This is a genomic window from Mycobacterium sp. 3519A (assembly GCF_900240945.1).
Lineage (GTDB): Bacteria > Actinomycetota > Actinomycetes > Mycobacteriales > Mycobacteriaceae > Mycobacterium.
Window position 1 is genome coordinate 1,084,440 of record NZ_OESG01000013.1, and the last position, 115,343, is coordinate 1,199,782.

At 65.2% G+C, this 115,343-nt stretch carries 98 protein-coding genes, 1 tRNA gene and 4 pseudogenes (1 of these 103 only partly in view); 48 read left to right on the plus strand and 55 right to left on the minus strand.

Features of this window, described 5'->3' with window-relative positions; translation table 11 throughout:
- The first annotated feature begins 151 nt into the window (after positions 1 to 151).
- Positions 152 to 844 (plus strand): ferritin-like fold-containing protein, encoded by a 693-nt coding sequence (locus C1A30_RS13120; protein WP_101948719.1) that lies wholly within the window; start codon positions 152 to 154, stop codon positions 842 to 844.
- A 3-nt stretch (positions 845 to 847) separates the two neighbouring features.
- Here C1A30_RS13120 and C1A30_RS13125 read toward each other — a convergent pair whose 3' ends face one another.
- Positions 848 to 1,585 carry an MmpS family transport accessory protein gene (locus C1A30_RS13125; protein ID WP_101950173.1) on the minus strand — a complete coding sequence of 246 codons (738 nt, stop codon included), beginning with the start codon at positions 1,583 to 1,585 and terminating at the stop codon, positions 848 to 850.
- A 210-nt stretch (positions 1,586 to 1,795) separates the two neighbouring features.
- Here C1A30_RS13125 and C1A30_RS13130 point away from each other — a divergent pair, with 210 nt between their 5' ends.
- A complete protein-coding gene (locus C1A30_RS13130; protein WP_101948720.1) occupies positions 1,796 to 2,053 on the plus strand; it encodes a DUF3107 domain-containing protein in 258 nt (85 codons plus the stop codon).
- On the opposite strand, the gene C1A30_RS13135 is transcribed toward C1A30_RS13130, so the two are convergent.
- Positions 2,040 to 2,693 carry a TetR/AcrR family transcriptional regulator gene (locus tag C1A30_RS13135; RefSeq protein WP_067802996.1) on the minus strand — a complete coding sequence of 218 codons (654 nt, stop codon included), beginning with the start codon at positions 2,691 to 2,693 and terminating at the stop codon, positions 2,040 to 2,042. The genes C1A30_RS13130 and C1A30_RS13135 overlap by 14 nt on opposite strands.
- A gap of 132 nt (positions 2,694 to 2,825) precedes the next feature.
- Here C1A30_RS13135 and C1A30_RS13140 point away from each other — a divergent pair, with 132 nt between their 5' ends.
- From C1A30_RS13140 to C1A30_RS13150, 3 genes are all read left to right on the plus strand, one after another.
- Complete coding sequence (locus C1A30_RS13140) at positions 2,826 to 3,875, plus strand: DUF3152 domain-containing protein (RefSeq protein ID WP_101948721.1); 1,050 nt, start codon at positions 2,826 to 2,828, stop codon at positions 3,873 to 3,875.
- A 77-nt stretch (positions 3,876 to 3,952) separates the two neighbouring features.
- Positions 3,953 to 5,131 (plus strand): adenylyltransferase/sulfurtransferase MoeZ, encoded by a 1,179-nt coding sequence (gene moeZ, locus C1A30_RS13145; RefSeq protein ID WP_101948722.1) that lies wholly within the window; start codon positions 3,953 to 3,955, stop codon positions 5,129 to 5,131.
- A 36-nt stretch (positions 5,132 to 5,167) separates the two neighbouring features.
- Entirely contained in the window at positions 5,168 to 6,022 is an 855-nt protein-coding gene (locus C1A30_RS13150; protein ID WP_101950174.1) for a TIGR02569 family protein, read from the plus strand.
- A gap of 70 nt (positions 6,023 to 6,092) precedes the next feature.
- Here the strand turns inward: C1A30_RS13150 and C1A30_RS13155 are convergent, their stop codons facing one another.
- Together C1A30_RS13155 and C1A30_RS13160 are read right to left on the minus strand one after the other, a co-directional pair.
- Positions 6,093 to 6,389 (minus strand): MGMT family protein, encoded by a 297-nt coding sequence (locus C1A30_RS13155; protein WP_101948723.1) that lies wholly within the window; start codon positions 6,387 to 6,389, stop codon positions 6,093 to 6,095.
- A gap of 1 nt (position 6,390) precedes the next feature.
- A complete protein-coding gene (locus tag C1A30_RS13160; protein WP_304442188.1) occupies positions 6,391 to 7,170 on the minus strand; it encodes an alpha/beta fold hydrolase in 780 nt (259 codons plus the stop codon).
- 63 nt (positions 7,171 to 7,233) lie between these two features.
- Here C1A30_RS13160 and C1A30_RS13165 point away from each other — a divergent pair, with 63 nt between their 5' ends.
- Both C1A30_RS13165 and C1A30_RS13170 read left to right on the plus strand, forming a co-directional pair.
- Entirely contained in the window at positions 7,234 to 10,341 is a 3,108-nt protein-coding gene (locus C1A30_RS13165; RefSeq protein WP_101948725.1) for an ATP-dependent DNA helicase, read from the plus strand.
- Complete coding sequence (locus C1A30_RS13170; protein ID WP_101948726.1) at positions 10,338 to 13,562, plus strand: ATP-dependent helicase; 3,225 nt, start codon at positions 10,338 to 10,340, stop codon at positions 13,560 to 13,562. The genes C1A30_RS13165 and C1A30_RS13170 overlap by 4 nt, the downstream gene beginning before the upstream one ends.
- Here the strand turns inward: C1A30_RS13170 and C1A30_RS13175 are convergent.
- On the minus strand, positions 13,559 to 13,954 hold the full coding sequence (locus tag C1A30_RS13175) for a hypothetical protein (protein WP_101948727.1): 396 nt from the start codon (positions 13,952 to 13,954) through the stop codon (positions 13,559 to 13,561). The genes C1A30_RS13170 and C1A30_RS13175 overlap by 4 nt on opposite strands.
- Before the next feature lie 45 nt (positions 13,955 to 13,999).
- Between C1A30_RS13175 and C1A30_RS13180 the strand changes: the two genes are divergently transcribed.
- Both C1A30_RS13180 and nudC read left to right on the plus strand, forming a co-directional pair.
- Positions 14,000 to 15,079 carry a TrkA family potassium uptake protein gene (locus C1A30_RS13180; RefSeq protein ID WP_101948728.1) on the plus strand — a complete coding sequence of 360 codons (1,080 nt, stop codon included), beginning with the start codon at positions 14,000 to 14,002 and terminating at the stop codon, positions 15,077 to 15,079.
- Positions 15,076 to 16,005 (plus strand): NAD(+) diphosphatase, encoded by a 930-nt coding sequence (nudC, locus tag C1A30_RS13185; RefSeq protein WP_101948729.1) that lies wholly within the window; start codon positions 15,076 to 15,078, stop codon positions 16,003 to 16,005. Before C1A30_RS13180 ends, nudC begins: the two co-directional genes overlap by 4 nt.
- Here the strand turns inward: nudC and C1A30_RS13190 are convergent.
- Together C1A30_RS13190 and mrx1 are read right to left on the minus strand one after the other, a co-directional pair.
- Positions 15,977 to 16,984: a GDP-mannose 4,6-dehydratase gene (locus C1A30_RS13190; RefSeq protein WP_235009860.1), complete on the minus strand. Its 1,008-nt coding sequence runs from the start codon at positions 16,982 to 16,984 to the stop codon at positions 15,977 to 15,979. The genes nudC and C1A30_RS13190 overlap by 29 nt on opposite strands.
- 144 nt (positions 16,985 to 17,128) lie before the next feature.
- Positions 17,129 to 17,380, minus strand: coding sequence for a mycoredoxin Mrx1 (gene mrx1 / locus C1A30_RS13195; RefSeq protein ID WP_101948731.1), 252 nt, complete (start codon positions 17,378 to 17,380; stop codon positions 17,129 to 17,131).
- A gap of 82 nt (positions 17,381 to 17,462) precedes the next feature.
- On the opposite strand from mrx1, the gene C1A30_RS13200 reads away from it, so the two are divergent.
- Both C1A30_RS13200 and C1A30_RS13205 read left to right on the plus strand, forming a co-directional pair.
- Positions 17,463 to 19,568 (plus strand): ATP-dependent DNA helicase UvrD2, encoded by a 2,106-nt coding sequence (locus tag C1A30_RS13200; RefSeq protein ID WP_200828253.1) that lies wholly within the window; start codon positions 17,463 to 17,465, stop codon positions 19,566 to 19,568.
- Positions 19,569 to 20,024: 456 nt separating this feature from the next.
- Positions 20,025 to 20,366, plus strand: a complete 342-nt coding sequence (locus C1A30_RS13205) for a WhiB family transcriptional regulator (RefSeq protein ID WP_101948733.1) — start codon at positions 20,025 to 20,027, stop codon at positions 20,364 to 20,366.
- 27 nt (positions 20,367 to 20,393) lie between these two features.
- Here C1A30_RS13205 and C1A30_RS13210 read toward each other — a convergent pair whose 3' ends face one another.
- The 4 genes from C1A30_RS13210 to C1A30_RS13225 form a co-directional block, all read right to left on the minus strand.
- Complete coding sequence (locus C1A30_RS13210; protein WP_101948734.1) at positions 20,394 to 21,719, minus strand: AarF/ABC1/UbiB kinase family protein; 1,326 nt, start codon at positions 21,717 to 21,719, stop codon at positions 20,394 to 20,396.
- 57 nt (positions 21,720 to 21,776) lie between these two features.
- A complete protein-coding gene (locus C1A30_RS13215) occupies positions 21,777 to 22,595 on the minus strand; it encodes a cyclodehydratase (protein ID WP_101950175.1) in 819 nt (272 codons plus the stop codon).
- 52 nt (positions 22,596 to 22,647) lie between these two features.
- Positions 22,648 to 23,667 carry a methyltransferase gene (locus tag C1A30_RS13220; protein WP_101948735.1) on the minus strand — a complete coding sequence of 340 codons (1,020 nt, stop codon included), beginning with the start codon at positions 23,665 to 23,667 and terminating at the stop codon, positions 22,648 to 22,650.
- Between the two features lie 94 nt (positions 23,668 to 23,761).
- On the minus strand, positions 23,762 to 25,135 hold the full coding sequence (locus tag C1A30_RS13225) for a zinc-dependent metalloprotease (RefSeq protein ID WP_200828254.1): 1,374 nt from the start codon (positions 25,133 to 25,135) through the stop codon (positions 23,762 to 23,764).
- A gap of 59 nt (positions 25,136 to 25,194) precedes the next feature.
- On the opposite strand from C1A30_RS13225, the gene C1A30_RS13230 reads away from it, so the two are divergent.
- Entirely contained in the window at positions 25,195 to 26,217 is a 1,023-nt protein-coding gene (locus tag C1A30_RS13230) for a PDZ domain-containing protein (RefSeq protein ID WP_200828255.1), read from the plus strand.
- A gap of 81 nt (positions 26,218 to 26,298) precedes the next feature.
- Complete coding sequence (locus C1A30_RS13235) at positions 26,299 to 29,310, plus strand: UPF0182 family protein (protein ID WP_101948738.1); 3,012 nt, start codon at positions 26,299 to 26,301, stop codon at positions 29,308 to 29,310.
- Between the two features lie 2 nt (positions 29,311 to 29,312).
- Here C1A30_RS13235 and C1A30_RS13240 read toward each other — a convergent pair whose 3' ends face one another.
- The 5 genes from C1A30_RS13240 to C1A30_RS13260 all read right to left on the minus strand — a co-directional run bounded on the left by C1A30_RS13240 (position 29,313) and on the right by C1A30_RS13260 (position 38,068).
- Complete coding sequence (locus C1A30_RS13240; protein ID WP_101948739.1) at positions 29,313 to 32,186, minus strand: FAD-binding and (Fe-S)-binding domain-containing protein; 2,874 nt, start codon at positions 32,184 to 32,186, stop codon at positions 29,313 to 29,315.
- 21 nt (positions 32,187 to 32,207) lie between these two features.
- On the minus strand, positions 32,208 to 33,332 hold the full coding sequence (locus C1A30_RS13245; protein ID WP_101950176.1) for an enolase C-terminal domain-like protein: 1,125 nt from the start codon (positions 33,330 to 33,332) through the stop codon (positions 32,208 to 32,210).
- Between the two features lie 8 nt (positions 33,333 to 33,340).
- On the minus strand, positions 33,341 to 35,134 hold the full coding sequence (locus C1A30_RS13250; protein ID WP_101950177.1) for a thiamine pyrophosphate-requiring protein: 1,794 nt from the start codon (positions 35,132 to 35,134) through the stop codon (positions 33,341 to 33,343).
- A 67-nt stretch (positions 35,135 to 35,201) separates the two neighbouring features.
- Complete coding sequence (locus C1A30_RS13255; RefSeq protein WP_200828349.1) at positions 35,202 to 37,013, minus strand: glycoside hydrolase family 15 protein; 1,812 nt, start codon at positions 37,011 to 37,013, stop codon at positions 35,202 to 35,204.
- The gene (locus C1A30_RS13260) at positions 37,010 to 38,068 is read right to left on the minus strand and encodes a glucose 1-dehydrogenase (RefSeq protein WP_101948741.1); all 1,059 of its coding nucleotides are present in this window, start codon (positions 38,066 to 38,068) and stop codon (positions 37,010 to 37,012) included. The genes C1A30_RS13255 and C1A30_RS13260 overlap by 4 nt, the downstream gene beginning before the upstream one ends.
- 82 nt (positions 38,069 to 38,150) lie before the next feature.
- Between C1A30_RS13260 and C1A30_RS13265 the strand changes: the two genes are divergently transcribed.
- The 4 genes from C1A30_RS13265 (at position 38,151) to C1A30_RS13280 (ending at position 43,905) form a co-directional block, all read left to right on the plus strand.
- The gene (locus tag C1A30_RS13265) at positions 38,151 to 38,630 is read left to right on the plus strand and encodes a MarR family winged helix-turn-helix transcriptional regulator (protein ID WP_101948742.1); all 480 of its coding nucleotides are present in this window, start codon (positions 38,151 to 38,153) and stop codon (positions 38,628 to 38,630) included.
- A gap of 40 nt (positions 38,631 to 38,670) precedes the next feature.
- On the plus strand, positions 38,671 to 39,636 hold the full coding sequence (locus C1A30_RS13270; RefSeq protein ID WP_101948743.1) for a helix-turn-helix transcriptional regulator: 966 nt from the start codon (positions 38,671 to 38,673) through the stop codon (positions 39,634 to 39,636).
- A 51-nt stretch (positions 39,637 to 39,687) separates the two neighbouring features.
- Positions 39,688 to 39,764, plus strand: a tRNA-Met gene (locus C1A30_RS13275).
- A gap of 607 nt (positions 39,765 to 40,371) precedes the next feature.
- A complete protein-coding gene (locus C1A30_RS13280) occupies positions 40,372 to 43,905 on the plus strand; it encodes a hypothetical protein (protein WP_142392598.1) in 3,534 nt (1,177 codons plus the stop codon).
- A 218-nt stretch (positions 43,906 to 44,123) separates the two neighbouring features.
- Here C1A30_RS13280 and C1A30_RS13285 read toward each other — a convergent pair whose 3' ends face one another.
- The 4 genes from C1A30_RS13285 to C1A30_RS36340 are packed head-to-tail and all read right to left on the minus strand — an operon-like array spanning position 44,124 to position 46,356.
- Complete coding sequence (locus C1A30_RS13285; RefSeq protein WP_101948745.1) at positions 44,124 to 44,447, minus strand: helix-turn-helix domain-containing protein; 324 nt, start codon at positions 44,445 to 44,447, stop codon at positions 44,124 to 44,126.
- Between the two features lies 1 nt (position 44,448).
- The gene (locus C1A30_RS13290; protein ID WP_101948746.1) at positions 44,449 to 44,805 is read right to left on the minus strand and encodes a type II toxin-antitoxin system RelE/ParE family toxin; all 357 of its coding nucleotides are present in this window, start codon (positions 44,803 to 44,805) and stop codon (positions 44,449 to 44,451) included.
- 37 nt (positions 44,806 to 44,842) lie between these two features.
- The gene (locus C1A30_RS13295; RefSeq protein WP_142392599.1) at positions 44,843 to 46,174 is read right to left on the minus strand and encodes a tyrosine-type recombinase/integrase; all 1,332 of its coding nucleotides are present in this window, start codon (positions 46,172 to 46,174) and stop codon (positions 44,843 to 44,845) included.
- Entirely contained in the window at positions 46,171 to 46,356 is a 186-nt protein-coding gene (locus C1A30_RS36340; protein ID WP_101948747.1) for a helix-turn-helix domain-containing protein, read from the minus strand. Before C1A30_RS36340 ends, C1A30_RS13295 begins: the two co-directional genes overlap by 4 nt.
- Before the next feature lie 503 nt (positions 46,357 to 46,859).
- Between C1A30_RS36340 and mobF the strand changes: the two are divergent.
- Positions 46,860 to 47,501 (plus strand): annotated as a pseudogene (gene mobF / locus C1A30_RS13305) (MobF family relaxase); the annotation flags it as partial.
- Here the strand turns inward: mobF and C1A30_RS35610 are convergent.
- Positions 47,494 to 47,709 (minus strand): annotated as a pseudogene (locus C1A30_RS35610) (relaxase domain-containing protein); the annotation flags it as partial. The pseudogenes mobF and C1A30_RS35610 sit on opposite strands and share 8 nt — an antisense overlap.
- 19 nt (positions 47,710 to 47,728) lie before the next feature.
- Here C1A30_RS35610 and C1A30_RS13315 point away from each other — a divergent pair.
- From C1A30_RS13315 to C1A30_RS13345, 7 genes are all read left to right on the plus strand, one after another.
- A complete protein-coding gene (locus C1A30_RS13315; RefSeq protein WP_235009862.1) occupies positions 47,729 to 48,445 on the plus strand; it encodes a hypothetical protein in 717 nt (238 codons plus the stop codon).
- Positions 48,442 to 49,440, plus strand: a complete 999-nt coding sequence (locus C1A30_RS13320; protein ID WP_101948749.1) for an N-acetylglucosamine kinase — start codon at positions 48,442 to 48,444, stop codon at positions 49,438 to 49,440. The genes C1A30_RS13315 and C1A30_RS13320 overlap by 4 nt, the downstream gene beginning before the upstream one ends.
- Positions 49,437 to 50,789 carry a hypothetical protein gene (locus C1A30_RS13325; RefSeq protein WP_101948750.1) on the plus strand — a complete coding sequence of 451 codons (1,353 nt, stop codon included), beginning with the start codon at positions 49,437 to 49,439 and terminating at the stop codon, positions 50,787 to 50,789. The genes C1A30_RS13320 and C1A30_RS13325 overlap by 4 nt, the downstream gene beginning before the upstream one ends.
- Positions 50,790 to 50,815: 26 nt before the next feature.
- Positions 50,816 to 51,883: a radical SAM protein gene (locus C1A30_RS13330; protein ID WP_101948751.1), complete on the plus strand. Its 1,068-nt coding sequence runs from the start codon at positions 50,816 to 50,818 to the stop codon at positions 51,881 to 51,883.
- Positions 51,880 to 52,422: an NUDIX hydrolase gene (locus C1A30_RS13335; RefSeq protein WP_101948752.1), complete on the plus strand. Its 543-nt coding sequence runs from the start codon at positions 51,880 to 51,882 to the stop codon at positions 52,420 to 52,422. The genes C1A30_RS13330 and C1A30_RS13335 overlap by 4 nt, the downstream gene beginning before the upstream one ends.
- Before the next feature lie 97 nt (positions 52,423 to 52,519).
- Positions 52,520 to 53,449 carry a hypothetical protein gene (locus C1A30_RS35375; RefSeq protein ID WP_160112739.1) on the plus strand — a complete coding sequence of 310 codons (930 nt, stop codon included), beginning with the start codon at positions 52,520 to 52,522 and terminating at the stop codon, positions 53,447 to 53,449.
- 654 nt (positions 53,450 to 54,103) lie between these two features.
- Complete coding sequence (locus C1A30_RS13345) at positions 54,104 to 55,438, plus strand: Shedu immune nuclease family protein (RefSeq protein ID WP_235009868.1); 1,335 nt, start codon at positions 54,104 to 54,106, stop codon at positions 55,436 to 55,438.
- 104 nt (positions 55,439 to 55,542) lie between these two features.
- On the opposite strand, the gene C1A30_RS13350 is transcribed toward C1A30_RS13345, so the two are convergent.
- The 3 genes and pseudogenes from C1A30_RS13350 to C1A30_RS35615 form a co-directional block, all read right to left on the minus strand.
- On the minus strand, positions 55,543 to 56,136 hold the full coding sequence (locus C1A30_RS13350) for a hypothetical protein (RefSeq protein WP_235009869.1): 594 nt from the start codon (positions 56,134 to 56,136) through the stop codon (positions 55,543 to 55,545).
- 168 nt (positions 56,137 to 56,304) lie between these two features.
- Positions 56,305 to 56,403 (minus strand): annotated as a pseudogene (locus C1A30_RS36515) (DUF2510 domain-containing protein); the annotation flags it as partial.
- Positions 56,393 to 56,608, minus strand: coding sequence for a hypothetical protein (locus C1A30_RS35615; protein WP_160112741.1), 216 nt, complete (start codon positions 56,606 to 56,608; stop codon positions 56,393 to 56,395). The pseudogene C1A30_RS36515 and the gene C1A30_RS35615, both read right to left, overlap by 11 nt.
- A gap of 1,195 nt (positions 56,609 to 57,803) precedes the next feature.
- On the opposite strand from C1A30_RS35615, the gene nhaC reads away from it, so the two are divergent.
- On the plus strand, positions 57,804 to 59,297 hold the full coding sequence (nhaC, locus tag C1A30_RS13355; protein ID WP_235009870.1) for a Na+/H+ antiporter NhaC: 1,494 nt from the start codon (positions 57,804 to 57,806) through the stop codon (positions 59,295 to 59,297).
- Positions 59,298 to 59,429: 132 nt separating this feature from the next.
- Positions 59,430 to 59,816, plus strand: a complete 387-nt coding sequence (locus tag C1A30_RS13360) for an SHOCT domain-containing protein (RefSeq protein ID WP_101948757.1) — start codon at positions 59,430 to 59,432, stop codon at positions 59,814 to 59,816.
- 145 nt (positions 59,817 to 59,961) lie between these two features.
- Here C1A30_RS13360 and C1A30_RS13365 read toward each other — a convergent pair whose 3' ends face one another.
- Positions 59,962 to 60,438 carry a MarR family winged helix-turn-helix transcriptional regulator gene (locus C1A30_RS13365; protein ID WP_101948758.1) on the minus strand — a complete coding sequence of 159 codons (477 nt, stop codon included), beginning with the start codon at positions 60,436 to 60,438 and terminating at the stop codon, positions 59,962 to 59,964.
- 97 nt (positions 60,439 to 60,535) lie between these two features.
- Between C1A30_RS13365 and C1A30_RS13370 the strand changes: the two genes are divergently transcribed.
- The 3 genes from C1A30_RS13370 to C1A30_RS13380 all read left to right on the plus strand — a co-directional run bounded on the left by C1A30_RS13370 (position 60,536) and on the right by C1A30_RS13380 (position 62,842).
- Positions 60,536 to 61,150 carry an NADPH-dependent F420 reductase gene (locus tag C1A30_RS13370; protein WP_101948759.1) on the plus strand — a complete coding sequence of 205 codons (615 nt, stop codon included), beginning with the start codon at positions 60,536 to 60,538 and terminating at the stop codon, positions 61,148 to 61,150.
- Positions 61,151 to 61,221: 71 nt separating this feature from the next.
- Positions 61,222 to 62,121 (plus strand): TIGR03619 family F420-dependent LLM class oxidoreductase, encoded by a 900-nt coding sequence (locus C1A30_RS13375; RefSeq protein WP_101948760.1) that lies wholly within the window; start codon positions 61,222 to 61,224, stop codon positions 62,119 to 62,121.
- Positions 62,108 to 62,842, plus strand: a complete 735-nt coding sequence (locus C1A30_RS13380) for an SDR family NAD(P)-dependent oxidoreductase (protein ID WP_101948761.1) — start codon at positions 62,108 to 62,110, stop codon at positions 62,840 to 62,842. Before C1A30_RS13375 ends, C1A30_RS13380 begins: the two co-directional genes overlap by 14 nt.
- An 8-nt stretch (positions 62,843 to 62,850) precedes the next feature.
- Here C1A30_RS13380 and C1A30_RS13385 read toward each other — a convergent pair whose 3' ends face one another.
- The 10 genes from C1A30_RS13385 to C1A30_RS13430 form a co-directional block, all read right to left on the minus strand.
- A complete protein-coding gene (locus C1A30_RS13385; protein WP_101948762.1) occupies positions 62,851 to 63,249 on the minus strand; it encodes a Fur family transcriptional regulator in 399 nt (132 codons plus the stop codon).
- Complete coding sequence (locus C1A30_RS13390) at positions 63,197 to 64,108, minus strand: metal ABC transporter permease (protein ID WP_235009872.1); 912 nt, start codon at positions 64,106 to 64,108, stop codon at positions 63,197 to 63,199. Before C1A30_RS13390 ends, C1A30_RS13385 begins: the two co-directional genes overlap by 53 nt.
- Positions 64,105 to 64,959, minus strand: a complete 855-nt coding sequence (locus C1A30_RS13395) for a metal ABC transporter permease (RefSeq protein ID WP_101948764.1) — start codon at positions 64,957 to 64,959, stop codon at positions 64,105 to 64,107. Before C1A30_RS13395 ends, C1A30_RS13390 begins: the two co-directional genes overlap by 4 nt.
- Complete coding sequence (locus C1A30_RS13400; protein WP_200828257.1) at positions 64,956 to 65,753, minus strand: metal ABC transporter ATP-binding protein; 798 nt, start codon at positions 65,751 to 65,753, stop codon at positions 64,956 to 64,958. Before C1A30_RS13400 ends, C1A30_RS13395 begins: the two co-directional genes overlap by 4 nt.
- Complete coding sequence (locus C1A30_RS13405; RefSeq protein ID WP_235009874.1) at positions 65,754 to 66,698, minus strand: metal ABC transporter solute-binding protein, Zn/Mn family; 945 nt, start codon at positions 66,696 to 66,698, stop codon at positions 65,754 to 65,756. It lies immediately after the preceding gene.
- Between the two features lie 197 nt (positions 66,699 to 66,895).
- Entirely contained in the window at positions 66,896 to 67,297 is a 402-nt protein-coding gene (locus C1A30_RS13410) for a heme-binding protein (RefSeq protein WP_101950180.1), read from the minus strand.
- A gap of 51 nt (positions 67,298 to 67,348) precedes the next feature.
- The gene (locus C1A30_RS13415; RefSeq protein ID WP_235009876.1) at positions 67,349 to 67,762 is read right to left on the minus strand and encodes a DUF6319 family protein; all 414 of its coding nucleotides are present in this window, start codon (positions 67,760 to 67,762) and stop codon (positions 67,349 to 67,351) included.
- A gap of 131 nt (positions 67,763 to 67,893) precedes the next feature.
- Positions 67,894 to 70,788 (minus strand): RND family transporter, encoded by a 2,895-nt coding sequence (locus tag C1A30_RS13420; protein WP_101948766.1) that lies wholly within the window; start codon positions 70,786 to 70,788, stop codon positions 67,894 to 67,896.
- Positions 70,785 to 71,213 carry an MmpS family transport accessory protein gene (locus C1A30_RS13425; protein ID WP_101948767.1) on the minus strand — a complete coding sequence of 143 codons (429 nt, stop codon included), beginning with the start codon at positions 71,211 to 71,213 and terminating at the stop codon, positions 70,785 to 70,787. Before C1A30_RS13425 ends, C1A30_RS13420 begins: the two co-directional genes overlap by 4 nt.
- A complete protein-coding gene (locus tag C1A30_RS13430) occupies positions 71,214 to 71,834 on the minus strand; it encodes a TetR/AcrR family transcriptional regulator (RefSeq protein ID WP_101948768.1) in 621 nt (206 codons plus the stop codon).
- Between the two features lie 148 nt (positions 71,835 to 71,982).
- On the opposite strand from C1A30_RS13430, the gene C1A30_RS13435 reads away from it, so the two are divergent.
- Positions 71,983 to 72,702 (plus strand): carbonic anhydrase, encoded by a 720-nt coding sequence (locus tag C1A30_RS13435; protein WP_101948769.1) that lies wholly within the window; start codon positions 71,983 to 71,985, stop codon positions 72,700 to 72,702.
- 3 nt (positions 72,703 to 72,705) lie between these two features.
- Here C1A30_RS13435 and C1A30_RS13440 read toward each other — a convergent pair whose 3' ends face one another.
- The 3 genes and pseudogenes from C1A30_RS13440 to C1A30_RS13450 all read right to left on the minus strand — a co-directional run bounded on the left by C1A30_RS13440 (position 72,706) and on the right by C1A30_RS13450 (position 75,986).
- On the minus strand, positions 72,706 to 73,944 hold the full coding sequence (locus tag C1A30_RS13440; protein ID WP_101948770.1) for a thiolase family protein: 1,239 nt from the start codon (positions 73,942 to 73,944) through the stop codon (positions 72,706 to 72,708).
- Between the two features lie 223 nt (positions 73,945 to 74,167).
- Positions 74,168 to 74,260: pseudogene (locus tag C1A30_RS36520) on the minus strand (SDR family NAD(P)-dependent oxidoreductase); the annotation flags it as partial.
- A 64-nt stretch (positions 74,261 to 74,324) separates the two neighbouring features.
- Positions 74,325 to 75,986 carry an acetolactate synthase large subunit gene (locus tag C1A30_RS13450; protein ID WP_101948772.1) on the minus strand — a complete coding sequence of 554 codons (1,662 nt, stop codon included), beginning with the start codon at positions 75,984 to 75,986 and terminating at the stop codon, positions 74,325 to 74,327.
- A 272-nt stretch (positions 75,987 to 76,258) separates the two neighbouring features.
- Between C1A30_RS13450 and C1A30_RS13455 the strand changes: the two genes are divergently transcribed.
- Both C1A30_RS13455 and C1A30_RS13460 read left to right on the plus strand, forming a co-directional pair.
- Entirely contained in the window at positions 76,259 to 76,552 is a 294-nt protein-coding gene (locus C1A30_RS13455; RefSeq protein WP_101948773.1) for a putative quinol monooxygenase, read from the plus strand.
- A gap of 66 nt (positions 76,553 to 76,618) precedes the next feature.
- Complete coding sequence (locus C1A30_RS13460) at positions 76,619 to 77,293, plus strand: DUF5995 family protein (RefSeq protein WP_101948774.1); 675 nt, start codon at positions 76,619 to 76,621, stop codon at positions 77,291 to 77,293.
- On the opposite strand, the gene C1A30_RS13465 is transcribed toward C1A30_RS13460, so the two are convergent.
- From C1A30_RS13465 to C1A30_RS13480, 4 genes are all read right to left on the minus strand, one after another.
- Entirely contained in the window at positions 77,286 to 79,553 is a 2,268-nt protein-coding gene (locus C1A30_RS13465) for an FdhF/YdeP family oxidoreductase (protein ID WP_101948775.1), read from the minus strand. The two genes, C1A30_RS13460 and C1A30_RS13465, sit on opposite strands and share 8 nt — an antisense overlap.
- Before the next feature lie 131 nt (positions 79,554 to 79,684).
- On the minus strand, positions 79,685 to 81,109 hold the full coding sequence (locus tag C1A30_RS13470) for an NAD(P)(+) transhydrogenase (Re/Si-specific) subunit beta (protein WP_101948776.1): 1,425 nt from the start codon (positions 81,107 to 81,109) through the stop codon (positions 79,685 to 79,687).
- On the minus strand, positions 81,106 to 81,432 hold the full coding sequence (locus C1A30_RS13475) for an NAD(P) transhydrogenase subunit alpha (protein WP_101948777.1): 327 nt from the start codon (positions 81,430 to 81,432) through the stop codon (positions 81,106 to 81,108). Before C1A30_RS13475 ends, C1A30_RS13470 begins: the two co-directional genes overlap by 4 nt.
- Before the next feature lies 1 nt (position 81,433).
- On the minus strand, positions 81,434 to 82,513 hold the full coding sequence (locus tag C1A30_RS13480; RefSeq protein WP_101948778.1) for a Re/Si-specific NAD(P)(+) transhydrogenase subunit alpha: 1,080 nt from the start codon (positions 82,511 to 82,513) through the stop codon (positions 81,434 to 81,436).
- 182 nt (positions 82,514 to 82,695) lie between these two features.
- On the opposite strand from C1A30_RS13480, the gene C1A30_RS13485 reads away from it, so the two are divergent.
- A complete protein-coding gene (locus C1A30_RS13485; protein ID WP_101948779.1) occupies positions 82,696 to 83,715 on the plus strand; it encodes a 2-dehydropantoate 2-reductase in 1,020 nt (339 codons plus the stop codon).
- A 13-nt stretch (positions 83,716 to 83,728) separates the two neighbouring features.
- Positions 83,729 to 85,150, plus strand: a complete 1,422-nt coding sequence (pyk, locus tag C1A30_RS13490; protein WP_235009880.1) for a pyruvate kinase — start codon at positions 83,729 to 83,731, stop codon at positions 85,148 to 85,150.
- 86 nt (positions 85,151 to 85,236) lie between these two features.
- Here the strand turns inward: pyk and C1A30_RS13495 are convergent, their stop codons facing one another.
- The gene (locus C1A30_RS13495; RefSeq protein WP_235009881.1) at positions 85,237 to 85,680 is read right to left on the minus strand and encodes a PAS domain S-box protein; all 444 of its coding nucleotides are present in this window, start codon (positions 85,678 to 85,680) and stop codon (positions 85,237 to 85,239) included.
- A gap of 126 nt (positions 85,681 to 85,806) precedes the next feature.
- Between C1A30_RS13495 and C1A30_RS13500 the strand changes: the two genes are divergently transcribed.
- From C1A30_RS13500 to C1A30_RS13530, 7 genes are all read left to right on the plus strand, one after another.
- Complete coding sequence (locus C1A30_RS13500; RefSeq protein ID WP_067803152.1) at positions 85,807 to 86,739, plus strand: LysR family transcriptional regulator; 933 nt, start codon at positions 85,807 to 85,809, stop codon at positions 86,737 to 86,739.
- A gap of 152 nt (positions 86,740 to 86,891) precedes the next feature.
- Positions 86,892 to 88,634 (plus strand): oxalyl-CoA decarboxylase, encoded by a 1,743-nt coding sequence (oxc, locus tag C1A30_RS13505; RefSeq protein WP_101948781.1) that lies wholly within the window; start codon positions 86,892 to 86,894, stop codon positions 88,632 to 88,634.
- A 46-nt stretch (positions 88,635 to 88,680) separates the two neighbouring features.
- Positions 88,681 to 89,937 carry a formyl-CoA transferase gene (gene frc, locus C1A30_RS13510; RefSeq protein ID WP_101948782.1) on the plus strand — a complete coding sequence of 419 codons (1,257 nt, stop codon included), beginning with the start codon at positions 88,681 to 88,683 and terminating at the stop codon, positions 89,935 to 89,937.
- 74 nt (positions 89,938 to 90,011) lie between these two features.
- Positions 90,012 to 90,470, plus strand: a complete 459-nt coding sequence (locus tag C1A30_RS13515) for a formate dehydrogenase subunit gamma (protein ID WP_101948783.1) — start codon at positions 90,012 to 90,014, stop codon at positions 90,468 to 90,470.
- Entirely contained in the window at positions 90,467 to 92,056 is a 1,590-nt protein-coding gene (locus tag C1A30_RS13520; protein ID WP_101948784.1) for an NADH-quinone oxidoreductase subunit NuoF, read from the plus strand. Before C1A30_RS13515 ends, C1A30_RS13520 begins: the two co-directional genes overlap by 4 nt.
- Complete coding sequence (gene fdhF / locus C1A30_RS13525) at positions 92,053 to 94,875, plus strand: formate dehydrogenase subunit alpha (RefSeq protein ID WP_101948785.1); 2,823 nt, start codon at positions 92,053 to 92,055, stop codon at positions 94,873 to 94,875. The genes C1A30_RS13520 and fdhF overlap by 4 nt, the downstream gene beginning before the upstream one ends.
- 2 nt (positions 94,876 to 94,877) lie before the next feature.
- Positions 94,878 to 95,090, plus strand: coding sequence for a formate dehydrogenase subunit delta (locus C1A30_RS13530; protein ID WP_101948786.1), 213 nt, complete (start codon positions 94,878 to 94,880; stop codon positions 95,088 to 95,090).
- 56 nt (positions 95,091 to 95,146) lie between these two features.
- On the opposite strand, the gene C1A30_RS13535 is transcribed toward C1A30_RS13530, so the two are convergent.
- Positions 95,147 to 95,452 carry a hypothetical protein gene (locus C1A30_RS13535; protein ID WP_101948787.1) on the minus strand — a complete coding sequence of 102 codons (306 nt, stop codon included), beginning with the start codon at positions 95,450 to 95,452 and terminating at the stop codon, positions 95,147 to 95,149.
- Positions 95,453 to 95,482: 30 nt separating this feature from the next.
- A complete protein-coding gene (locus C1A30_RS13540) occupies positions 95,483 to 96,823 on the minus strand; it encodes an OFA family MFS transporter (protein WP_101948788.1) in 1,341 nt (446 codons plus the stop codon).
- A 109-nt stretch (positions 96,824 to 96,932) separates the two neighbouring features.
- Between C1A30_RS13540 and fdhD the strand changes: the two genes are divergently transcribed.
- Positions 96,933 to 97,784: a formate dehydrogenase accessory sulfurtransferase FdhD gene (gene fdhD, locus C1A30_RS13545; RefSeq protein WP_101948789.1), complete on the plus strand. Its 852-nt coding sequence runs from the start codon at positions 96,933 to 96,935 to the stop codon at positions 97,782 to 97,784.
- Here fdhD and C1A30_RS13550 read toward each other — a convergent pair.
- The 3 genes from C1A30_RS13550 to frc (C1A30_RS13560) form a co-directional block, all read right to left on the minus strand.
- Positions 97,770 to 98,483 carry a GntR family transcriptional regulator gene (locus C1A30_RS13550; protein ID WP_067808322.1) on the minus strand — a complete coding sequence of 238 codons (714 nt, stop codon included), beginning with the start codon at positions 98,481 to 98,483 and terminating at the stop codon, positions 97,770 to 97,772. The genes fdhD and C1A30_RS13550 overlap by 15 nt on opposite strands.
- A 178-nt stretch (positions 98,484 to 98,661) precedes the next feature.
- On the minus strand, positions 98,662 to 100,050 hold the full coding sequence (locus tag C1A30_RS13555; protein ID WP_101948790.1) for an OFA family MFS transporter: 1,389 nt from the start codon (positions 100,048 to 100,050) through the stop codon (positions 98,662 to 98,664).
- Between the two features lie 65 nt (positions 100,051 to 100,115).
- A complete protein-coding gene (gene frc / locus C1A30_RS13560; protein WP_101948791.1) occupies positions 100,116 to 101,342 on the minus strand; it encodes a formyl-CoA transferase in 1,227 nt (408 codons plus the stop codon).
- Positions 101,343 to 102,012: 670 nt separating this feature from the next.
- Between frc (C1A30_RS13560) and frc (C1A30_RS13565) the strand changes: the two genes are divergently transcribed.
- Both frc (C1A30_RS13565) and C1A30_RS13570 read left to right on the plus strand, forming a co-directional pair.
- Entirely contained in the window at positions 102,013 to 103,290 is a 1,278-nt protein-coding gene (gene frc, locus C1A30_RS13565; protein ID WP_101948792.1) for a formyl-CoA transferase, read from the plus strand.
- Positions 103,291 to 103,527: 237 nt separating this feature from the next.
- Complete coding sequence (locus tag C1A30_RS13570; protein ID WP_101948793.1) at positions 103,528 to 104,916, plus strand: OFA family MFS transporter; 1,389 nt, start codon at positions 103,528 to 103,530, stop codon at positions 104,914 to 104,916.
- A gap of 31 nt (positions 104,917 to 104,947) precedes the next feature.
- Here the strand turns inward: C1A30_RS13570 and C1A30_RS13575 are convergent, their stop codons facing one another.
- Positions 104,948 to 105,679 carry a GntR family transcriptional regulator gene (locus tag C1A30_RS13575; protein WP_101948794.1) on the minus strand — a complete coding sequence of 244 codons (732 nt, stop codon included), beginning with the start codon at positions 105,677 to 105,679 and terminating at the stop codon, positions 104,948 to 104,950.
- Positions 105,680 to 105,859: 180 nt separating this feature from the next.
- Between C1A30_RS13575 and C1A30_RS13580 the strand changes: the two genes are divergently transcribed.
- Positions 105,860 to 106,612, plus strand: coding sequence for an IclR family transcriptional regulator (locus C1A30_RS13580; RefSeq protein WP_101948795.1), 753 nt, complete (start codon positions 105,860 to 105,862; stop codon positions 106,610 to 106,612).
- Positions 106,613 to 106,698: 86 nt separating this feature from the next.
- Here the strand turns inward: C1A30_RS13580 and gcl are convergent, their stop codons facing one another.
- The 3 genes from gcl to C1A30_RS13595 are packed head-to-tail and all read right to left on the minus strand — an operon-like array spanning position 106,699 to position 110,212.
- Positions 106,699 to 108,498 carry a glyoxylate carboligase gene (gcl, locus tag C1A30_RS13585; RefSeq protein ID WP_101948796.1) on the minus strand — a complete coding sequence of 600 codons (1,800 nt, stop codon included), beginning with the start codon at positions 108,496 to 108,498 and terminating at the stop codon, positions 106,699 to 106,701.
- The gene (locus C1A30_RS13590) at positions 108,498 to 109,379 is read right to left on the minus strand and encodes a 2-hydroxy-3-oxopropionate reductase (protein ID WP_101948797.1); all 882 of its coding nucleotides are present in this window, start codon (positions 109,377 to 109,379) and stop codon (positions 108,498 to 108,500) included. The genes gcl and C1A30_RS13590 overlap by 1 nt, the downstream gene beginning before the upstream one ends.
- On the minus strand, positions 109,376 to 110,212 hold the full coding sequence (locus C1A30_RS13595; RefSeq protein ID WP_101948798.1) for a hydroxypyruvate isomerase family protein: 837 nt from the start codon (positions 110,210 to 110,212) through the stop codon (positions 109,376 to 109,378). Before C1A30_RS13595 ends, C1A30_RS13590 begins: the two co-directional genes overlap by 4 nt.
- A gap of 220 nt (positions 110,213 to 110,432) precedes the next feature.
- On the opposite strand from C1A30_RS13595, the gene C1A30_RS13600 reads away from it, so the two are divergent.
- Entirely contained in the window at positions 110,433 to 111,560 is a 1,128-nt protein-coding gene (locus tag C1A30_RS13600) for a glycerate kinase (protein ID WP_101950183.1), read from the plus strand.
- Here the strand turns inward: C1A30_RS13600 and C1A30_RS13605 are convergent.
- A complete protein-coding gene (locus tag C1A30_RS13605) occupies positions 111,547 to 112,521 on the minus strand; it encodes an NADPH:quinone oxidoreductase family protein (RefSeq protein WP_101948799.1) in 975 nt (324 codons plus the stop codon). The two genes, C1A30_RS13600 and C1A30_RS13605, sit on opposite strands and share 14 nt — an antisense overlap.
- Before the next feature lie 88 nt (positions 112,522 to 112,609).
- Here C1A30_RS13605 and C1A30_RS13610 point away from each other — a divergent pair, with 88 nt between their 5' ends.
- Positions 112,610 to 113,572 carry an alpha/beta fold hydrolase gene (locus C1A30_RS13610; RefSeq protein ID WP_101948800.1) on the plus strand — a complete coding sequence of 321 codons (963 nt, stop codon included), beginning with the start codon at positions 112,610 to 112,612 and terminating at the stop codon, positions 113,570 to 113,572.
- Here the strand turns inward: C1A30_RS13610 and C1A30_RS13615 are convergent, their stop codons facing one another.
- Both C1A30_RS13615 and C1A30_RS13620 read right to left on the minus strand, forming a co-directional pair.
- Positions 113,573 to 114,385 carry a creatininase gene (locus C1A30_RS13615; protein WP_101948801.1) on the minus strand — a complete coding sequence of 271 codons (813 nt, stop codon included), beginning with the start codon at positions 114,383 to 114,385 and terminating at the stop codon, positions 113,573 to 113,575.
- Positions 114,386 to 114,431: 46 nt separating this feature from the next.
- A protein-coding gene (locus tag C1A30_RS13620; RefSeq protein WP_101950184.1) for an APC family permease crosses the window boundary here: on the minus strand, positions 114,432 to 115,343 show its 3' portion. The gene runs 504 nt beyond the window's last position; the window shows 912 of its 1,416 coding nt (coding positions 505-1,416); its start codon lies beyond the right edge, outside the window — the gene reads right to left on this strand; its stop codon occupies positions 114,432 to 114,434.

Sequence of the window (115,343 nt, forward strand, 5' to 3'; positions counted from 1 at the left end):
GGCCGAGGGCCCTGCGTTGAGGTCGCGGGCCGACTGCGTGCACGCACATTTCTTCGGTAGCGGCTGTCTCGAAATGCCACTGCCGGTACCCATGGTACCTGGTCGGGTTTGCCCGGCGGTTCACGCGGCGGTCGGCGTCTAGAGTTGGGCCATGACTTCGACGCCTCACGCCACTTCTCCCGAACAGAGCACCTCGGGCGTGTCGGCCAACCATCCCGGCGTCAACGAACTCTTCGCACTGTTGGCATACGGCGAGGTCGCGGCGTTTTACCGGCTCACCGACGAGGCGCGGATGGCGCCCAACCTCCGCGGCCGGATCAACATGGCGAGCATGGCCGCCGCCGAGATGAACCACTACGAAGTGCTTCGGGATGCGTTGGAGCGCAGGGGCGTCGACGTGGTGCCCGCGATGACGAAGTACGCGTCCGCACTGGAGAACTATCACCGGCTCACCACGCCGAGCACCTGGCTCGAGGCGCTGGTGAAGACGTATGTCGGCGACGCGCTCGCCGCCGATTTCTACCTCGAGATCGCCGACGCGCTGCCCGACGAGGTCGCCGACGTGGTCCGCGCGGTGCTGTCGGAGACCGGGCACTCGCAGTTCGTCGTGGCCGAGGTGCAGGCTGCTGTGACGGCGAGCGAGAAGCAACGCCACCGGCTGGCACTGTGGTCGCGCCGACTGCTCGGCGAGGCCATCACGCAGGCCCAGTACGTGATGGCCGACCACGACGAACTCGTCGACCTGGTGATGGCCAGCGGCGAGGGGCTGTCGCAGATGACCGAGTTCTTCGACCGGCTGCAGCAGACGCACAGCACGCGCATGCGCGAACTCGGCCTGGCCTGAGCGCTACTTCGTGCAGTTCGCGATCATCGTGTTGTTGTTCTGCACGGCGACCAGCGTGCCCGCCGCATCGGTGATGCTGCAGTTCAGCTGACCCGTCACGCTCGTCGCGGTGACCGAACCCAGCGTCACACCGGGATCCAGCGTCACGGTCTTCGCCCACGGCAGCGCCACGTTCACGTCGGTCTGCAGTGCACCCTGCGAATCGGTGTAGATGACCGTCACCAGGTCGAGCAGGCTGCGTTGACCGGTGACCCGGTAGGTGATGGTGTTCGGCGCCGCAGTGGGCGCGGGAGCCGCCTGGGCGGGTGTGTCGGTCGGCGTGGCGACGGCCGTGGGCGTCGGGGTCACCGTGGTCACGGTCTCCGGCGGCAGCGTGGCAGCGGGCGGCGGCGCCGCTGACGTGGTGACCGGCGGCGCCGACGTGGTGGCGGCCGGTTGGCTGGTGGTCACGGGCGGAGCGACCGTGGTCGACACCGAGCCGCTGTCCCCGCCGCCCAGGATGACCACCGTGCAGATCACCGCGACGAGCAGGATCGCGCCTGCGACGGCGGCGATCCAGATCCACCGCCGATCGATGGGCTCGTAGTACTCCTCGATGTCGTCGTAGTCGTCGAGGCCCTCGTAGTCGTCGTAGCGATCACGGTCGAGATCGACCGTTTCGCCGCCGTCGTCCCACTGACTCGGTATCCGTTCGGTCGGAGTCAGGGAATACGGCGAATATGCGGTATATGGCCTGTTCATGCAGCTGTCCCCGGTCGTTTCGTCCAATGCCGGGCCTGATGCTATCGAGACTGGTGTGACGAATGAGGTTGACCCGCTGGCCCTTTGGTCACGGTCCGGACTCGGTTCGGTCGCGGTCGTTTCGCTACTCGCGAAGGGGCACGCGCGGCGTCGGCCCGCAGTCGTCCACTAGCCTTCTTGGCGAGGAACACACGAACGGAAAGGGTCAGCGTGGAGGTCAAGATCGGTGTCGCCGACAGCCCGCGTGAGCTGAGCTTCAACAGTGCGCAGACACCCAGCGAGGTGGAGAAGTTGATCGCCGACGCGTTGGAGAAGGATGCGGGCGTGCTGGCCCTGACCGACGAGAAGGGCCGCCGCTTCCTGGTGCAGGCGAAGAAGATCGCCTACGTCGAGATCGGCGCCGCCGACGTGCGCCGCGTCGGATTCGGTGTGGGCGTGGTCGGCTCGGAGGCCATCAAGAGCGGGTGAGCGGCACGTGGGACAGGCCGCCCCAGATGAACTGCACCGTGCCCTCGACCGCGTCCTCCTTGGAGATCGGCCGGTCGTTGTTCAGCCAGTAGCGGGCTGAATCGACGCTGATGGCCACCAGACCGACGGCGATCATTCTGGCGCGGTGCGGTTCCAGCCCCGAGTCGTGGCTGATCAGGTCGAACACGGCGTCGGTGCATGCTTCGGTAGCGACCTTGACCTGCGCGGATACCTGCGGCTCGGTCACGTAATCGTTCTCGAAGATCAGCCGGTAGCCCTGACCGTCGTGCTCGATGAAGTCGAAGAAGGCATCCACCGCGGCCCGCACCCGCTGACGGTTGTCGGTGGTGGTGCGCAACGCTTGGCGCACACCGGAGACCAGGTTGTCGGCGTGCCGCTGCAACACGGCCAGGTACAGCTCGAGCTTCGACGTAAAGTGTTGGTACAGAACGGGTTTGCTCACACCTGCCCGGTCGGCGATTTCATCCATTCCGGCCGCGTGATAGCCGCGGTCGACGAAAACCTCGCTGGCAGCGGCTAGTAACTGCCCGCGGCGTTCGTCGCGCGGAAGCCGGTTTCCGCGCCGACCCGCACCGCCGTTCGCCACTTTCCTGGCGGCGGAGTTGGCGAGATCGCTCATCACGTCCTTCATCCGAATGGGTTTCGCAACGACATTACTACCGTTGGTCAGGCGTTTGCGGATCCACGGCTTCGCGCCGAGGTGGTGGCGCGCCGGAAGTGCAAGCCCAGCAGACTATGCCATCCTGTTCCGGTGACCTACGACTCCCGCACGCGAGGAGGATCGACGGGTCAGGGGCGTCGCGAAAGCGGCCGCGTACCCGTGTTGCGTGACGAGTGGCGAGAGCCCCTTCGCGCGCAGCGTGACCCCATCGCCGAGGATTCCGGTCGGGTCAGGTCCAATCGCGACGAGCATCGCCGTGCCCGCAAGCAGACATGGCTGGGCCGCTTCGTCTCCACCTACGGGTGGCGGGCCTATGCGCTGCCGGTGCTGATCGCATTGACGGCCGTGGTGGTCTACCAAACGATCGCGGGCACCAGCGCGCCCGCGCCCAAACAGGCCGAAGGTCCGGTGCAGGGGCCGCCGACCATTGGCGTGGCGAGCACGCAGATCATCGGCGCCCCGCCCAAGGGGCTCACCCAGTTCGACGTGAACCTGCCGACCGGCATCCTGCCCGAGGGCGGACCGTTCACCGAGGCGGGCGCCAAGACCTGGCATGTGGTGCCGGGCGCCACGCCGAAGGTCGGGGAGGGCACCGCCAAGACGTTCACCTACACCGTCGAGGTGGAAGACGGCGTCGACACCACAGGGTTCGGTGGCGACGACGGGTTCGCCAGGATGGTCAGCGAGACACTGGCCAATCCGAAGAGCTGGACCCACAATCCGCAATTCGCGTTCACCCGCATCGACGCCGGTGTGCCGGATTTCCGGGTGTCGTTGAGCTCGCCGATGACCGTGCGCGAGGGCTGCGGCTACGACATTCAGCTCGAGGCGTCGTGCTACAACCCGGCCTACGGCAACCAGCCGCGCGTGTTCATCAACGAGGCCCGCTGGGTGCGCGGCGCCGTGCCGTTCCAGGGCGACGTCGGCTCCTACCGGCAGTACCTGATCAACCACGAGGTCGGCCACGCGATCGGCTATCAACGCCACGAGCCGTGCGGCGAGAACGGTGCACTGGCGCCGGTGATGATGCAGCAGACGTTCTCCACCAACAACAACGACGCCGCCCGGTTCGACCCGCAGTCGGTCAAGCCCGACGGCAAGACGTGCCGGTTCAACCCCTGGCCGTATCCGATCGCCTGACACGTCGTCGGGAAGCATCAGGACCGGACTACCGTTGTGGTGGGTACTGCAGTGACCGTCAAATAAGGAGCAGTTCGGTGCCGACACCGTTGCCGCCGCTGGTAGAACCGGCGGCCGAGCTCACACGTGAAGAAGTTCAGCGCTACAGCCGCCACCTGATCATCCCGGACCTGGGGTTGGCCGGACAGAAGCGGATGAAGAACGCCAAGGTGCTGGTCATCGGCGCCGGCGGACTGGGGTCGCCGACGCTGCTGTATCTGGCCGCCGCAGGCGTGGGCACGATCGGCATCGTCGAGTTCGACGTCGTCGACGAGTCGAACCTGCAGCGCCAGATCATTCACGGTCAGTCCGACATCGGCCGCTCCAAGGCCGAGAGCGCGCGCGACTCCGTCCTCGAGGTCAATCCGCTCGTCGAGGTCCGCCTGCACGAGTTCCGTCTGGAACCGGACAACGCCGTCGACCTGTTCAAGCAGTACGACCTGATCCTGGACGGCACCGACAACTTCGCGACCCGCTATCTGGTCAACGACGCCGCCGTGCTGGCAGGCAAGCCGTACGTGTGGGGGTCGATCTACCGCTTCGAGGGCCAGGTGTCGGTGTTCTGGGAAGACGCTCCTAATGGTCTGGGCCTGAACTACCGCGATCTCTACCCGGAACCGCCGCCACCCGGAATGGTGCCGTCGTGCGCCGAGGGCGGTGTGCTCGGCATCCTGTGCGCGTCGATCGCGTCGGTGATGGGCACCGAGGCCATAAAGCTGATCACCGGCATCGGCGAGCCGCTGCTGGGTCGGTTAATGGTGTACGACGCGCTGGACATGAGCTATCGCACCATCAAGATCCGCAAGGATCCCGCGACGCCCAAGATCACCGAACTGATCGACTACGAGGAGTTCTGCGGCGTGGTGTCCGAGGCGGCTGCTGAAGCCGCGGCAGATTCCACGATCACCCCGCGCGAGCTGCGCGAGCTGATGGATTCCGGTAAGCCGTTGGCGTTGATCGACGTTCGCGAGCCCGTCGAGTGGGACATCAACCACATCGAAGGCGCCGAACTGATTCCGAAGGGCGCGTTCGAGTCCGGTGAGGCGCTGGCCAAGCTGCAGGTCGACAAGACCCCGGTGTTCTACTGCAAGACCGGCGTTCGCTCGGCCGAGGTGCTGGCCATCGTGAAGAAGGCCGGTTTCTCCGACGCGGTACACGTGCAGGGCGGAATCGTCGCATGGGGCAAGCAACTCGAACCCGACATGGTGATGTACTAACGGCGTCTTTGCCGCACTTCGCCTTAGGCTGAGGTGGTGACTGTCGAACGGCCGCCGGACCATGTGCTGGCGGCGTTCGGATTGACCGGTGTGCGCCCGGTTGCGCTCGGCTCCAGCTGGGAGGGCGGCTGGCGCTGTGGCGAAGTAGTGCTGTCGATGGTGGCCGATCACGCCCGCGCCGCATGGTCGGCGAAGGTTCGCGAGACGTTGTTCGTCGACGGGGTGCGGCTGGCCAGGCCCGTGCGCTCGACCGACGGCCGCTACGTGGTGGCCGGTTGGCGCGCCGACACCTACGTCGCGGGCACCCCCGAACCGCGCCACGACGAAGTGGTCTCGGCCGCGGTGCGGCTGCACGAAGCGACGGCGAAGCTGGAGCGGCCGCGCTTCCTGACGCAACCGCCCGTCGCGCCGTGGGCCGACGTGGACGTGTTCATCGCGGCCGACCGCGCCGCGTGGGAGGAGCGCCCGCTGCACAACCTGCCGGCGGGTGCGCGGGTGTCGCCGGGCACCGCGGACGGCCAGCGCTCGGTGGAGCTGATCAATCAGCTGGCGGCGCTGCGCCGGCCGACCAAGAGCCCGAACCAACTCGTGCACGGCGACCTTTACGGCACAGTGCTTTTCGCGGGCACGGCCGCGCCCGGCATCACCGACATCACGCCGTACTGGCGGCCGGCGTCGTGGGCGGCGGGCGTGGTGGTCGTCGACGCGCTGTCATGGGGTGAGGCCGACGACGGGCTGATCGAGCGGTGGAGCCCGCTGCCGGAGTGGCCGCAGATGTTGTTGCGAGCGTTGATGTTCCGGCTCGCCGTGCATGCGCTGCATCCGCGGTCGACGGCCGCGGCGTTCCCCGGGTTGGCCCGGACGGCGGCCCTGGTGCGACTCGTCCTCTAACTCGCGCGAACGTGGGTTACCCGCACACAAAACGCGCCTGAGGCGTGTTACAACCCCACACTCGCCGCGCTCAGAACTCGTGGCGCACCGCGGCCAAGTCGACGCGGCCGTCGCTGGCAAGCACGCCCTCGGCGCGCAGCAGTTCCAGTTGCCGCGGCCTCAGATGCGGCGCGGGCCTGCCCGACGCCCGGATCACCCGGTGCCACGGCAGATCCGACGAATCGGTGCGCATGATCCACCCGACGATGCGCGGGCTGGACAGCCCCGCCGCGTCGGCGATGTCGCCGTAGGTCGACACCCGGCCTGCCGGGATGGCCGCGACGAGTGCGCGCACGGTCTCGACCTGCTCGTCGGTGATCGCGGCCATTTCAGCCGCCCGCCACCTGCTTGATCACCGCCGCGGTCTCGGCGGGCCGTGCCTGGGGCACCATGTGGTCGCAGTCGAAGTCCACCAGCGTGAAGTCGGACCGCTCGGTCAGTCGGGTCCGCAGTTCCTCGGTGACATACGGCGGTCGGGTCTTGGTGGCGACCACCAGGGTGATTGGTATGCCGTTGCGGGGCAGACGGATTGGTCTGGCCAGCTCACTCCAGTACGACAACATCGCCGGGATGCTGATCCGCCACCCGACCCGGCCGTCGGGCAGGTCGATCAGGTGCTCGTCGAGTTCGCGGTCCAGTTCGCCCGCATCGACCTCGCCCCATGAGCCGTTGACCTTCTCCGAGCGGGCCTCCGCGCGGTCGGTGTAGTCGGGCGAGGCGAACATGTCGTCGGCGATCTCGCGCATCCAATCGCCGTCCAGGCCGACGGCGGGGTCGAGCAGCACCAGCGACGCCACCAGATCCGGCCGCGCCGCAGCCAGATTCAGCGCCACCGCCCCGCCGAACGAATGCCCGACCACGACGACCGGGCCCCCGGCTTCGGCGTCGAGCAGGTCGGCCAGTACGGCGACATTCGCGTCGATGTTCCACGGCGCGGCCCACGACGACCGCCCGTGCCCGATCAGGTCCGGTGCGACGATCGCGTAGTCGGGCAGGTGCCGGGTGGCCAGCGTCTGCCATCGCAGGCCGTGGCCCGTCAGGCCGTGCACGGCCAATATCTGCGGTGGGCCCGACGGTCCGAAGCGGTGTACGTGCAGCAGATCGGTCACGGACTCGATGCTGCCAGCAGCCGGCGCCGGCCGCTTGTCGGACCCCCATGGTGTCATGCCAACATGTCCGCACCGCAGACCGAACTGACGCCGGCCTCCCTGACCGAACCGGGCCTGCGCGGCGTGGTGCGCGTGCTCGGCGGAGCCGGTACGGGCAAGAGCAGCTTGCTGATTCGCGCCGCCACGGCCCACATCGCCGCAGGCAGCGATCCGGAATCGGTTCTGCTGCTGACGGGTTCGGCCCGGCTCGGCGCCAAGGCGCGCGCAGCCATCACGTCGGCACTGTTGTCGGCAGGAAGCCGCGCGGTGGTCCGCGAACCGCTGGTCCGCACGGTGCACTCCTACGCCTTCGCGGTGCTGCGGCTCGCCGCGCAGCGCAACGGTGATCCGCCGCCGCGCCTGATCACCAGCGCCGAGCAGGACGGCATCATCCGTGAACTGCTCGCGGGCGACCTCGAGGACGGTGACGCCTCTCCGGTGGCGTGGCCCAGCCAGCTCCGCCCGGCGCTGAGCACCGTCGGGTTCGCCGCCGAACTGCGTGACCTGTTGGCGCGCTGCACCGAGCGCGGCGTGGATCCCCTTGCGCTGCAACGCATCGGACGCAGCTACGGCAGGCCGGAGTGGCTCGCCGCGGGACAGTTCGCGCAAGCCTACGAGCAGATCATGCTGTTGCGCTCCGCCGTCGGCATGGCGGCGCCGCAGGCCACTGTGCCCGCACTCGGTGCCGCCGAACTGGTCGGCGCCGCGCTCGAGGCGCTGGCCACCGACGCCGACCTACTTGCCGCCGAGCGCAATCGGATCAAGCTGCTTCTGGTCGACGACGCGCAGCACCTCGATCCACAGGCGGCCCGCCTCGTCCGCGTGCTGTCCGCAGGCGCGGAGCTGACCGTCATCGCCGGCGACGTCACCCAATCGGTGTTCAGCTACCGCGGGGCCGACCCGTCCCTGCTGCGCGGCGACGAGCCCGCCATCACGCTCACCCGGTCACTCCGGAGTGCACCCGTCATCGCCGACGCCATCACCGCCGTCACCCAGCGGCTGCCAGGCGCCGACACCGGGGTGACCGGTGCCGAGCACGGCCCCGGCTCGTTGAACGTCCGCATCGCCGCCACACCGCACGCCGAGTCGGCACTGATCGCCGACGCGCTGCGGCGCGCGCACCTGGTCGACGGCGTGCCGTGGTCGCAGATGGCGGTGATCGTGCGTTCGGTGCCGCGCACGGGTGCCCCGCTGGCCCGCGCGCTCGTCTCGGCGGGAGTGCCGGTGGACGCCCCGTCGTCAAGCACTCCGTTGGCCGAACAGCCCGCGGTGCGCGCGCTGCTGACGGTGCTCGACGCCACGGCGCACGGCCTGGACGGTGACCGGGCGCTGTCGCTGCTGACCGGGCCCATCGGCCGCGTCGATCCGGTCTCGCTGCGTCAGGTGCGACGGGCGCTGCGCCGCGCCGACGGCAGTCAGCCGCCGCGCGAGTTCACCGATCTGCTCGTCGACGCCCTCGACGCCGACGCAGACGGGCTCTCCACCGAACTCGGCCGCCCGCTGCGCCGCGTGCGCACGGTGCTCGCCGCCGCGCGCAGCGCAGCGCAGGACGGTCTTGATCCTCGCTACATCCTCTGGCAGGCCTGGCATCGGTCCGGTCTGCAGCGGCGCTGGCTCGCGGCCAGTGAGCGCGGCGGCCTCGGCGGCGCGCAGGCCGACCGCGACCTCGACGCGGTGACCGCGCTGTTCGACGTCGCCGAGCAGTACGTGAGCCGGACGACGGGCGCGTCGCTGCGCGGCCTCATCGACCACGTCCAGGCGATGGGGGTGCCCGCGGCGTCGCGCGATCAGCGCCCGCAACCCGACGCGGTCGCCGTCGTCAGCGCTCATGCCGCACTGGGCCGGGAGTGGGAGTTCGTCGTCATCGCGGGTCTGCAGGAGGGGCTGTGGCCCAACACGACTCCGCGCGGCGGCGTGCTGGGCACCCAGCGCCTCGTCGACGTGATGGACGGCGTCGTGACGGAGGCCGACCGCGGACTGTCGAGTCGCGCGCCGCTGCTCGCCGAGGAACGCAGGTTGTTGATCGCCGCGATGGGCCGCACGCGTAGCCGCCTGTTGGTGACCGCCGTCGACAGCGACAGCGGGGACGAGGCGATGCTGCCGTCGCCGTTCTGCTACGAGTTGTCGGCGCTGGCGACCGACCCCGACAACGACCCGTCCGCGCCCATCCAGGCGCCGCCGGTGCTGTCCCCGCCCGACCTGGTCGGCCGACTGCGTGCGGTGGTGTGCGCGGCGCCGGGAACGGTCGACGACACCGCACGATCCTGCGCGGCAACGCAATTGGCGCGCCTCGCGCAGGCGGGTGTCACCGGTGCCGATCCGCAGCAGTGGTACGGCATGACGTCGCTGTCCAGCGACGCACCGTTGTGGGACGGCGACGAGCACGTGGTCACGGTGTCCCCGTCGACGCTGCAGACCCTGACCGACTGCCCGCTGCGGTGGCTGCTCGAACGCCACGGCGGCACCGACGGTCGAGACGTCCGCTCCGCGGTCGGCACACTGCTGCACGCGCTCGTCGCCGAGCCGGGCAAGACCGAGACCCAGATGCTCGACGAACTCGAAAAGCTGTGGAGCAAGCTGCCGTTCGACGCGAAGTGGTATGCGGACAACGAACTGGCGCGCCACCGCGCAATGCTTTCGGCGTTCGCGCAGTGGCGGGCGCAGACCCGCGGCGAGCTCACCGAGGTCGGCACCGAGATCGACGTCGACGGCACAGTCGGGCAGGGCGTGCGGGTACGCGGGCGGCTGGACCGACTGGAGCGCGACGCTGCGGGCCGGCTGGTGGTCGTCGACATCAAAACCGGCAAGACGCCGGTCAGCAAGGACGACGCGAAACGCCACGCACAGCTGGCGCTGTATCAGTTGGCAGTCGCCGAAGGGCTGCTGCCGCAGGGGGATACACCCGGCGGGGGCAGGCTGGTCTATCTCGGCAAGACGTCGGCGGGCGGTGCCACCGAGCGGGTACAGGATCCGCAGAACGCCGACTCCCGCGCGGAATGGCTCGAGTTGGTGCAGCACGCGGCGGCCGCGACGAAGGGCCCGCAGTTCGTCGCGCGGATCAACGACGGCTGCACGCATTGCCCGGTGCGCGCCATGTGCCCGGCCCAACATGCAGCAGGAGGACGAGCATGACCGCGCGTTACAGCCCGGCCGAATTGGCGTCAGCGCTGGGTCTTTTCGCACCCACCGACGAGCAGGCCGCGGTGATCGCCGCCCCGCCGGGCCCGCTGGTGGTCATCGCCGGTGCAGGCGCGGGCAAGACGGAAACCATGGCGGCCAGGGTGGTGTGGCTGGTCGCCAACGGGTACGCCCGCCCCGGCGAGGTGCTCGGGCTGACGTTCACCCGCAAGGCCGCGGGCCAACTGCTGCGCCGGGTCCGCACCCGGCTGGCCAGGCTGGCGGGCGCGGGCCTCGCGCCCCCTGCAGACGTCGCCGACGACCCGGCCACCGTCAGCACTTACCACGCGTTCGCAGGCACCCTGCTACGCGAGCACGGCCTGCTGCTGCCGGTCGAGCCCGACACCAGGCTGCTCAGCGAAACCGAACTGTGGCAGTTGGCTTTTCGGGTGGTCTGCGAGCATCCGCAGCACCTCGACACCGAGAAGAACCCGGCCGCCATCACCGCGATGGTGCTGCGGCTGGCAGGTCAGCTCGCCGAGCACCTCGTCGACACCGCGCAACTGCGCGACACCCACGTGGAGCTGGAACGGCTGGTGCACACGCTGCCCGCGGGGCCCTATCAGCGTGACCGCGGGCCCAGCCAATGGCTGCTGCGCATGCTGGCCACCCAGACCGAGCGCACCGAACTGGTGCCGCTGATCGACGCGTTGCATGCGCGCATGCGAGCCGAGAAGGTGATGGACTTCGGCATGCAGATGGCTTCGGCCGCCCGGCTTGCGTCGACGTTCCCCCAAGTCGGCGCGCAACTAAGGGACCGCTACCGGGTGGTCCTGCTCGACGAATACCAGGACACCGGGCACGCCCAGCGGGTGGCGCTGTCGTCGCTGTTCGGCCGTGGCGTCGACGACGGTCTGGCGCTGACCGCCGTCGGCGATCCGATCCAGTCGATCTACGGTTGGCGCGGCGCATCGGCCACCAACTTGCCGCGGTTCACCACCGACTTCCCCCTCGCCGACGGCACCCCCGCTCCCACCCTGGAATTGCGCACCAGCTGGCGCAATCCGCCGCGGGCGCTGCACCTGGCCAACGCAGTGTCCGCGGAAGCGCGGCGCCGATCCGTCGCGGTGCGGTCCCTGCGGCCCCGGCCGGACGCCCAGCCGGGTGAGATTCGTTGTGCCCTGCTGAACGACGTTGCCGCCGAACGTGATTGGCTGGCAGATCACTTGGCGAACATCTATCACGGCGCACGTGAGAACGGCGCCGCCGCGCCCACCGCGGCAGTGTTGGTGCGGCGCAACGCCGATGCCGCTCCGATCGCCGACGCGCTCACCGCGCGCGGTGTCCCGGTGGAGGTCGTAGGCCTGGCCGGGCTGCTCGCGGTGCCCGAGGTCGCCGACCTGGTGGCCATGCTGCGCCTGGTGGCCGATCCCACCGCGGGGTCGGCGGCGATGCGGGTGCTCACCGGACCCCGATGGCGGCTCGGCGGTCGTGACGTCGCCGCGCTGTGGCGTCGCGCGGTCGAATTGGACGGCCGGCCGACGCGTGAGGTCAGCACCGAGCAGATCGTCGCGCAGGCCGCCGCGGACGCGGACGCGGCGTGTCTGGCCGACGCGATCTGCGACCCAGGATCGGCGGACGCCTATTCCGAGGCCGGATTTCGTCGCATCGTCGCGCTCGGCCGCGAATTGACCGCGTTGCGAGCACATTTGACGCATCCGCTGCCCGACCTCGTCGCCGAGGTGCGACGGGTGCTCGGCCTCGACGCCGAGGTCCGCGCCGCCGTGCCGGTCAGCGCCGGGTGGTCCGGCGCCGAACACCTCGACGCGTTCGCCGACGTGGTCGCCGACGTGGCCGCGCGACCGGGTGCCACCGTGCCCGGCCTGCTCGCGTACCTCGACGCCGCCGAGCAGGTGGAGAACGGCCTGGCGCCCGCCGAGATCACCGTCGCCAACGACCGCGTCCAGATCCTGACCGTGCACGCCGCCAAGGGGCTGGAATGGCAGGTCGTCGCGGTGCCGCACCTGAGCGGCCGGGTGTTTCCCTCCACAGCGTCGGCGCGCACCTGGCTCACCGACGCCGGCGATCTGCCGCCGCTGCTGCGCGGCGACAGGGCCACCGTGTCGGAGCACGGCATCCCGGTGCTGGACACGTCGGACGTCAACGACCGGAAGCGGTTGTCGGACAAGATCTCCGACCACAAGCGCAGCCTGGAGCAACGCCGCACCGACGAGGAGCGCAGGCTGCTCTACGTCGCGCTGACCCGCGCCGAGGACGCCCTGCTGCTGTCAGGCCACCACTGGGGCGCCTCGGAGGCCAAACCGCGTGGCCCGTCCGCTTTCCTGTGCGAACTCAAGGACATCATCGAGGCGTCGGAAGCCGCAGGCGACCCGTGCGGCGTCATCGAACACTGGGCGCCGGCGCCGCCCGACGGCACCCCGAACCCGCTGCGCGACAAGGCTGTCGAAGCGCTCTGGCCCACCGATCCCGTCGGTGCGCAGCGACGGCACGTCGACACAGGGGCGGCGATAGTGGTGCAGGCAATGTCCGGTGGCTTGGCGGTCGACGCCGACAACGGTTGGGTCGCCGACGTCGACGCACTGCTGGCGGAGCGTGACCGCGCCGAAGACAAGCCGGCGCCGCCGTTGCCCGCACAGCTTTCGGTCAGCACGCTGGTCGAGTTGGGGCGTGACCCGGATGCGGTCGTCCAGCGGATGCGCCGCCGTCTGCCCACCCGCCCCGATCCACATGCCTTGCTGGGCACCGCATTTCACGACTGGGTGCAGCGGTTCTTCCACGCCGAGCGGCTGTTCGACCTCGACGACCTGCCCGGCGCGGTGGACCGCGATGCCGGAGACGCCGAGGAACTCGCCGAACTGCAGGCGGCGTTCGCGCTCTCGCCGTGGGCGGCCCGCACACCGATCGACATCGAGGTGCCGTTCGACATGGTGATCGCCGGGCGGGTAGTGCGGGGCCGGATCGACGCGGTCTTCGCCGACGACGACGGCGGCGCCACCGTGGTGGACTGGAAGACCGGCGATCCGCCCGCAACGCCAGAAGCCATGCAGCAGGCGGCAATTCAGCTCGCGGTGTACCGGCTGGCGTGGGCGCAGCTGCATGACTGCCCGCCCGACAAGGTTCGTGCGGTCTTCCATTACGTCCGGTCCGGGCGGACCGTCACCCCCGACGCGCTGCCCGGCGCCGACGACCTCGTCGCGCTGCTCGACGCCGCCTAGGAGCGGCGGTAGATCTTCAGCGCCGACGTGATCATCGGGATCTGCAGCGGCAGCCGGGCGTACGCGCCCAGCCGCATGAAAAGCGGCTTGTGCTTCCACAGCCGGCACATGTTGAAGTTCGCGGGCCACACCGCCAGGAACAGCGCGACCGCCGCCAATGCGCCCAGCTTGCGGGTGCGCGGCGCGAGCAGCAGCGCGCCGGTGGTCAACTCCGCGACCCCCGAGGCATAGGTGTAGAACCGCTGGCTGCCAGGAAGCTCGGCCGGGACGATGTCGTCGAACGGCTTGGGCGCAACGAAATGCAACGTGCCGATGCCGAACAGCATCGCGGCCATCCGCAGAGCCGGTGTCGGGTTGGCGATCCGCTGCAGTTCGGGTGGGGGAGAGGTCATGGTTACATTGTGGCGTGCGCCCACTCGGATCGATGGCGGGTACCCGTGGCTAAAGGCAGGTTGCGACGCCGCCTCGCGGCGATCGACGAGAACCTGACCTCACGACCGGATGCCGCGCTCGTCGACATCCTCCGCATCCCCGAACCGTTTGTCAGTCCTGGTCAGCGCATTTTCCGCCGGATCATCTACGCGACGCTGGCGTTGTTCGCGGCGGTGATGATCGTCTACCTCGACCGTGACGGCTACCGCGACGTCCAGGACAACCAGTTGTCGTTCCTGGACTGCCTGTACTACGCGACGGTGTCGTTGTCGACCACCGGGTACGGCGACATCACGCCGTTCACGCCGGAAGCTCGACTGGTCAACGTGCTGGTGATCACACCGCTGCGGATCGCCTTCCTGATCGTCCTGATCGGTACCACTGTGGAGACGCTGACCACCCAGTCGCGCCAGGCGTTGAAGATCCAGCGATGGAGGAGCAGAGTGCGCAACCACACCGTCGTCATCGGATACGGCACCAAAGGCAGGACGGCGGTGGCCGCGATGGTCGGCGACGAGGTGGCACCCGCCGACATCGTCGTCGTCGACGAGAACGTCACGGCGCTCGAACGTGCGAGAAGCGCAGGCCTTGTCACCGTGCACGGTGACGCGACCAAGTCCGAGGTGCTGCGGTTGGCCAGCGCCCAGCACGCGAAGTCGATCATCGTCGCGACCGACGACGACGCCAGCGCGGTGCTGGTGACCTTGACCGCCCGCGAGTTGGCGCCCAAAGCCAAGATCATCGCCGCCGCACGGGAAGCCGAGAATCAGCACCTGCTGCAGCAGTCCGGGGCGGATTCGACGGTGGTGTCCTCGGAGACCGCGGGCCGGCTGCTTGGAATCGCCACGCAGACGCCGAGCGTTGTCGAGATGATGGAAGACCTACTGACCCCCGACGCGGGGTTCGCATTGGCCGAACGCGAAGTCAGCCCCAAGGAGGCGGGCGGTTCGCCCCGGCACCTTTCCGACATCGTGCTCGGCGTCGTCCGGAACGGCGAACTGTTGCGCGTCGACGCCCCAGAGGTGGACGCCCTCGAGCTCGGCGACCGGCTGCTCTACATCCGCAGCGCGGAAGCCGAGCGATGACAAGGAGTTTCGAGCTTCGCAACGTCCCGCTGTTGTCCCGTGTCGGGGCCGACCGTGGCGACGCGTTGCGCACCGACATCGACGCGGCCATCGCCGGCTGGCCGGATGCCCTGGTGCTGCGGGTCGACCGCCGCAACCAGGTGCTGATCTCCGGCGGCCAAGTGGTGCTGAGCAGCGCCGCCAAACTCGGTGACAAGCCACCGGAGAACGCGGTGTTCCTCGGGCGCCTCAACGACGGCCGGCACGTGTGGGGGATCCGGTCAGCCCTGGAAGGTCCTGAGGACCCGCACGCCGAGACCGAGGTGCTCGACCTGCGCCGCGCCGGGCAGATCTTCGACGACGTCAGCGCGCAACTCGTGGCCACCGCCACCGCGCTGCTGAACTGGCACGACCATGCGCGGTTCAGCGCGATCGACGGCGCACCCACCAAGTCGATCAAGGGCGGCTGGGCGCGTGTCAACGCCGCCAACGGGCACGAGGAGTTTCCTCGCATCGACCCCGCGGTGATCTGCCTGATTCACGATGGCCACGACCGCGCCGTGCTGGCCCGCCAGACCGTGTGGCCCGAGCGGCTGTTCTCTCTGCTGGCCGGTTTCGTCGAGGCGGGCGAGTCGTTCGAGGCCTGTGTCGCGCGTGAGATCGCCGAGGAGATCGGGCTGACCGTGTCCGACGTGCGCTACCTGGGCAGCCAGCCGTGGCCGTTCCCGCGGTCGCTGATGGTCGGCTTCCACGCGGTCGGCGATCCGGAGCAGGAGTTCTCGTTCAACGACGGCGAGATCGCCGAGGCGGCGTGGTTCACGCGCGCCGAGATCCGCGAAGCGCTTGCCCACGGCGACTGGAACAGCGACTCACCGTCGCGGCTGCTGCTGCCTGGATCGATCTCCATCGCCAGGGAGATCATCGAATCCTGGGCTGCTCAAGACTGACCGACTCGGCACGGATGTCGCTGGTCACCATCAGGTCGACGAGTTCCTCGAACGACATCTCGGGTTTCCAGTCCAGCGCCGCGTGCGCCTTCGACGCGTCGCCGATGAGCACGTCCACTTCGGCGGGTCGCATGCGTGCCTCGTCGACGCGGACGTACGGCGCCCAGTCGGAGACGCCGATCGCGGCGAAGGCCAGGTCGACGAACTCGGAAACCGAATGCGCTTCGCCGGTGGCGAGCACGTAGTCATCCGGCTGGTCCTGTTGCAGCATCTGATGCATGCCCTGCACGTAGTCGCCCGCGAAACCCCAGTCCCGCAGCGCCTCCAAGTTGCCGAGCGACACGCTGTCCTGCAACCCGAGCGAGATCCGCGCCACCGCCTTCGAGATCCGTCGCGTCACGAATTCCGTTCCGCGACGCGGGGATTCGTGATTGAACAGGATGGCCGAGCTGGCGTGCATCCCGTAGGATTCGCGGTAGTTGACGGTCATGTAGTGGCCGTACGCCTTGGCGACGCCGTATGGCGAGCGTGGGTGGAAGGCAGACGTCTCGGACAGCGGGATCTCGCGCGCCTTGCCGTACATCTCCGCGCTGGACGCCTGGTAGAACCGCACCTCGTGCCCGGTGGCCTGCTGGTAGGCGCGCACCGCTTCCAGCATGTTCAAGACGCCGCCGCCGGTGACGTTGCGCGTCAGATGCGGCGTCTTCCAGGAGTAACCGACGTAAGTGATGGCGGCCAGGTTGTACACCTCGTCGGGTCGCGCGTCGTCGAGGGCTTGACGCAGGCTCGACACATCGAGCACATCGCCGTAGAGCAGCTGCAGCTTCGGGATTTCCTCCCGCAGCGACGGTTCCTTCGGGTTGTTCTGCCCCCGGATCAACCCATAGGTGCGGTAGCCCTTGGAGATCAGCAACTCGGCGAGATATCTGCCGTCCTGACCGGTGATGCCGGTGATGAGTGCCGTTCTCTGTGTGGCCACATGCACCCCCATTGGCTCGCCCCGCAAGAACGCGTGCTTAGCTATTGCCACTTTCCTGGGGAAGCAAACCTTCACAGGTGACGCACAGAAAAGCTCACACCAGCGGCGTCCATCGCCGGAAACGACGAGTCCGCCCTCCAGGCGTTATCGCTTCAGCTTTGCCTTGACCTCGGCCCCGCTCGGGTTGGTCAGGGTGGAGCCGTCGGCGAACTTCAGCGTCGGCACCGTCTGATTGCCGCCGTTGACCGACGAAACGAACTCCGCCGCCGCGGGATCGGTCTCGATGTCGACCTCGATGAACGCGATGCCTTCGGTCTTCAACACCTTCTTCAGGCGAAAGCAGTAGCCACACCACGAGGTGGTGTACATGGTCAGTCCAGCAGACGAGGAAGTCATAAGTGTGTCAACGTATCGGATCGCGCCAACATGCCCGCGCTGTGTCGGGCATATGTCACAGCCCCCTGCCAAGATGGACCGCATGTCGGTCGAGGCGCCTTCGTCGCGCGACGAGCTCATCGGTGACCTCGACGACGAACAGCGCGAAGCCGTTCTCGCCGCTCGCGGCCCGGTGTGCGTGCTGGCAGGGGCGGGCACCGGCAAGACACGCACCATCACGCGGCGCATCGCCCACCTCGTCGCGGCCGGACACGTCGCCCCGCAACAGGTGCTGGCGGTGACGTTCACGTCGCGCGCGGCGGGGGAGATGCGCGGCCGGTTGCGGGCGCTGGACGACGGGGTCGGCACCGGTTCGGTGCAGGCGATGACGTTCCATGCCGCGGCCCGCCGCCAGCTGTCCTACTTCTGGCCGCGCGTCGTCGGCGACACCGGATGGCAGCTGCTGGACACCAAGTTCTCCGTCGTCGCGCAGGCCGCCAACCGCTCCGGACTGCCCACCAGCACCGACGACGTGCGCGACCTCGCGAGCGAAATCGAATGGGCCAAAGCCTCTTTGATCAGCCCCGAGGGATATGCCGGCGCGGTCGCGACGGCGGGCCGCGACATCCCGTTCGACGCCGCGAAGATCGCCGACGTCTACGCCGCCTACGAGAAACTCAAGGCCCGCCACGACGGGATGGCGCTGCTCGATTTCGACGACCTGCTGCTGCACACCGCTGCGGCCATCGAGAACGACGCGAGCGTGGCGCAGGAATTCCGGGACCGCTACCGCTGCTTCGTCGTCGACGAATACCAGGACGTCACCCCGTTGCAGCAGCGGGTGCTCGACGCGTGGCTCGGCAACCGCGACGACCTCACGGTGGTCGGCGACGCCAACCAGACCATCTACTCGTTCACCGGCGCCACACCCCGGTACCTGCTCGACTTCTCGCGGCGCTTCCCCGATGCCGCGGTGGTGCGCCTCGAGCGCGACTACCGGTCTACACCGCAAGTGGTGTCGCTGGCCAACCGGGTGATCGCTGCGGCCCGCGGCCGAATGGCGGGCAGCAAACTGCACTTGGTCGGCCAGCGCGACCCGGGTCCGAATCCCACCTTCAGCGAGCATCCCGACGAGGTGGCCGAGGCCGCCGCGGTCGCCAAGAAGATCAAGAACCTGATCGAATCCGGCACCCCCGCCGCCGAGATCGCGGTGCTCTACCGCATCAACGCCCAGTCCGAGGTCTACGAAGAGGCGCTCACCGCGGCCGGTGTCGCGTTTCAGGTGCGCGGCGGCGAAGGGTTCTTCAGCCGTCAGGAGATCCGCCAGGCGCTGTTGGCGCTGCAACGGGCCGCCGAACGTGAGGCAGAGGGCGCCCTGCCCGACGTCGTGCGCGCCGTGCTCGAACCGCTGGGGTTGACCGCGGAACCGCCCGCCGGTACCAGGGCCCGCGAGCGGTGGGAGGCGCTGACCGCGTTGGCCGAACTCGTCGACGAAGAGGTGGCGCTGCGGCCGTCGCTGGATCTGCGCTCGCTGCTCGCCGAACTGCGGCAGCGTGCCGACGCCCGGCACCCCCCGACGGTGCAGGGCGTCACCTTGGCGTCGCTGCACGCCGCCAAGGGCCTGGAGTGGGACGCGGTGTTCCTGGTCGGCCTCGCCGACAACACCCTGCCCATCTCGCATGCGTTGGCGCACGGACCCGACAGCGAGCCGGTGGAAGAGGAACGTCGGCTCCTTTATGTCGGAATCACAAGGGCCAGAGTGCATTTGGCGCTCAGCTGGGCGTTGGCGCGAGCTCCTGGCGGTCGGCAGAGTCGACGGCCGTCGCGGTTTCTCAACGGCATCGCGCCGCAGTCGCCCGGCGACAGCGGCCCCAGCAAGCCCCGCCGTCCCCGCGGTGCCACCCCACGCTGCCGGGTCTGCAACAGCGCGCTGACCACCCCGCCGGCCATCATGTTGCGTCGCTGTGAGACGTGCCCGTCCGACATCGACGAGGAACTGCTCGCCCAACTAAAGGAGTGGCGTCTGCGCATCTCCAAGGAGATGAGCGTGCCCGCCTACGTGGTGTTCACCGACAACACCCTGATCGCGATCGCCGAGACGCTGCCCACCGACGACGCCGCGCTGGTCGCCATCCCCGGCATCGGCGCACGCAAGCTGGAGCAGTACGGCCCGGATGTGCTGGCGCTGGTCAAAGGCCGGAGTCGCTAGGCCGCCAAAGGTCGTAAAGATCGTGCCAAAAGCGCTGGTCAGAAAATCGATTGAGTTCTCAAGCTGATACGCTTAGCCTCAAGATCACACCGCGAGTCGAAAGGAGGGTGCCCGAAAATGTTGAGCAATGAAGCGTTCACCGGCGTAGGCGTTGCCGGCATGTCGCGCACCCTTCACGTCGCCGAGGCTGCTGCCGCGGCGCATCCCGCTTTTTGGGCGTACCCAGGCGCGGGAACCGCGGCCGCCATTACCCCGCAGCGTAAGCGCCGCAACGCCGCCGCGACTGGACAGTCCGTGGATCGAGGCACCACTTAGGTAGCGCCTCGAACGAAGCCGAAAGGCCACGGACCCGCAGTCAAGGATCCGTGGCCATTTTTATCGGAACACCTGGTCAGGGATCCATCAGAAGACAGATGGCCGACGAGAACCAACGACCAGGAAGCAGAGGTACGAGTCATGTCAGTTGCGATGAGCGCTCTCGCGAAGAGCGTCGAATCGGAGACATGCCGTGAGAGATCGATGCTGTCGGTGCCGTGTCATGTCGGGGACCCCGATTTGTGGTTCGCCGAGAACCCGCTTGACCTCGAGCAGGCCAAGGCGCTGTGCGCGGATTGCCCGATCCGCCGCGAGTGCTTGGCCGCGGCGCTGGAACGCCAGGAGCCGTGGGGTGTTTGGGGTGGCGAGATCCTCGAGCGCGGCTCGATCATCGCGCGCAAGCGCCCGCGTGGACGGCCGCGGAAGAACACCGTGGCCGCGCACGCAGGCAGCACGGAAGGTGACAGCTCGGCAGCCGCGTAAGCGCTGCCGGGTTGTCCCCGCGCCGACCTAGGCCGCCTCTTCGGCGAAGCCGGGAATCAATTCGGTGGCAAGCCGCCTGGCGGGCACATGCGCGTCGAGTTGGCATGCGATCGCGACGTTGGAGGCGATCACCCGCATCGGAATGGCCAGTTTCGCCGGAATGTCCATCTGCCGGGCCGCCCTGATCTGACCCGCGGCACGATCCGGCTTCATGTTCGCAGCGGTGATGCGCTGCAACCATTTCCGCGTGTAGTGGAAGACCTCGACCTCGAGCGGCTCCACGTACTGCCGCATCAGTTCGTCCATTTCGCGCTTGGACACCTGCTCGCCCTTTTGCACGAACCCGATGGCCTGCATGGTCGTCAGCAGGTTGTCGTAGTCGTCGTTGAGCGCATACCGCGTCGCCAGTCCGATCTCGGGCGGGATCCCGCCCGGCATCGGCGCCACCGCGCCGAAGTCGATGACACCCATCTTGCCGTCGGGCAACAACATGAAGTTCCCAGGATGCGCATCGCCGTGCATCATCTCCAGCCGCCGCGGCGCGTCGTAGGTCAGCTCGAAAAGCCTGCTGCCCATCAGGTCTCGCTGCTCGGTGGTGCCCTCGCGGATGATCACCGACAACGGAATGCCTTCGATCCATTCCTGGATGACCACCTTCGGCGCGCTCGCCACGATGCGCGGGACGACGAAATGCGGATGTCCCTCATAGGCTTTCGCGAACGCGCGCTGGTTGTCGGCCTCGAGCCGGTAATCGAGCTCCATCTCGGTGCGCTCGATCAGCTCGTCGACGACGCCCTGCACGTCGGCGCCGGGGGAGAGTTGCTTGAGCACGCTGACCATCCGCTGCATGGTCTTCAAATCCGCCCGCAGCGCTTCGTCGGCGCCCGGGTACTGGATCTTGACCGCGACCTCGCGGCCGTCCGACCACACCGCCTTGTGGACCTGGCCGATGCTGGCCGACGCGACGGGGGTGTCGTCGAACGAGGAGAACCGTTCGCGCCACTTGGTGCCCAACTGGCCGTCGAGCACGCGGTGCACCTTCGCCGCGGCCAGCGGCGGCGCCTCGCGCTGCAACTTGGTCAACGCCTCCCGGTACGGCTTGCCGTACTGCTCGGGAATCGCGGCCTCCATCACCGACAGCGCCTGCCCGACCTTCATCGCCCCGCCCTTGAGTTCACCGAGCACGGTGAACAACTGCTGGGCGGCCTTGTCCATCAGTTCCGCGTTGACCTCGTCTTTCGACTTACCGGTCAGCCGTTTGCCGAAGCCCAACGCGGCCCGGCCCGCCATGCCGACTGGCAAGCTAGCCAGCTTGGCGTTGCGCGCGGCCCGACCCCGTTTGATGTCAGTCACCTAACTATCATCCCTGACGTTTCTGAGTGCCTCGCACCGAGTTGGCAACAGGCGTTTTCAACACCAGCACCGGGGATGGCGCGACCACCTGCGCGCCACGATCGCACCGGCGTCGACGTTGAACTCCAGCGTGGTGTCCAGGGTCGGCGGCGGTTCCGTCGCAGCCGCGACGGCATGTCCGTCCCGCACCGCGCGGATCACCCTGTCGACCTGGTTGAGCGCCAACGCGGCGGTGCCAAGCACGGTGGCCCGGTCGGCGCTGCCGACCACGTTGCGCAACTGTGATGCGACCGCGGGCCACGCCGCGTCACGGTCAGTGCGGTGCAGATCCGCGCACTGCAGACAACTGGTCACCCCGGGGATCACCAGCGGGCCGACCAGGCCTGCGCCGTCGCGCAGTCGCACCGGCAGATGCGCCACCCGTGCGGTGTGCAAGTCGCGGACCACCCGAGGCTCGGCGACCAGGAAATCGGCCAGCACCACCAGGTCCGTCGTGCCGGGCGGGGCCGCCTGCGTGACGCTCGACCGGGTCACCCTCGCGCCCGAGCAACGCAACCCGCGGGCCACCAGATCCGACAGCGGCCCCCGTCCATGCACCCGGACCGACGGACAGCGCCTCCGCTCCGGCGCAGCCGACACCACGCCGGCCTCGATCAGCGAGACGACGAGGTCGCCGGCGTCGACCTCGAAGCGCTCCTGCAGGTCGGCCAGCGTCGCACCGGCCTGCAATGCGCGCAGCAGGTCGGCCAGGCCCGCCGCGGTCAAACCGGCGGGCGGGTGCACCAGCACCGCGCGCCGCGGATCCCACCCCACCTGCACCGCGCCGTCGGGGCGCAGCAGCACCGGCATCGCCGGATCCAGTGTGTAGCGCTGCATGCGCCGACTCTGCCACGGATTGCGCTGCGCCCCGACCACTTATCCACAGGACCTAGGCGGCGACCGCCTCGATCACACTCTGTGGGGAATCCGCCGTCAGCACCGCGGTGCGGCGCAGTCCCGCCCGCTCCAGCAGCGCGTCGAACTCCGGCAGTGTGCGCTCGCGGCCGTTGACGACGGCGAGCATGTTCAGGTCCATCATGGCGCCCAACCGGTTCTCACCGGCGTCATCGACGACCATTTCGAAGATCGCCACCCGACCGCCGGGTTCCATCGCCGTGCGGCAACTGCGCAGGATCTTCACGCTGTCCTCGTCGTCCCAGTCGTGCAGGATGAACTTCAGCAGGTACAGGTCACCCGCGGGCACGGACTCGAAGAAGTCGCCGCCGACCACCTCGGTGCGTTCGGCGTAACCGTGCGCTGCGATGTGGGCCTTCGCATCCTGGGCGATGTTCGGCCGGTCGAACAGCACGCCCTGCAAATTCGGGTTGGCACGCTGCAGCAAGGTCAGCAGTGTGCCGTTGGCGCCGCCGACGTCGACAGCGCGCCGCACGGTGCTGGTGTCGATCAGCGCGGCGAGTGCGGGTGCCCACACCGACGTGCCGCCGCTCATGGCGGCGCTGAATTCCTTTGCAAGCGACGGGTTCTGCTCGAGATAGTCGAAGAAGTCCATGCCAAGCGCGTTGTGCGCATGGCTGTGCCCACTGCGCACCGATTCGCCGAAATTCACCCACGGCAGCCACGACGCCTTGTTCGTCACACCCTTGGCGATTGCGTTCAACGAGCGGGGCGCGTCGGCGCGCAGGGTGTCCAGCAGTGCGGTGCCATGAAAACGACCGGCGTCGTCGACGGTGACCATACCGAATGCGGCGCACGCCCGCAGCAACCGCAAAGTCGTTGCCGGGGCACTTGTTTCGCGCTCGGCGATCTCGTCGGCCGTGAGCGGACCTGCGGCCAGATGGTCGGCGAGCGAGAGTTCGGCCGCGGTGCGGACGATTCCGCTGACGCAGTAGCCGAAGATCATCTCGGTCACCTGCTGGTGCACGTCAACGACAGCTTCAGACAACGACATCACGGGGTCCTCTCGACGGTGGGCCTGCTCGTGCGGCCCGTCGATCAGACAAACGGCCGACGTCTCCGATACTGTTCAATCCCTAAGGGAATTCTCAGTTTTCGGTGTCGTCGTCCTTGTCGGATTCCTTCTGCAGATCGGCGATCGCCTGGTCGATCGCCGCGTCCATGTCGCTGGTGTCGCCGCCGATCATCCGGTCGATGAAGCCCGCGGGGGCGTCGAGGTCCTCGGCGGTGGGCAGCAGGTCGGGGTGCTGCCATACCGCGTCACGCGCGTCGGAGCCGACGGCCTGCGTAAGGCGCTCCCACAGCACCGCGGCCTCCCGCATCTTGCGCGGCCGCAACTCCAACCCGACCAGTGTCGCGAAGGTCTGCTCGGCAGGGCCGCCGGTGGCACGGCGCCTGCGCAGCGTCTCGCTCAACGCGGACGTGCCGGGGATCCGGTCGCCCAGCGCATCGGAAACGACGGTCTGCACCCAGCCTTCGATCAACGCCAGCATCGTCTCCAGCCGCTCCAGCGCCGCCGTTTGCTCCGGCGTCGCCTTGGGCTCGAAGATGCCCTGATTGAGCAGCTGCTCCATCTGCGAGGGATCGGTCAGCGCCGCCGGGTTGAAGCCCTGCGCGAAGTCCTCGATGCCGCTCATGTCGATCTTCATGCCCTTGGCGAACGCCTCCACGGCGTTGAGCAGCTGGCTGGACAGCCACGGCACGTGGCTGAACAACCGGTGGTGCGCGGCCTCGCGGGCGGCCAGGAACGTGATGACCTCGCTGCGCGGCTGCTCGAGCCCCTCCGACAGCGCCTCAATGGCCTCAGGCATCAACGCCGCCACACCCTTGGGGCCGAGCGGCAGCCCGATGTCGGTGGAGGTCAGCACTTCGCGGCTCAGCTTGCCCAGCGCCTGACCGAGCTGTGAGCCGAACGCCATGCCGCCCATCTGCGACATCATCGCCAGCAGCGGCGCCGCCATGCTCTTCGCTTCTTCGGGCAGCGCCGACGCCCACACCGTCGAGATCTGTTCGGCGACCGGATCGCACAACCGCTTCCAGGTCTCCAGCGTGTTGTCGATCCAGTCGTTGGGGGTCCACGCGACCGCTTTGGTGGTGCCGGCAGGCAGCGCGGTCGCGCCGTCCAGCCACGTCTCGGCCAGATGGACCGCATCGGAGATCGCGGCGGTGGTCTTCTCGGGCACCGGCGCGACGAACCCGATGGGGCTGGACGCCAGTTGCCGGGCAAGGTCGTAATTCACCGGGCCGGACTGCTTGCCGCCGGTCATCACGTTGCCGGCGCCGCTGAACATCTCCCCGAGTCTGCTGAAGATCTGGCCGAGCTGTGACATGTCGAATTCGGACCCGCCCAGCCCGAACGGATCCCCACCGGCGTCGGGTTCTTTCTTGGGCTTATCGCGGTCGGGGTCGTCCCCGGAGGAGAAGCCGAAAGGCAGGTCAGCCATGTCCTCAACGGTACTCACCGGCTTGCGGTCATGTGGCTTCGCGGGTCACGCCGAGAGCGAACCGTACATTGGTCGCCGTGAACAGGCGGATTTCTACGCTGCTGGTCGCCTTGGTGCCCATCTTGGCGTTCGGGGTGCTGCTCTCGTTGGTGACGGTGCCGTATGTGTCGCTCGGGCCGGGGCCGACGTTCGACACCCTCGGCGAGGTCGACGGCAAACAGGTCGTCGACATCGAGGGCACCGACGTCAAGCAAACGGCGGGCCACCTCAACATGACCACGGTGTCGCAGCGCGACGACCTCACCCTCGGGCAGGCGTTGACGCTGTGGATGTCGGGCCGCGAGCAGCTGGTTCCACGTGATCTGGTGTATCCCCCGGACAAGTCGAAGGACGAGATCGACCAGGCCAACAACACCGACTTCAAGCGTTCCGAGGACAGCGCCGAGTATGCGGCCCTGAGCTTCTTGAAGTACCCGTCGGCGGTGACGGTGGAGAACGTCAGCGACCCCGGCCCGTCGGTCGGCAAGCTGCAGCGCGGGGACGCGATCGACGGCTTCAACGGTAAGCCGGTCGCCAACCTCGACCAGTTCACCAGCCTGCTCAAGGCCACCAAGCCCGGCGACACCATCACCTTGGACTACCGCCGCAAGAACGCGCCCGCGGGCGTCGCCACCATCACGCTGGGTTCCAACCCGGACCGCGACTACGGATACCTGGGCGTCGGGGTGCTGGATGCGCCGTGGGCGCCGTTCTCGATCGATTTCAATCTGGCCAACATCGGCGGCCCGTCGGCGGGCCTGATGTTCTCACTCGCCGTGGTCGACAAGCTGACCACGGGCGATCTCAACGACGGGAAGTTCGTCGCGGGTACCGGGACCATCGATGCCGACGGCAAAGTCGGGTCGATCGGCGGTATCACGCACAAGATGCTGGCGGCCAGGGAAGCGGGCGCCACGGTGTTCCTGGTGCCCGCCGATAACTGTGACGAGGCGAAGTCGGCGCACGACGACGGGCTGGAGTTGATCAAGGTGGACAGCCTGACGCAAGCCGTGGATGCGCTGCATGCGCTTTCTGCCGGTGGCGAACCTCCCCGCTGCTGAGAATCTGCCGTGCAGCGAATGCGTAAAGTTGGGACCACATCGTCGGTCGACGTTTACAAATCCCAAGACTGGAGTTGACGAGTGGGTATGCGGCCCGCGGCGCGAATGCCGAAGCTGACACGACGTAGCCGGATTCTGATCGGGGTCGCCCTGGCGGTCGTGCTGCTGCTGTTGTTTGGACCGCGGCTGGTCGACGCCTACGTCGACTGGCTCTGGTTCGGCGAACTCGGGTACCGCTCGGTGTTCACCACCCAGTTGCTCACCCGGCTCGTCGTCGGTGTGGTGGCCGGCGTGGTGATGGCCGCCATCGTCTTCGGTGCGCTCGCGCTGGCCTACCGCACCCGGCCCGTGTTCGTCCCGACCGCAGGCCCGAACGATCCGGTGGCCCGGTACCGGACCGCGGTGATGACGCGGCTGCGGCTGATCGGCATCGGGGTGCCGGTGGTCATCGGCGTCTTCACCGGCTTCTTCGTCCAGACGTACTGGGATCGGATCCAGCTGTTCCTGCACGGCGGCAGCTTCGGGGTGGCCGATCCGCAGTTCGGCAAGGACCTCGGCTTCTACGCGTTCGATCTGCCGTTCTACCGGCTGGTGCTCAGCTACCTGTTCGGTGCGGTGTTCATCGCGTTCATCGCCAACCTGGTGACGCACTACCTGTTCGGTGGCATCCGGCTGTCCGGGCGTACCGGAGCGCTGAGCCGCTCGGCGCGCATCCAGCTGATCACGCTGGTCGGCATCCTGATGCTGCTCAAGGCCGTCGCGTACTGGTTCGACCGCTATGAGCTGTTGAGCCACGCCGACAGCCGCAAACCGTTCACCGGCGCCGGCTACACCGACATCAACGCGGTGCTGCCCGCCAAGCTCATCATGATGACCATCGCGGTGATCTGCGCGGTCGCCGTGTTCTCCGCCGTCGTGTTGCGGGATCTGCGGATCCCGGCGATCGGGGTGGTGCTGCTGCTGCTGAGCTCGCTGATCGTGGGCTGGGGCTGGCCGACGATCGTCGAGCAGATCAGCGTCAAACCCAATGCGGCACAGAAGGAAAGCGACTACATCAGTCGAAGTATCACGGCCACCAGACAGGCCTACGGGTTGACGGCGGACACCGTCACCTACCGCGACTACAGCGGCAACGCGCAGACCAACGCGCAGCAGGTCGCCGCCGACCGCGCGACGACGTCGAACATCCGACTGCTCGACCCGACCATCGTCAGCCCGGCGTTCACCCAGTTCCAGCAGGGCAAGAACTTCTACTACTTCCCGGATCAGCTGTCGATCGACCGCTACAACGGACCCGACGGCAACCTGCGCGACTATGTGGTCGCGGCGCGAGAACTCAACCCCGACAGGCTGATCGACAACCAGCGGGACTGGATCAACCGGCACTTCGTCTACACCCACGGCAACGGGTTCATCGCCTCACCCGCCAACACGGTCCGCGGCGTCGCCAACGACCCGAACCAGAACGGTGGCTATCCGGAGTTCCTCGCCAGCGTGGTGGGCGCCAACGGCAGCGTGATCTCGCCGGGGCCTGCGCCGCTGGACCAGCCGCGCATCTACTTCGGCCCGGTCATCGCCAGCACGTCGGACGACTACGCGATCGTCGGCAAGAACGGTAACGACCGCGAATACGACTACGAGACCAACACCGAAACCAAGAACTACACCTACAGCGGTAAGGGTGGCGTTCCGATCGGCAACTGGTTGGCGCGCGCCGTGTTCGCCGCCAAGTTCTCCGAGCGAAAGCTGGTGTTCCCCAACCCGATTGGGCCCGACAGCAAGATCCTGTTCAACCGCGATCCCGCGCAGCGGGTGAAGGCCGTTGCGCCGTGGCTGACCACCGACACCAGTGTGTACCCGGCGATCGTCAACAAGCGGATGGTGTGGATCGTCGACGGCTACACCACGCTGGACAACTACCCGTACTCACAACTGACGTCGCTGTCGTCGGCCACCGCCGATTCCAACGAGGTGGCGGTCAACCGGCTTGCCCCGGACAAGATGGTGTCCTACATCCGCAACTCGGTGAAAGCCACCGTCGACGCCTACGACGGCACCGTCACGCTGTACGCGCAGGACGAGAAGGATCCGGTGCTGCAGGCGTGGATGAAGGTGTTCCCGGGAACGGTGAAGCCCAAGAGCGACATCTCGCCGGAACTGCAGGCGCACCTGCGGTATCCGGAGGACCTGTTCAAGGTGCAGCGCAGTCTGTTGGCGAAGTATCACGTCAACGATCCGGTCACGTTCTTCTCGACGTCGGATTTCTGGGATGTGCCACTGGACCCGAACCCAACCGCGAGCAGTTTCCAGCCGCCGTACTACATCGTCGCGAAAGACCTTGCGTCCAACGATGGTTCGGCGTCCTTCCAGCTGACCAGTGCGATGAACCGGTTCCGGCGTGACTTCCTGGCCGCATACATCAGCGCGAGTTCCGATCCGGCCACCTACGGCAAGATCACGGTGTTGACGATTCCGGGTCAGGTCAACGGTCCGAAGCTGGCCAACAACGCGATCACCACGGACACCGCGGTCAGCCAGGACCTCGGTGTGATCGGGCGCGACAACCAGAACCGGATCCGGTGGGGCAACCTGCTGACGCTGCCGGTCGCGCAGGGCGGGCTGCTCTATGTCGAACCGGTCTATGCGTCACCGGGGGCCAGCGATGCGGCGTCGTCGTATCCGCGCCTGATCCGCGTGGCGATGATGTACAACGACCGGGTCGGCTACGGCCCGACGGTCCGCGACGCGCTGACCGAGTTGTTCGGCCCCGGTGCCGATGCGACGGCGACGGGCCCGGCACCGGCCGGGCCGGTGAACGGACAGCCTGCTGCCGCGCCACCGCCGTCTGACGGCCAGCGTGCCGCGGCGCCGCCGCCCAGCCAGGGTCAGGCGCCCGAGGTGCCCACTCCGATCGCGGTGCCGCCGAATGGCGGGGCGACGCAGCTGTCGGGGGCCAAAGCCGCAGCGCTGCAAGAGGTCAACTCGGCGCTGGACAACATCCGGCAGGCCCAGCAGAGCGGTAACTTCGCCGACTACGGCCAGGCGCTGCAGCGGCTCGACGATGCGATAAAGAAGTATCAGTCGGCCAAGTAGCGTCAGGCCGGAGGTAGGCCCGCAGCCAACACCTGGGCGGTGTGCAGGGGGCGACGGCCGGGGCACAGATCCTTGATCTGCGTCCGGCAGCTGAATCCGTCTGCGATCACCAAGGTGGCCGGATCGCTTCCCCGCAGGGCTGGCAACAGCTTGTCTTCGGCGCATGCCACGGATACGTCGTAGTGGCCGCGTTCGAACCCGAAATTGCCTGCCAGACCACAACATCCAGCGTCGAGGACGTCAGCGTTGACCCCCGCGTCGGCGAGTAACTGTCTCTCGTGCGTGTAGTGCAGTACCGCGTGCTGGTGGCAGTGTTGTTGGACGACCGCGGTCATCGAAAGCTGCGGGGGATGCCAGTCGGCGTGCCCGTCGAGCAACTCTCCGATGGTCTGGGTCTGTCCGGCCAGCCGATGCGCGTCCTCGTTGTCGGCGAGCAGTTCGGGCAGGTCTGAGCGAAACACCGCTGCGCAGCTGGGCTCGAGCACCACGACTGGCGTTCCCGCGCGCAGCGCGGGGCGCAGCACCTTCAGAGTGCGGCGCAGCACGCGTTTGGCCGTCTTCAATTGGCCGGTCGAAATCCAGGTCAGCCCACAGCACACGGTGTGTTGCGGCACGTCGACACGGAATCCCGCGGCCCGCAGCACTGCCACTGCAGCGCGGGCGATGTCGGGGTCGAAGTAGTTACTGAACGTGTCGGGCCACAGCAGCACCGTCGGACGTGAGGGATCGTCGCGCTGCTCGCGGAACCACTGGCTGAACGGCTGACGCGCGAACTGAGGCACGTTGCGTTGGGGATCGATACCGCCGATCGCTTTGACGGCTGCGGCGAGTGGTTTGCTTCCGGTGAGCATGTGGGCCGCGACCGGGACGGTTGCGGCCATTCGCGCCCACAGCGGGATCCAGCCCATCGAGTAGTGCGCCATCGGCCGGATACGGTGTCGGTAGTAGTGGGACAGGAATTCCGCCTTGTAGGTGGCCATGTCGACGTTCACCGGGCAGTCGCTGCGACAGCCCTTGCACGCCAAGCACAGATCCAGTGCATCGTGCACCTGCTTCGAGCGCCAGCCGTCGGTTATCACGTCGCCCTGCAGCATCTCGAAGAGCAGCCGCGAGCGTCCCCTTGTGCTGTGTTCCTCTTCGCCGGTAGCCCGGTAGCTGGGACACATCACTCCGGACTCGTGGCCGCGGCACTTGCCGACACCGACGCAGCGCGCCGCGGCGTGCGGAAAGCTGTGGTGATCGTGCGGGTAGCTGAATTCGGTGCGCGGCTCCAGGGGTAGGTAGTCGACGCCGAACCGCAGGTTCTCATCCAGCCGATATGGGTTGACGACCTTTCCCGGGTTCATCCGGTTGGTCGGATCGAACAGTGCCTTGGTCTTCTCGAAGGCCTGAACCACCCTGTCTCCGAACATGATCGGCAGCAATTCGCCCCGGGATTGGCCGTCGCCGTGCTCACCGGACAACGACCCGCCGTAGTCGGTCACCAGATGCGCTGCGTCGATCGCGAACCGCCGGTAGGTGGCGACCCCGTCGGCGGTGCGAAGGTCGAACGGGATGCGAGTGTGCACGCAGCCCTGACCGAAATGCCCATATAGTGATGCGCTCTGGTAACCGAAGCGCTCCAACAGCTTTCGGAAGTCACGCAGATAGTCGCCGAGCCGGCTCGGCGGCACTGCCGCGTCTTCCCATCCTTCGTGCGTCTCCGGTCCGGTCGGGGGATAGGCCGTGGCGCCGAGGCCCGCTTCCCGCGCCGCCCACACCTGCCGCTTCTGGTCGGGATCGTCTAGGACCGTGGCGTTGCGCGCCGCTGTGTGCAGCGCGTCGATCATGGCCTTCGCTTTGTGGTCCGCGTCTTCCTGGCACTCACCGTCCAGTTGCACCATCAGCCATGCGTTTCCGGGTGGAAGGTGGCGCAACGCCTTCTCGGCCAGCCGCCGCGAGTGCTCGAGTTCGACGAGCCGATGGTCGAGGCCCTCGAGCGCGGCGGGTTCGTGCTCGAGGATCGCGGGCAGGGCGTCCGCGGCGGTGGCGATGTCGTCGAATGCGAGGATGGCGAGCGCGCTGGCCGCCGGTCGGCGGACCAGTTGCAGCTCCGCACGAAGCACCGTGACGAGCGTGCTCTCGCTGCCCACCAACGCGCGGGCAAGCTGAAAACCATTCTCTGGCAACAGCGCATCGACGCCGTAGCCGGACACCCGGCGCGGAATGTGGGGGTAAGCAGCGCGAATGTCGTCGCCATACTCGTCCACGATGCTGAGCAGGCCACGGTAGAGGTCGGCTTCGCGCCCCGTGCCTTGACCGATGGCGCGGGCGTCCGCTGTGTTTGTCGCACCGACCCACGTCCGCAGCCCGTCGTACGTGAGGATCTCCAATCTGCGCACGGAATCGGCCATTTTTCCGTACGCCTGCGCGGTGGATCCGCACGAGTTGTTGCCGATCATGCCGCCGATGGTGCAGCTGACATGGGTCGAGGGCTTCGGGCCGACCATCCAACCGGTGTGCGCCAAATGGTCATTGAGGACGTCCAGCGCTATGCCGGGTTCGACGACGGCGGTGCCCGCGTCGGTGTCCACCCGCTCCACTCGATGACAGTGCTTGCTCCAGTCCAATACCACCGCGGCGTTGCAACATTGACCTGCAAGACTGGTGCCGCCGCCGCGGGACAGCACAGGCACGTCGTGGTCGTGGCACACCCGGATGGCTCGCGCCGCGTCGTTGGGATTGTCCGGCACGACGACGCCGATCGGTATCTGCCGATAGTTCGACGCATCGGTCGAATACGTCGCCCGTGAGCCTGGATCGAAGCGAACTTCACCGGCCACGTGTTGACGCAACGCGGCGGCCAGTGACTTGAACGGAAGCGCGGTCGTGGTCATCGTGGTCCTGTCATCGGGGTCTCATGGCAAGCGGAAGGGTTCGAGATCTGCGCTGCGCAACGTCAACCCGTGTCCGGCCGCATCGGAGGGCAGTCGCAGTACACCGTCAAGTGGGAGCGTCGCGCCGTCGAGGAACCGTGTCTCTATCCGGGCATGGTCGTGGAACCATTCCAGATGCCGCAGATTGGGCACACAGGCCGCGACCGCAGCGTGCAACCACGGCGCGCAGTGCGCCGAGATCTCCAATCCGTGTGCGGCGGCGACGGCTGCCACCCGCAGCCATTCGGTGACGCCTCCGCATCGGGACGCGTCGGCCTGAAGGCAGTCGACCGCGTCAGCGCGGCACATCCTGCCGAAATATGCCAAGTCGTAGCCGTATTCGCCTGCAGCCACGTCAGCCGTGATGGCCTCGCGAACTATTCGTAGGCCTGCGAGGTCGTCGGACGACACCGGCTCTTCGAACCACCGCACGTCCATGTCGTCTACGGCGCTGATCAGTCGGATCGCCTGTTTGGCGTCATATGCCCCGTTGGCGTCGACGTAAAGTTCGACGGCGTCGCCAATGACGGCGCGTGCCTGCCGAATTCGCGACATGTCGCGCCTGGTGCACGTGCCCCACGATTCGCCGATCTTGATCTTCACCCGCGGGATGCCGAGTTCCCCTGTCCATGCGTTGAGTTGGTCGCGCAACCGCAGGTGGTCGTAGGTGGTGAAGCCGCCGCTACCGTAGACCGGCACCGCATCGCGCACGGCGCCGATCAGCCGGTGCATCGGAAGGTCGAGCAGGCGCGCCTTGAGGTCCCACATCGCGATGTCGACGGCCGACACCGCCTGGCCTGCGACACCTCCTCGGCCCACATTGCGCACCGCCTTGACCATGGTGTCGAACACGCCGGTGATATCGAAACTATTGCAGTCCAGTAGTTTCGGAGCCAGCACGTCGGTGATCAGGCCCGCGCATCGCGGGTCGCCGTACGTCCACCCCAAGCCGGTCGTGTCACCGGAACACACCTCGGCCACGACGAGGGTCGTGCTATCCCATGACAGGGTGCCGTCAGCCTCTGGCGAGTCGGTGGGGATGGTGTACGCGGTGGCCGATACGTCGGTGATTGGCGTGTCGGTCACCGCTCTGGCAGACGTTGTCATGGCCGAACTCACGAGCCGCGATGAGGGACGAACTCCTGGGCTTTGGCCTTGACGCCTTCTTTGATGAATCCCCAGCTGTCCTCGTCGCCCTTGAGCACAGCGCCTGCCAGCGCCGTGAACTGATCCCAGGTGGCATGTGGCGGGATCGGTGGCATGTCCGGATCGGTGTGCACGTCCAGAACGGTCGGGCGGTCCGCCGACAGCGCTGTTTTCCATGCGCCAGCCAAGTCGTCGGCATCGGTGATGACGGCTGAGTTCAGGCCGAGCCCCGCCGCGAATGCGGCGAAGTCGACGTCGGGAAGGGTTTGCGATTCAACAAACTTCGGTGCGCCGGCCATCGCGCGCATTTCCCAGGTGACCTGGTTGAGGTCGTTGTTGTGCAAGATCGCGACGATCAGCCGTGGGTCGCGCCACTGCTCGTGATAGCGCTTGATCGTGATCAGTTCGGCCATGCCGTTCATCTGCATGGCACCGTCACCGGCGAACGCGATGACCGGACGGTCGGGATGGCCGAATTTGGCTCCGATCGCATACGGCACGCCCGGCCCCATGGTGGCCAGCGTGCCCGACAACGACCCGCGCATATCGCCGCGGAACCGAAGCTGTCGCGCATACCAGTTGGCCGCCGATCCGGAGTCGGCCGTGACGATGGCGTTTTCGGGAAGTTGCGGTGACAGTTCCGCGAACAGTCGCAGCGGGTTGACCGACTTCGCGCTCACCATTGCGCGCTTGTGCATGGTTTCCCACCACCTGGTGACGTTGCGTTCGATGTCGCTGCGCCACGACCGGTCGGACTTGCGGTCCAGGTGTGGAAGTATTGCCTGCAGGGCGGTTTTCGCGTCCGCGACGACGTTCACCTCGTACGGGTAGCGCATCCCGATCAGGGTGGGGTCGATGTCGATCTGGACTGCGCGGGCCTGGCCGAACTCGGGCAGGAACTGCGTATAGGGAAAGCTCGACCCGACGGTGAGCAGTGTGTCGCAATCGCGCATCATCTCGTAACTGGGTCGGGTACCGAGCAACCCGATGGATCCCGTCACCCACGGCAACTCGTCGGACAGCACGTCCTTGCCGAGCAATGCCTTTGCGGCTCCCGCGCCGAGGAGGTCGGCGACCTCGGCGAGTTCCTTGTGCGCGCCGCGGGCGCCGGTGCCGACCAACATCGCCACCTTCTTGCCGGCATTCAGCACGTCGGCGGCCTGGCGAATGGCGGCGTCGTCGGGCGCGATGGCCGGCCATTGGACGCCGATGCTCGACGGCACCATCTTGAAGGCGTGGGTGGGAGGCGAGTACGTCAGTTCCTGGACGTCCGCAGGGATCACCAAGGCGGTAGGGGCCCGTCTCGCCAATGCCGTACGGATCGCGCGGTCCAGCACATTGGGCAATTGCTCTGGCACCGTGACGGTTTGGACGTACTCGCTGGCCACGTCCTTGTACAGGTTGGCAAGGTCGATCTCTTGTTGGTACGAACCGCCGATGGCGCTGCGGTTGGTCTGTCCGACGATCGCCAGTACCGGCACGTGGTCGAGCTTGGCGTCGTAGAGACCGTTGAGCAGGTGCACCGCACCCGGGCCGGAGGTCGCGATGCAGACGCCGAGGCCGCCGGTGAATTTGGCGTAGCCGACCGCCTCGAACGCACTCATCTCCTCGTGGCGCGACTGGATGAACTGTGGGTTGTTGTCGGCGCGGCCCCAAGCGGCCAGGACGGCGTTGATGCCGTCGCCCGGATAACCGAACACGTGGCGGACGCCCCAGTCGCGCAAGCGCTCGAGCAGATAGTCGGCGACGGATTTCTCTGACATTTCGCTCATCTCTCCTTGGTACTCGCGATAGTTGCTATAGGGCAAGTATTGCTTGATAGCAATTAACTCAGCCTGGGTGCAGATTCTGCTCGTGGCGGCGCGCCGAGGTGGCGGTGTGATGACCGCTCAGTTGCCGCGCCGTGTTGATCAGACCCACCAGGCTGAACGCCTGCGGCGTGTTCCCGACCTGCCGGCGGCGCACGGTGTCGTATTCCTCGCTCAGCAGCCCGACATCGTTGCGCAGAGCCAGCAGTCGGTCGAACAACGCTGTCGCTTCGTCGTCGCAACCGATGCCGCACAACGCATCGGCCAACCAGAAGCTGCAGGCGAGGAACACGCCCTCGCCGCCGGGAAGTCCGTCATCGCTCTGCTTCGGGCGATAGCGCAACACGAATCCGTCCTGGCACAGCTCGCGTTGCACGGCGCGCACCGTGCCCACGACCCGCGGATCACGCCAGGGCAGGAATCCGACCCTGGGCAGGAGCAGCAGCGCCGCGTCGACTTCGTCGGAGCCATACGACTGGGTGAAGGTGTTGCGGTCCGCGTCATAGCCGTTGGCGCAGACGTCGCGGTGGATCTTGTCGCGAAGTGCCCGCCACCGGTGCAGCGGGCCTGACAGGTGGTGGTGCTCGATTGTGCGCACGGCTCGGTCGACCCCCGCCCATGCCATCACCTTGGAGTGCACGAAATATCGTGCGGGACCGCGCATTTCCCATAGGCTGCTGTCCGGTTCCTCCCAGTGGCCCTCGAGGAAATCCAGCAGGGCGCGTTGCACGTCCCACGCGGTGTTATCGGTCGGCAGCCCTGCCTCGCGCGCCAGGTGCAGGCCGTCGAGTACCTCACCCCACACGTCGAGCTGGAACTGCCCGGCCGCGGCGTTGCCCACCCGCACCGGCTGAGAATCCTCGTATCCGCGCAGCCATGGCAGTGTGAATTCGGGTAGTCGGCGCCTGCCGTCCAAGCCGTACATGATCTGCAGATCGGCCGGGTCGCCTGCGACGGCGCGGACCAGCCATTCGCGCCAGCCGCGTGCCTCCTCGACGAATCCGGTGCCGAGCAGTGCCTGCAGCGTGAAGGTCGCATCGCGTAGCCAGCAGTAGCGGTAGTCCCAGTTGCGCGGTCCGCCGAGTTGTTCGGGCAACGACGTGGTGGCCGCGGCGACGATGCCGCCGGTGGGTTGATAGGTCAGCGCCTTGAGCAGCAGCAGGGACCGGCGGACCTCGTGCTGCCAGCCTCCGGTATAGCGGCACTGCTTCATCCAGCGTGTCCACCATTGTTCGGTCTGGCAGAGCGCCGCATCTGCGTCAACCGGATCCGGTCGCGGTAGATGCGATACCTGGTAGGTCAACACGAACGGAACACGTTGGCCTGCTTGGACTTCGAACTCTGCGGTAGTCGTCATGTCCTTCCCGCGCAATGGAACGGGGGTGCGTAGCCATACGGCGTCAGGCCCGGCGATGGCCGTCAGATCCTCGCCAAGTCGGCGTACCCACGGCACCACGTGTCCGTAGTCGAACCGCAGGCGCAGCACCATGCGCATGGGTACCCTGCCGCGCACTCCCTCGACGATGCGCACCACGTCGGCGGCCACCCCCCGCGGCGGCATGAAATCGATCAACCGCACTGTCCCCTCCGGGGTGTCCCACTCGCTTTCCAACACGAGTGAGTCGTCGCGATATCGGCGGCGTGTCGCGGGGCCGCCGGCAGCGGGTACCAATTGCCAACTGCCGGCGTCACTTCCACCGACGAGGGCGGCGAAGCAGGCCGGTGAATCGAAGCGTGGCAGACACAGCCAGTCGACGGCACCGTCGCGGCTCACCAACGCCGCGGTCTGTTGATCGCCCAGTAGCGCATAGTCCTCGATGTGCGCCAACGTCAGCTCACCTGTTCGAGATCAACGACCACCTTGACGTCGTCGTCCTGAGGCGCAAATGCGTCGGCGGCGCGGTGCAACGGCACTCGCCGGGTGATCAGACCCGCCAGCCACGACGCATCCGCCTTCGCCAGCGCCTCGGCTGCCTGGTGGTAATGGCGCAGATTGGCGTTGACCGAGCCGACCACCGCGTCGTTCTCGAGCACGAGTTCGCGATTGACGGCGCCTGCGTCGACCTTCATGGTCCGCCCGGACGGTGAAACCCCGGTCAGGCACACGATGCCGTAGCCGCCGGTGTTGGCGAGCGCCCCGAACACCAGCGGGCCTGCGCCGGTCGCCTCGATCACGACGTCCGGTTGCAGCTTGCCGGCCACCTCGTTGATGTCGGCATGGTGATACGTCGCCCCGAGCGCGCGGACGAGCCCGGGCTTGGGGCCATCGGTAACGCGGTCGAGGACGTGGGTCTCGAGCCCTTGCTGCACCGACAGCAGCGCTGCCAGCAGACCGATGGGTCCGGCGCCGGTGATCAACGCCCGGTTCGGCTCGAACCACGCCCGCTCGCCGACGAGCCGCACTTGCTCCCACGCCTTCGCCACGACCGTGGTCGGCTCCATCAACATCCCGACGTCAGCGAGGTGCGGATCGAGGCGGACGGCGTAATCGCTTTCCACGCACCACCGTTGGCTACCGTAGCCGTCGAGCTCTTTGATGCCCCGCTCGGTGTAGCGGCCATTGCGGCACATGTCGAACTCGCCGTGTGCGCACGCGCCACACGGCTCCGGGTCGGGCCTGCGCACCACACCGACCATCAGGTCGCCTGCGTCGAATCCACTTCCACTCGGTGCCCGCTCGACCCGACCGAGCGACTCGTGTCCGAGGACGAGCCTGTCGCGCCCCGGCGGCGCCCAGCCGTATTCGCCTCCTGCGATCTCCTTGTCTGTGCCGCAAATTCCGATGGCGACGCCGTTCACAAGGAGTTCGTCCGGGCCGGGGTCTGGTTCCGGAACGTCCTCGATCTGCAGTGAGTCTGGTTTGGACACCTGGACGGTCAGTGCTCGCATATGGGCAGACTTGCCGCAACACGGGTATTGCAAACCACCAGCAATAGTTGCTTTCAGGTAATTATCAGGCGATAGTGTCGGCATGAGTGCGGTCGAACGCAAAGGCGGCGCCGTATCGGCGCGTCAGGTGGAAGCCGTAATGGCCGCGTCCAGGGCCTTGGTCGGTATGGCGGCTGCCTCGGTCGCGGACGTCGACGACATCGTCACGGTGCCGCAGTTGCGTGTGCTGATGATGATTTCGACACGCGGGCCGATGAATCTGGGTTCGGTCGCGGCCGCGCTGGGCGTCAGCGCGCCGAACGCAAGTCGGATATGTGATCGCGTGCTCAAGGCTGGCCTGTTGCATCGCAGTGAGGATCCGGCTGACCGTCGGAACATCACCCTCACGCTCACCGATGAAGGACATGCGCTCATCGACCGGGTAGCCGAACATCGTCGTGCCGCGATAAAGCGGGTGTTGCGCAAGATGAACGCTCGCGACCGGGAAACCCTTGCGAAGGTGTTGGACGTTTTCGCCCAGGCGGCGGGGGAGCCGCACGAGCTGGACGTCACAGCGGTCTGAGCCTCAGGGCCTCAATTCTTGCCCTCATGTAATATTTGCCATGAGGCAACAAATGGGTCAGCACATTCGTAGACATGAGTACGCGACGGCGAGTCCGGCGCGGATGGGCGAGATCCTCTCCAAAGCGCAAGGCATGGAAGTTCACCTCTTGGGCATGACGCCGGGAGCGACGATCCGGCATGTGCGACACGACGCGGGCTCCTCCAGCATCAGTGAGACGTCGGTCGCGGGTGTTCTCCGTTATGCCTGCGAGCCCGGGGACGCGGTGCTCGTCACGGAACTGACCGCCGGCCACCTGAAGCTGACCTGCGGGCGACGTGACGAACGGTTGGCCGCCGGTCGTCCCGTCCTGGGCGCCCGTCGCGGTCGCCCGCAGGTCTTGCAGGCCCGCGATGCGCGGATACGTCAGCTCACGATCGGCACTGGCCTGCTCGACAGTGTGGTGGCGAAGCGCGGACCCATGTCGATCGAGTTCCTGGGCATTCAACCCCCGACGGACGGGCTGGCCGACCTGTGGCGACGGACCGCCGATTACGTGGCACACGTCGTGACGGGACGGTCGGATACGGGGCATCCGCTTGTCCTCGCATCGACAACGCGGTTCGTGGCTGCGACGCTGCTGACGTGTTTCCCCCACACCGTTCGAATCACATGTGACGGACTCGACGACACCAGGGCGTCCACTGAAATGCTGCGTCGGGCTGTCACATTCCTCGACGAGAACTTCGACCGCGACATCGGGGTCTGTGACATCGCGCATGCAATCCACGTCACGCCGAGAACCGTTCAACTGATGTTCCGCCGTCATCTCGACACGACGCCGATGGGATATCTGCGTCAGGTGCGCCTCGACCAGGCGCATCGCGAGTTGACACGGTTCGATCCGGCGTCGGCCACGGTGGGTGAGATAGCCGCGCGGTGGGGGTTCGGCCACGCGGGCCGCTTCTCGGCGCGGTACCGCAAGACCTACGGATGCTCTCCGAGCGTCACGCTGCGCGGCGGCTGAGCACGCGATTTGGTGTGAAACCTGCGTCTTCGGTAATCTTGCGTTCACCAACGCGGGGTGGAGCAGCTCGGTAGCTCGCTGGGCTCATAACCCAGAGGTCGCAGGTTCGAATCCTGTCCCCGCTACCAGGTAAAACGGCCCTCAGAGACCATCTCTGAGGGCCGTTTTCGTAGCTTTGGGAACACTTTTGGGAACATTCGCAAAGCTAACGATCTGATAGGGAACGGACTATCAGTTCGGTAGCGCTTACCGTCCGGAGTTTTCGCAGCCCGGATTAATCAGTTGGGTGCGGCAGAGTGTGAATATGGCCGCAGAACCCGTCCTCTCACGCCTCGCGTTGACTACCTTGTGTCCGCGCCGGCGCAGGGCATGTCGGCTAGCACAAATGCAAACCAGGAAGCCGATCGTTTACGTGCGATACGGCTTTTCCGTGACCGAAGTCGTGGGACCGCGATGCGCGTCAGGACATCGACGAGTGGAACGGTTGTGTCGTCAGATCTGATGGCTCGGCTCCGACGCATCGCGAAGCGGACCCTCGCCTCGGCTGGACCGCGGTATGCACCAGCGCTCGATCCCAAGGCACCGAACCTTGCGATTGAGCCTTTGCAGCGAGCCGCTTCGGCACTATGCCTCGGCGCCGACTTCCGGGCACGCGCGACGGAACTTGCCACCTCGGTCGCCACTGCCTACGAGCGAGACTCGGCTGACGCCGATCGACTCTTTAAGCGTCGAGTGGTGAATCTGCAGCGGGTAAATAGCGACTTGAGCGGGATCGCGGACGCCTCAATTGGCGGTGACGTGCGCAAGCAGGTGCTCCGTTTCCGGCGGGACCTCGCAGCTGTACGTGGACGACTGAGCGACGCGGAAGACGAGGCGTACACGGAACTCCGTGTACTCCAGGACGAGAGGGCAGCGGGTCCTGAGTCTGATGAGGAGAAGAGGATCCGCTCGCACCAGCTGGAGCTGATTCGGATGCGGATTGCGGCACTTCGGCGTCTGGAGGAGCCGCTCATTGAGATCAACGAATTCGCCGACGGTGTCGAGGGTCAGCTTCTTTCTCAATCGAGTTCGATCCTCCTGCTGGGAGAGTGGGGGACAGGAAAGACTCACTTCCTTTGCGATTTCGCTTCGCATGCCCTCTACGACGAGACGCCCGCGCTGGTCGTTCTCGCGACTGAACTTCGGACCGATATCCATCCGTTCGATGCCGTCGCCGAAGCGACGAAACTGGCTTCATCGGGTGTCGAACTGGTTTCTGTCCTCGACGCCGAGGCGAAGATCCGAAATCGGCGGGCAATCCTTCTGATCGATGCGATCAACGAATCCGACCGCGGTGCCTGGCGCAAGTGGCTCCCGCGGCTGTTGAGCGACGTCGAGAAGGCAGACAATCTCGGTTTGGTTGTTTCGTGTCGTACGCCTTTCGATGTCAGCGTAATTGCGGAGAAGACACGAGCGAGGATGGTCGAGCTGTATCACCCGGGCTTCGAGGACCAAGAGTTCGACGCGCAGCTGGAATTCTTCAGGTACTACGACCTGCAGCCCCTGCACGTACCGCTTCTCAGTGCAGAGTTTTCACGGCCGTTGTTTCTTCGGCTCATGTGCGAGGGCGTCAAGGACCTGAGCAAGCGGTCGCAGAAGGAGAAGTTGCGGGACCTTGCGTCAGGCCAGAAGAGCATGACGTACGTCCTAGAGAATTTTGTCAAGCACTCCGGTGCCGAAGTTGAAGCCATCCATAATCTTTCGGCGAAGGCGTGTTGGTTCATCATGAAGGGTGAACCCCGCCAGGGCCGTCTGGGATTGGCCGGAGTCTTGGCAAGGAATAGACGCGAGTGGCTCACTCCCGATGAGGTGGTCGGTGAGATCCAGGCATTCGCTGGTGTCGGGCGAGGGACAGCTAGGGCGGTCCTGAAGTCGATGCGGGCGGCGGGCCTACTGGTTGAAACTTCGCGTTACGAGGACGGCAGATATGTCGACATTTTCACGCTTCCGTATCAGCGGTTCTCCGACCATCTAGTCGCACGCCATCTATTGGACGAGCACCTCGACACCTCAACCGAGGCGAGGTTGCGGCGTTGCTTTTACTCCAATCGACGGTTGGGAGCGGTATTTGTCAACGACCGACGGGGCCGTAGGTTCTCGGAGCCAGGTGTGGCCTCGGCGCTAATGATCGAGTTCCCAGAGCGAGTCAAGCGTTTGACTCAGAAGTGCGGGGCGCGCTCCGAACTTCTCGCGTACCTCCCAAAACAGCGTCGGCTGCTCCATCCGTTCGTCGATGCCTTCCTTGAGGGCTTGTACTGGCGACCGCATTCAAGCTTCACTCAAGAGACCGAGCGATTGGTGACACTGCTCGCAGATCGCCCCGAAGTGAACATCTGCGCCCGCACCTACGAGGTCGTAATCGGACTCGCAGCACGCGGTGACCACCGAGTTGGATTCGACTGGCTCTACAACAGACTCAGCGCGATGCCAATGTACGTCCGCGACCTGGAATGGTCAGAGTTCCTACGGAAAATCGACGCGGATTCGAACGTTCATCGCTTACTCACATGGGTGGAGCAGGAAGATCTGGCAAGCGTCGATCGCGATACGGCGCGACGGGCGATTCGCATACTCGCCCTCGCGCTTACGACGACCGATCGTAGGATGCGCGATCGTGCAACACGGGCGCTAGTGTTCCTGGGGGAACGTCACCCGGTCGCGCTGTTCGATATCACCGCGGATTTCCTCGGATTCAACGATCCGTATGTTCCGGAGCGGATGCTTGGTGCGTCCTACGGCGCATGCCTACGACGGTGGGCGTTGGAGACGGGAAGTTCGGACTTCGCGAATGCCCTCGCGACGCTTGGACGCGAGTTGCTCGAGAAGGTTTTGCGGCCGAAAGCTCCGCATGCGACCTGGCACGCTCTCATGCGGGGTTATGCCTCTGGAATCCTGGATGTCCTACGTCAAATTCGCCCTCGCGCGTTGGCGCGATCCGACCGTGAATTTCTTGTGTTCGGGCCTGGTCAGGCACCATCGCCGTTCCGCCCGTCTTCGCGCATTCGCAAGGCTGATGTGGAGGATCCCGAACACGGAATACACATGGATTTCGGCAATTACACGATCGGTCGTCTCGTGGACGGACGGTGGAATTACGACGATAAGCATCCCGAGTACGCGCGTGTTCGTCGGCAGATTGCCGATCGCATGCGGTTGCTTGGCTACTCGACCGAGAGGTTCAATGCGGCCGACCGAGAGATCGTTCAGCGATACGAGCGTCGACGCGAAGGCGAACAAGTGGATCGGTATGGCAAGAAGTACTCGTGGATCGCGTTCTTTGAGATGTACGGCCTCCGCGCAGGTTTGGGGAAGATCGCAGACCATCGCCTTGTCGACCCAAGGCCGTCTGACGCTGATATTGATCCGAGCTTTCCAAGACCTACCCCGGTTTGGAAGCCGCCTCGCCGAGATATCTTCGCTGCATCACCAACGAACTTCGCGGATTGGCTGACGACTGGGAAGGTTCCCGACTACGTGAGTCTCCTGCGTCAGACCGAGGTCGACGGTCACATCGGCGATTGGGTTCTGCTCGACGGCAACCTCCACGAGGGCGCGCGGGACGGACGAGAGCTACGTGCGTGGGTCACGTCAGTTTTCGCACCGGAGCGATCGCTGGAGTCTCTCCGGAGGGAGGTCGAAGATGGCCGAGAGCAAGGAAACGACGGATTCCCAAACCCTGGCGTGGACTATTACACCTTTCACGGAGAAGTGCCTTGGTCGCGGGCATTTGGAGCTCACGTTCGGAGGAGGGATGGGCGCCCAAAACGACTAAACGACAGAGCATTTACCTATTTCGACAGTGGCTGGAAGGTCGGCATTCCGGTCGAAAATTCGACTCGACATTGGGCATGGGAGAGTTATCACAGCCAGATGAACCAGATAGGCAGCGTGATGTTCCCCGCACCGCCGATTGCAACGGTATTGGGTCTGCGGGTCGTCGGCGGCTCGTCGGACATGGTCGATCAGCGCGGAAAGCTGGCCACGATCTACCGCACGGCGCCCGGACCTGGGTATGGATGTGCCTTTCTATATATGCGCGCCGATCTTGTCGCGGCCTACTCCAAGCGATCCGGTCTTCGCCTGGTTCAAGCCGTTGTCGGTGAGCGGACTCTCGGTTACCGCGTCACGGAGCGCCGGCTGCCCGACTCGCTGCGGCGAATCTTCCAAACCGGCGTTCATCGGTTCAGCGCTGTCGTCGGTCTGGATGAGAGTCCGAAGACCGGTCCTTAAGACGCACCGCCTCGAACCCCATCGACGCGTTGCGGCGCGAGTGTCCGTAAACGACGGCTGTGTGCCCGGCCTGTCCCAGCCAAGCGTGTCAGCGGCAATTCGCATCATCCCGGCGGCGAGCACCGCTCGTGCCGACAGCCTGCGAGCCTTAAACATCCGCTGCGGATGAGCGCGCGCAGAGCCTTCTATGTTCTTGCGCGATATCGCTGCCACTCCCGTCAAGCCGTTAGCTCAACGCTGCTCTCGCCGAAGTCGGCAACTACCCGTAGGTGACCACCCAGCGCCGCGACATAGGACTGCAGCGTCCCGAGCTCCGTGTGTGACAGGTCGCCACTTTCGAGCTTGGACACCCGCGCCTGCGAGACGCCCATGAGCGCGGCGACGTCGGCCTGGCGGGTGTGGCCCAGTGCCTTGCGGATCTCCGCGAGGCGGTGAGCCTGTACGGCAGCATGCATTTCGGTGCGCGCCGCCGCGGCGCGCTTCGGATCCACGCGACCCTGCGCGACGGCGTCTGAGCGGATGTCGCGCCAGTTCCTCGCCATCTCATCCACCTCCTTCGTTCTCTAGCCAGCTGTCATATCTCGCTTCGGCCACCGGAATGTTCTTGTCGTACCAGCTCTTCCAGGTGCCCGCCTTATCACCGCCGAGCAACAGGATCGCCCGCCGAAGCGGATCGAAGATGAACAGGATCCGGATGCTGGTTGCGGCCGGCCGCAGCTCCTTCATGCTGTGAAACCGCGAGCCCTTTACTCTGTCGACCACTGGCCGGCCCAGCGTCGGGCCTTCCATCTCGAGCAGGTCGATGGCACCGGCGACCGTGGTCATCTCGTCGGTGTCGAGGCTGAAGAACCACTCTTCGACCTCCTCGAGCAAAATTACGTCCCACTGCTCGTCTGCCACTATATAATCCCTGCGTTATATCGACAACAGCCGGCGTTCAAGGCCCAGTGCCGTCGTCGTCCGACCAGGCGTCACCTAAGAGGAAGCTGGCCGCTTGTTCGGCCGCCTCTCGGTCGTCGTTGGACATCACGTGCGCGTAGGTCTCCAAGAAGAACCCGATGTTCGCGTGTCCGATGCGTTCACTGACAATTTTTGGGCTTACGCCGGCACGCAATGCCCCCGTCGCATAGGAGTGGCGCAGGTCGTGAAAGGTGATGCGCGGCAGTCCCGCTGCGGCCGCCAGGCGATCGAAGCGCTGCCGGATCGAGTCCGGATGCAACGGTCGGCCGTCCTGGTAGGTGAACACGAAGTGGCCCGGGTGGTAGGCATTGCCAAAGAAGTCGCGCTCACTGTCTTGTACCGTCCGCCACTGCTTCAGCGCCGCGGTTGTGGCGCGGTCGATCGAGATGGTCTGATCGGCGTTGCGGGTCTTACCGCCGGCCTTATCGACGGCCTGGCCGCCGACCACGACGCGGTTGTCGTGCACGGTCACCGTCCCTGCGTCGAGGTCGACGTCACTCCATTTGAGTCCGCAGACCTGGCCGCGACGGATACCAGTGGTCAACTCCAGCACGAACAGCGCTGCGAATCTGTCGCGGCGCACGGATGCCAGAAACTTTTGAATCTCCTTCGCGGTCCACACCGTGCGCCGGGTTCGGGGGAGTCGGGGCGGCTTGACGCTGCTCGCGGGGTTGTCGGTCAACTGTTTCCATGCGACCGCATCGGCCAGCGCTCGGTGGAGAAACGCGTGGATGTTTCGGACGGTCTTGGGTGCCAGCCCCCTCGACGAGGGTTTGGGGACAATGCCGGATCGGTAACGCCGAACAGCGGTGCGCGCCGCGTGGATCGATGTGTTGCAGGCCTCCGACAGCTGACGCGGCGTGGGCGGGTCGCCGTCGGCGACACGCTGCGACCAGTGCTCGTACATCGCTACGTCGTTGTTGCGTTTTACCCGGCCTTCGGCGAGCAGTTTGGCGTACAGCTTCAGTAACTGAGGCTCGTCGAGCCGCTGCAGACGTTCCCCTCCGATGTGCGGGATGACGTAGGAGCGTGCGTAGTCGCTCCAGTTGCGCCACGTCGTGGCATCCAGCGAGGGTTCCACTGCAGCCAACCATTCAGTGAGGAACTGCTCGACAGTGCGTGTGGACGGTTTGACGACACGGCCGCGGTCGGCGTCCCGCATCGCTTCTCGGCAGGCCTTCCAGGCTTCCCGTTCGGTGTCAAAGCCGCCTTTTGATATCCACGGAAACTGACCCGTCGAGGGATCGCGCTCCGGCACCCGGAACTTGTAGTACCACTTGGAACCGCGCGGATATACCGAGCCCTTCACGATGCCAGGTCACGGAGGCCGGCGGTCACGACGTAGACGCGGCCACCGAGACGACGAACCGGCAGCTCGCCGGAGGCGACCAAACGGTACGCCGCAGCCCGGCTGATTCCCAGGAGCTGTGCGGCACGAGGCACCGCAAGCAGAAGAGGGAGTTCGTTGAATACGTTGTCTTCCAATTTCATTCACCAGCCTGGAGGAGAGTCACGCCAGGTGGGTCCTGTTCGGATTCGCTCGGCGCGTTCTGTGCGGTTGTTGCCTGTCGGCTTGGCGCCGTGGAGAGGCGGGTTGGTCGCCTTGCTTCATCTGGGCTCCCAACAACACTGTAATTCTCTGAGGCGACAACTTTGTGCAGAATTTTGACGCCTCGCGTCGCTCCGTTTCTAGCCCGCGCGAGGCCGCGGAACGTGCGGCAACCGGGCCTCCCGAACCTGACACACACCTTCAGCATTATCTCTATTCCCAGCTCCTCAATAAGCAACCTCTCAATCTGTCCCATCACATCCCAAACACGCTGTGTCCATTACACTTAAGCTCCCCTGTCCCACCGCATCTCACTTCCAAGATCCACCCACATTTCTGCACGGCACATTTGCACAGGAGTGCGAGAATGGTTGTGGCACAGCAGGTGCCACAACCGCGGCCGACGGATCCGGTGCGCCGCAGTCACCGTTAGTGGGTGGTTCGGGTGTTGACGATCTCCAAGCTCAAGCGGTGGTCGATCGCCTACTACATCGACACCGCCCAGAGCGCCGAAAAGGCCACCCGCGATCTCGCACGGGCGACGGGCGGGTTGGGGGAGTACTACTCCGAACATGAAACCCGCACGCCGGCATGGCTGCTCGCCGGCGACACCCGCCGGGTCGCGAAACTGGTCGGGCTCAGCGATATTCAGCGGGCCGGGGGAGACGCCGACGCCAAGGTGGTGGCCCGCTGGCTCGATGACGGTGTGGCACCCAGCGGGGCACAGGGGCGAGCATTTGGGCAGCGCGGGGTGCACGGTTTCGATCTGATGTTCGCCGTCCCCAAGAGCGTGTCGCTGGTGCGGGCGCTACGCACCGATGATGTTGTGGCCAAGGCGATTGCCGACGCCCACACCGCCGCACTGGCCGAAGCGATGGAATACCTCGCCGCCCATGCCGGCTACACCCGGGTGCACAACGCCAACACCGGCGAGAAGGATCTAGTGCGGCTGCCCGGGTTGACGGCGATCGCCTACCAACACGAAACCTCGCGATGCGGGGACCCGCACCTGCACACCCACGTCATCGTGCCCAACCGTCAAGCCCGCGCGGACGGACAAATGGTGTCGGTCGACGGCCGAGCTCTTCGGGTTTGGCCGGCCGTGTCGCTTTTTGCGCGGCGGCGAGCTGCGCCGCCGTCAACGGGCCGTCGACCGCGTTGAGGTTGTGCGCGGCCCACTCGCGCAGCTGGGTAGACCGCCGCGACCACGCGGTGATCGTGTCCCGGTCGACGCCGGCGATCTCGGCCGTGCCGGTCGACGGGTCGACGGGCTTCCACTCGATAGCCAGGGACCGGTGTCTCCCTTACATATTAGTGCCAACCACACTTATGGCCCAGATCGATGCCGCTATCGGCGGGAAGGTTGGAGTGGACTTCTTAGGTACGAAGAACTGGATCGGCTCGTTCTGGCATCCAGCCTGGGTATATGTCTGTACCGAATTGTTGTCTACATTGGCGCGCGCGGAGATTGCGAGTGGCTTCGCCGAATTGGTGAAGGTCGGTGCAATCGTCGGCAATCCCTTGTGGTCAGAGATCGAAAAGCACATTTCTCGGGATGCGCTGCCAGGGAGTATCGGTGCAAAGCCAGTCACTCTTGGAATCGAAGCTAAGCTCAACCTACTCGCAGGTGATCCCATGGAGATGGCTTCTCTAGACCGCGCGTTGAATTTTGGCCATTGCATTGGCCATGCGGTCGAGGCTGCCAGCGGCTTCAGATTCCGGCATGGCGAGGCGGTGGCGATCGGGATGGCGGTCGCGAGCCGCCTTGGGGAGTATCGCGGGAATGTTGACACCGACTTTCGCGGTGACCTTGAGCGGTGGCTTGAGGCGTATCAGCTGCCAACGGAAATACCTGAGACTCTGATTACCGATAGTTGGAAGAGAATCGACGATCTCCGGCGTGTAAGGAACGGATCACTGCGCATGGCGACAGTGCGTCGCCCGGGAGACATCCACTTCGTCGATGATATTGGAGAGGCTGAATTCGTCAATGCCAGCCGTCAAGCCTCTGTGCGGATACAGGCGATATGACAAGCGCTCGCCGACCGTTTCTCCTTATCGAGGGGGGTGGCTCGCACACCGTCGCTCTATTGCATGACGGTAACGCTGTGCGGCCGATGCAAGAAGGCGCCTCTTCGAATGCCGAGTCAGTCGGCAAACGGAGTGCGCGCCAGAATCTGGCTGAGCTCGTCGCGCGGACAACGACGGGCTTTTCCGGCACACTCGACGTGTTCGTTGCGCACGGTGCTGCATCGACGCGCGGTCGGGCCCGCCGGCTCGCCCGTGAGGTCCTAGGGTTGATACGGCCTGAAGGCGTGAATGCCCTGACGGTCGTCAACGATCTCGTACCTCTCGCGTGCCTGTACCCAGACCAAGATGTCGTGATCTGCGCTGCTGGGACGGGTACAGGTTACGTCGCTCGTTCGCGGGATGGCCAATGGGCGCGAGCATCCGGCTTTGAATTCATCATGTCCGATGAAGGCGGCGGGTTTTGGATTGGACAACAAGTTCTCAGCTCGATCGTTAGAGCCCATGACGGTCGCGGTCCGAAGACAATCCTTTCCAAAATTGTCGGCGATCGGCTCAGTCTCGATCCAGACCGGTACCTTCCCTCCTTGTTCGAGTGGTTGCACGCCGATCAGCGACAACTCAAATTTCAAACCGCCAGTCTCGCCGACGCCGTGTTCGAAGCATTTGATTGCGAAGATGAAGTGGCAAGAATAATCATTGACCGCATTGTGCATGAGCTCGCTATTGGCGTCGAGGCGGTTCGCAGAGCCGTGGGAAGCGAAATGCAAAAGGCGCGATTACTTCTCACCGGCTCGCTACTCGCGTGTAACGACTACCTCGTCGATGCACTTACGACGAGACTCACGGCATTGAAAGCGACCACCAAGTTATATCCCACTGGTCGTACCGACTACCTGATTGACTGGATTGAGAACTGGCCTCGTATTTGTGAGTCGGACAGAATGCCGCCAGCACTGCCCATCTATGTCCGACACGTGCCGGGAGAATTCGAATGACGCAGACTACCCTTACTGCACGGACAACTACCGATGGATTGCGGGGCGTCCCCGGTACCCATTGGTCAGAAATGGATATCCTCGCCGAGGCGATCGCATGCGGAGAGTATCTCGGTGCAACCGGAGCCATTGTCATCGGGTTCGACGGCAGGGCAGGTTCCGCTGAGCTCGCGGCAATGTGCGCCGACCATCTATTGCACCTCGATATCGACGTGACGCTGAGTGCCTCCCCAACTGTGACGCCAGCAGTTGGCCGCTTCTGTGCGTCCCGCAGCCACGTGACGGGAGGCTTAATATTTACTGCTAGTCACAATCCCCCAGGCTATGTCGGCGTGAAGATGCGAGGCCATGATGGACTGGCATATGACACCGCGCCTTTCGTCGACAGGGCGACGATCATTCGGGACGATTGGGGCATCGACATCCGCTATCCAAGCTGGTCACGCCGCCATACCTCCGATGCGATCAACGACTTATACGCGGAGTCCGTTCTCGCGGATCTTAATGCGACTATCGACTCCTTTGGCGGCGATGTCACCATTGACTCAATGTACGGAGCAGCCGGAAGGTACCAGCAGTTCGTTCCGTCAGCGAACTGGAGGCGAGCGACAGTCGCTCCATTCTTTTTCGGAATTGTTCCGGATCCCGTCCAGGAACTGTCATCCGCGGACGACGATGTGATCGCAGCTGTTGGACCCGACCAATTGCGAGTGCTGACGGACGGAGACGGCGACAGGATAGCGTTAATCACCCGTCAGTCTGGTTACATCTCAAGCACCGAGCTCGCTTTATGTCTGCTCGATGGCGGCGCCACTATGCAGAACGTAATTTCTACGGTAGTGAGCGAAAAATTGCTTGCCGACTCTACCAGGCTACACGGAAAGGCATTCTCAGAGGTCGAGGTGGGTTTCAAAAACGTAATTGCCGAATGGAACCGCTTAGGTCGACCGGCCGCTATGGGCGTCGAACCTAATGGCGGACTCGCGATAGCGAATGACGCAGAGGAATATTTTGAGCGAGACGGCCTCTGGGCCGCAGCACGGGTCCTGACGGAATTACGCACGGTGCGAGCGCTTAATGAAGCAGTATCGGCCGTGCGTGAGCGTCGGCGATTCCGGCAACTTACGCTCAGCACCAGCGAGGGGCTACTGAGTGTCGTAAATGCCTTTGTCGACCGCTACAGCCGTTTTGAGTCGCTTTCGAACGGTTCGGTGTATCAACTGGTATGTATGGAAACGGGTGAGCGCGTATTGCTCAGGCAATCCGGAACAGAGTCCGTTACGCGGATTTATGTTGAAGCCGATACAGACGTGGCAGTTTGGCTAACACAAACCTTTTCGCATCGGTAACCGAGGATAATAAAGGAACGTAGATCATGGAAGTGCTACCATATCCAAGGAATAATCAACAATCGGTCCCCCGCCTATTGGATTTCGAGCTGGCCGATGACGACCAGAGCGCAAAGATGGTCTTTGAATCAGTGCTGGATGGCCGCATCGCCACATTTGAGACGGGCTCCTTTCTCTCATTGCATGCGTCTGGCGACGTTAAACACGATATATGCGTCTCGACGGCCGGGGGCTGCACGAGGCGGTGTACTTTCTGCGCAACAGTAGATTCCGTCCTTGGTTTTGAGCGGCTTTTGTCCTGGTCCGAAATCGTTCACCAAGTGGACATTGCAGTTGAGCAACGGGAAGATTCAGGTGCCGAACGCCACATAGTGGGTTTCATGGGTAACGGTGAGCCGCCCGACAACCCTGACTGCGAGCGAGCAGTATATGAATTAATGGAGCGTCCGTATGACGTGAAACGCATCGCGTTATCGACAATTGGCGAGAACCTCCGAACGTTATCTCGCTATGCCGAGGCGTTCGGTCGCGAACGAGGATTGGGGGCACCCGTCATTCTTCACTTTAGCCTCCATGTCGCCGATGATTATAAGCGTCGGCGAATTATCCCGGGAAGAAAGAAAATCGAAGATATTGTTGCGGTGCTAGATTCATATGCAGAGGCAGCTTACGATCCAATATCCAACCCTCTGCCGGTCCATATGAATGTTGTGTTGATGGAAGATCCGGTGACCGGCTTCTCTAACGCTACAATCGAAGATGCAGATAAGCTTTCGGAGTTGTATCATTCCGACACTAGGGTTAGCGGTACGAGCGCCCATCGACAGTTGAAGCTCGCAGCGTACAATCCCATTCCCGGCAAGCCATTCATGGCACCTGCGATGGAGGTGCGGCGCGCGTTTGTGGCTCGGTTAGCGGAGAATGGCGTGCCGTTCTACACATTTAGGGGCGGAGGAATAGAGATCGATGATAAGGCCGCGCGCGGGGGTTTCGCGTGTGGTCAACTACGTGTTACCACAGCAAAAGTGATTGAGAGGCGAGCACCCGAGCCGTTGAGAAAATCTCACGAAGCTGGAGAAGAGAAGTCGCAATGAGCCAAAATTCTTCGGCGTGGACCATTGTTGATGAGACCTCTTCGAAGGGACCATCTGGCTATATGAAGATTTTAACCCGACGTTATCGATTGCCGGATGGGCGGACGAGCGACTGGGATCTCTTGGACGGAGGTGAAACCGTGGCGGTACTCGCTTTGACTCGGGACGACGATGTGCTGCTCGCTCGTCAATTTAGGCCGGGACCATCTATGGAGTTGGATGAGATGCCCGGTGGTTACGTCGACGAAGGCGAATCAATTCTCACAGCCGCGTCGCGGGAGTTGTTCGAGGAAACGGGGTACGTTTCTGACGACATTGAAATCGTTGGCAGCACCTATCTTTCAGCAACAGCAGTCACCAAACGATATGTGGCCGTCGCAAGAGCATGCACTGCGAGGCGTCCCCCGGAGAACGCAGATGATGAATTCACTATTCCGGTCCTGAAGCCACTCGATAATTTCCGTGCGCAGGTGAGAGCCGGGCTCCTCACTGACACTGACTTGGCCTATCTGGCACTGGACCATCTTGGATTGTTGTAATGACTTTCGGTACGGGGTACGTCGTATTGTGACTAACGTAGGTTCTCTTGCTCGCTGGCGTGACGGCGAATATGCGCAAGTCGATCGATCAGCAGGTATGACACTTGATATTGATGTGCTCGGCGTCCAGGTAAGCGTCAATTCTTGCCCAGTAGCTTGGAATGATCCGTCTATCTTTCGGATGTGGCAGCTCGACCCGATTGATGGCCTTCGAGCGTCGGCTCGAATAAGCGCAAATTGCGGGGAACCCGGATGGAAGTTCGACAGCCGAGGCGGACTCGAGGTTCGCTTCGGGGATTCACTGCCTTCTGAGAAGTCGACTCCCATCTTTCCGGCTGCATTGTTCGCCGCTGAAATAAGTCGTCAACGGGCAGGCTTTTTCCATACCCATGCAGGGGGAGTGGTTATCGGCAATTCGGGCATTCTGATCACAGGTGGTAGCGGTGCGGGAAAGACGGTCGCATCACTTGTTCTAGCCAGTAATGACGGAGTGAAGTTTGCAGGTGGCGACCGTTGTCAGATCATGGTTCGAGATGGACGCGTGTCCTTGTACCGCGATTGGGCAAACATGCGGCTGCGGTCCACATCTATAGCGTCGTCGAGGACCCTAATCGGTCTGTCGTGGGCTCCACGAATAGATAAATGGCTGGTCGAGCCGAGTGGCTGGAATCGCAAGCTGGTAGTGCATGCGTCGGAGCTGGGAGTTTCTCGCTTAAGGGATGTGGCCGAGATTTCTGAAATCTATGAAGTTCGTATTATGCAAGATGCGGATCGAGTGGATGTAGAGCAAATCGGTCGGCAGGACGCCGTCTATGCGATGTCGACAGCATTGAATGACATTTCAACGGGCTTTCTGGTCATTCTTGACGACAAGGACCGTCCTCTTCTTACGCCTTTCTATGACACTCTTCAGGAAACTGCTCTTCGCCGCACAGAGCTATTACGCGCCGTTGTCGATGTGCCGCGGTTCCGTATTACAGGTAGCCTGAAGGCGGTTACGGACTACATCATGGCTACTTCCGCTTAGTCGTTCTCAGGAGATTCTCAACAGATCCGACCATTGGTGAGCAATAATCATTAGACGACAATCGAGAGAATTCACGTGACCCGAGGGGCGCCTTCTGCGGCATGGCGTGGGCGTCTCGTGCGTATAACGATCCCGCAACTAACGAGCAGCAAACATGCGAAATTGTCTGTAGATCCAGCTAGCCAACCGCAAAGCTTCCCCACATCGTCGTGGTTGGGTGACGCCAAACATCGGTTACCTTTCAATACCTTCCCCCACGCGGGCGGATGCGGACGCCAGCATCCCTCAAGATGCCAAGTACGGTCGCACGCCCAAGCCCGAGTGTTTCAGCCACTCGCCGGCAGCTCATACCGCTGATGTAGTGGTCGATTACTTCGGCCGCAGTGATGCGGTAATGCGATGGCGTTGCGCTATACAAGCGATTACGTCGATCTGAACACTTGACACAGTGGAGTCGTTTCCGCCTCGCCCGCTTGTTGTTTTGGTTCGACCAGAACGACTCAAGGGCTACGAAATGGAACGGCCCTCGGAGGTTCTTCGGGGGCCGTTTTCATGCCTTTTGGGAACACTTTTGGGAACATTAGGCAGCTATCCGCACAGAGATGCCTTGCGAGTCGTCGGCTCATACGCGGGCTACGGAAGAACGGTGGGCGAGTGTCGTTTACGTTCGCGGATCTGCCCGAGCCAAACGAGGTCACCTGGGCGACTGGGCGGTTGACGACGCGTACCTACGCCAGCCGGAGTTTCGTAATGACATTCGGTCGGGACGCGGGTCAGAAGGCCCGGTATATCCACAAGGTGTTCGACGAGTCACCCGCGGAAGATGACGATGACTGGGAATGGACAAAGGACGTGGTCTATATAACGCCCGGCGGACGCAAGCAGATCGAACTCAACGTCGCGCGATCTGCTGGCTCGGTGCGGAAGATTCGGATTCAGAAGGTGCCCACTTCAGGAGACGCGACCAAGTTGGAGCATGTACTCGAACTCGACCGAGACCAGTCGACCCGGTTGATCGATCTCATCAAGGCACTGGATTCGATTCCGGTCGACGGCGAGAGCACCGTTTACGTCGATGACCAGGTTTTGCGCGATTTCTTCTCGGACCCAGGGGCGATGGGCCGCGCATATTCACAGGATCCAGAGCGATTTCGTGCACTCATTCAGAGCGACGCGGATGCTCGTGACGTCATCGCTTTGCAGCACCGTCGAGAGGTCGTGGCGACGATGCGAACGTGGCTCGAGGACGATGCCGTGTTTGACGTCGAGATGAACTCCGCAGGTGGGCCGGAACGTGCGTGGCAGCGATTGTTGGAGGCGAACCCGTGGGTCCTTGGAATTGGCCTCGGAGGGCAGCTGCTCACTTCTTGGGATAAGGACAAGCTTGAAAAAGTCGTGGTCGGCAGCGATATCAAGTCGGTCGGCAAACGAGTTGATGCGCTGTTGCGTACGAACGGAATAGTGCGATCGCTGGCCTTCGCTGAGATCAAGCACCACCGAACGGAGTTGCTGGCCGAGGAATATCGATCTGGTGTGTGGCGGCCTTCGAACGAGCTGGCAGGGGCGGTAGTGCAGATCCAACAGACCGTGCGTATGGCACTGCGCGACCTCGGAGAGTACATCGAGGATTCGGCCGAGGACGGCTCGCGGACGGGCACAGGCACCTTCGTTGTGCGACCACGTTCGTTCCTCATCGTGGGGTCGTTGAGCCAGTTGTTAGGTGCGGGCGGTGGCGCAATCGACGACAAGGTGCACAGCTTCGAGCTATTTCGGCGCAACCTTCATGAGCCGGAGGTCCTAACATTTGACGAGCTCCTAGCCCGTGCCGAGTGGCACGTGAAGCTCGCCGAGGAGCAGGCAGCTGTTCGGAAAGACGTCCCACACCAGGATCATGATGGACCAGAGCCACAGGCTCCGGCCGGACAGTCGGCGGAGGCTTCAGCAATCGCCCAGAGCTCCGACGCGTGGGGTGACGACGCGCCGTTCTGAGCCCACCGCCCGCCGTGCAACAGCACCCCGGCCACGAATCCATCACCACTACCGTCGCCGATCGAGCGGTAAAGGCAACGCCGATGCCATCACGCCATGCTCGGTTAGTCGATATAAACGATCAGGATCGTGCCTTGGGCATTCACGCCGGAGCAACGCTTCGCCCCGGCGTTGGTCGTCGCCGGCGTGCACGTCATCAGGTACGACTGGTGAGTTACCGGGCTGTAGGCGATAACGCTCTGGCCTGGCTGTGCATACCACGCTAAGCGAACGTTGTCGGCGAAAGCGCAGCTTGTCTCATCAGAGGCAACGCCACTCAAACCTGATGGGCAGATTTTGAAATTCTCGACGGGTCCCGCTCCCGGGGGCGGTGGTGGAACGGCCGCCGGAGGTGGCGGTGCGGCCGCGGTGGGGGCTGGCGGTTGCGTCGGCATGTCCTGGACCGCAAACAGGAATGCGCCGGGAGCCGCCTCCCACACGACCTTGTCGCCATCCGCTGTGACGTCAATCGACACATCGTGAGTCTTCCCGCGCGAGGTCACCGTCGCGATGCCCTTGTATTCGTTGCCCGCTTTGTAAACCAGGTCAACGTGAATCACCTTGAGGTGTAGAGGTGAAAGGTCCGCCAGCTTGGACTGCATCGACGACTGCACTTCTGCGGCGACCTGGTCGGCCCGAGACACCGTCGGCGCGGGCATCGTAGTCGGCGCAGCCTTCGTACCTTCCGCAGTTGGGCGCGTCAACACGAATACCGCAGAGCCAACAGCGATTACGACAGCCAGACCCAGTCCCACCCATACCGGCCACAGGGGACGCGCCTTCTCTTGTGACGGCGGCGGCTCTGGGAATTCCTCGGGCGCCGTCGGCGATCCCGGCTGAAGGGCGCCTTCCCACTGGGTGCCATCCCAGTAGCGGGCACCCTGACCGCCCAACGGGTCGGGATACCAACCGGGCTCAGTCACCATTGCCGTCGACAATCCATCGGCACTCCGCGGCCGTATGCGACGCCATGCAGTCGCTCCAGGCCTTCTGTCCAGCGATCGCCGGGTCCCCTTGTTGCACACCGGTATCCGGCAGCCACTCATATCCCGCCGACGGAACCGACATGCACCGCAGCGCGCTTCCGTCAGCGGCGACCGCGGTGCTGTTCATGTCAGCGTGAGCGCACATCGCGCCCACCTGGGGACCAGATAAAGCGGCCTGCTGCGGCGGCGACACCGGGACGTAGACCGGTGCAGGAGGAGCTGGCGGCGACCACGGAACATACCCGTCGGGAAGCTCCGGCCCCTGATAAATCGGATTGAATTAGTCACCACTCGGGCTGCGAAGGCACTTTTCGAAGCCCGGACCGGTCTCGTAGCAAAACGGGCCAGCGCTTGCTGTACCGGCTGATAGCCCCAGTCCCACAACCAGAGCCGCAACTGCAGCTACCGGCTTCCCCCACGTCATGTCCGGATCGTAACCCGTTCCTGGGAGGCTCCTGATGGGATCCACTGCAGCCGCTTCACGGCGAGGGCGGTCCACGTAAACGCCGCCTTCGACGCGCCGACCCGCACGGGCCCGAACGCCGCGGTAAGGACGTCAATCGTGCGGTCTCAGCAGCGACATTTTGGGAACAGATTTGGGAACGAAACTCTGCGAAACCGGCCTGAATCGGTGGAACGCGGCGGGACGGCGGGAACCACTCATGTCCCATGAGGTGGATTTATGAGACGGGGCGGACACTCAAAAAGCCTCGGTGCCTAGCTCATAACCCAGAGGTCGCAGGTTCGAATCCTGTCCCCGCTACTAAGTGAAACGGCCCCCGGAGATCACTCCGGGGGCCGTTTTCATGCCCGGTGGGCACGCGTTTTAGAACCCATTAGGGCCGGTAAGCGAATACCAGCGGCCGGCCGCGCTTGGATTGTCGTGGTATCGCGCCAATCAGTTCGCCGCGAACACGGGTAGGTCCGCGTTTTCCGGATAGCGCGCTGGCTGGGACCAGCCATCCTCTACCCGAATCTCGCACAAGCGATGGATCCGTTGAAACCGCCCCCTCCCAAACCTCGACGCCGACCTCAGCGGCTTCCTGACCATCGCGGCGGCGCGCAGCCCGGTTCCGCGGCTCGGTGCCTCGCCTTCCTGCTGACGACTCAGACAAACCGGCCGCATTGAGACCGACGGAAGTGATCGATAAGAAGCGTTCTCCGACCCGTGAAGGGCTGAACGGCCAATGCGGAGAGCAAGTTTCAGTCGAAAGCGATTCGAACGACTGTTGCAGAGCGGGTGCTTCGTCGGCGTAGTGCCTGGTTATGGGTTTGCTATTCCGAATGTTTGGTGGTGTGAACACTGATACCTTCGGTGCAACCGGCGTGGGGATTACAACTTGGCCACAGAGGACATGGAGAGCGACGCCGCGGTGCGAGCGCCGTCGCTGCCAGACGCCATCGTCCCATTGGTCATCCTGGCGGTGTTGATCGCAGGTTCACTGCAACTGTTCGGCCTCGACGCACTCGACGGCCCCGTTCAGGTGGCGCTGATGCTGTGTTGCGCGGCCGCAGCACTCATTGGCCTGAAGAACGGGTACAAGTGGTCTGCCGTGCAAGAGGCCGGCCAAGCCGCGCTGTCCTCGATCACCAGCGCCCTGTTCATCTTGCTGGCGGTCGGCGCGTTGATCGGCGCATGGAACATGTCCGGAACAATCCCAACGCTTGTGTATTACGGCATCCAGATTCTTTCACCCGGCTACTTCTACGTCGCGGCAGCGGTTATCTGCGGGGCGGTGGCGATGTCCATCGGCAGTTCGTGGACGACGGCGGGAACCATCGGGGTCGGCCTGGTCGGCATCGCAACGGTTCTCGGCGTATCAACGGCGATCACCGCGGGAGCGGTGATTTCCGGGGCGTATCTGGGTGACAAGCTTTCACCGCTGTCGGAGACGACGATCCTGACGGCTCAGATGGTCAAGGTCGACCTGTACACCCACATTCGCAGCCAGGCCTGGACGAGCGTGCCCGCGTTCATCCTCGCTGCGATCGCCTTCACCGTACTGGGCGTCGCCGGACCGCCCGTCCATGACATCGTCAGTGAAGACGTCGAATTGGCCAGGCTCGATCAGATCTTCTGGATCAACCCGCTGAACCTGCTACCGCTGGCGTTGCTGGTCATCCTGTCCATCCGGAAGGCACCTGCATCCCTAGCGCTGCTGGCTGCCGCTCTGTTTGCGGGCATTCAAGCTACGATCCTGCAGCGCGACGCGGTCGACGGGTTCGTCACCCAAATCGGTGGCAGCTCAAACCCGTTGATCGGGTCGGTGCAGGCCGTGTGGAAGGTGATGGCTAACGGCTTCACGATGAACTCTGGCATTGCCGACATCGACCGACTGCTGTCCCGGGGTGGCATGGACAGCATGCTGCTGACTATCTGGCTGATCATCGGCGCGGTCACCTTCGGCGCCCTTCTCGAACAGCTCGGCCTGATCGACCGCATCATCAACCCGATGATCGCAGCTGCCACGACGCGGGGACGTCTTTATTTCGCAGTGTTCGCCACCGGTTTTGGGCTCAACGTGGTGGCGGGGGACCAGTACATCGCGTTGGTGTTGCCGAGCCGGATGTACCGGGTGGAGTTCGAGAAGCGTGGTCTGGCGCCGCAGAACCTGTCTCGCCTTGCCGCCGACAGTGCCACCGTGACATCGCCTCTGGTGCCCTGGAATTCGTGTGGTGCCTTCATGGGCGCGGTGCTTGGGGTCGCGACGTTGGCGTATCTGCCGTTCGCGCTTTTCAACATATTCAGTCCGTTGTTGAGCGTGCTGTACGGGTTCACCGGTTTCAAGCTCGTCAAGATTCAGACACCGGATTCGCACGGAGGTGCTCTTTGACCTCCGAATGGCTCACTGTGCTAAACGTCGATGGATTCGCAGGGCACCGATGGCATTCCGCGCCCAAAATACAATCGAAATGATTGACTGAGAACGGCTCAGAATTCGCGTCTGACTACACGAGGAGTGGACATGGACTGGGGAGCATCTTGGGATTTCCTTTGGCACTTTTTGGTTATCTTCGCCTGGATCGCATATCTGTTGGTGCTGTTCCAGATCCTTGCGGACTTGTTCTGGCGTGACCACAAGACGTCGGGCTCGGTCAAGGCGATCTGGGTGTTCTTCCTGATCCTGTTGCCCTGGCTCACCGCGCTGGTCTATTTGATCGCCCGCGGCCAAGGCATGTCGGAACGTGCACGCGAGGCAGCCGCCGCGGCGAAAAAGGAGACGGACGCCTACATCCAGCAGGTCGCTGGCCGGTCGCCGGCGCAGGAAATCGCCGACGCTAAAGCACTTTTGGACGCTGGGACAATCACGCAGGCCGAATTCGACACACTCAAGGCCAAGACGCTCGGCTAGCGGAAGCGCGACCTGCTCAACCGCAAGTCCACATCGCCGCCGAGGTCGACGCGCCAGGGTGGCTACCTGGCTGTACTGCAACGGAATTCGTTTGACGGGACGCGCTCTCCTCGTCAGCGCTCCCGAATCTTGTTGGTAGAGAAGGCTATGCGGGCTCGTCGTCGGTGGGGGCGTCGTCGGCCAGGTGGCGCAGAACTCGTTCGTTGAGGGCGGTCAGCATGTCGAGCTCAGCCGGGGTGAGCAGGTCGATGAAATTCCGGCGGACGTCGTCCACATGCCCCGGCGCCGCCTTCTCGATGGCGGCGCGGCCGGCCGGCAGCAGGCAGACCATGGTGCTGCGGGCGTCGTCGGGGTTGGGCTCGCGGCCGATCAGACCGTCCTTCTGCATGCGCCGCACCTGGTGCGAGACACGGCTTTTCTCCCAGCCCAAGGTGTTGCACAGCTCATGTGCCGGCATGCGGTCGCCCTCGCTACCCGAGAGCACCGCGAGGACCTCGTAGTCCGCCCCGGACAGGCCCGATTTCTGCAGGCTCCGGTTCAAGTGCACGTCGAGCTCATGATGCGCGTGCTTGAAGGCGCGCCAGGCCCGGTCTTCACGGGGGTTCAGCCATTTCGGTTCCATCGGCCTCCACGCTTCCGCCACTTTAGTTGACCCATCAACCAAACAGGCTTAGGGTGAGGAGTCAACCTTTTCCGACCCAGTTTAGACAGGACACCCCATGAGCAGCATCAGCATCATCGGCACCGGCAACATGGCCCGCGCCATCGGCGCGCTGGCGGTAGCGGGAGGCAACACCGTCGAGGTCATCGGCCGTGACCGCGCGAAGGCTGCCGACCTCGCCAAGGAACTCGGCCCCAGCGCCACGACAGGACAGTTCGGCGCCGTCCCCGCCGGCGACATCGTCATCGTCGCCCTGCTGTACGCCAACGTCGTTCCGGTTGTCGCGCAGTACGGCGACGCCCTGGCAGGCAAGGTGGTCGTCGACATCAGCAATCCGTTCAATCCCGCTGCCGACGGGTTGGCCATCCCCCACGGCACCTCGATCGCGCAGCAAGTTGCCGAGGCGGCGCCTGCCAGCGCCAGCGTGGTGAAGGCGTTCAACACGATCTTCGGTGTGGTCCTGGCGCAGGGCAGGCCACTCGACGTCTTCATCGCAGGCGACGACGCCGAGGCCAAGGCGGGCGTGGCGCGGTTCATCGCGAGCCTCGAGCTGCGCCCGTTGGACGTCGGCGGCCTGCACATGGCGCACTGGCTGGAAGGAACCGGCCTGGTCGTGATGGGCCTCGCCCGCTACGGCGTGGGCAATTACGACTTCGCCCTCGGCGCCGCCTGAGTGCATCACCTGCAGGCCGGGGGCGACTGCGCCCTCAGAATGGTTGATAGATCATCGAAAGGATTTTCGTGATGAAGCTTGGCTTCGCACTCCCCATTGTCGGCCCCGCTGTCAGCAGCGCCGCTGGTTTGAGCGCGTTCTGCCGCGGACTCGAGGAGCTCGGCTACGACACGCTGTGGGTCGGCGATCGCCTGGTCACGCCCGTCGACATGCACAGCACGTACCCGGGTAAGGAGCAGCCGTACCCGCCGCAGATGACCCGGTACCTCGATCCGGTGCTGCTGTGGACGGTCGCCGCGACGGCCACCAGCCGGGTGCGGCTCAACGCCAGCACGCTCAGCACGTTCTACTACGAGCCGGTGCACCTGGCCCGGCTGCTGACCACGCTCGACGTGCTCAGCGTTGGCCGCCTCGACGTGGGCGTGGGAATCGGGTGGATGAAGGACGAACACGACATCGCCCGCAGCGCCGACTGGCGCCGGCGCGGGCAGATGCTCGACGACCTGCTGGCGTTCCTGCGCGAGTGGTGGACCACCACTCCGGTGTCCTGGGAAAGCGAGTTCTTCTCGTTGCCACCGGTCCATGCCGACCTGCGCCCGGTCCAGGCTGGCGGTCCGCCCATCTGGATCGGCGGTGTCAGCGAGGCCGCGATGCGCCGGGTCGGCCGCAGCGGCACCGGTTGGCTCGGGGTGGAGGGGCTGCAGGACGAGGTCACCGACCATCTGTGGTCGATTGCGCGCGGTGCGGCGACAGACGCGGGCCGTGATCCGGATGCACTGAAGACGGCCATGCGAATCAACCTCGAGGCGGGTACGTCCGTCGACTCGGTTGTCGAGAAGCTCGAGCGCCTCGCCAAATCCGATGCTGATGAGGCGATCATTGATGCCTTCGCAATGTTCCCCACCCTCAACGAGATGCTCGACTTCGCCGGCCAGGTGATCGCCCGATGGAGTGACCATGGGAAAGCTTGAGGGCAAGGTAGCGGTGATCACGGGTGGATCGAGCGGTATGGCGCTGGCCGGTGCCAAGTTGTTCGTTGACGAAGGAGCTCACGTCTTCATCTCGGGCAGGCGGCAGGAAGTCCTGGATGAAGCCGTCGGCCTGATCGGCCGGAATGTGACTGGCGTGCGAGCTGATTCGGCCAACCTGGACGAGCTGGACCATCTGTTCGACGCGGTCAGGCGCGAAAAAGGCGCCATCGACGTGTTGTGGGCGAGCGCAGGCATCGGCGAGGAGCGCAAGCTCGGTGAGATCACCGAGCAGCACTTCGATGCCACTTTCGGGCTGAATGCACGCGGCACGCTGTTCACGGTGCAGAAGGCGCTACCACTGTTCAACGACGGCGGCTCGATTCTGATGACCGGGTCGATCGCATCGGTCAGGGGCTATCCGTCCTGGAGTGTGTACGCGGCGAGCAAGGCTGTGCTGCATGCGTACGCCCGCGTGTGGTTGTCCGAGTTGGCGGACAGGAGGATCCGCGTCAACGTGCTGACGCCGGGCCAGGTAGCCACGCCGATCCAGGAGCAGTTGTTCGACGAGCAGACGAAGGCGCAGTTCGAGGCGTTGATCCCGCGGGGAAAAATGGGCAATGCCAAGGAGATTGCGAACGTCGCACTCTTCCTCGCCTCGGACGACTCGAGCTACGTCAACGGGACGGAGTTGATCGTCGACGGCGGTACGACGGCGGTCTGAGCACCCAGTCATTGACACCTCGGGCAGGTACCGTACAAGTCGACGTGATGGGTGACATTGCGAAAGCCGTGCTCACCGGCTAATCGCACACAGATGTCCTCGATGTCGTCGGCGGTGAAGCCGACGGCACGGCCGCACCGCCGGCACACCAGATAGTGCCGGTGCCCGGGCGCGGTGAGTAGGCGGTAGAGCAGTTCACCGTCCTCACTGCGCTGGGCTTCGGCCAACTTTTCCTCCGCGAGGTTGCGCAAAATGCGGTACACCGACGACAGGCCGACTCGCAGATCGTGATGAGTCCTGATGTCGGCGTGCACCTGTTGAACGGTGCGAAACGTCTCAGTTCGGCCGAGCACCTCAAGGACCGCCTGGCGTTTGGGTGTTCGTCGCCGGCCTTGCGCGGAAACCATTGCGGCGCTCCTTGATCATGGTGAGGACGGCGGTCAGGCCGTAGATCGCGGCGGCGGTGGTCATGATCATGAAACTGGCCGGAGCCTTGGGAACGGCGTAGGCCAGACCGATGCCGATCCACAGTGACGCCGCGGAAAGACCTGCCGCAAGCCAGAATCCGCGCCACGGCCGACTGGTCAGCCTGCCGGCTGCGGCGGCCGGTGCGGCGAACAGCCCGAGCACGAGCAGCGACCCGATGACGGGGGTGGCCGTCGCCACCGTCGCGCCGACCACAGCCAGGTACAGCGCCGCGAGCAACCGAGTCGGCACTCCGGCGGATCGCGCGACGACGGGGTCGATGGTGGCGAACAGCAGCGGTCGCGCCATCACCAACAGCACGATCAGCGCGACTACACCGAATTCGACAGTCATGATGGTCGCCACGCTGCTGAGCCCAAAGATGCTGCCGAACAACACATTGACGTTCGCCGCGCCGTTGCGCGTACTGCCGTGAACGGTGTAGTACGTCAAGAACAGCACGCCAAGCCCCAGCGTCCAGGCGAAGAAGGACCCGATCGCGACGTCGTCGGCACCCCGGCGGCCGCCGTAGCCCAGCGCCAGGCCCGCGCCGATAGTCGCGACGAAAAGCCCTGCGCGCAAGTCGAAGCCGATGGCGAGTGCGGCCATCGCGCCGGTGTACGCGACGTGACCGAGGGCGTCACCGGCGAACACCTGCCCGCGCAACACCAGGAAGTAACCCACCAATCCGCACAGCACGGCCACCGCGGTGCCTGCGAGCAGCGCGCGCTCGATGAAGGGATGGCTCAACATGTGCACCAGTCCGGCGACGGGCCCCGATGCGATCACGGTTGCGGTCACCTCGCGCGACATCCCGCGGCGGCCAGGTAAGCAGCGAATGCGAATGTGGCGACCCAGAATCCGATCGGATACGGAGTGAAGAACGCACAGCCGATGCCAACCCACGTCACCGTCAATGCGATGAGCACCGAAGCCGTCATACCCCAACCGGGGTGGGCGGTGAGGTGAAACGCCGCGGCCGCCGGCGCTACCAGCAGCGCGAAAACCAGTAAGCTGCCCGTGATCTGGCTTGCGCCCGCCGCAGCGACACCGAGCACCATCAGGAATGCCGCGCTGACGAGACGCGTCGGAATGCCGTTCGCCGAGGCGGTTTCGGGGTCGATCGACGCCCACATCAACGGACGGCCGATCGCGGCCATTGCGGCCAGACAGGCCAACGCGGCGGCGAGGAGCACGCGAAACTGCGCGGTGCTCACGCCGGTGATGGTGCCGAACAGCAGGTTGGTCAGGCCTGACAAGAAGCCGTGGTAGAGGCTGACGAACAGCAGGCCGGTGGCCAACGCGAGCGCCTGCACGGTACCGATGACTGCGGGCTGTTCGGTGAACCCGCCCAGACCGCCGGCCCGGGCCAGCGGCGGCAACATCGCAATCGCCGCGGCCGCGAGGACGCAGGCCGCCAGGTAGCCGTAGCCGGTGGCCATGCCCAGCCAGGCGGCGGCCGCCGCGCCGGGGAAACCGACGACTGCAAGGGTGTGCCCGGCGAACGCTTCCCGGCGCAGCACCATCATCCAGCCGACCCCGCCGGCCAGCACGGCTATCACGGTGCCCGAGCACAGCGCCGTGACCATGAACGGGTACGCGGTCATCTGCTGCAGATCGTCGAGCAGATTCCAACTGGGTTGCGGGTTCATCGGGCATCGTCGCCATGGCCCGGCGGCACGTCGGGCTGGCCCACCACGAACATTCGGCCGGTCCGGTCGCGCAGCACGTCGATCGGCATGCCGTACAGCGACGTCAGTTGGTCCGCAGTCAGGATTTCTTCGGGCGTGCCACCGACCGCCGTCCCACGCGCGATGTACACGACGCGGTCGAGGTACGGCAGGATCGGATTGACGTCGTGGGCAACCATGATCACGGCCACTCCGTCGCGGCGGCAGATGTCGCGCACCAACGCGCTTATCGCCGCCTGGTTGGGCACGTCGAGGCTGTCGAGCGGTTCGTCGAGCAGCAACAAGTCAGGTCGCCGTACCAGTGCCTGGGCCAGCAGCAGTCGCTGCTGTTCCCCGCCCGAACAGCGGCCGATGGGCCGACGTGCATACCCGCAGGCGCCCACCGATTCGACCACCTGCGCCACTCGGTGACGTCGAGTGGCGGTGCGCCACGGCACCGGCGTACCCCATCGTGCGCCGTCGAATCCCATTCCCACGACGTCGATTCCGCGGATCCGCAGGCTGGCGTCGAACGGTCGTCGTTGCGCCACATAGCCGATCCGGCTGTTGCGCCTGCCGGGGTGCGCACCCAGGACTTCGATGGTCCCACGCGCAGGCGTTAACCCGAGCAGCGCCTTCAGTAGCGTCGACTTACCCGCGCCATTGGGCCCGAGCACGGCGACGAATTCGCCTGGGGCCACGTCGAGGTCGACGCCCGACCAGATGGTACGGCCGCCGACGGCAGCGGCGGCGTCGCGCAATCGCACCGTGGTCACTTACTTCCCCGTGGCCGCGTGCAGCGCATCTGACAACTGGGACAATTGGGCCGACTGCCAGTCCTGGAACGACGCCGTGGCCGGCGAAAGCGTCTCAGTCACCGTGGTGACGGGTATGCCTTGCTTCTTCGCCTCGTCGACCTGGGCCGCCACGTCAGGGGTGCTGTTCTGAGTGTTGAACACGTACACCTTGATTGCCTTGGACGAGATCTGTTGGTCCACAGTCGATTTGTCGGCTGGTGACGGGTCGGTGCCCTCGCTGATCGCCTTGAGGAAATCCGCTGGCGTTTTCAGGTCGAGGCCCAACGCATCCGACAGCGGCGAGAAGATCGACTCGCTTGCCCCGACCGGCGTGCCTGCGTACTTGGTTTTGATCGTGGCGACCAGGTCGTGGTACTGCCTCAGACCTTGGTCGAGGAACTGTTGACGCTGGCTGTCGAAGTAGCCGGCGTCGGCAGGGTCGGCCTTCTTGTACGCCGCGGTGATCGCGTCGACGACCTTGGCGACTGAATCGGGGGAGTACCACTGGTGGGGATTGCCCCCGTCGGGCACCCCGACCACGTCGCCGACGCGCAGCACGGCGCGGTCGGCGTTCGGGTTGGCGGCAAGCAGTTTGTCGGCCCAACTGTCGTAGCCGATTCCGTTGTCGATGAACACCTTTGCGTCAGCGACAGTACGGGCGTCAGCGGGCGAGGGTTCGTAGTCGTGCGGATCGGTGTCGGGGTTGGTGATGATGCTGGTTTCCTGGACGTGATCGCCGCCCAACTGGGCCGCGATGCTGCCCCACGCGTTGATTGTCGCCACCACAGCGACTTTCGCCGTCGGCACTCCCGATGTGGCACTGGCGGTACTTGGCGCGGAACTCGTCGACCCGCCGCCACAGGCCGACACCGTCAGCGCCGCTGCGGCGATTGCACCCAACCCGATCATGCGTGGACCTGCCACCGTGACTCCTCACCTAAATGAAAACGATTTCCATTATCGGTTGGAACCTAGCAGCAGAAACCGGGCACCGGAAACCCTCCGGTGCCCACTCCCAGTTGATTGGCAGGATCGCGGCCGTTTCGGCTCAGAAGTGCGCCGAGGCTACGGTTTTTGATGAATTTCGGGCCGGATTCCAGCAGAAACCGTAGTTTCGGCGATCAGGAAAGACACCGGAGCGCCGCGGCGGCGCAGGATTCGTCGTCGGCGGCACTCGCACCGCTGACGCCGACGCCGCCGACGATGGCGCCAGCGTGAGTAATGGGAAGGCCGCCGCCGAAGATGACGAAACGACCGCCTGCGTTGGCGTGCAATCCGAAGAGTTCGCCGCCCGGCGCGGCAAGAGTGGCGAGTTCGGAGGTGGCGATGCGGTTCGCGACGGCGGTGTACGCCTTGTCGATGGCGAGAATCGGCCCCGCGATCTCCGCACCGTCCATCCTGCCGAACGCGATGAGGTTTCCGCCCGCATCGACGACGGCGGCGGACACCAGGATCGAGCGTTTTTCGGCTTCGGCGTGAGCAGCGGCGATCATGCGTAGCGCAGTCGCCAAGTCAACGGTCATGCTGTGCATCACCGAGTCAACATAGCGATCCGCCGTGCGTTAGCGCATATTTCAGTCCAAGTCGGCGAGCGCCTTGCGGGCGGCTTCCAATTCGGCTTCCAGCGCGGCGACCTTGGCGGCCTGCTGAGCCCGCGCCTCTTCGATGACCTGATCGATGGGAACGGAAAGGTCCTCGTGCAGTTCCTTGGCGGCCCGCGACACCGCAGCGGCCGCGACCGCAAGGTCGCGGGCGAGGTAGGTGCTGCCCTGCTTGAGCTCGGCGTGCCACTCGCCGTCGGCGGTCCCGGTGACGGTCAGCGTCAGCTCGAGGGTCTTGGCCTTCTTCCCGGCCGCCTTCTTGGCCGGCGACTTCTTCGGCTTCTCCTCGGCGGGAGGCACAGCGGAGAGTCCCGGCGTGCTCACAGCCGCCGTGGGAGTGTCGGAGTCGACGGACAGCGCTTCGGGTGCAAGAGTGTCTACGGTCATCGTTGCGGCGATCTCCTTGTCGAAACATCGCCCGCAGTCCGCGGGCTGGCCTTCAGATTCATTAGAACATATGTTCGACGGACTAGCCAACTCGCCACGCGCGCGCCGACTTCAGATCAGCGCTGTGGTGTCTATTTGATTGGGCCCGTGGGGTTTTCGTCACCGGCGCCGACGCTCACCGGCGTGTCGGCCGGTTGCCGCGGTTGCGGCCACGGCGACGGTGTTGGCCGCATCCGCACGATCTGCGGCCACCAGAACCAGGGGCCCATCATGGCCGCGATCGACGGCGTCATGAACGACCGGATGATCAGCGTGTCGAAGAGCAGGCCGAGACCAATCGTGGTGCCCACCTGCCCCGCCACGACGAGATCGCTGACCACCATCGTCATCATGGTGAACGCGAACACCAGGCCCGCCGACGTCACCACCGCACCGGTGCCCGCCATCGACCGGATGATGCCCGTCTTGATGCCCGCGTGGATTTCCTCCTTGAAACGGGACACCAACAGCAGGTTGTAGTCCGAGCCCACTGCCAGCAGGATGATCACCGACATCGCCAGCACCAGCCAGTGCAGGGGTGTGCCGAGGATGTGCTCCCAGATCAGCACGGACAACCCGAACGATGTGCCCAGCGACATCAGCACCGTGCCGACGATGACCGCGGAGGCGATCACCGCCCTGGTCAACAACAGCATGATGATGAAAATCAGGCAGAGCGAAGCAATTCCGGCGATCAGCAGATCCCAATTGGCGCCTTCCTGCATGTCCTTGTATGTCGAGGCGGTGCCGGCCATGTAGATCTTGGAGCCTTCCAGTGGCGTGCCCTTGATGGCCTCGAACGCGGCGCTCTTGATCTTCGGGATCAGCGCGATGCCCTCCGGGGTGGCGGGGTCTCCTTCGTGGGAGATGATGAACCGCACCGACTTTCCGTCGGGGGACACGAACATCTTGAGGCCGCGTTTGAAGTCGGCGTTGTCGAAGACCTCCGGCGGCAGGTAGAACGAGTCGTCGTTCTTGGATGCATCGAACGCTTGCCCCATCGCGTTCTGGTTCTCCTGCATCGCCTTCATCTGGTCCTGCTGGCTCTTCTGACTCTGGTACATGGTCAGCGTGATGTGCTGCATGCTCTTCATGGTTTCGATCTGCGCGGGCATGATCGCGACCAACTGCGGCATCAACGTGTCCAGCTTTTCCAGGTCCGGCATCAGGTTCTTGATGTCGTCGGTCATCGTGTCGATGCCGTCGAGGGTGTCGAAGATGGACCGCATCGACCAGCAGATAGGGATGTCGTAGCAGTGCGGTTCCCAGTACAGGTAGTTGCGGATGGGCCGGAAGAAATCGTCGAAATCGGCGATGTGGTCCCGTAATTCCTCGATGTCGACCGTGGTGGTTTGCATTTTGGTGACCATGCTGTGCGTGGTGGCCGCCATCTGCACGGTGATGTTCTGCATCCGTTCCATCGTGTCGATGGAGGTCTGCATGTCATTGGCCTGCGTGAGCATGTTGGCCATGACCTTGTCCATGTAGTCCTGGTTCATCTGCTGGGTGGTGCCCTGCGCACTGATCATGAACGGAATCGAGGTGTGCTCGATCGGCACGCCGCGAGGCCGGGTGATCGCCTGCACCCTGCCGACCCCCTCGGTATGGGCGATCGCACGAGCGATCCGCTCGATCACCAACATGTCCGCCGGGTTGCGCACGTCATGGTCGGTCTCGACCATCAGCAGTTCCGGATTCATCCGAGCCTGCGGGAAATGCCGGTCCGCGGCCGCGTAGCCGATATTGGCCGGGATGTCCGGCGGTAGGTAATTGCGGTCGTTGTACCCGGGCCGGTACGACGGCAGGGCAAGCAACCCGATCAGCGCCAGCGCCACCGACGCCGCGAGAATCGGTCCCGGCCAACGCACCACGACGGTACCGACCCGCCGCCAGGTCCGGGTGTCCGTCTTGCGCTTCGGGTCGAACAGACCGAACCGGCTGCAGATCGTCAGCAGCGCAGGCGCCATCGTCAGCGCGGCGATGGTCGCAACCAGCATGCCGATCGCCAGTGGAATACCCAACGACTGGAAGTACGGCAGCCTGGTGAAGTGCAGGCAGAACGTCGCGCCCGCGATGGTCAGGCCCGAGCCCAAAATCACATGCGCGGTGCCGTGATACATGGTGTAGAAAGCGGTTTCGCGGTCCTCACCGTTGTTGCGTGCTTCGTGGTAGCGCCCGAGCAGGAAGATCGCGTAGTCCGTACTCGCCGCGATGGCCAGGGTGGTGAGCAGGTTGACCGCGAACGTCGACAAGCCGATCAAGTCGTAATACGCCAGCGCGGCAACGATTCCCCTGGCGGCGGACAGTTCGATGAACATCATCACCAGGACGAGCAGCACGGTGGCGATGGACCGGTAGACCAGAAGGAGCATCACGAAGATGACGCCCATGGTGATGGCGGTGATCAACTTGACGGTCTTGTCGCCGGCATGGTGCTGATCGGTCGACAAAGGCGTGGCACCCGTGACATATGTCTTGAGTCCCGGTGGCGGCGTTGACTTGTCGATGATGTCGCGCACGGCTTGCACCGACTCGTTCGCCAGGCTCTCGCCCTGGTTGCCAGCGAGATAGACCTGGACGTAGGCGGCTTTGTTGTCGGCGCTCTGCGCGCCGGAGGCGGTCAGCGGATCGCCCCAGAAATCCTGGACGTGTTGGACGTGCGTCTTGTCGGCCTCGAGTTTGTCGATCAGCCCGTCGTAATACTTGTGCGCGGCATCGCCGAGTGGCTGGTCGCTCTCGAGGATGATCATCGCCGAACTGTTGGAGTTGAACTCGTCGAAGTTGTGACCGATGCGCTCCATCGCCTGCATCGACGGCGCGTCCTTCGGGGCGAACGAGACGGCATGCGCCTCGCCGACCGCCTCCAGTTGCGGGACGACCACATTGACGAGCACGGTCAGCGCGATCCAGCCCAAGAAGATCGGCACGCAGAACAGCCGGATGAAGCGCGGGATGATCGGATGCGCGCCGACATGTGTGTTGCTCATGCCGACTTCACCAAACAGAACGTCTGGGCGTTCACGCCGTCAGTGGTCCTCTCGTCTTTGACCACGCCGTCGACGGAGATCCGGCAGCCGATCGTGCCGCCGTCGCTTTGCGCGATGATGTTGGGGCTGGCCGCGGGCGCGGTGGTGGTCAGCGTCAGCTCCCACGGCAGCGGTGCATTCAGTGCCTTTTGCGGTTGGGCGTCCAGATCGAGGTAGTTGATCGTGGCAATGCTCCCGTTGCCGAAGATCTCGTACTTGACGACCTTGGGGTTGAACGGCTCCGGGTCGTTGACCAGGCCTGCGCCCGGCTTCGTGAGCACGGTCTGGCCGAAGAAGCCGCGGAACCGGTCCACGACGAACACCCCGACGGCCACCACCAGCACGATGACCAGCACGACCCAGAAACGCTTGGCGATACGCAGCATCTACCGGCGCTCCGTCTCTGGGTCCCCATCCCACGCAGGCATTTCGAAGCGATCAAGCCATCGCTCGATGAAGGCCGTGGCCTCGTCGTGCCCGCGTGTGATGCCAAGGCCCTTCTCGTGCAGGACCATTCGCGCCAAGCCGCCCATGATCATGGTCATGACGACCGGCGGGAACTGTTCGAGATCGAGTCCGCGCGCCTTCAGCGCCAAGGTGACGACGCCCTCCTGAAGATCCCGGAAGCGCATGGCGTACGCGACGATCTCGCTGCGAATCGCCTTGCGGTGATTGGCCATCGCCAAGAATTCGGTGAACAGCTGCGCGTCGAGCGTCTCGTTGAGTTGCCACAGCGCATGCACCGGTTGCGCCTGGGCGATCGCCTCACGCTGATGCGCCATGTTCTCCTCGGCCTTGTCGCGCAGCACGGCCACGAACAGGTCGTCCATGCTGGGGAAGTAGTAGTGCACGAGCGCGGGCTTGACGCCGGCCTTCGCTGCGACGCGGCGCGACGTGGCCGCGGCATAACCCTCGTCGAGCATGATTTGGGCGGTTGCCTCGATCAGGGCAGCCCGCGTCGCCTCTCGTCGGACGCGGGGTCGCTCGTCAGCAGCCGTGCTGGACACCAAGGCAGACTAAGTGCTGAGCGGCCGCCCAACAAGCGTTTCGTCGCGAATTTGCTCGTCGACTCCTGGCAGAGCGCTGTGCCATTGAGCGAATATCGTATGCAATCCGTTGGTTCCGGGTGACCGTTCGGACCAACCAAGGAGTCGCATGACCCTTTCTCGTGGGCATTCCCGCCGAAACTTCCTCTTCGCAGTTGCCACCGGCACAGCAGCTCTGGCCGTCAGCTCCTGTTCCAGCTCGACGAAGGGCGGCGCCACGGCCAGTGCGGCCGTCGAACCGCTGGCCACCGACCCCGACCACGCGCTGCAGCTCCTCACCGACGGCAACCGGCGCTTTGTCGACAACCACGCCGAACATGTCGACGACAACCTGGCGCGGCGGCTGGCCGTTCGCACGACTCAGCGACCCTTCGCGACCATCCTCAGTTGTGTGGACTCCCGGGTGCCTGTCGAGCTCGTTTTCGACCGCGGCTTCGGTGATCTCGTCGTCGTCCGGTCTGCCGGGGAAGTGTTGGACCACTCCGTGATCGGGAGCCTCGAGTTCGGCGCGGCCGAACTCAACACCCCGCTGCTGATGGTGCTCGGACACCAACGGTGCGGAGCATTGACGGCCGCTGTGAACGCGTTTGACAAGAAATCGCCGGAACAGGGTGACCTCGGCTACCTGGTCGAGGCGCTGGCTCCCGCGGTCCGCCAGGTCTCGGGGCAGCCCGGTGACCGGGTGACCAACGCCGTTCGTGCCAACGTGAAGCTCACCCTCGCCCAGCTTCGGCAGTCGCCCGTCCTGGGGCTGCTGGAAAAGCAGGGCAAGTTGAAGATGGTCGGCGCCTACTACGAACTCGATACGGGCAGGGTCGACATGATCTGACCATCAGCCTCCCTGTGGGTTCTCCAGCACGAGCGCGATGCCTTGACCTGAGCCGATGCAGACGCCGATCACCCCGTACCGCGCGTTGCGTTCACGCAACTCGGTGGCCAGGGTGAGCACGTACCGAGTGCCTGAGGCGCCGAACGGATGTCCGGTGGCGACCGCTCCTCCGTTGGGAGTCAGCTTGTCGTCTGGAACGGTGAACCCGTCCAGTTGATTGGACAGTTCCCGCAGCACACCCAGCGCTTGGGCGCTGAACGCCTCGTGTACTTCCCAGACGTCGACCTGTTCGGGGGTGATCCCGGCGCGTTTGAGTGCCAATGGCATTGCCCATGCCGGCCCGAGACCCATGATCAGCGGATCGAGGGCGTAGACCGCCGACGACACCACCCTGGCCAACGGTTCGATGCCGAGTTCGGTGGCTTTCTCTCCCGAGGCGACGATGACCGCACTGGCCCCGTCGGTGAGAGGCGACGAGTTGCCCGCGGTCATCTGGGTGGTGCCGGTCTGCGCAGGCAGCGCAGCCAACCGCTCGGCTGTGGTGTCATCGCGAATGAACTCGTCATGCTGGAACACCCGCGCCGGGGTGGTCTTGGTTGCCGGGATCGGCACCGGCATGATCTCTTTCGCCAGCCGGCCCGAATCGCGGGCCGCCGCCGCCCGTTGCTGGGACCGCAGTGCGAACGCGTCGATCTCCTCGCGGGTCAGCTCATATCGGTCGGCCACGTTCTGCGCGGTCTCGATCATCGAGATGTACGCGTTGCGCGCCAACAACTTCGGGTTCGGAGGGCCGCCAGCTCCGGCCCACATGGTGTCGAGCAGAAAGACGGGACCGCGTGGGGAGAACGCGGCGTCGCCCTTCACGTAGGCCCAGCCGGACCGGGACATCGATTCGACGCCGCAGGCGATGCCCACATTCAGATCGCCGGCCATGATCGCGTGGCTGATGTTGACCGTCGCGCTGACGGACGAGCCGCAAAACCGATTGATCGTGGCGCCCGCGACACTGTCGGGGAAGCCGGCGGCCAGAGCGGCCCACCTGGCGACATCGCCCATCCCTTCGTGGGCGGTGTTCACACAGCCGGCGACGATGTCCTCCACCTGCTCTAGCGGCATTCCGACGCGTTCGCACACACCCCGCATGGTCATACCGAGCAAATCGTCGGTCCGGATATGGGACAGCGAGCCGCCGTAGCGTCCGAACGGTGTGCGTATTCCGCCGAGAATGAACGCGTCTGTCATGGCTGTCAGCCTCTCAGTTCGGTGCCTTGCCGAGGTCTACTCGCCCGTCCGCGGTCAAGTACGGATGAACGTAGCGTTCGCAGTGTCGCTGCGCTTTGTTCTGAGTCAGCCTGGGTATCAGCGTGGCGATGTAATCCGCTGCTACACCGGGCTTTTCGGCCATCAAGGCAATTCGCCGCCCAGCCTGCCGCCGAGCCGCTCCCAGCTCAAGTCGGCGAATGATGACGACCACCCGAAATCCGCGTTCCGCGAAAACCAGGGCGGTCGCCGCACCGATTCCGCGGCTGGCGCCTGTGATCATTACGCCGCGATCCATCCGGACCACCTCCGACTGTAACCAGACATGCTGGGTCCACCTCCTGTGGCCCAGCTGGATATGGTCACGACAACGACTCGTCCAACTCGCCCAGCGAGGCGATCAGCGCGCTGTTCGCCGAGTAGTCGACCGGGCAGGCAATGACACTGACCGTGTCGTCGGCGAGTGCTTCGCGCAGGGTCGGTAACAGTTGCTCGGCCGCCGTGATTCGGTAGCCCTTCGCGCCGAAGCTCTCCGCATAGGCGACGAAGTCCGGATTCTTGAAGCGGGTATCGACGTTGTGGCCTATCTCGAGATCCATCTTCCAGCTGATCAGGCCATAGGCGTTGTCCTCCCAGATCAGGATCACCATCGGTGTTCTCAGCCGTAGGGCCGTCTCGATCTCCTGGGAGTTCATCAGAAACGCTCCGTCGCCAGTGGCGACGAGCACCTTCGCGTCCGGCCGGGCGATCTTCGCCGCGATCGCTCCAGGCACTGTCCAGGCCATGGTCGAGAGCCCATTGGAGATCAGGCAGGTGTTCGGCTCGTAGGTGGGGTACAGCCGTGCCATCCACATCTTCAGGGCACCGGTGTCCACGAGGACGATGTCGTTGCGTCGCAAGGCTGTTCGGGTGTCCGCGACAATGCGGGCCGGGGCCATCGGGAACCTGTCGTCGGCGCGGCCTCGTTCGAGTTCGCCGGCGAGCAACTCGCGGATCATCTCGTGCCCTGGTGAGGACGGCGGCTCGCGAGTCAATAGTTCTGCCAGCGCATCGAGGGTCCGGCCGATGTCGGCGTGCAAGCCGACCGCGACGTCGTAGTGGGCATCCACTTCGGCGGGGAAGCGGTGAATGTGGATGATCCTGGTGTCCCCGGAGGGATTGATCCGGACCGGATCGAATTCCTGCAATTCGTAGCCTACGGCCACGATGACATCGGCCTGGTCGAAGCCGAAGTTGACGTAGTCATGGCGCATGAAACCGACCGCACCAAGCGCGAGCGGATGGTCGTCAGGCATCACGCCCTTGCCGTGAAACGTTGTGGCAACCGGGATATCGAGGGCTTCAGCAAACCGGCGCACGGCCTGTGAAGCTTCACCGCGAGCAGCCCCATGCCCTGCGAGCAGGATGGGATTGCGCGCGTTGCGAAGAATTTCCGAAGCACGCTGCAGCTGGGCGGCCGAGGGGTCGTCCGGTCGGGGGACGTTCACAGGCAACGGCCGGGAGTCGTCCGGGTAGGCGGCGTCTTCGACGTCCTCGGGGACTGCGAGGTAGACCGCCCCAGGGCGCTCGGTCTGGGCCAGCTTGAATGCTTTGCGGATCATCTCCGGGACTGCTGGCGGTGTCGCGACAAGCGCCGACCACTTGGTCGCGGGTGTGAACATCGAGACGAGGTCAACCCCCTGGTGGGATTCCTTATAGCTGCGACGCATCCCTACCTGGGCCGAAACAGCAACTAGCGGAGTCGAATTCGTTGTTGCATCTGCGACACCGAGTAAGAGATTGATTGCCCCAGGGCCGAGGGTGGCTGAGCAGACACCGGCGCGGCCGGTCAATCTGCCGTAGACCTCCGCCATGAACGAGGCACCTTGCTCGTGTCGGGTCAGCACATACTCGATGGACGACCTCGACAGAGCGTCGACCAACCGGATGTTCTCCTCACCCGGGATGCCGAAGACGTGTGTCACGCCCTCGTTCTCCAGGCATTCGACAATGAGATCGGCGGTCGTGCGACTTTGTTCGTCCATTCGAGCGAGAGTAGCCGCGACCGCCTCGTCGCGGCTTGCCTTCGGCACGCGTCAACGACCCTGAGGTACCTCACGGAAACCCGGCCCACCGGCGTCGACCACTGAGTTGAAGCGGATGCGGGTTTCGAGTTCGCTGATAGCGTCGATCGCGCTAACCGGCTCAATCTTCGTCAATCGCGGCAGAATTATCAGCGTCAGACGATGTTTGGGCGACCCACATACGTTGTAGTGGGTGGTGCTGAAGCATTGCGAACAAGACAAGGGAGACATGGATGACGGTCATCGTGACACTCGAACTGCAATTCAAGCCTGAGTCGGTCGCGGCTGCGCGTGACGTCATGGGTCAGGCGCTTCAAGTCACCCGCGGGTTCGACGGAAATAGTCGAACCGACGTCCTTGTCGATGAGGACGATGAGGCGCACTGGCTCATCTACGAGATCTGGGACACCGTCGAGCACGACGAGGCTTACCGCAGCTTTCGGGCCGGCGATGGCCGAATCACCGACCTGCCTCCCTTGCTCGCGGAGCCTCCCGTCAAGAAGCGATACGTCATCAGCGACGTCTGAACAAGGCCGTGTTCGATATGCGCGTTCGGGGTTCGGTGCATCGGTGCGTCTGCTCTTATTGGACTCATGGGGTTGGGTTCCGTGGCAGATGTGCTCGCACGAATGCGTGTCATTGATTCGCAGGCGCCCGCGGGTGACGGCGTCGCCGTGTTCAATCGGGTCTATCTTCGGGTCACCGAAATGATCGCGGAGCGCTTGGCCTCCGGCGGTGTGTTCCACGACGACGCCTTCATCACCGATCTCGACGTGCGATTCGCCGATTACTGGTTCGAGGCTTACGACGCCCCCGGCGCGAAACCGAAGGCGTGGGCGCCGTTGTTCGCCGCACGTGCGAATCCCGGTTTATTGCCGATTCAATTCGCACTCGCAGGCATGAACGCGCACATTGAGCACGATCTGGCGCTCGCTGTGGTCACCACGTGCGCTGCGCGTCGGCTTACGCCCGAAAGCGCAGGTGTTCAGCAGGATTTCGACAAGGTCAACGAACTGCTCGCCAGCGTGGAGGCGGAGATCCGTCGGTCGTTTCTCACCGACGTCGAACAGTCCATCGACGACCACCTGGGACCGATCGCTCACTTGGTCACGTCGTGGAACATCGAAAAGGCACGCGACTTCGCCTGGTTGAGCGCGCAGACGCTGTGGGAGTTGCGCCGGACCCGCTACTTGTTCGACGCCTACGCCGCAACCCTGGCCCGCACCGTCGGAATGGGATCGCGGCTATTGCTGACCTCGCTCAACTAGCAGGCTCGAAGCGAACGAACACGCCCTTGGAGGTGGGGGTGTTGCTGATGTCGGCGACGCTGTCCAGCGGTACCAGCACATTGGTTTCCGGGTAGTACGACGCCGCCGAACCACGCGCTGCGGGATAGGCGACCACCCGGAAGTTCTCGGCTCGCCGTTCGACACCGTCGTCCCAGGTGCTCACCAGGTCGACCATCTGCCGGTCGACCAACCCGAGTTCCTCGATGTCGGCGGGGTTGATCAGCACGATGCGGCGACCGTTCTTGATGCCGCGGTACCGGTCGTTCGGTGCGTACGGCACGGTGTTCCACTGGTCGTGGCTGCGCATCGTCTGCAACACCAGATGCCCTGCCGGAACCTGGATCCGGTCGAACGTATTGCAGGTGAACTGCGCCCTGCCCGACGCCGTGTTGAATCGGTGCTCGTTGACCGGGTTCGGCAGCCGGAACCCACCTGGCCGGCGCACCCGCTCGTTGAAGTCCTCGAAATCGGGCACCACGCGTGAGATCGCGTCGCGGATCATGTCGTAGTCGGATTCGAACTTCTCCCAGCCGATTTCGTGGGTGTCTCCCAGGGTGCGGCGGGCCAGTCGGCAGACGATCGCCACCTCGCTGAGGAGGTGCTCGGACGCGGGGGTGAGCCTGCCGCGGGACTGGTGCACGATGCTCATCGAGTCTTCGACCGTGATGAACTGCTCGCCCGTCGCCTGGGCATCGCGGTCGCTGCGGCCGAGGGTGGGCAGGATCAGCGCCGTGTCACCGCACACGGCATGCGACATGTTCAGCTTCGTCGAGATGTGCACCGTCAGCCGGCAATTGCGCATCGCGCGTTCGGTCAACTCGCTGTCAGGGGTCGCGCGCACGAAATTGCCTGCGAAGCCGACGAACACCTTGGCCCGGCCGTCGCGCATGGCCCTGATCGAGTCCACCGCGTCGAGGCCGTGGTGCGTCGGGGGAGCGAAGCCGAACTCCCGCTCGAGCGCATCGAGGAACGACTGAGGCATCTTTTCCCAGATGCCCATCGTGCGGTCGCCCTGGACGTTGCTGTGACCGCGAACCGGGCACACCCCCGCGCCCGGGCGGCCCAGGTTTCCGCGCAGCATTAGGAAGTTCACGATCTCGCGCACGGTCGCCACACCGTGCTTCTGCTGGGTGACGCCCATCGCCCAGCACACGATGACCTTCGAGCTGGCGAGCACCCGATCGACGACCTGCTGGATCTCCTGCTGCGAAAGACCGGTCGCGTCAAGCACATCCGGCCAGGAGATCTGTCGTGCGTGGGCGGCGAACTCCGCGAAACCCGTGGTGTGGGTGTCGATGAAATCGGAATCCAGCACCATTCCCGGCGCGTCGTCTTCGGCCTTCAACAGCAGCGCGTTGATGGCCTGAAACAGCGCCAGGTCGCCACACGGCTTGATGTGCAGGAACTGATCGGCGATCGCGGTGCCGCGGCCCAGGATTCCCCTGGCCTTCTGCGGATTCTTGAACCGGATCAGTCCCGCTTCGGGCAACGGGTTCACCGCGATCACGTGTCCGCCGTTGCGTTTGGTTTCTTCCAGCGCCGACAGCATCCGAGGCATGTTGGTCCCCGGGTTGAGTCCCACCGCCAGCACCAGGTCGGCGGTTTCGAGGTCCTCGAGGCTCACACTGCCCTTGCCGATTCCCAGCGTCTCACTCAGTCCGGCGCCGCTGGATTCGTGGCACATGTTCGAACAGTCGGGCAGATTGTTGGTGCCGTACGCCCGTGCGAACAGTTGCAGCAGAAACGCCGCCTCGTTGCTGAGCCTGCCCGAGGTGTAGAACAGCGCCTCGTCGGGTGAATCCAGCCCGCGCAACTCGGTGGCCATAACGTCGAAGGCACCGTCCCAGTCGATCGGCTCGTAGTGGTCGGATCCGGGCCGCTTCACCATCGGCTCGGTCAACCGGCCCTGTTTGTTGAGCCACATGTCCGACTTCGTGGCCAGTTCGGAGATCGAGTGCTCGCGGAAGAACTCTCGGGTTATCCGGCGGGTGGTCGCCTCGTCGTTGATGTGTTTGGCGCCGTTCTCGCAGTACTCGTTGCGGTGCCGCTTACCGGCCTCAGGCTCCGGCCATGCACAGCCCGGGCAGTCGATGCCGTCAGCCTGATTGATGCTCAGCAGGTTGAGCGTCGTCCGCACCAGCGAAGTCTGCTCCAGCGAGTACTCCAGCGCGTGCATGACCGCAGGCACTCCGGCTGCTGACTTCTTGGGCGGCTTGACCTTCGGGTTCTCGACGCCCATGTGTTCAGTTGCCTTTCGTGCTCGCGCGGACAAGCCGACTCTCGTTGCTGCCCTTCATCATTGCGGGCTGCGCCCACAGCCGTCCAACAGAAATCTGTTACCGGCCGATAGCGAGATGTTATCAGCGCCGCTCAGAGGACCTTCAATTCCTCCGCGACCTCGGTGACCGACTTCTTGGCGTCGCCGAACAGCATGGTGGTGCCGTCGGCGTAGAACAGCGGGTTCTCGATGCCCGCGAAGCCGGAGTTCATCGAGCGCTTGAGCACGATGACCGACTTGGACTGGTCGACGTTGAGGATCGGCATGCCGTGGATCGGACTCGACGGATCGTTGCGCGCCGCCGGGTTGGTGACGTCGTTGGCGCCGATGACGATCGTAACGTCGGTCCTGCCGAATTCGTCGTTGATGTCGTCCATTTCCTTCATCGCGTCGTATTCGACGTCAGCCTCGGCCAGCAGCACGTTCATGTGCCCTGGCATCCGCCCCGCGACCGGATGGATCGCGTACTTCACCGGCACGCCGCGCTGTTCGAGCATGCCCGCGAGGTCCTTGACGGCGTGCTGGGCCTGCGCGACGGCCAGTCCGTAGCCGGGCACCACGATGACCTGGTTGGCGTAGGCCATCTGGATCGCGGCGTCGGCCGCCGAGGTGGCCTTGACCACCTTGTCGGTGCCGTCGTCGCTCGATGCCGCCATGCCGCCGCCGCCGAAGCCGCCTGCGACGATCGCCGGGATGGAGCGGTTCATCGCCTTAGCCATCAGGTTGGTCAGGATCGAACCAGAGGCGCCGACGATCATGCCCGCCACGATCATCGCGGTGTTGTCCAGTGCCAAACCTGCTGCCGCAGCGGACAATCCGGTCAGCGCGTTGAGCAACGAGATCACCACCGGCATATCGGCGCCGCCGATCGGCAGCACCACCATCAAGCCGAGGACACCCGCGGCGACGAGCAGTCCGACCATCCACCACAGCGATGCGCCACCGCTTCCCGGATGCGCGGCCAGGCCGATCGCGATCGCGGCGGCGACCGCGCCCGCGAGCAGCAACAGGTTGAACGGCTGCTGTGCCTTGCCGATACCGATCGGGCGGCCCGGCAGCACCTCCTGCAGCTTGCCGAACGCGATGATCGAACCCCAGAACGACACCGAGCCGATGATCGCGGCGAACAGTGAGGCCACCACGATGTGCACGGTCGGCGACTCCCCGTGCTGGAAATCCGAAAAGCCCGCGGTGTCAATGAATTCCGACAGCGCGATCAGCGCCACCGTGCCGCCACCGACCCCGTTGAACAGGGCGACCAGCTGCGGCATCGCGGTCATCTTCGTCATCCGGGCCGGCGGCACCCCGAGTGCCACCCCGAGCAGGAGGCCGGCGATGATCAGGCCCCAGTTCTCGCTGTGCCGGATCGCGATCAGCGTCGCGAGGACCGCGACGGCCATCCCCGCACCCGCGATCCAGTTGCCGCGCACCGCGGTCTTGGGTCCGGTCAACCCCATCAGGCCGTAGATGAACATCGCGAACGCGATGATGTACAGCACTGTGACGAGATAGTTCATCGCGCTTGCCCATTCGTTCCCACGGCGGAGGCCGGCTTCTTACCTTTGAACATGCCCAGCATCCGGTCGGTCACCACGAAGCCGCCGACCACGTTGAGCGTGCCGAACACGACCGCGACGAACAGGATGACCTGCTCGGCGAGGTTGGGGTGCTCGACGCGGCCGAGCACCACCAGCGCACCGATCAGCACGATGCCGTGAATTGCGTTGGTGCCCGACATCAACGGGGTGTGCAAGGTGTTGGGCACCTTGGAGATCACCGAGAACCCGACGAACCCTGACAACACCAGGATCGCCAGATTGGCCAACAACTGGTCGTACATCTCAGTTGGTCTCCTCACGTGTGACGCACGAAGCAGCCACGACTTCGTCTTCGAAATCCGGTGCCACTTCGCCGTCCTTGATCAACAGCTCGAGCAGCGACGCAATGTTCTTGGCGTACAACTCGCTGGCGTGTTCGGGCATGGTGGCAGGCAGGTTCAGCGGCGACGCGATCGTCACATCGTGTTTGACGACGGTCTGGCCGGGTTCGGTCAGCTCGCAGTTGCCGCCGGTCTCACCGGCCAGGTCGACCACCACACTGCCCGGCTTCATACCGCGCACCGCGGCCGCCGTGACCAGCCGGGGCGCGGGCCTGCCGGGAACCAGGGCGGTGGTGATGACGACATCGAACCCCGTGATCGCCTTCTCCAGCGCGTCCTGCTGCTGGGCCCGCTCGGCCTCGGTGAGTTCGCGCGCGTAGCCGCCCTCTCCGGCGGCGTCAATGCCGAGGTCAAGCCACTGTGCACCGACCGAGCGCACCTGATCGGCGACTTCGGGCCGCACGTCGTAGCCCGTGGTCTTGCCGCCGAGCCGCTTGGCCGTCGCCAACGCCTGCAGACCGGCCACACCGACACCGAGCACCAGCACGGTGGCCGGCTTCACGGTGCCCGCCGCGGTGGTCAGCATCGGGAAGAAGCGGGTGGCCTCCGAGGCCGCCACCAACACGGCCTTATAACCGGCGACGTTGGCCTGCGATGACAATGCATCCATCGCCTGTGCGCGGGAGATCCGTGGAATCGCTTCCATGGCAAAGCCTGTGACGCCCGCGAGCCGCAGATCCTCGGCAACCTCGGGATGTGTGCGGGGCGCCAGGAAGCCCACGATCGTGGATTCGGGCTTCAGCAGCGCGATTTCGTCCTTGGTCGGCGGGTTGACCTTCACCACCAGATCGGCGGGCCATGGGTCACCGATCGTGGCGCCCGCGCGTTCGTACTGTTCGTCAGGAATCAAAGCCCCTGTGCCGGCGCCACTTTCGACGACGACGTCGAGGCCTGCAGCGCGCAGTTTCTCGACGACCTTGGGGACCAGCGCGACACGGCGTTCATCTGCCGCGGTCTCGCGCGGCACTCCGATCAGCGTCATATTCCTCTTCCTGGCTGTGGCCGGGCAGAAAGTTCGTACGCCGATAACGGCGACGCCCAGGCGCGGACCATTGCCACAGTAAAGGAGATCGCATACTGTATGCAACCAGATCCGAGGAACCCGCACGGCTGTCGTGGCCGCGCGTGGCTGTACATACAGTATCCACAGGCAGGAGTGTCGCCATGAAGATTGCAGTCGTCGGGGCCGGAGCAATTGGCGCGTACTGGGGCGCTTCGCTGCACCGAGGCGGTGCTGAGGTCCACCTGATCGCACGCAACGAGCATCTGCGGGCCATGCGGGAGAACGGGGTGCAGGTGCTCAGCCCGCGCGGCGACTTCGTGGCGCACCCGCACGCCACCGACGATCCCGCCGAGATCGGCCCCGTCGACTATGTCTTCCTCGGGCTCAAGGCGCACAGCTATCCCTCCTGTGGTCCGCTGGTGCAGCCGCTGCTGGGTGAGCACACCGCAGTCCTGCCCGCGCAGAACGGAATTCCGTGGTGGTACTTCCATCAACTGCCCGGGCCGTACGAGGGCCGCCGCATCGAAGCCGTTGATCCGGGCGGGGCCACCAGTGCCGTGCTGAAACCGGAGAGGGCGATCGGCTGTGTGGTCTATCCGGCGACGACGATCGAGGCGCCGGGCGTGATCCGGCATCTCGAGGGCACCCGGTTCTCGATCGGCGAGCCGTCCGGGGAGATCTCGCAACGCTGTAAAGACCTGAGCGACGCGATGATTGCCGGCGGACTGAAGGCGCCGGTCGAGGCGAACCTGCGCGACGACATCTGGATCAAGCTGATGGGCAACGTCGCGTTCAATCCGCTGAGCGCGCTCACCAGGGCCACCATGGTCGAGATCTGCCAGAACCCCAACACCCGCACGATCGTCACCCAGCTGATGGAGGAGACGCTCGACATCGCGGCCAGAGTCGGTAGTACACCGGACATTTCGATCGAGAAGCGGCTGCGCGGCGCGGAGAACGTCGGCCACCACAAGACGTCCATGCTGCAGGACCTCGAGGCCGGTAAGCAGCTGGAGCTCGACGCCATCGTCACCGCGGTGGTGGAGATGGCCGACCTCACCGGCGCCCCCGCGCCGACGCTTCGCACCGTGCACGCCGCCGCCGACCTCCTTGCCCAGACCTGCGCGCCTGCGACGTCGCATGCCGCCGTTGTCCCGCAGCCCGAACCCGCGCTGCGCTGACGAGAGGAACATCGTGAACCGACGCGCCAAGATCGTCTGCACACTCGGACCGGCCACCGCGACCGCTCCGCAGCTGGCCGAACTCATCGACGCCGGAATGGATGTGGCCCGGCTCAACTTCAGTCATGGTTCGCAGGCCGAGCATTCGGCGGTCTATGACACCGTGCGCCGCATCGCCGCCGAGCGGGGGCGTGCCGTGGGTGTGCTCGCCGACCTGCAGGGCCCGAAGATCCGGCTCGGCCGGTTCGCCGAGGGGCCGGTGTTCTGGGCCGACGGCGAGCAGATCGTGATCACCACGTCGGCGTGCGCCGGCGACCACGACAGGGTGTCGACGACGTACGACGGGCTGGCCGCAGATGTGCGTCCAGGTGACCGACTGCTGGTCAACGACGGCAAGATCGAACTGCGGGTGCTCGACGTGGACGACACCGATGTGCGCTGTGAGGTCATCCACGGCGGACCCGTCAGTGACAACAAGGGCATCTCGCTACCGGGTGTCGCGGTCAGCGTGCCGCCGCTGTCCGAGAAGGACATCGAAGATCTCAAGTTCGCCCTCGAACTCGGTGTCGACATGGTGGCCATGTCGTTCGTGCGGGCGCCCGAAGAGGTCAAGCTGGCGCACGCGATCATGGACGAGATGGGCAAGCGAGTTCCCGTCATGGTGAAACTCGAGAAACCGGAGGCGGTTTCGGACCTGCCCGCGATCATCGATGCGTTCGACGGCTTGATGGTCGCGCGCGGCGACCTCGGCGTCGAGATGCCGCTTGAGCAGGTTCCGCTGGTGCAGAAGCGGGCGATCAGCTTGTGCAGGCAGGCGGCCAAACCGGTCATCGTCGCGACGCACATGCTCGATTCGATGGTCGCCGACACGCGCCCGACGCGGGCGGAGGTGTCCGACGTCGCCAACGCGATCTTCGACGGCGCCGACGCGGTGATGCTGTCCGCGGAGACCAGCGTCGGCGCCTACCCTGCGCACACCGTCGAGACGATGGGTCGCATCGTCATGACGGCCGAAGACGCACTGCGACAAGGCAAAGCGACCGAACAAGCGCTGCGGGAAGACGAGGACGCGGGCATCAGCGATGCGGTTGCCGCGGCCGCGTGCCAGCTCGGCAGGCGAATCGGAGCGGTGGCGCTGTGCTGCTTCACCCGGTCGGGGGACACCGCGATGCGGTTGGCCCGGCAACGGTCGCCGTTGCCGCTGATCGCGTTCGCGCACAACGAATCGGTCAGGGCGCGGTTGGCGTTCACCTGGGGGATCCAGTCGGCGGTGTTGGCCCCGTCGAGCACACCGGAGACCATGCCTGCGGTGGTGAGCCGTGGTCTGGCCGATCTCGGTATCTCGCATCCGGGCAGCCTGGTGGTCGTGGTGTCCGGGAGCCGTGACGGCGTCGCGGGCTACACCGACCGGATGCGCGTGCTGCGCATCGAGTGACGCCCCCTGGCCGAACGTTCCTTACCGCTCGAAATTTCGCCGATTTTTCGAGCGGTACGGAACGTTCGCCGCACGCTGCGGGCGGGTCAGGCCGACGCCGCCCGGCTTTCGAGTTCGGCGATCTTGGCGCGCAGTTCACGCTCGGCGTTGCGGCGCTCGCTGACCTCGCGCATGATCGCCGAGATCCCGACGATCTGGTCGGCATCGTCCCGCAGCAGCGCGACACTGAACTCGATCGACAGCCGATGCCCGTCGCGGTGGGTGGCAGGCACGCTCAGCAGCTTGTCGCCGTACCGGGTATATCCGGTGGCCATGGTCTGGAAGTAGCCCTTCCAGTGCCGCTCGCGCAGCTTCTCCGGAATGATGATGTCCAGGTTCTGGCCCAGCGCCTCCTCGACCGAGTAGCCGAACATCCGCGCGGACCCCTCATTCCACAACCTGATGATTCCGGCCGGATCGGTGACCACGATGGCCTCGCCGGATTCCCTGACGACCGCCGCGGCAAGCCATTCCTCGGTCACACCGGTCACATTCGAACCTTCGGCCACGTCACGCTCCGTTCCTCATTCGATTGCTCGCTGGACATAGTCGCAGGAGACCTCTAGCATACGCAATATCGAATACTGAATACAATCTGAGAGCGCTGAGGAGGGCCTGTGCTGCTGCGCCAACTGGAGTACTTCGTGGCGGTGGCCAGGGAGCGACACTTTGCGCGCGCGGCCGAGAGCTGCTACGTGTCGCAGCCTGCGCTGTCCACCTCGATCGCAAAGTTGGAACGCGAGCTCAGCGTCACCCTCATCAACCGTGGCCAGAACTTCGAAGGGTTGACCCCCGAGGGCGAACGGTTGGTCGTCTGGGCCAAGCGCGTGCTCGCCGAGCACGACGCTCTCAAGGCCGAGGCCGCCGCGATGCGCTCCGGCATCTCGGCGACGTTGCGGCTCGGGACGGGGCCGACGGTGTCGACGACGGCGGCTCTTCCGGTGGCGGCATTCTGCGCGCTGCACCCGTTGGCAAGGGTGAAGGTGTGCTCGCGGCTATCGTCCACCGAGTTGCTCCGTCAACTCCGCGACTTCGAATTGGACGTGGCCATCGCACATTTCGGCCCTGACGACCAGTCGGGGCTCGAGGTGGTGCCGCTGTATGAAGAGCAGTATGTGCTTCTGGTGGCGGGTGATCAGCTGGTGCCGTCAGCACGGACCATCACCTGGGCCGAGGCGGCCCAGTTGCCGCTGGCACTGCTCACACCCGATATGCGCTTTCGCCAGTTCATCGACAAGGCCTTCGCAGGCAGCGGGGCGCTGCCCGCGCCGCAGGTCGAAACCGACTCCGTCGCATCGCTTTACGCACACGTCGCGACCGGCGCGTGGGCCAGCGTGGTGCCGCACACCTGGCTGCGCGCGATGCCGGTGAACGGCGCGGCGAGGGTGATCCGCCTGGTCGGGCCCGACACCACAGCACAGATCTCGATGGCGATTCACGCCGGCATGCCCGGCTCCGTCGCCGCGCGGGCGTTCTTGAACGTCGCCGTCGGAACGCCGTTGAACGACATCTTCGAACTGCACGGAAAGGATCTCGTCCACGTCGCATAACGCCTGCGGTGGACGTAGGTCCGCCTTCGGCACGCCGTGATAACCGCCGTTTATCGGGTGATTGGAAACAGGTGTTGGACTCACCCGACCGCGACGCGGAAAGTTAACTCCAACAAGGGAATAAGCGCGAACAGCCAGGAAGGGCCCACATCATGACCATTGCTTCCCTGCCGGACACGGAGGTAGAGAGCGCCCCCGAGCCGCAAGAGCCGGGTGCTCTCACCGATGGGATCCATCTGGTCGTGGACGCGCTCAAGCTCAACGACGTACACACCATCTACGGTGTGGTCGGCATCCCGATCACCGACCTGGCCCGCCTCGCCCAGGCATCGGGCATCCGCTACATCGGTTTCCGCCACGAGAGCGACGCCGGCCACGCTGCGGCCGCAGCGGGCTTTTTGACCAAGAAGCCCGGCATCTGCCTGACCGTCTCGGCCCCCGGCTTCCTCAACGGCCTTGTGGCACTGGCTAATGCGACCACCAACTGCTTCCCGATGGTCCAGATCTCCGGCTCCAGTGAGCGCCATCTGGTCGACCTGCAGCGCGGCGACTACGAGGAGATGGACCAGCTGGCGGCGGCCAGGATGTTCGCCAAGGCGGCCTACCGAGTATCGCGGGCCGAGGACATCGGCCGGGGTATCGCCCGCGCCATCCGCACCGCGGCCTCCGGCCGTCCCGGCGGCGTGTACCTCGACATCCCGGCCGCGGTGCTGGGCGAGGTGATCGACGCGGCAGAGGCCTCCAAGACGTTGTGGAAGGTCGTCAACCCCGCGCCGCGGCAACTGCCGGAGACCGAAATGGTCGACTCCGCAATCGATCTGCTCGCCAACGCCAAGCGGCCACTGATCGTGCTCGGTAAGGGCGCGGCCTACGCGCAGGCCGACGAGCAGATCCGCGAATTCGTCGAGACCACCGGCGTACCGTACCTGCCGATGTCGATGGCCAAGGGCCTGCTGCCCGACGACCACCCACAGTCGGCGGCCACCGCCCGCTCGCTGGCCCTCAAGCGCGCCGACGTCGTGATGCTCGTCGGAGCCCGGCTCAACTGGCTGCTCGGACACGGCGATGCGCCGCAATGGAATCCGGACGCCAAGTTCATCCAGGTGGACATCGCTGCCAACGAGATGGACAGCAACCAACCGATCGCGGCGCCGCTGGTCGGCGACATCGGCTCGGTGATGGAGGCGCTGCTCGAGCGGGCGAAGCCCGGCCAGATCAGCGTGCAGTCCGACTGGCGCGAAGAGCTGGAGGCGAAGTCGTCGTCGAACGTCGCCAAGATGGCAGGCCGACTGGAATCGGCGCTGACCGCGCACCCGATGAAATTCCTCGGAGCGCTGCAGGCCATCCGCGACGTGCTGCAGGACAACCCGCAGGCCTACGTCGTCAACGAGGGCGCCAACGCACTCGACTTGGCGCGCAACACGATTGGCATGCAGGTGCCGCGGCACCGGCTGGACAGCGGCACATGGGGCGTGATGGGCATCGGCATGGGTTACGCGATCGCCGCCGCCGTCGAGACCGGTGACCCGGTCGTCGCGATCGAGGGCGACAGCGCATTCGGGTTCTCCGGTATGGAACTGGAGGCGATTTGCCGCTACAACCTGCCGATCGTCACCGTCATCCTCAACAACAGCGGCGTCTACCGCGGAGACGAATCGTCGAACACGACGGACCCGGCGCCGACCGTGCTGCAGGCAAGGCACGAATACATGATCAAAGCGTTCGGTGGCAAGGGATATCAGGCCACGACACCCGCAGAAGTTGCGGCAGCACTGCGCGAAGCCCTCGCGTCGGGCAGGCCTGCGCTCATCGACTGCGTCATCGATCCCTCGGACGGGACCGAGAGCGGCAACATCGCGCATCTCAACCCGAAGGGCATCACCGCAAAGCACTGAGCTCGCTCGCACCGACACGACAACAACCGACGAAAGGAAACGTGTCATGACCGATTTGCCCCTCTCCGGGATCAAGGTGATTGACTTCACCGGGGTCCAGGCAGGCCCGGCGTGCACCCAGATGCTCGCCTGGCTCGGAGCCGACGTCCTGAAGGTCGAGCGGACGAGCGGCGGTGATGTCACGCGTAACCAGTTGCGGGACATCCCCGAACTGGACGCGCTGTACTTCACCATGCTCAACAGCAACAAGCGCTCGCTGGCGATCAACACGAAGTCACCCGAGGGTCTCGAGGTGATGGAGAAGCTGATTCGCGAGGCGGACGTGCTGGTGGAGAACTTCGCACCGGGCGCCATGGACCGGATGGGCCTGTCGTGGGAGAAGATCCAGGAATGGAACCCGCGGTTGATCTTCGGTTCCGTCAAGGGCTTCAACGACGACTCGTCCTGGAATGACCTCAAGGTGTACGAGAACGTCGCGCAGTGTGCCGGCGGCAACGCCTCGACCACCGGGTTCTGGGATGGCCCGCCGACCGTTGCCGGCGCCGCCCTTGGCGACAGCAACACGGGTATGCACCTGCTGATTGGCATCCTGACCGCGCTGATCCACCGGGAGAAGACCGGCAAGGGCCAGAAGGTTTCGGCCGCCATGCAGGACGCCGTGCTGAACCTGTGCCGGGTCAAGCTGCGCGACCAGCAGCGCCTGGAGCGTGTCGGCTACCTGGAGGAGTACCCGCAGTGGCCGAACGGCGAGTTCGGCGAGGCCGTTCCGCGCGGTGGCAACGCAGGCGGCGGCGGGCAGCCGGGCTGGGTCGTCAAGTGCAAGGGCTGGGAGACCGACCCCAACGCCTACATCTACTTCACCATTCAGGAGCAGAACTGGAAGCGCACCGCCGAGGCAATCGGTCGGCCCGAGTGGGTGGACGACCCCGGCTACAGCACCGCGCGTGCCCGTCAGGACAAGATCTTCGACATCTTCGCCGAGATCGAGAAGTGGCTGGCGGACAAGACGAAGTGGGAAGCGGTCGACATTCTGCGTGAGTGGGAGGTGCCGTGTGCGCCCGTCATGTCCATGAAGGACCTCGCGGAGGACAAGGACCTGCGCAAGAGCGGCAGCATCGTCGAGGTCGAGCAGCCGGGCCGGGGTACCTACCTGACCGTCGGCAGCCCGATCAAGTTCTCGTCGTTCAAGCCCGACATCAAGGGCGCGCCACTGCTCGGTGAGCACACCGACCAGGTCCTCGCCGAACTGGGCTACGACGCGGAGACCATCGCTGCGTGGCACGAGAAGAAGATCGTCGTTTAATCCCGCCCGCCCGGGTGTGAACCGCCCCAGGCGCGTCCTGGGGCGGTTCAACCCATTTCGTTAGGAGTCGAGGCATGAACACCGCCCTTGTTCGAGATATCGTCACGACTCACAAAGGGCAGCGAGGCGCTTTGCTTCCGATCCTGCACGCCATCCAGGAAGCACTGGGATGCGTTCCACCGGAGGCTATTCCGGTGCTCGCTGACGAATTGAACCTGTCCCGCGCCGACGTGCACGGCGTGGTGTCCTTCTATCACGACTTCCGTTCGACGCCCGCTGGGCGTACCACGGTCCGCATCTGCCGCGGAGAGGCCTGTCAGGCCGTCGGTGCGCAACGTCTGGTGGACCACCTGCAAGACACCCGCGGGCTGAGTCTAGGGGACACCAGCGCGGACGGTTCCGTCACTGTCGAACAGGTCTTCTGCCTCGGCAACTGCGCGTTGGGGCCCGCGGCGCAAGTGAACGGCCGGCTGCGGGGACGGCTGGACGAAGCACGCTTGACGACGATCCTTGATGAGGCGGTCGCGCAATGAACACACCCGTAACTGTTTACGTGCCAAGGGACTCCGCGGCCAAGTCGGTCGGCGCCGACGACGTCGCAGCAGCACTGAACAGCGCGGCGACGCGCCGCGGCCGCGCTGTTCAGGTGGTGCGCAACGGGTCCCGCGGAATGCTCTGGCTCGAGCCGCTGGTGGAGGTGGAGACCCCGCAGGGGCGCGTCGGCTATGGGCCGGTGGCGGCCGCCGACGTCGACGACCTGGTGGCGGCCGGCCTCCTGGACGGAGCCGACCTGCCGCAGCGGCTGGGCGTGGTCGACGAATTGCCTTGGCTGGCATCGCAGAACCGGGTCACCTTCTCCCGGATGGGTGTCACCGATCCGCTGTCGCCCGACGACTATCTGCGGCACGGCGGCATCGTCGGCCTGGTTCGTGCGCTCGAGATGTCGCCGGCGGACGTCGTCGCTGAGGTGACGGAGTCCGGATTGCGCGGCCGCGGCGGCGCAGGATTCCCGGCCGGCATCAAGTGGAAGACGGTGCTCGACTGCGTCGACGAGTTGAAGTTCGTCTGCTGTAACGCCGACGAAGGCGACAGCGGCACGTTCGCCGACCGCATGCTGATGGAGGGCGATCCGTTCCTGCTCATCGAGGGCATGACGATCGCCGCGTACGCGGTCGGCGCCACCGAGGGCTACATCTACATCAGGTCGGAGTACCCCGACGCGATCGCCACGATGCGCGCCGCGATCGAGATCGCTTACGGCCGAGGGTGGCTCGGCGACGGCGTGCTCGGCTCGTCACTGAACTTCGACCTCTTCGTGCGCGTGGGCGGCGGCGCCTACATCTGCGGCGAGGAAACCTCGATGCTGGAGAGTCTGGAGGGCAAGCGCGGCATGGTCCGCGCCAAGCCGCCGATTCCGGCGATCAACGGTTTGTTCGGGAAGCCGACCGTGGTGAACAACGTGCTCACCCTTGGCACGGTGCCGACGGTGCTCGCGCACGGCGCCAAGGCCTACCAACAACTCGGCGTCGAGCGGTCCCGCGGCACCCAGGTCTTCCAACTCGGCGGCAACATCAAGCACGGCGGCATCGTCGAGACCGCGTTCGGCATCACCCTCGGTGAACTCGTCGACGGTTACGGCGGCGGCACCCGGTCCGGTCGCTCGGTACGGGCGGTGCAGGTCGGCGGGCCGCTGGGCGCGTACCTGCCGAGGGCGCAGTTCGACCTGCCGATGGACTACGAGGCGTTCGCCGCGGCGGGTGCCATGGTCGGTCACGGTGGCGTCGTGGTGTTCGACGAGACCGTCGACATGGCGGCGCAGGCCCGGTTCGCGATGGAATTCTGCGCTGCGGAGTCGTGCGGCAAGTGCACACCCTGTCGGGTCGGCGCGGTGCGCGGCGTTGAGGTCATCGACCGGATCACCGCAGGGGAGCACCGCGACGAAAACCTGGCGCTGCTCGAGGATCTGTGCGACGTGATGACCGAAGGTTCGTTGTGCGCGATGGGCGGGCTGACGCCGATGCCCGTGCGCAGCGCGATCAACCATTTCCCAGACGATTTCTCCGCCAAAGAACCCACAGCCAAAGAACCCATCAGCGCGAGGACGGAAGGCCAGCCATGAGTCTGCTCAAGGAACCCGACTTCGGCACCCCGGCCAAGACCGGACCCGCGACGGTCTCGCTCGAGGTCGACGGATTCCCGGTGTCGGTGCCGGAGGGCACGTCGGTGATGCGCGCGGCCGCGACGGCCGGTGTCGACATCCCCAAGCTGTGTGCGACCGATCGACTCGACGCGTTCGGCTCCTGCCGGCTGTGCCTGGTCGAGATCGACGGCCGCCGCGGCACGCCCGCGTCGTGCACCACTCCGGTGGCCGACGGCATGGTGGTGCGCACGCAGACGCCGAAGGTGGCCAAGCTGCGTGAGAACGTCATGGAGCTCTACATCTCCGACCACCCGTTGGACTGTCTCACCTGCGGCGCCAACGGCGACTGCGAATTGCAGGACATGGCAGGCGTTGTCGGGCTGCGCCAGGTGCGGTACGGCTACGAGGGCGAGAACCACTTCGACGCGGTCAAGGACCAGAGCAACCCGTACTTCGACTTCGATCCGTCGAAATGCATTGTCTGCTCCCGCTGTGTGCGCGCATGTGACGAGATTCAAGGCACGTTTGCGCTGACCATCGAGGGCCGTGGCTTCGAGTCGAAGGTCTCACCCGGCGCAGGCGAGTTGTTCATGGACTCCGAATGTGTGTCGTGCGGTGCCTGCGTGCAGGCGTGCCCGACCGCGACCCTGCAGGAACGCTCGGTGATCGAACTGGGCATGCCGTCGCGGTCCGTGGTCACCACCTGTGCCTACTGCGGTGTGGGATGTTCATTCAAAGCCGAACTGCGCGGCGACGAACTGGTCCGCATGGTGCCCTACAAGGACGGCGGCGCCAACGAGGGACACTCATGTGTCAAGGGCCGGTTCGCCTTTGGCTACGCCACCCATCCCGACCGCAAGCTCAAGCCCATGGTGCGCGACGCGATCACCGATCCGTGGCGCGAAGTGGAATGGGACGAGGCGATCGACACCGTCGCACGCAGGATGCTCGACATCCGGCGACGGCACGGCGCAGGCGCGATCGGCGCCATCACCTCGTCGCGGTGCACGAACGAAGAGGTCTACGTCGTGCAGAAGATGGTCCGCGCCGCGTTCGGCAACAACAACGTCGACACCTGCGCGCGGGTGTGCCACTCGCCGACGGGGTATGGCTTGAAGCAGACCTTCGGTGAGTCGGCAGGCACCCAGGACTTCCGGTCCGTCGCCGAAGCCGACGTGATCATGGTGATCGGTGCCAATCCCACCGACGGTCACCCGGTCTTCGCGTCCAGGATGAAGCAGCGGATCCGCCAGGGCGCAAAGCTCATCGTCGTCGACCCCCGTCGCATCGACCTGGTTCGCTCTCCACACATCGAGGCCGATCACCACCTGCAGTTGAAGCCCGGCACGAACGTGGCCGTGGTCAACGCGATCGCACATGTGGTGGTGACCGAGGGCCTGGTCGACACGGCGTTCATCGCGGACCGCTGTGAGGGCTTCGAGGAATGGGCGGAGTTCATCGCCCGCCCGGAGAACAGTCCTGAAGCGGTGCAGGAGATCACGGGTGTGCCCGCCGCGGAGGTACGCGCCGCGGCGCGGTTGTACGCGCAGGCCCCCAATGGCGCCATCTACTACGGCCTCGGTGTGACCGAGCACAGCCAGGGCTCGACCATGGTGATGGGCATGGCGAACCTGGCGATGGCGTGCGGCAACATCGGCCGTGACGGCGTCGGGGTCAACCCGTTGCGCGGTCAGAACAACGTGCAGGGCTCCTGTGACATGGGGTCGTTCCCGCACGAATTCAGCGGGTACCGGCATGTGGCCGACGACGCGGTGCGTGAGGTCTTCGAAAACCTCTGGGGCACAGCCCTGTTGCCGGAGCCCGGGCTTCGCATCCCGAACATGTTCGACGCCGCGATCGAGGGCAGCTTCCGCGGCCTGTTCGTGCACGGCGAGGACATCGCGCAGTCGGACCCGAACGTCGGACACGTCACCGCCGCGCTTGGCGCGATGGAGTTGGTGATCGTCCAGGACCTGTTCCTCAACGAGACCGCCAAGTTCGCGCACGTGTTCCTGCCCGGCGCCTCGTTCCTGGAGAAGGACGGCACATTCACCAACGCCGAACGACGGATCAACCGCGTGCGCGCGGTGATGAAACCGAAGAGTGGCAAGCACGAGTGGGACATCGTCTGCGAGATCGCGACGGCGATGGGCTACCCCATGCACTACGACCACCCCAGCCAGATCATGGACGAGATCGCTTCGGTGACACCGACCTTCGCCGGCGTGACGTTCGACCGGATCGATGAGATGGGCAGCATCCAGTGGCCCTGCGACGGCGACGCGCCCGACGGCACGCCGATCATGCACGTGGAGGAATTCACCAGGGGCAAGGGCAGATTCATGCCGACGCCGTTCGTGCCTACCGACGAGCGCAGCACCCGCCGCTTCCCGCTGATCTTGACGACCGGCCGGATTCTGAGCCAGTACAACGTCGGCGCCCAGACCCGCCGCACGGCCAACATCGCCTGGCATCAGGAAGATGTGCTCGAGATTCATCCGCACGACGCCGAGGATCGCGGCATCACCGATGGCGACGAGGTGACTGTCGCCAGTCGCGTCGGCAAGACGAAACTGCGGGCCAGGATCTCCGACCGGATGCCGACGGGAGTCGTGTACACCACGTTCCACTATCCGGTGACGGGGGCGAACGTGGTGACCACCGACAACTCGGACTGGGCCACGAACTGCCCGGAGTACAAGGTGACCGCGGTTCAGGTGACGCTGGCCCATCCGGTCGTCACCGAGCACGCGGAGCGCGCGTTCGACGGCGTGCTGACCGCGGAACTGGTGGACTGATCATGGCGGCCAACGCTCCCGCGGAGATCAAGATGATCAACAACATCGCCGCGCATTTCGGCTATCTGCGCGACGAGCAGGCCGCCAATGCGGTGGCCGATCACATCCGGCGGTTCTGGGATCCGCGCATGAAGCAGCGACTGCTATTGCTCGCTGCCTCGGACACAGAGGATCTCGATCCGATCGCGGCAACTGCGGCGGGCCTGCTGCGCTGAGGTTGAAAAGTCGAGGCCGGGTGATCGTCGCGATCACCCGGCCTCGACTGCTCGCTTCAGGCTATCCGCGTCTGCCCGCCGATACCCTCGTGGTCGACATCTCGCCAGAAGTCGATGTCGTACTGCGTGTCCGGGATCTGGATCATCTGCCACGATCCAGCGGGGCGGGGCTGTCCACCCGCCAATTCCAGTTCCTCGATGTCGATCTCGAGTCGGTGGATGCCGTTGAGGATGCACTCGACGTCGTTCACGACGCGACGGTTGGCGTGGCACTGCGGATACGTCGCGACAAGCGACGTCACGCACCCTCGCAGATTCGCGATCAGATGCCGCAGCTCGTTGACTTCAGGCTTGATGGACATGAATCTCCTTGTCGTGATGAGGAATCGGTGTTAGCGCGGCAACCGCGAGATGAGGTGGCCAGGCTGATGGAGCAGACGCGTGGTGACCGCGGCGCACAGTCCGATCAGCCCAGCCGCGACGAACACGTTCATCAGCGCGGGGGAGTGCACCAGGAAGGCGGGCAGCCCGATACCGATCAGCCCACCGAACACCTTGGCGCTGTAGACCAGGCCGAAGTTGCGCACGGCGTTGTGCTCACCGAAGTAATCCGCCACCAGGCTCGCCAGCAGCGGGTAGCAGGCACCGCCCGCCAATCCGCTGAGCCCGGCGAAGATGACGAACGGCGCCGCCTGATGGACGACGGCGGAATACACCAGGCCCAACTGGGCGCAGCCCGCGAGCAGCAGTGCCCCGGTCAGTGTCTGACGTCGCCCGAACCGGTCAGAGACGTCGCTGGCCACCGCGCGCCCGCCGCCGCTGACGACAGCGAGCAGGCCGATGGCCGCCGCGGCGACGACCGCGCTGAAACCGTTGGAAATAGCGGCGATCGGCACGTAGGCGACCGCCAGCAGGAACGTCGCGGCGGCGAACACCATGATCAGGTACATCACCACGAACGCGGTCGTGCGCACCGCCTGGCCTGGCGCGTATTGTCGGGCGGCCGGCGCATTGCTGCGCAGACTGCGGTTCAGTCGCTTGTCGACAGCCCACAGCCGCGGATCGACATCGGCGGGCCACCAGCCCGCGGGCGGATCCCGAAAGAACAAGCCGCACAGGGCCACCACGGCCAAGACGACGACGCCGACGCCGGTCAAGATCGCGGTGTGGTTGGTCTCCGAGAGGCCTGCCGCGAACAAGATGATGAACGGAACGGCGCCGTAGCCGAATGCGCCGGTGACCACGCCGATTCGCGATCCTCGAGCCTCGGGGTACCACTTCGCGACTGTGGAAGCACATGTGGCGTAGACGATTCCGGCACCGCTGCCGCACAGCACCGAATAGCCGAGGACGGCGCCGGCGAGACTGCCGGTGTAGGCCAGGCTGAACGGGCCTGCGGCGCACAGCAGCGCGCCGACGAGCATCGCGTGCGACGGGGCGACGACCGAGTGATGGCGCAGTGCCGCGGTCAGCGCCGCCGCGCCTGCTTGGAACATCACCCACAAGGCCAGCACCCAGAACGCCGCTGTCAGGTCCCTCGCCGTCGTCGCGACGGCGGCGAGACCGTACCCGTACTGCAACACGCTGATGGCTGCCATGGCCGCCCATGGCAGCCACAGCATCCATTTGCGGGACCGGCCCATGATGTCCTGCGGTCGTTCACCGACTCGATAGGAAAGGCCGTGAAAATCGCGAACTTCGGCGACTGCGACTCCGTGAGTGTTGCCGTTCATGGTCGGCCTCCGAACAGTTCTAGTACGATTGCATACAGTATGCGACTAGCATAACTATGACGTGGATCACTTGTCCACCGTTAGTTCAAACCGAGAATGGAGCGCCGTCATGGGACGGGTAACCAGCAGATATCGCATCGTCCGCGTCGCCGATGGAGTGGCAAGCTCCAGGCCCGACTCGCTGGCCGCCGAGGAACCGTTGGAGATCCGGGTCTCAGGCCGACCGCTGACGGTGACGATGCGCACGCCCGGTAACGACTTCGACCTCGCGCGCGGATTTCTGGTCAGCGAGGGCGTGGTGGCCACCGAGTCGGACGTCGCCGCGATTCGCTACTGCGCAGGTGCCACCGCTGACGGGGTCAACACCTACAACGTGCTCGACGTGGTGCTCGCCGCCGGCGTTCCGTTGCCCGACGTCTCTGTCGAGCGCAACTTCTACACGACGTCCTCGTGCGGCCTGTGCGGGAAGGCCAGCCTCGACGCGGTGCGCACCATCAGCAGGTGGCGGGTGGCCGATGATCCGGTGCGACTCAACGCCGGCACGATCGCCACGCTGCCGGACAAGCTGCGGTCTGCTCAGCGCGTCTTCGACCGCACCGGCGGACTGCACGCGGCAGCACTCTTCGACGAGGCGGGTGAACTGCTGTGCGTGCGGGAGGATGTCGGGCGGCACAACGCGGTGGACAAGGTCATCGGGTGGGCATTCGATGACCGGCGGCTGCCGCTGACCGGCACCACGCTGATGGTCAGCGGTCGCGCCTCGTTCGAACTGGTGCAGAAGGCGGTGATGGCCGGAATCCCTGCTCTGACAGCGGTATCCGCGCCGTCGTCACTCGCGGTCGATCTCGCCCGAGAGATGGGCCTGACGTTGATCGGGTTTCTGCGCGGGTCGTCGATGAACATCTACTCCGGCGCTGACCGGGTCTGTGCCGACAATACCGAGGAGCTACTCAGCCTCTGATTTCGCCTGCCGCTGATCGTGATACACCTGCTGGGTGTGCTCCGTGTGGCGCTGCATGATGCTGCTGGCCAGGTCGGCGTCACCGGCGGCGATCGCCTTGATCAGTTCGGCATGCTCGGTCCAGGCGGCCTGCCCGCGCGGCTGCGCGATCGGCAGGTAATACCAGTGCCATCGCCGTTCGACCAAACCAATGTGCTTGGCCAGCACCACGTTTCCCGCGATCTCGGTGATCGCCGCGTGCAGGTTGACGTTCGCCTCGACCAAGGCCTCCGAATCGTTGGCCGCGAGCGCGTTGAGGCCGTCCTGCTGTAACTCCCACAGCCGGTTGACGTCTTCCGGCGTGGCGTTCTCGGCGGCCAGTCGCGCCGAATAGGTTTCGAGCACCGTGCGGACGCCCAGCAGCTGGTCCACCTCGTCCTCGGAGGGCGTGTGCACGAAAGCGCCCTGGGCGGGCCGCAGATCGATCCAGCCGTCCGTCTGCAACCGCTGCAGCGCCTCGCGCACCGGTTGTCTGCTGACGCCGAGGTACTCGGCGAGTTCGTTCTCCACCAGGTGCTGCCCCCGCTGAAGTGTGCCCTGCACGATCAGGTCCACGATCGCGTCGTAGACGGCCTGGCGCAGGGGCGCGGGGCGCTGTACTCGCCGTGCAGCGGCGTCGCTCAACGTGTGGGCGCGCTTACGCGGAGTGGGAAGTGACATCGCGCATCCTCCAACCAGTTGTTGTCCTGCGGCCACAGATTACAGGCTTTCGTATGCAATAAACTTCGTTCGCCGCGACACGCCCTCGCGTACCCCGATCCGCGGCAACAGAACACCCCGGGTGCGGACGTCCGGTCCGGACGCCTCCTCACCCGGGGTGTTCTGTGTGGGCAGCCGGCTAGTCGACCGCGAGCACCTTCTCGGACTGCGTCGGATCGCCGGGCCGCGTCGGCGTGGACGCCTTGAGCTTGGGCTGACGCAGCAGGATCGACAGGAAGGCGCAGGCGATGCCGACCGAACCCGCGATCCCGAATGCGGCGCCGTAACCCCAGCTGTCCACCACGACCGCGCCCAGTCCGGACCCGACCAGACCGGACACCAGCTTCGAGCTGTAGACCAGGCCGTAGTTGGTGGCGTTGTTGTTCTCACCGAAGTAGTCCGCGGTCATGGCCGCGAACAGCGGGAAGATCGCACCGCCGCCGAAGCCGGACACCATGGACGCGAGCAGGAACAGCGGCATGCTGCCGATCGACCCGGAGAAGTACACGGCGAACTGAGCCAGGCCCAGCACCACGCACACGATGATCAGCGTGTCCCTACGGCCGACCCGGTCCGAGATCCAGCCGATCACGCCGCGGCCGGTGCCGTTGACGATCGCCTTGAAGCTCATGGCCAGGGCCACGATGCCGCCTGCGAAGCCCATTTCCTTGCCGAACGGCACCTGCATCGCGATACCGAAGATGTTGATCCCAGCGGTGCACAGCAGCACGAACCACATCAGCGGCAGGATGCCCGTCTTGATGGCCTCCATCGGCGTGTACTGCCTGACCGCGGGCGGGTTCTTGGCGAGCGCGCGACGGATCTTCGGATCGTCGTTGACCTTCAGCGGATCGACATGCGGCGGCCACCAGTTCTTCGGTGGGTCGATGAAGAAGAAGCCACACAGTGCGACCAAACCGGCCAGGAAGATGCCGACGGCCAGCAGGATGCCCTCGTAGTTCTCCAGGTTCATGTAGCTGGTGAACAGGAAGATGAACGGCACCGAGCCATAGGCGAATCCGCCGTTGACGAAGCCGGTCTTGCCGCCCTTACGTTCCGGATACCACTTGCCCACCATGTTGATGCAGGTGGCGTACACGAAGCCGGCGCCGCCGCCACCGAACAACCCGAAGCCCAGGTACGCCAGCAGGACATGCGGAGCATAGGCCAGCGACAGGTATCCGAGCAGTGCCCCAACGGCACCCAGCATCATCGCCGCGCGCGCCGACAGCTTGCCACTCTCCCGCATCTGGCCGACGGGGAAGGCCACCGCTGCCTGGAACATCACCCACACGCCGAGCAACCAGAAGATGTGGCCGCCGTGCCAGTTGTGTGCCTCCGAGAGCGTGTCCTCCGCGGAGGTGAAGGCATATTCGGACGAGCTGACGGCCATCATCGCAATCCACGGGAGCCACACCATCCAGGCCCGTGATCGTCCCAGGATGTCGCGGTCGGTCTCACCGATCCGGTACACCCTGCCGTTATCGTCGACTACCTCGCGGTATGTCGGCTGAGCTGACGCGTTCATGCGTGTCGAATCTCCTCTTGGTCTCTGTATACTGCCGACTGTCTGCTTTTCATGTGGCGGAATCGCTAGATGACTCCCTTCGCCTTGAGCGCGGTGAGCTGGCCGCCAAGCCCTAGCTCGTCGCCGTAGATGTCGGAGTTGTGCTCGCCCAGCAAAGGGGAGCGGACGATTTCGACGGGGGAGTCGGACAGCTTGATCGGGCAGCCGACCGTGGTGAACTCGCCCCGCTCGGGGTGATCGACCCGGACCACCATCTCGTTGGCCGCCAGCGACGCGTCCTCGAAGATCTCCTTGGTGGAAAGGATTGGGCCGCAGGGGATGTTGTGCTCGGTCAGCAAGTCGAGCGCCCGCCACTTGCCCAGGCCCATCGTCCATTCCTCGATGAGCTGGAACATCTTGTCCAACTTGTTCAGCCGTGCCTGCGGCGTGCTCCACTCCGGATCTGTGACGAGTTCCGGCCTGCCGATCAGATTCGCGATCGGTTCCCACCCGACGGGCTGGACGACGACGTAGATGTAGTCGTTGGGGCCGCCGGGTGCGCACTTCACGGCCCACCCGGGCTGGCCGCCGCCGGAGGCATTGCCCGATCGCGGGACACAGTCGCCGAAGTCGTCGTTGGGGTACTCGCCGAGCGGCCCGTGTTCCAGCCGCTGGTGGTCGCGCAGCTTGACGCGGCACAGGTTCAGCACCGCGTGCTGCATCGCGACCGTCACCCGCTGTCCGCGACCGGTGTGCTCACGTTGGTAGAGCGCGGCCAAGATGCCGGCCACGGTGTGGATGCCGGTGCCGGAATCGCCGATCTGCGCGCCGGTGGCCAGCGGTGGACCGTCCTCGAATCCCGTCGTGCTCATGGATCCGCCCATGGCCTGAGCGATCACCTCGTAGGCCTTGTAGTGGGTGTAGGGGCCGTCGCCGAAACCCTTGATGGAGGCGAAGATCAGCCGCGGGTTGATGCGCTGCAACTCTTCCCAACCGAAGCCCATCCGCTCGATGGCGCCAGGGCCGAAGTTCTCGGCGAGGATGTCGAAGCGGGGGAGCAGTTCGGTGAAGATCCGCTTGCCCTCGGGCGACTTCATGTTCAGCGTGATGCTGCGCTTGTTGCAGTTCAGCATCGTGAAGTAGAGGCTGTCCGCGCCGGGGACGTCCCGCAGCTGCTTGCGGGTGACATCGCCGGCCGGCGCTTCGAGTTTCACGACGTCCGCGCCCAACCAGGCGAGGATCTGAGTGCACGATGGGCCGGACTGGACATGCGTCATATCCAGGACGCGCACGCCATCGAGTGCCTTTCTCAAGACAGTCCCCTTTAGTGGTGTTTTTGGTTCACGGCCGCCGCGGCAGATACAGCCCGCGTGGGGGTGGAACCACACGTTGATCAGTGAGCGCTTGCCGGACCCGGCACAGCTCGCCCGCTGAGATTCGAATACTCATGCGTTAGTGGTTGTGAAGGCAGTCACTCGTCTCGTCAGGAAGTAACGGACATCACACGGCGTACGGTATACCTCATACAATCTGCGCGCAAGCCCCGAGTTTTCTGGCAGGTTCCTGGTGGTACTTCCCTAGGAGAGGGCAAACGCGTAGTCTCCGCCCGATTCAGCGTTGTCGGCGGGCTGTCGACCCGGCAGCCGGACCGTGTCACCGGTGCAGACGATTCTCCCCGAATTTCACGTAAATGCTTGGGAGACAACGATTTAACGAGTCATACGAACACTCGTCATCTCCGACCGGATAGGCGAGGGGAGGTGCTGCGGCAGGGTGCGGCGCGGCAGTCGAGTTTCCTGTGGATCTGCTTCGGGCAAGCGGATTTTCAGGTACCTGACAGGAAAGTCAACGAGTACTGATCGATCGCTGGACAACCCGTGTTGCGTCCACCACACTGTTGTCTACCTCATACGGTATGCAATCTTGTGACCAGCTTTTCGTCCCGAGAAAGCAAACCGGCTCGAGTTAAGGAAGTCTCCGAATATGGTTCAGGTCCCTCCGGTCAACGACGAGGTGGAATCGGATCCGCCGACAGGCAAGGCGCTCTCCGGCGTCCGCGTGCTCGACATGACGCACGTCCAGTCGGGCCCGTCGGCCACCCAACTGCTCGGCTGGCTGGGCGCCGACGTCATCAAGCTGGAAGCGCCCGGCACCGGTGACGTCACGCGCGGCCAACTCCGCGACGTCCCAGGAGCCGACAGCCTCTACTTCACGATGCTCAACTGCAACAAGCGCAGCATCACGTTGAACATGAAGAGCGAGGACGGCAAGCGGATCTTCACCGATCTGGTGTCTCGCGTCGACATCCTCGTGGAGAACTTCGGCCCCGGCGTCGTCGACCGGTTCGGCTTCACCTGGGACCGGCTGCGCGAAATCAACCCACGCCTGATCTACGCGTCCATCAAGGGCTTCGGTCCGGGTAAGTACTTCGACTACAAGGCCTACGAGGTGATCGCCCAGGCGATGGGCGGCTCGATGGCCACCACGGGTTTCGAGGACGGCCCGCCCGTGGCGACCGGTGCGCAGATCGGCGACTCCGGCACCGGAATCCACTTGGTGTCCGGCATTTTGGCCGCGCTCTATCAGCGCACGAACAGCGGTCGCGGGCAGCGCGTTGAGGTCGCGATGCAGGAGGCGGTGCTCAACCTGTGCCGGGTGAAGCTGCGTGACCAACAACGGTTGGCCAGCGGGCCGCTTCGCGAGTACCCGAATCAGAGCTTCGGGGACGAGGTGCCCCGGTCGGGCAACGCCTCCGGCGGCGGCCAGCCGGGGTGGGCGGTCAAGACCAAGGGTGGCGGACCCAACGACTACATCTATGTGATCGTGCAGCCCCAGGGTTGGGCGCCGCTGGCCGAGCTGATCGGCAGGCCCGATCTGTCCGACCATCCGGACTGGGCGCGGCCAGAGGACCGGCTTCCCAAGCTCGACAAGGTCTTCGCGCTGATCGAGGACTGGTCGGAGCGGCACAGCAAATGGGAGGCGCTCGAGGCGCTCAACGCGATCAACATCCCTTGCGGGCCAGTGCTTTCCACCAAGGAACTGATCGAGGACGAAACGCTGAACGAACTCGGGGCGATCGTCACGGTGGAGCACCCCGAGCGTGGCGCGTTCAAGACCGTCGGCTCTCCGCTCCGGTTGTCGGACTCACCGGTCGACATCGTCCGCTCACCACTGCTGGGTGAGCACACCGACGAGATCTGCACGGAGCTCGGCTACACGCCTGAACAGCTCGAACTGTTCAGGAACGCCGGCGTCATCTGAGTCAGTGGCTCTGCGACGAAAGGACAAAACCGTCATGCCATAAACCGGGCGGCGGCGCTTGCGCCGCCGACGCCAAGAACCGCGTGCCCACGAAAAACGCTGCGGCGGTACGCAATTGCTTCATAGGGCTGCCACCCGAGTGAAGCCAAGCGCGCGCTGGGAAATTCTGTCGCAAAACGCCACGCGACAGGCCCTCGATGCGCGAGCCTTCAACCATTCGTAGAAAGAGAATCAAGCATGTCGTCAACTTTCGCAAGTTATCGCGAGGTCATCGACGCGAACGGCCGGGTATACCGCGTCGGGGAGACCGACCGCGAACTCCTCGGCAGGTCCCGTGTGTGGATGGTCTGGCTGCCGTGGATCGCCATGATGGCCGTGAGCGTGTACGAGTACGGCTACGGCGCCGCGGAGGAGGCGCTGCGCGAGGCGCACCACTGGAGCATGGGCGAAACATTCTGGCTGTTGTCGATCTGGGCGTTCTTCCAGGCAGGCATCGCATTTCCCGCCGGGAAGCTGCGCGAGAAGGGCATCGTCTCCGCGCGGACCGCGATGGTCGCGGGCGCGGCCCTGTCAGCGGTCGGCTTCGTCAGCATCACCCAGAGCAACCTGGTGCTTGCCTACCTCGGATTCGCTGTATGCGGCGGCATCGGGGCGGGCCTGGTGTACGCCACCTGCATCAACCTCGTCGGCAAGTGGTACCCCGAGCGTCGCGGTGCCAAGACCGGCTTCGTCAACGGCGGATTCGCGTACGGCGCAATCCCGTTCATCTTCATCTTCAGCTACGCCTTGCACCCGAACACCTATGTATGGGTGCTCGACCTGGTGGCCGCCTACATGTTGATCGTCTGCGCGGTCTGTGGCTGGCTGTTCCGCGACCCGCCGAAGAACTGGTGGCCGTCGGAGATCGACCCGGTCAAGTGGGCGGACAGCAAGAGCGGTGCGGAGAGCCTGAAGAAGAACCCGCCCGCCGCTCGGCAGTACACACCCATGGAAGCAATCAAGACCGGCATGCTGCCCCTGATGTGGCTGTCATTGGGAATCAGCGCAGGCGTCTCGCTCTTCGGCATCAGCTACATGGTGCCGTTCGCCAAGGAACTCGGGTTCGGTCCGCTGATCGCCGCCTCGTCGGCCGGCGTGCTGTCCGTCATCAACGGCACCGGTCGCACCGTAACCGGTTGGCTCTCAGACAAGTTCGGGCGCAAGCAGACGCTGCTTGTGGTGCTGTTGATCGAGGCGCTGTCCCTGGTGGGTCTGCTCTACGCGGGTAAGGCCCACAGCGAAGTCGCGTTCCTGGCCTTCGCGTTCCTGGTCGGCTTCGGCGGCGGCGCCTTCTACCCGATGTTCGCCTCGCTGACTCCGGACTACTTCGGCGAGAACAACAACGCCAGCAACTACGGGCTGGTCTACAGCTCCAAGCTGCTGGGGTCGGTCGTCGGAATCGGCGTCGGCGCCAGCGTGATTGACGCATGGGGCTACACCGGTGCCTACTGGCTCGCCGCGGTGAGCGCTCTGGTCTCGGCGGTGTTGGCGGCCTTCCTGCGCCAGCCCGGTCGCGACCGAGTACCTGCGGCACAGTCGAGCACCTCGGCTGCCGAGAAGTCGCTGACGCCAACGTTGGCCGACTGACCGAAGTCGAAAGGCGGCCAAGGGCGAACGATCAGTCGTTCCCCTTGGCCGCTTCTTGGCGTCGCTGTTCCTGGTAGATCTCCCTGGTGCGCTCGGTGTGCAGTCGCATCAGGGCGCACGCCCGCCCGGCGTCCCGCTTGGCGATCGCGTCGATCAACTCGGCGTGCTCCTCCCAGGCGGCCTTCGACCGCACCTGGGCGATGGGCAGGTAGTACCACCGCACGCGGTGCTCGACCGACGCCCGCAGGTCGGCGAGCACCTTGTTGGCCGACATCGTCACGATGTGGGTGTGCAGCTTGGCGTTCGCGGAGACGAGCACTTCCTCGTCGTCGACGGCAAGCGCTTCCTCGCCGATGCGTTGCAGCTCGTGCAGGTGCTCGATCTGTTCGGGCGTCGCATGCTCGGCGGCCAGCCTCGCCGACTCCGCCTCCAGCAGGCTGCGCGCGGCAAGAAGCTGATCTGCCTCGGACTCGGTGGGGATGTGGACGTATGCGCCGAGCGCGGGGCGCAGGTCCACCCAGCCTTCAGTGTGCATGCGCTGCAACGCTTCTCGGACAGGCTGCCGGCTGACGCCGAGCGCGTCCGCCAGATCTTTCTCGACCAGGTGCTGTCCCGGCTCCAGCTCGCGAGTGATGATCATCTCCACGAGAGCCTCGAAGACCGCCTCGCGCAGCGGTGCGGGGCGCTCGACGACCGGCGCCCGTTTCCGCGTCGCGCCGCCGGAAAGGAGGCCGGTGGCCGTGGGGGTTACTGGATGGGTCATGGACTGCCCTTCTGGTTTGCGGCAGGGTGCCCCCAGCATACAGTCGTCAGGATCCAATCAACGGACATCCTCGCTGAGAGGTGTGGCACACGCGCGCCCAGTACTTCGGTTGTTTCGTAATACGGAATAAACTAGTCGTCAAGCGGAGCGCTTGGGAAGTCGACGATCGGGAGGTTTGCCGTGGCGGACGGTGTCCAATCGGTCGAGCGCGCCTTCGAGCTGCTGGAGATCATGGCAAGCGCAGGCGGCAGCATCGCGCTGGGCGAGCTGGCCACCCGCGCCGAGCTGCCCCAACCGACGATCCACCGGCTGGTAAGGACGCTGCTGGCCATGGGCTACGTCCGACAGCTCGAGAATCGTCGATATGCGCTGGGGCCCAAGCTAATTCGGTTAGGAGAAAGCGCCGCTCAACTCATCGGCGCGTGGTCGCGCCCGCACCTCACCGAACTGGTGGAGCGGACGGGCGAAAGCGCCAACATGGCCGCACTGGACAACGACATGGCCGTCTACGTCGCCCAGGTGCCGTCCCCCCACGCGATGCGGATGTTCACCGAAGTCGGCCGCCGCGTGCATCTGCACTGCACCGGGGTGGGCAAGGCGCTGCTCATGCAGTTGCCCAACGACAGCGTGGAGGCGCTGCTCAAACGTGCCGGGATGCCGGCCTCCAACGAGAACTCGTTCACCACCCCGGAGGCGCTGATCCGGGACATCGAACTGAGCAGGGCCCGCGGCTACGCCATCGACGAGGGTGAGCAGGAGATCGGCGTGCGGTGTTTCGCGGTGCCGGTGCCCGATGCTCCCACGCTGACCGCGATCTCCATCTCAGGGCCCGCGACCCGCCTGACACTGAAGTCGGCGACCAAGGTGGCCCCGCTGCTGAAACGCGTTGCGCGCGATATCGCTTCGGAGTTCGACCGCGAGACCGCGGTCTGAACGGGCCTAGAAACGCCGAAATGCACGTTTTGTAGCGGAACTTCGAGAAGACCGCTACAAAACGTGCATTTCGCGGAACCGAGCTACTAGTCCACCAGGAGCAGCGCCGCGGCGGTCGGCGCGTCTTCGAGTGTCTCGGCGAGATCGTTGAACTCGGTGATGTTGTCGATCTCGGTGCCCATCGCGATGTTGGTGATCTTCTCCAGGAAGATCTCGACCACCACCGGCACCTTGTGCTCCTGGGCCAACTGCTGAGCCCGTTTCAGCGACGGACCGATGTCGGCCGGCTCGGACACCTGAATTGCCTTGCAGCCCAGGCCCTCCGCCACGCGCAGGTGGTCGACGCCGTAGCCCTTCGGGACGGTGCTCTCGTCGCTTTCCTGCGCATTGATGTTGTCGAAGCCCAGCGACACGTGGTAGTTCATGTCGAAGCCGCGCTGCGCCTGCCGGATCAGGCCCAGGTACGAATTGTTCACCACCACATGGACATACGGCAGGTTGAACTGCGCGCCGACCGCCAACTCCTCGATCAGGAACTGGAAGTCGTAGTCACCCGACAACCCGACCACGGTGGCAGTCGGATCCGCTGCGACGACACCCAACGCGGCGGGCACCGTCCATCCGAGCGGCCCTGCCTGCCCACAGTTGATCCAGTTCCGCGGGCCGAACACCTGCAGGAACTGACCGCCTGCGATCTGCGACAGTCCGATCGCGGTGACGTAGCGGACATCGCGGCCGAAGGCGCGGTTCATCTCCTCGTAGACCCGCTGCGGCTTGATCGGCACATCGTCGAAGTGGGTCTTGCGGTGCATGGTGCGCTTGCGCTCTGTGCATTCGTCGACCCACGCGCTGTAGTCGGGCAGCGTGCCTGCCGCGCGCCGGTCCTTGGCGACGGCCACGAACTGCTCCAGCGCCGCCTTCGCGTCCGAGACGATACCGAAGTCAGGGGCGAAGACCCGGCCGATCTGGGTCGGCTCGATGTCGACGTGGACGAAACGCCTGCCGCGACGGTAGGTCTCCAGCCCACCGGTGTGGCGGTTGGCCCACCGGTTGCCGATGCCCAGCACGAAGTCCGACGCCAGCATCGTCGCGTTGCCGTACCGCTGCGACGTCTGGAGTCCGACCATGCCCGCCGCCAACCGGTGGTCGTCGGGAATGGTGCCCCAGCCCATCAGCGTCGGCACCACAGGCACATTGAGGATCTCGGCGAGTTCGACCAGCAGACCCGACGCGTCGGCGTTGATGACGCCGCCACCCGAGATGAGCAGCGGACGCTCGGCGGACACCAGCATGTCGATGGCCTTCTCGGCCTGCGCGCGCGACGCCGCAGGCTTGTAGACCGGCAACGGTTGGTACGCCTCGGGGTCGAAGTCGATCTCCGCCAGTTGGACGTCGATGGGCAGATCGATGAGCACCGGCCCCGGCCGTCCCGACCGCATCAGGTGAAACGCCTGCGCGAATGCACCTGGCACTTGGCCTGGTTCGAGCACCGTCATCGCCATCTTGGTCACCGGTGCGGCGATCGAGGCGATGTCGACGGCCTGGAAATCCTCTTTGTGGAGCTTGCTCACCGGTGCCTGCCCGGTGATCGCGAGGATCGGAATGGAGTCCGCCGACGCCGAATACAACCCGGTGATCATGTCGGTGCCCGCCGGACCCGACGTGCCGATGCACACGCCGATGTTGCCCGCGGCGGCGCGCGTGAAGCCCTCGGCCATGTGGCTGGCGGCTTCGACATGCCGGGCCAGCACGTGCTTGATGCCCCCGTGCGCGCGCATCGCCGAGTAGAACGGGTTGATCGCCGCGCCGGGGAGTCCGAATGCCTGTGTGGCGCCCTCGATTTCGAGGATCCGGACCGCAGCATCGACCGTTCGCATCCGCGCCATCAGATCTCCTTGCCGGAGAGCCGCTCGACACCCCGCAGCAGCGCGGAGTGGTCGAGCCCGCCGTCGCCGTTTGCCATTGCGGAAGCCATCAGCTGGGCAACCAGCGAGCCCAGCGGCGTGACCACACCGGCCTCGCGTGCCGCGGCGGTCACGATGCCCATGTCCTTGTGGTGCAACGCGATCCGGAAACCGGGGTCGAAGTTGCGCTCCAGCATCTTGCCCGCCTTCTGGTCGAGCACGGCCGAACCGGCCAGCCCGCCACCGAGCACCTTGACGGCGGCATCGATGTCGACGTCGTAGGCCTTCAGGAAGGTGATCGCCTCGGCGAGCAACTCGATGTTGCCCGCGACGATCAGCTGGTTGGCCGCCTTGACGGTCTGGCCCGCGCCGTTGGCGCCGACGTGCACGATGGTCTTGCCGACCGTGTCCAGAATCGGCTTGGCCGCGGCGAAGTCCTCGTCGGAGCCGCCGACCATGATCGACAGCGTGGCGTTCTTCGCGCCCGGCTCGCCGCCGGACACCGGTGCGTCGAGGATGCGCAGACCGCGCTCGATGCCGATCTTGGCGAACTCGGCGGTGACGTCGGGCCGGATCGACGAGAAGTCGATCACCAGCGTGCCGGGCTCAGCGTGCGCGAAGACGCCGTCGTCACCCAGCAGCACGGCCTGCACCTGCGGCGAGTCGGGCACCATCACGGCCACCACGTCGGCGCCTTTGACGGCCTGCTCGATGGTTTCGGCTGCGCTACCGCCAGCTTCGACCAACGCGGCGGTGCGTTCCGGTGTGGTGTCGACGCCGACGACGGTGTGGCCAGCCTTGACCAGGTGGGCCGCCATCGGGCTGCCCATGATGCCAAGTCCGATGAATGCGATGGTGCTCATGAGATCCTCGTTTCTGCTTGTGATTCCAGGGTTGCGACGCGGTCTTCGCGCGGCAGCCATTCGAAGGTGTCCGGTTTGGTCGCCTTGTACTCGAGGCCGACGTATCCCTCGTAGCCCTGTGCGGCGAGTTGCTCGAGGTAGGTGCGGATCGGGATCTCGCCGGTGCCCGGCTCACCGCGGCCGGGGGCGTCGGCGATCTGTACGTGGCCGATCCTGCTGCCGTACTTGGTGATTGCGGCGGTGATGTCGTCGCCGTTGACGTGCAGGTGGTAGAAGTCGGCGAGCAGTCGCAGGTTCTCTGCGCCGTGTTCGTCGTGCACCCGGTCGATCACGCCGATGGCGTCGGCCGCCGTCAGAAGCGGGTACTTCGGTGCCCCGCTGACGGGTTCGATGAGTACCGTGGCGCCGATGCGATCCGCCGCGCGGGCGGCGTAGCCGAGGTTGCCGACGGCGACGTCATCCTGGGTCTCCGGCGAGTGCTCGTCGATGCGATTGCCGTACAGCGCGTTGAAGGCGCGCGTGCCGAGGGTTTCGGCGATGCCGACGGCGATCTCGACGTTGTCGCGGAAGTCCTGCGTCAGGGCGGGGTTGGACAGGATGCCGCGGTCGCCTGCGGGCATGTCGCCTGCGGCGAAGTTGAGACCGGTCAACTGGACACCCGCATCCTGAATGGCGCGGACGAACGCGTCGACGTCCGCGTCGGCCGGCGTCGGGGTGTCGAACGGCCACCAGAACTCGACCGCCTCGAAGCCCGCGTTACGGGTTGCGCGCGGCCGATCCAGCAGTGGCAGATCGGTCAGCAGGATCGAGCAGTTGACCGTATAGGCCGTCATTCCGCGTTCCTTTCGTATTCCGCGATACGGAATTTAATAATCACAATGCAAAATAGTGAACGCTGCCGCTGGTCGTGTTGTCAAGGGCGTACCGCTGGTAACGCGCTTTGAGCGGCCTGAAAGCGTTGACGGCGGCGCGCAACGCGTGCAACGGTGTAGCTTTGGAATAGCAATTCCGTATAGCGGAATTGTTTGCTGGTTAGAGATGGAGGGGTGGTCAGTGACTGGCCATGTCGTGATCGCGCCCGACAAATTCAAGGGCTCCTTGACGGCCGCGGAGGCGGCCGAAGCCCTCTCGGCGGGACTCAAACGCAGCGATCCCACCCTGGTGACGGTGCTTCGCCCGGTCGCCGACGGCGGCGACGGAACGCTGGACACCGTGCTCGCGGCGGGCTTTGAGCGAGTTCCCGTCTACGGCAAGGGGCCGACGGGACAGGTGGTGCACACGGCATATGCCCGCAGCGGCGGCACCGCGGTCGTCGAAATGGCCGAAATCTGTGGCCTGCAACGACTTCCGGGCGGTGAAAAGGCTCCGATGACGGCCTCCAGCTACGGTCTCGGCGCGGTGGTGGCCCAAGCGCTCGAGCACGGCTGTCGTGACATCATCATCGGCGTCGGGGGCAGCGCCAGCACCGACGGCGGAGCAGGCTTGCTCGCCGCACTCGGTGCCGTCGCGCGCGATCGCGACGGCTCGCGGATCGACCCGACCGGCCAGGGAATCGGTGCGGCGGCGACGCTCGATCTGACCGGACTGCATCCCGGGATCGTTTCTGCCACATTCACTCTCGCCAGCGACGTGGACAACCCGCTCTGCGGTCCGCTGGGTGCTGCCAGCGTCTACGCCCCGCAGAAGGGGGCCGACGCCGATCAGGTCGAGGAGCTCGACCGCTCGCTTCGCCGCTGGGCCGAAGTGGTGGAGCGCGAAACGGGATCGGTCTACAGCTCCGCCGCGGGCGCCGGCGCGGCAGGTGGTGTCGGCTTCGCCGCGCTGGCCGTGCTGCGCGCGAAAATGCAGCCCGGCATCGACGTGATCATCGACCGCATCGAGCTCGACCGGCAGCTGTCGGGGGCGCGGGCGGTCGTCACCGGCGAGGGCTCACTCGACCGGCAGTCGTTGCGCGGCAAGGCCGCAGTCGGCGTGTGCAGGCGCGCCGCCGCGCACCTGGTGCCGACGTTCGCCGTCGCGGGCGTGTCGGCGTTGACGTCCGACGAGGCGGCCGAGGCGGGGTTCGCAGGTGTGTACGCGCTCAGCGACCTGGAACCGGATCAGGCACAGTCGATGGCGCGGGCCGCCGAACTGCTCACCGCGGTGGGCGAGCAGCTCGGCCGGTCGCTCACCGCACCTTGACGACAACTTTGCCCTTCGCGGTTCTGTCCTCGAGTGAGGCGATCGCGTCGGCGGCCCTCTCGAGCGGGTAGACGATCGGCTCCGGGGCCGACACCCTCCCGGACGCAAGTAGCGGCTCGAGCTCTGTCCACTGCTCGTGCAGATAGCCGGGATGGGTCAGGCTCCAGGCGCCCCACCCGACACCGACCGCGTCGACGTTGTTCAGCAGCAGTCGATTCACCTTGACCGTCGGAATGTCGCCGCCGGTGAAGCCGATGACCAGCAGCCTGCCGCCGGGGGCGAGGGAACGCAGGGAGTCGGTGAACCGGTCACCGCCGACGGGATCGACGACGATGTCCACGCCGCGCCCGCCGGTCAACTCCTTGACCGCGTCCTTGAACCCCTCGGCCAGCACCACATCGGACGCCCCCGCCGCCTTGGCCACCGCAATCTTGTCCTCGGTGCTGACCACCGCGATGGTGCGCGCCGCACCCCACGCCGGCGCCAGTCGCAACGTCGACGTCCCGATGCCGCCCGCCGCGCCGTGCACCAGCACCGTCTCACCTTCCGCGAGACGGCCACGCGTGCGCAGCGCATGATGCATGGTCAGGTCGTTGAACAGCAGGCCGGCGCCGGCTTCGAACGACACCGAATCCGGTAGCTTGAACACCCGATCTGCCTGCAGCGCAACCACTTCCGCCATCGCGCCGCACAGCATCGTCAACCCGGCGACCCGATCGCCCGCAGCGACGTGCGCGTCGGCGGGCGCACTGCGCACCACCCCGGCGATCTCCGCGCCCGGCGTGTACGGCAGCTGCGGCTTGTACTGATAGAGCCCCCGCGACTGCAGGGCATCGGGAAACGCCACACCGGCGGCGTGAACATCGATCAGGACGTCGCCGTCGCCCGCGTCCGGTTCGTCGATCTCGACGACCTTCGCGGCTTGTGGTCCGTCGAGGCTGGCTATCTGAATCGCACGCATCGCACTATTTAACTCCTGCGCCGACCGCGCCCAACCGACCGGTAGGCTGGTGTTGACGGCAGCGTTGCCGAACTCGATGGGAGCACGTATGGGGCGTGGCCAGGAGGCCGGTTCGCCGGCCAGAAGATTCGCCGCGGCCGAGGCATTGCCTAAAGGCCGCGTCGTTCCCGTTCGGTCCGAGGACGGCATCCGTCTGCACGCCGAGGTGTTCGGGCCGGAAGACGGCTATCCGATCGTGCTGGCCCACGGCATCACGTGTGCTCTGCGCGTATGGGCCTACCAGATCGCAGACCTGTCGCGGGATTACCGCGTCATCGCGTTCGATCACCGCGGCCACGGTAAGAGCGCGGTGCCGCCGCGGCACACCCGGTACAGCCTCGACATCCTGGCCGCCGACCTGGACGCGGTGCTGGCGGCGACGGTGTCGCCGAGCGAGCGGGCAGTCATCGCCGGGCATTCCATGGGTGGCATCGCGATCACGTCGTGGGCCGACCGGTTCCCCGATCGGGTGACGCAGCGCGCGGACGCCGTCGCACTGATCAACACCACCACCGGCAACCTGCTGCGAAATGTGAAGCTGCTGCCCGTCCCCGAGCCGTTGGCGCAGGCGCGGGTGCGCGCCGCGGGCACCCTGCTCAAAACGTTCGGGGCCGCACCGCTTTTGCGCGCGGTGGACCGGCCGAGCAGGCGGTTCGTTTCGACCATCGCGGTGGGTCGCGACGCCGATCCCTCGGTCGTCGATTTCATCTACGAGTTGTTCATGTCGACACCGCCCGCCGGGCGTGGCGGCTGGGCTCGCACGCTGGTCGACGCGCTGGGCCCCGAGCACATCGGCATGACCAATCTGACCGTGCCGACGCTCGTCATCGGGAGCACCAAAGATCGTCTGCTGCCCATGGTTTCGTCGCAGCACATCGCGAAGATGGCCCCCAATCTGGCGTCGTTCGTCGAGTTGCCCGGCGGCCACTGCGCCATCGTCGAGCGGCCCGACGACGTCAACAAACACCTGCGTCTGCTGGTCGAGTCCGTGAGCCGGCAGCGCAGCGCCTGATCAGGCTCTCGAGCTTTCGCGCTCACCGTTGCTATTGGTCGCCGCGCGGTTCGCCGCGGGGAATTCCTCGTCGAGTACGTCGACCAGCCGGTCCACCAGCCATTCGGTGAGCAGCCTGCCCTTCTCTGCAGTGGCCTCCACCGGCGACGACAACGATCCGCTGGCCGTCGACATGCGGGTGTCGATCGGGACGACGTCATGGTTGACGACCCGCTGCGGGCGGTCGGGTGCCATCCGGTCGTGCCGCACCGCCGAGGGGTCGAAGTGCATCCACAACGAGGTCTCGATGACAGCGGCGTGTTCGAGCGCCAGCCCGGGAAATTCGCCGGGCCAGATGAGCTGCTGACGTTCCGCGGTGAACTCTGGGAAGACGTCCTCGACCACCACGATCTTGAGTTCCGGGTTCTGTTCGGAGACAAGGTAAGCCGGTTCGTAGACGAAGCCGGCGTTCTCGTAATGCCAGTTGTACAGCATGATGTTGCGGAACCCGGTGCGTTTGAGCTCACTGAGCACATCCTCCAGCACACTCATGAACGTGGTTGCCCGCAGCGAGACGGTGCCCGGAAATTGTTGCCCGCCACCGCTTCCCGGACGGCTGCGGTAGCCGAACGGGATGAAGGGGCCGACGACCAGGTCGCGGGTGCGACCGGCTTCGCGCAGAACGTTCTCCGGCAACACCCAGTCCGTGCACACCGGCAGGTGGCGTCCGTGCTGCTCGGTGGCCCCGACCGGGATGGCGATCGGGATGTCGGCGCGCGCCGCATCGGCGATTTCTTCCCACGTCATGTGGCGGTACACCCGGGGCGGTGTCATAGCGAACTCCTGTTTCGGCTCAATGGTTTTCGGGATTTGGCTTTCGTCATGGGATCGGATCCAGGCCGCGGACCTGGGTTTCGGTCGCGACGGCCGGAGGCTGCGGGGCCGACCACTTCTTCGAGCCGAGCCATGCTGCCAGCGCCAGGCAGATGAGCACCACCTCGGCGATCAGGTATTGCCGCTCCTGGGTGGCCAGCGCGATTCCGGTGAACCCGATCACCACGAGCGGAGGCAGCGGCCACAGCGGCATCTTGTACGGCCGTGGCTCGTTCGGCATGCTGCGGCGACTCCACAATGCGGCCAGGCCGACGCAGAAGTACACGGCGGCGATCACGGTGCCCGCGAAGATGATCAGGAAGTTGAGCGCCGAGGTGAAGATCAGCACCGCCGCCGGGATGGCCAGCAGCATGACGCCGGCTCCTGGCGCACGGAACCTGTTGATCGAGCCGAGGATTCGGTTCACCGACGTCGGCCAGACACCGTCGCGACCGGTGGTGTAGACACCGCGGCCGAAATACATCAGCAGCGACAACATCGCGTTGAACAAGGCGATGATCACCCCGACGTCGATGATGATCCTGGCCTTGTCGCCGAGCGAGGCCTCCACCGAGTAGATGACCGGCGCCGGGGCGTTGAAGAACTCCTTCAGATCCGGTGCGGCGACGACCGCGGAGATCAGCGGAATCATGATCAGCAGGCAGGCGAGCACGGCGGAGATGATCACCGCCTTGGCGATGTTGCGTTCGCCGCCTTTGAGTTCCTCGGAGAAGCCAAGCGCCGCGTCGTAGCCGTTGATCACGTTGAATGCCGGTGCCAGGGTGGCCAACATGACGGCGCCGCCGACCGCCACCAGCTCTCCGTTGCTCAGCACGGTCGGGTGGAAGGTCACCTCGGCCAACTGCTGGTGTGGGTGCAGAAGCGCTGCGACGGTGATGATGCCGAGCACGACGCATTC

Excerpts from the sequence above, each read along its gene's own strand:
- C1A30_RS13120 (WP_101948719.1), top strand. The coding sequence starts at position 152 with ATGACTTCGACGCCTCACGCCACTTCTCCCGAACAGAGCACCTCGGGC.
- C1A30_RS13125 (WP_101950173.1), bottom strand. The coding sequence starts at position 1,585 with ATGAACAGGCCATATACCGCATATTCGCCGTATTCCCTGACTCCGACC.
- C1A30_RS13135 (WP_067802996.1), bottom strand. The coding sequence starts at position 2,693 with ATGAGCGATCTCGCCAACTCCGCCGCCAGGAAAGTGGCGAACGGCGGT.
- C1A30_RS13155 (WP_101948723.1), bottom strand. The coding sequence starts at position 6,389 with ATGGCCGCGATCACCGACGAGCAGGTCGAGACCGTGCGCGCACTCGTC.
- C1A30_RS13165 (WP_101948725.1), top strand. The coding sequence starts at position 7,234 with ATGTCCGCACCGCAGACCGAACTGACGCCGGCCTCCCTGACCGAACCG.
- C1A30_RS13170 (WP_101948726.1), top strand. The coding sequence starts at position 10,338 with ATGACCGCGCGTTACAGCCCGGCCGAATTGGCGTCAGCGCTGGGTCTT.
- C1A30_RS13175 (WP_101948727.1), bottom strand. The coding sequence starts at position 13,954 with ATGACCTCTCCCCCACCCGAACTGCAGCGGATCGCCAACCCGACACCG.
- nudC (WP_101948729.1), top strand. The coding sequence starts at position 15,076 with ATGACAAGGAGTTTCGAGCTTCGCAACGTCCCGCTGTTGTCCCGTGTC.
- mrx1 (WP_101948731.1), bottom strand. The coding sequence starts at position 17,380 with ATGACTTCCTCGTCTGCTGGACTGACCATGTACACCACCTCGTGGTGT.
- C1A30_RS13200 (WP_200828253.1), top strand. The coding sequence starts at position 17,463 with ATGTCGGTCGAGGCGCCTTCGTCGCGCGACGAGCTCATCGGTGACCTC.
- C1A30_RS13205 (WP_101948733.1), top strand. The coding sequence starts at position 20,025 with ATGTCAGTTGCGATGAGCGCTCTCGCGAAGAGCGTCGAATCGGAGACA.
- C1A30_RS13215 (WP_101950175.1), bottom strand. The coding sequence starts at position 22,595 with ATGCAGCGCTACACACTGGATCCGGCGATGCCGGTGCTGCTGCGCCCC.
- C1A30_RS13220 (WP_101948735.1), bottom strand. The coding sequence starts at position 23,667 with ATGTCGTTGTCTGAAGCTGTCGTTGACGTGCACCAGCAGGTGACCGAG.
- C1A30_RS13240 (WP_101948739.1), bottom strand. The coding sequence starts at position 32,186 with ATGACCACGACCGCGCTTCCGTTCAAGTCACTGGCCGCCGCGTTGCGT.
- C1A30_RS13245 (WP_101950176.1), bottom strand. The coding sequence starts at position 33,332 with ATGACAACGTCTGCCAGAGCGGTGACCGACACGCCAATCACCGACGTA.
- C1A30_RS13250 (WP_101950177.1), bottom strand. The coding sequence starts at position 35,134 with ATGTCAGAGAAATCCGTCGCCGACTATCTGCTCGAGCGCTTGCGCGAC.
- C1A30_RS13260 (WP_101948741.1), bottom strand. The coding sequence starts at position 38,068 with ATGCGAGCACTGACCGTCCAGGTGTCCAAACCAGACTCACTGCAGATC.
- C1A30_RS13265 (WP_101948742.1), top strand. The coding sequence starts at position 38,151 with ATGAGTGCGGTCGAACGCAAAGGCGGCGCCGTATCGGCGCGTCAGGTG.
- C1A30_RS13270 (WP_101948743.1), top strand. The coding sequence starts at position 38,671 with ATGAGGCAACAAATGGGTCAGCACATTCGTAGACATGAGTACGCGACG.
- C1A30_RS13285 (WP_101948745.1), bottom strand. The coding sequence starts at position 44,447 with ATGGCGAGGAACTGGCGCGACATCCGCTCAGACGCCGTCGCGCAGGGT.
- C1A30_RS36340 (WP_101948747.1), bottom strand. The coding sequence starts at position 46,356 with ATGAAATTGGAAGACAACGTATTCAACGAACTCCCTCTTCTGCTTGCG.
- C1A30_RS13320 (WP_101948749.1), top strand. The coding sequence starts at position 48,442 with ATGACAAGCGCTCGCCGACCGTTTCTCCTTATCGAGGGGGGTGGCTCG.
- C1A30_RS13325 (WP_101948750.1), top strand. The coding sequence starts at position 49,437 with ATGACGCAGACTACCCTTACTGCACGGACAACTACCGATGGATTGCGG.
- C1A30_RS13330 (WP_101948751.1), top strand. The coding sequence starts at position 50,816 with ATGGAAGTGCTACCATATCCAAGGAATAATCAACAATCGGTCCCCCGC.
- C1A30_RS13335 (WP_101948752.1), top strand. The coding sequence starts at position 51,880 with ATGAGCCAAAATTCTTCGGCGTGGACCATTGTTGATGAGACCTCTTCG.
- C1A30_RS35375 (WP_160112739.1), top strand. The coding sequence starts at position 52,520 with ATGACACTTGATATTGATGTGCTCGGCGTCCAGGTAAGCGTCAATTCT.
- C1A30_RS13350 (WP_235009869.1), bottom strand. The coding sequence starts at position 56,136 with ATGCCCGCGCCGACGGTGTCTCGGGCCGACCAGGTCGCCGCAGAAGTG.
- C1A30_RS35615 (WP_160112741.1), bottom strand. The coding sequence starts at position 56,608 with ATGTGCGCTCACGCTGACATGAACAGCACCGCGGTCGCCGCTGACGGA.
- C1A30_RS13360 (WP_101948757.1), top strand. The coding sequence starts at position 59,430 with ATGGACTGGGGAGCATCTTGGGATTTCCTTTGGCACTTTTTGGTTATC.
- C1A30_RS13365 (WP_101948758.1), bottom strand. The coding sequence starts at position 60,438 with ATGGAACCGAAATGGCTGAACCCCCGTGAAGACCGGGCCTGGCGCGCC.
- C1A30_RS13370 (WP_101948759.1), top strand. The coding sequence starts at position 60,536 with ATGAGCAGCATCAGCATCATCGGCACCGGCAACATGGCCCGCGCCATC.
- C1A30_RS13375 (WP_101948760.1), top strand. The coding sequence starts at position 61,222 with ATGAAGCTTGGCTTCGCACTCCCCATTGTCGGCCCCGCTGTCAGCAGC.
- C1A30_RS13380 (WP_101948761.1), top strand. The coding sequence starts at position 62,108 with ATGGGAAAGCTTGAGGGCAAGGTAGCGGTGATCACGGGTGGATCGAGC.
- C1A30_RS13385 (WP_101948762.1), bottom strand. The coding sequence starts at position 63,249 with ATGGTTTCCGCGCAAGGCCGGCGACGAACACCCAAACGCCAGGCGGTC.
- C1A30_RS13395 (WP_101948764.1), bottom strand. The coding sequence starts at position 64,959 with ATGAACCCGCAACCCAGTTGGAATCTGCTCGACGATCTGCAGCAGATG.
- C1A30_RS13410 (WP_101950180.1), bottom strand. The coding sequence starts at position 67,297 with ATGACCGTTGACTTGGCGACTGCGCTACGCATGATCGCCGCTGCTCAC.
- C1A30_RS13415 (WP_235009876.1), bottom strand. The coding sequence starts at position 67,762 with ATGACCGTAGACACTCTTGCACCCGAAGCGCTGTCCGTCGACTCCGAC.
- C1A30_RS13420 (WP_101948766.1), bottom strand. The coding sequence starts at position 70,788 with ATGAGCAACACACATGTCGGCGCGCATCCGATCATCCCGCGCTTCATC.
- C1A30_RS13425 (WP_101948767.1), bottom strand. The coding sequence starts at position 71,213 with ATGCTGCGTATCGCCAAGCGTTTCTGGGTCGTGCTGGTCATCGTGCTG.
- C1A30_RS13435 (WP_101948769.1), top strand. The coding sequence starts at position 71,983 with ATGACCCTTTCTCGTGGGCATTCCCGCCGAAACTTCCTCTTCGCAGTT.
- C1A30_RS13440 (WP_101948770.1), bottom strand. The coding sequence starts at position 73,944 with ATGACAGACGCGTTCATTCTCGGCGGAATACGCACACCGTTCGGACGC.
- C1A30_RS13450 (WP_101948772.1), bottom strand. The coding sequence starts at position 75,986 with ATGGACGAACAAAGTCGCACGACCGCCGATCTCATTGTCGAATGCCTG.
- C1A30_RS13455 (WP_101948773.1), top strand. The coding sequence starts at position 76,259 with ATGACGGTCATCGTGACACTCGAACTGCAATTCAAGCCTGAGTCGGTC.
- C1A30_RS13460 (WP_101948774.1), top strand. The coding sequence starts at position 76,619 with ATGGGGTTGGGTTCCGTGGCAGATGTGCTCGCACGAATGCGTGTCATT.
- C1A30_RS13465 (WP_101948775.1), bottom strand. The coding sequence starts at position 79,553 with ATGGGCGTCGAGAACCCGAAGGTCAAGCCGCCCAAGAAGTCAGCAGCC.
- C1A30_RS13470 (WP_101948776.1), bottom strand. The coding sequence starts at position 81,109 with ATGAACTATCTCGTCACAGTGCTGTACATCATCGCGTTCGCGATGTTC.
- C1A30_RS13475 (WP_101948777.1), bottom strand. The coding sequence starts at position 81,432 with ATGTACGACCAGTTGTTGGCCAATCTGGCGATCCTGGTGTTGTCAGGG.
- C1A30_RS13480 (WP_101948778.1), bottom strand. The coding sequence starts at position 82,513 with ATGACGCTGATCGGAGTGCCGCGCGAGACCGCGGCAGATGAACGCCGT.
- C1A30_RS13485 (WP_101948779.1), top strand. The coding sequence starts at position 82,696 with ATGAAGATTGCAGTCGTCGGGGCCGGAGCAATTGGCGCGTACTGGGGC.
- oxc (WP_101948781.1), top strand. The coding sequence starts at position 86,892 with ATGACCATTGCTTCCCTGCCGGACACGGAGGTAGAGAGCGCCCCCGAG.
- frc (WP_101948782.1), top strand. The coding sequence starts at position 88,681 with ATGACCGATTTGCCCCTCTCCGGGATCAAGGTGATTGACTTCACCGGG.
- C1A30_RS13515 (WP_101948783.1), top strand. The coding sequence starts at position 90,012 with ATGAACACCGCCCTTGTTCGAGATATCGTCACGACTCACAAAGGGCAG.
- C1A30_RS13520 (WP_101948784.1), top strand. The coding sequence starts at position 90,467 with ATGAACACACCCGTAACTGTTTACGTGCCAAGGGACTCCGCGGCCAAG.
- fdhF (WP_101948785.1), top strand. The coding sequence starts at position 92,053 with ATGAGTCTGCTCAAGGAACCCGACTTCGGCACCCCGGCCAAGACCGGA.
- C1A30_RS13530 (WP_101948786.1), top strand. The coding sequence starts at position 94,878 with ATGGCGGCCAACGCTCCCGCGGAGATCAAGATGATCAACAACATCGCC.
- C1A30_RS13535 (WP_101948787.1), bottom strand. The coding sequence starts at position 95,452 with ATGTCCATCAAGCCTGAAGTCAACGAGCTGCGGCATCTGATCGCGAAT.
- C1A30_RS13540 (WP_101948788.1), bottom strand. The coding sequence starts at position 96,823 with ATGAACGGCAACACTCACGGAGTCGCAGTCGCCGAAGTTCGCGATTTT.
- fdhD (WP_101948789.1), top strand. The coding sequence starts at position 96,933 with ATGGGACGGGTAACCAGCAGATATCGCATCGTCCGCGTCGCCGATGGA.
- C1A30_RS13550 (WP_067808322.1), bottom strand. The coding sequence starts at position 98,483 with ATGTCACTTCCCACTCCGCGTAAGCGCGCCCACACGTTGAGCGACGCC.
- C1A30_RS13555 (WP_101948790.1), bottom strand. The coding sequence starts at position 100,050 with ATGAACGCGTCAGCTCAGCCGACATACCGCGAGGTAGTCGACGATAAC.
- frc (WP_101948792.1), top strand. The coding sequence starts at position 102,013 with ATGGTTCAGGTCCCTCCGGTCAACGACGAGGTGGAATCGGATCCGCCG.
- C1A30_RS13570 (WP_101948793.1), top strand. The coding sequence starts at position 103,528 with ATGTCGTCAACTTTCGCAAGTTATCGCGAGGTCATCGACGCGAACGGC.
- C1A30_RS13575 (WP_101948794.1), bottom strand. The coding sequence starts at position 105,679 with ATGACCCATCCAGTAACCCCCACGGCCACCGGCCTCCTTTCCGGCGGC.
- gcl (WP_101948796.1), bottom strand. The coding sequence starts at position 108,498 with ATGGCGCGGATGCGAACGGTCGATGCTGCGGTCCGGATCCTCGAAATC.
- C1A30_RS13590 (WP_101948797.1), bottom strand. The coding sequence starts at position 109,379 with ATGAGCACCATCGCATTCATCGGACTTGGCATCATGGGCAGCCCGATG.
- C1A30_RS13595 (WP_101948798.1), bottom strand. The coding sequence starts at position 110,212 with ATGACGGCCTATACGGTCAACTGCTCGATCCTGCTGACCGATCTGCCA.
- C1A30_RS13605 (WP_101948799.1), bottom strand. The coding sequence starts at position 112,521 with ATGCGTGCGATTCAGATAGCCAGCCTCGACGGACCACAAGCCGCGAAG.
- C1A30_RS13610 (WP_101948800.1), top strand. The coding sequence starts at position 112,610 with ATGGGGCGTGGCCAGGAGGCCGGTTCGCCGGCCAGAAGATTCGCCGCG.
- C1A30_RS13615 (WP_101948801.1), bottom strand. The coding sequence starts at position 114,385 with ATGACACCGCCCCGGGTGTACCGCCACATGACGTGGGAAGAAATCGCC.